An 87957-nucleotide genomic window follows, 5' to 3' on the forward strand; every position below is an offset into this window, starting at 1 on the left:
CGCGACAATAATCAAATTCAGATGTCCGCGAATAAATGACTTAATACTACTTTTATGTCAGCTTTTGACGGTACGGGTTGTGCTCAAGAATTCAACGAATCATGTTGATTTCATATATACTTTTCTTGAGGCGCTGTGATACTCTATGATACAATGCATGTATCGCTTTCAAATTTGACAACTGTATTATTTCGAATAAAAGTCAGAATTGATGATCCGGGAATGCAATTAATCATTCGTATAAAAGTACTTAGACTGCACTGATGATGGAAATCTGCGGCCCGGAATTTGGGATTTCGATGTGGTTGCGTCTCATGCTTTTGATGCTCGGTCCCAAATCAATCAAGGTATCGGGTAAGTTTGAGCTGGAGTTTTGGGGCGGGTAATGAGTAGATTTCTCGGCAAAAATCGTCGAAAATACCTCGGCATATTTCTCGGTGCTCTCTTTGTTCAGGCCGGGGCGGTCGTCATAGGAATTTTCGAAGAAGAAAGTTACAGAAACGCTGTGAGTGGCTATCTATACGCGTTTTTCGGATCCGTTGTCGACGATGAGTCCGAGCAACAGGCCACTTTCCAATCGATGATGATCATCTTGTCTGGCATCACGATGCTGTATTTTGTCCAAATCATGCGACGAAATAACCCGCATGCCGGTTCGAGCCGCCATCCCCGACCTGATATGTGATTTATTCGACCGGAATCGGTGTATTCGGTATCATCGCGCGACTTGCCACTCTCGTGGTTGGCCTGAGCTGACTTGGCGGGCCGGCTCAGGGCCGTGCTCTCGAGAGGGTCAGCCTGGACTCGAGAGCTGATCCCGCGATGCGGTGGTGTCGTGAGCCGCGCCTCCGACGCCGCTCCTGCGGCGGCCGTTCGCTCGTCGGCGTGAATTCGGGACGTTGCCGCCGCGTCCCGAGCCGTTACCTCGTCCCGGACCCGGCGGCGGCGCATGAGGCACCGGTGCTCCCGAGATCGCGGGCGGCGCCCGCCGCGCGAGCCGCCCCGTCATGCCCCGTCGTGCGCGGGGCCGCCGGCCGGGAAGGCGGACTTGCCGCTCCCACCCCGACCCGGTCGCATCCGTGGCTGGCCGGGGCGGCCCGCAAGGGAGCCGGAACTGCCCTCCACGGCTTGCGGCGGCGCTGCCCGTGGGGGCTTTGCGCCTCGTGCTGGGCCCGGCCGGAGGCCGCGGCCGACGATGGTCCGGGTGGTGTCCCGGCCGTGCCGAGACGCCCGCATCTCGGTGCCGACCCTGCGAGCCCGCCAGAGGCCCGGCCGCCGGCCCGACGCGTCCGGCCATTCGTCGCACCCGATCGCTTCGTCCGAACCGCGACCCCGATGAGCGGTTGCCGCGTGACCACGGTACAGGGAGGTCACCATGTCGAACCCAGCGAAGGGTCAGTCCGGCGACGGTCAGCGGCACACGACGAAGAGCGCTCAGGAGCAGAAGGCGGCCGAAGTACAGGCGGCCGGAAGCGCCCAGGCCGGTGCCGGCCATCCTGAAGTCCTGGAGGGTGGAAAGGTCGAGACGCCGACGGAGGGCAAGGGGCACCCGAAATCGGCCGCCTCGAACGCGCCGGCCGGCGCAACGAGCGGCGGCGCCACGAGCTCGGCGACGGTCGGAAAGGCCGAACAGGAGGCCGCAGCGGCGGCAGGCGCCGGCAAGGAGCAACATGGGCGCGGGCACCGCAAGGCCGAATAGCGGGGCCGCAGGAGCGGCTGGCCGCAGGGCCGGGGGCGGCCCCCGCGGGCCGCTCATCGGATCGCGGCCCGTGCGTGGCACCTCGGCTCCCGCGGCGCCCCGCCGCGGCTCAACCCGTCTCCGCGCCGGCCGGTATCGGTGCCGGTGAGCGGCACCTGAGGCTCAGGTCTTCGGCACCGCCATGCCGCGCTGGACCGCCGGCCGCTCGCCGACCCGGGCCAGCCACGCGTGCACGTTCGGCACGCGGCCGAGCGTGTCCTTCAGCGGCTCCTTGAGGAGCGACGTGGCCGCCAGCGTCCAGGGGTAGCAGGCGATGTCGGCGATGGAGTACTCCGCGCCTGCAAGGTACGGTTCCTCGCCGAGGCGCTTGTCCATCACCCGCAGCAGGCGGTCGGCCTCGTCGGTGAAGCGCTTGATGGCGAGCGGCGCCTTCTCGTCGGAGCGCACCGCGAAGAAGCCGAGTTGCCCCAGCATCGGGCTGAGGCCGCCCGTCTGCCAGTGCAGCCACGCCAAGGCCTTGTAGCGGGCGGGACCGGCCGGCGCGAGGAAGCCGCCGGTCTTCTCGGCGAGATACGTGAGGATCGCGCCGCTCTCGAACACGGAGAGCGGCCCGCCCTCCGTCTCGTCGTCGACGATGGCGGGGATCTTGTTGTTCGGCGCGACCTTCAGGAAGTCGGGCGCGAACTGCTCGTCCTTGCCGATGTTCACCGGCACCACCGCGTAGGGCAGCCCGCACTCCTCCAGCATGATCGGGATCTTGCGGCCGTTCGGCGTCGACTATGTGTACAGCGTGATCATCGCGCGCTCCTCACCTGACGGCCCGATCCAGCATCCCGGCCCTATCGCAGGGTCGGAGATTCGCCGGGCTTCAGGTGGGGGTCCCCACCGTCGGGGCCGGCGAGGGCGACGTGATCGTTCAGGCGCCCCAGATGCTCGAAGACGTGTTCGAACGCGTTCGTCACCGCCTGCTCGAAGGAGCCGTCGCCCTTCCCCTGTGCGTCCCTGAGGGCGCTGAGCAGGGCACGGTGCTTCTCGGTATCGCTCGACATGTCACCCTCCCGTCCGGCATGAGCGCCGACCCGGTAAGCCAATTTCCAGGGTCAATCCCGGTTCCAGCGCATCACCGGTGCCGACGGCACCGAAGGCGGCGCGGCACCATCGGGATCGCTCCGCCCGATGGCTCGCAACCGACACCGGGACAGCCACGATGGCGTCGAGGCCTTTGCGCGGACGAGACCGGCGTGCCTGTGGTAGAGACGCGTCGGCCTTCTGGCCCTCCCTCGACTGCCGGGATCCGGTCGCGCCCGACACGACGGAGTTTCTGGCTGCCACCTTGTCCGGGGATCGCTGCGGATGCCCAATCCAGTCCAGTCGGCCTTCCGGGCGGCTGCCGAAGGCGGCGTCGCCCTGGTGGCGGCCTGCCGCCGGCTGCGCTTGCCCGCAACGCGACATCCCTTCGTGGTCGGCGTCCACGAGCCGATGCGGGAGGAACTGACGCTGCGGGACCTGCCCGTGACCGGCGCGATTCCCCCCGGACTCGACGGCCTCTACCTCAAGATGGGAGCCAACCCCGTCCGCCCGCCGACGCGGGGCCACGATTGGTTCCTCGGCGACGGCATGGTGCACGGTCTTTCGATCGAGGGCGGCCGGGCGCTGTGGTATCGCAACCGCTGGATCGGCTCGCGCACCGCCGCCGCGGCGCTCGGCCGGCCTGCCGCCTCCGGGCCGCGACGGGGCGGCAACGACACCGTCAACACCAACATCGTGGAGATCGGCGGCCGGATCTTCGCCGTCGTGGAGGCGGGCAGCTTCCCCGTCGAGCTCTCGCGGACCCTGGACGATCAGCGCTACAACCCCTTCGACGGAACGCTGGCGGGGTCCTTCACCGGGCACCCGCACCGCGACCCGCTGACCGGCGAGACCCACGCGATCGCCTACGACGGCCGCGTCTGGGACAGCGTCCGTCACGTCGTCGTCGCGCCGACCGGGCGGGTTGTGCGGGACGTGCCGTTTGCGGTCGAGCACGGCCCCTGCATCCATGACTGCGCGCTCACGGCGCGCTTCGCGATCGTGCTGGATCTGCCCGTCACCTTCTCGTTGCGGGCTCTGCTCGCCGGTTACCGCTTCCCATTCCGCTGGAACCCGGCCCACCGGGCCCGTGTGGGGCTGCTTCCCCGGCGAGGCGACGGGGCCGACATCGTCTGGTGCGACGTCGAGCCCTGCTTCGTGTTCCACGTTGCGAACGCGTACGACGAGGCGGACGGGCGGGTGACCCTCGACGTGATCGCCTACGAGACGGTGTTCGCCGCGGCGGGGGGCGGGCTCGACAGGCCGGGTCGGCTCGAACGCTGGACGGTCGAACCTGCGGCGAAGCGGGTCGCGCGGCGGGTGATCGATCCCGCGGCGCAGGAATTTCCCCGCATCGATGAGCGGCGCTTCGGGCAGCCTCACCGGTACGTCTATACGGTCAGCGTCCCCGCGGACGGCAACACGCAACTGGCCGGTGCGACGCAACTCTACAAGCACGACTTGGAGACGGGCGGACGCCGCGTGCACGAGTTCGGTGCCGATCGCGTCCCGGGCGAGTTCGTCTTCGTGCCGGCCCATGCCGGGACCGGGGAGGACGAAGGCTGGCTCGTCGGCCTCGTCATCGATACCGCGCGCGATACGACGGACTTCGCCATCCTCGACGCGCGGTCCTTCGAGGCGCCGCCCGTCGCCACAATCCGCCTCGGACACCGGATCCCGCCGGGCTTCCACGGCAACTGGTTCCCGGCGCACGCCCCGGCCTGAATGGCCCGCTGTGGCCGCGCCGCGGATGGCGCCGGTTCTCGGGAGGTGCCCCTCCTCGCCGTTGACGAGCGCGACCCGGCGCCAACGCGCCGTCAGGCGCGCATCGGGTTCCTCACGCCGCGGCGGTCCAGCCGATCACCGCCGTCATGGGGTCGCCGAAGCCACCCGCCGCCTTCAGGACGCGCACCTCGATGCGGTCGAAACCCGCGCGCTGGAGATATAGATTGACGAGTTGGGCATGTCCCGCGCCGTCGAGGGCGTTCCAGATGGCCACCGCCTTGGTCGGGAAGCAGCGGTTTGAGAAGCCGATCACCGCCGGGCAGCCCGGGCGCAGCACCCGGGCGATCTCGGTCAGGACAGCCACCGGCTGTTGCAGGTACTGCACCGCGACGCAGATCAGCGCGGCGTCGACGCTCGCGGCGTCGAGGGGCAGGCGCGGATCCGCGTTGAGATCCTGCACGAAATACCGGCTCAGGCGCGGGTTGGCGGCGAGCTCCGCCGCATTCAGGCCGTGACCGATGACGCTGGCGTAAGCGACCTCATCCGGCAGGTGGCTGACCCAACTCGACATCAGGTCGAGGACATCGCCGCCCGCGGGGACCACCGTCCTGTACAGGTCGGTCACCGCCGCGATCGCCGCGGCATCGATATGGGTTACGAAACGCGGTTCCGCGTAGAACCGGGCATCGGGATCACGATCGTGCTTCGCGAAGGCTTCCGGTGGGAGATCCGGCAGATCCTGGGTCATCGTGGGCATGCCTCTGGGCCGGGCGGCGCGCCGGCCTCCACCGCCGGTGCACGGACCGCGGGTTGCGGGAGAGTCTAGAGACGGCCCGGCGGAGGCCCAGTGTCGGCGTCCAAGTTGCCGCATCCGCAGCGTGGGGCGGACGACGCCCATCGGACCGTCCCGGACCGTCCCATGGGCCGTCGATTTGCGCCGATATGGAGCGCGGGCCGGGATCGACCCTCTCTGCGCTGCCGATCGCGTCGGTCCATGCCCCCGCCGCAGGCGGAGCAGGCCGTTCCAACGCGGCCCGGAGCGGCGTCAGGGGGCGAGGGTCACTCGTTCACCGGTCCTTGCAGATGCATCTGGGTGAAGCGGGGCAGGATCGCGATGATCGGCTGGGACGCCCCTCGGCTCTTCGGCCGAACCCGCGGTTCGAGATACCGCAGGACCTGCCGCTGAAATCGCTGCGGCGATGGGGCGGCCTCGTATCGCCCGCGATGTGTCGCGAGGAACAGAGCCGCGATCAGCAGCGCGCAGGACAGGCAGAGTACCGCGATCCAAGGGACGAACACCACCGCATCCACAACTTTTGATTGCAATCACGCTGTCGCGGCCGCGGTAAACGAGGCGTTAACGACGCCTCCAGTCGCAGCGGCCGGCCCACCCTGATGCGGCAGCGCAACGCTGTCGGCATCGGCTTGGCAGATGGCCCAGGGGCGCCGCCCGGGCTTCGCGGAGGCCGCAGACGCGCCCGAACGTCCGGGCGGCGACAGACCGCTCCAAGAAGACGAAATGATGATCGGTCGTTTCCCGATCTGCTGACGGGCAGATCAGGTACGCTTCAGGATAGCAGAAGCCCAGTATGGGTTTAGATTGAGCTTTTTACCGTCTGTTACCGGTTACGATCTACGTTCGCGCATAGTTCGGATGGGCGCAGCGATGGCCGAGTCAACGCAGGATGGGAGGGTGACCGAACTTACAACTCTGGATTTGGCTCGGCTGGTCCGCCGCGATCAATTCGAAGCCGTGCGCCGGAGCGTCCTCATCGCGATCCCGGTCAACATCACCCTCGGCTTTACCGGCGCCATCGTGGCCGCCCATGCCGGGCTAGGGGCAGCGGGCGCCCTCTGGTTCGCCACGTCCCTGTGCGTCAATCTCCTGCGCGCGGGACTGTGCCGCATGCCCGTCGGGGCGCTGTCCCTTACCATCGACACGCCGGCGGAAGAGGCGGCCGCCCACGAGCGGACGATCGCGTGGCACCTGCGCCTCGCTGGCGTCGCAGCCCTCGCATCCGGACTCGTTTGGGCGCTCGTACCCGTCCTGTGCGAAGGGTTCACGTCGGCCTCGGCGACCTTCTACCTCGTGGTCACGTGCGGCATCACGGCGGGGTCCGTCACGCACGGCATCGCGTTCGCCCGCGTCCCGCTCTGCTTCATCACCTTGCCGCTCCTGTCGACGGCGGCATGCCTCCTCTACGCCGGCGGATTGGCGAACGCCTGCCTCGCCGGCACGGTACTGTTGTACCTCCTCGCCCTCGCCCGCAGTGCCACCGAGAGCGAGAAGGTGTTTCGCCGGGCCAGCCGCGCGAGGCACGAGGCCGGTGCCGCCGCGCGGGTGGCCGCCGCCGCTCACGCGAGCGCGCGCGCGTTGGCGGAGGAGATGCGCCGCCGCGCCACGCACGACGATCTCACGGGATTGCTGAACCGGGCCGGATTCGCGCAGGCGGTGGAGGCGCAACCGTGCGGTCCGGAGGAAGCCCGCTGCCTGCTGCTCCTCGATCTCGACGGCTTCAAGACGGTGAACGATATCCACGGTCACCAGATGGGCGACCGGGTGCTGGTCGAGGTGGGGCGTCGCCTGCGCGAGATCCTGCCCCCGGATGCGACCGCCGCCCGCCTCGGCGGCGACGAGTTCGCGCTCCTGTACGTTCCGCTGCGATCCGCGACGGCACCGTCGGTGGTCGCCGAGCGCGTGATCGCGGCGGTTGCCGCGCCGTTCGGAGCGGTCGAGCCGGGGCGGCTCGGGGTCAGCATCGGCATCCAGTTCGCACACATGACCAGCATCACGCAGATGCTGAGCTGCGCCGACGAGGCGCTGTACGCGGCCAAGAGTGCGGGTCGGAACAGGTACCGGGTGTTCGACGCGGACCTGCGGTCGCAACGCGAGATGCGTCGGGACAGCGGTCGCGATCTGTCGAAGGCCCTGGCCGACGGGGCGCTGAGCGTCTGGTTCCAGCCCATCTTCAACCGGGATGGTTCCACGATCGCCGGCCTCGAGGCCCTGGTACGTTGGCGACATCCGCAGCACGGCTGGATCCCGCCGGGCGACATCATCGCGGCCGCCGCGAATGCCGGCCTGACCGAGTCGCTCCTGCGCTTCATCCTGGAGCGTGTCTGCGGGATGATGGCCCTGCTGCGGGAACTCGGGCTGCCGCACGTGCGCGTGGCGATGAACGTCTCCCCGCGCGAGATGGCGCAACTCCCCGTCGATGCGATCGCGCTGAAACGGCTGGAGGCGATGGCCTTGCCGCCGTCCGGACTGGAGATCGAGATCACCGAGGAGACGGCGCTCGGCATCGAAGTGATCCAGGACAAGCTGGTGCGTTTGGCCGAGGCGGGCGTGCGCGTGGCCCTCGACGATTTCGGGGTCGGCTACGCCTCGCTCGCCTCGCTGCGCCAGCTTCACGCCGGCCGGATCAAGATCGATCGAAGCCTCGTGACCGGCCTGTCCGGGAGCCGGGACAAGAGCGTCATGGTCCAGGCCGTTCTGAACCTCGGCGTTTCCCTCGGTCTCGAAGTCGTGGCCGAAGGGGTCGAGACCGCCGACGATCTCGGCGCGCTCCAGGAGCTCGGGTGCCCGTTCGTGCAGGGCTACCATCTCGGCCGGCCGATGCCCCTGAGCGATCTCACGTCCCTGCTGTCGGTCGCGCGGGCGGCGGCCTGAGCCCGTCTCGCGGTCCTGCGCGGGCGATGGTCCGCCCTTCACTTCGCCGGCGCGGCGCGTCCCCCGTACGGACCCGTCTCGGCCTCTCGCCCCTAGACGATGATGCCGAGCCGGAATCCCTCGGCGACGGACTGAGCGCGATTTCGCGTCTTCAGCTTCGTGCGCACGCCGCGCAGGTGCGAGTCGACCCCGTGCTCCGAGATGCCCATGATCTCCCCGATCTCCCAATCGGTCTTGCCCTCCGCGGTCCACTGGAGGGTCTCGCGTTCGCGGGGAGAGAGCCCGGCCGCAGCCTCCATGGGCTGGCCTCGCATGAGCAAGGCGTGGCCGAACGCGTAGCTCGCCACCAGCGTGAGCATGCCGCGATGTTCCGGCGCGATGTCCAGTCGCGCGCCCGCGAAGCTCATCCCGCCGATTTCGCCTTCGACGGTCGTCAAGGGGACCGTGTAGCCCTCGCAGAGGTCGAATTCCGCAGCTTCATCCATGATCCGGACAGCCGTTGCCGTCATCGGCGGCGACCGGTCGAGATCGCCCCAGCTGAACCCCGTTTGCCGCTGAAGAGTCTGCGCGACGATCGGGTCGTGCGCAGCATAGCCCCGGCTCAGGTACCGTTGCCGCCATTCCGCGGGAACGCTCTCCATCACCAAGAACTGGCGGTTGAAACCTGACAGCGCGGGGGACGTGGGGAGCAGGCCCGCTATGATCGCGTCGACGCCGAATCCCGTCAGCTGGCGCTGTACCGCGGCCACGACCTCCGGGACGCTGCCGGCCCGATCGAGCTCTTTCAGCAGCTTGAGTGTGTGATCGAGCGACTTTCTACTCACGACAGCTCCCGCCCGATGCGGCTGACAGCGTTCATCCGCGCATCAAGGTAGGGAATATTACGCCTCACATCCAGCGAAAGCCCACGATTGCGCAACGAACGTGCCGACACCACGCGTTCGCGTGGTGTCGCGCGCCGCATCCGGCGGGCACACCACGTTCGGAGGTGTTTTAATGATCCAGGTCATCACTGCGTCAAACATCGCGCAAAATGCCGAGCTGATGGAGCAGGCGTGGCGCTTGCGCCACAAGATCTTCGTCGAGGAGATGGGATGGTCGGCTATCGCGCGCGACGACAAGCGCGAAATCGACGAGTTTGACGATGAGCACGCCGTCCACCTCTTGGCCGTCGAGGACGATGAGGTGGTCGGATATTCCCGGCTGTTGCCGACCGCCCGGCCCTACGTTCTCTCCAAGCACCTGCCTCAGCTCTGCGAAGTCGATCCGCCGTCCTCGCCGCACATCGTCGAATGGAGCCGGATCGGTGTCGCCGGCTCCGCGCGTACTTCGGGCCGTCGGCTGAATCCCACGGCCCTGGCGATCCTCACGGCCATCGTCGAGTGGGGCTTGCCGCGGGGGCTGAAAGGCTTCGTCTCCGAGATGCCGACGAGTTGGCTCCTCCGATTGCTGCAGCTGCATATCCACGCCTTGCCGCTCGGGCTGCCGCAGATGATCGACGACGTCGAGATCGTCGCCGTGAACGCCGGCTTCGATTCGCGGAGCCTGCGGCAACTGCAGAAGATGCGCGGCAGCACGGAGTCGGTCCTGGCCCCGGAAAGTCGCGTCGCAGCTCGACTGGCAAGCTGAAGAAAGCGGTTTGGAGATGGACTTGGTACCCGCCAACGATCGCGAGCGCGATGAACTGAGCTGCCGCCTGGAGCAAGCGGTCCAGCAGGCGCTCGAACTCCGCCAGACCCTCTCGGGCCTCTTCGGACCGGATCTGAGGGGCGTCCTGGATGTCGTCCTGATCGAACTCGGTCGGCGCATCGCTGCGCTGCGGTAGGGCGACGTCCGGACGGACCCCGATCGTCGGCGCGAACTGGGAATGGTCGGCGGCTTCGCGGAACGCTGCCGACCTAGGACCTTTTGCCAGGCCTCCCATCCGAGGAGCTGTCGCCGCCGGCGGCACGACAAGGGTCGGGCGCCGGCTGCAAGCAAGCAATGAATTTCCGATGGCTAAGGATACGGCAGATGATCAGCGCTAGACGATCGAGGATGGAAACAGGTGGTCTCATCGACCAGACGGTGGCTATCGTGTCGGCATACGTGGCCCACAACCACGTGGCCGCCAATCAGCTGCCGTCGCTGGTCGCGACGATCCATGGCGCGCTGTGTCGCCTGGATGCCGTCCCGGGCGCCGGAGCCACGCACGGCTCGGTCGACGGACAGCCCAGCGCGGTTCAGATCCGCCGCTCCATCACCGATGAGGCGCTGACCAGCTTCATCGACGGGCGCACCTATCGGACGCTCAAGCGCCATCTGACCGCCCATGGCCTGACGCCCGAGCGGTACCGCGCGCATTACGGCTTGCCGAACGACTACCCGATGGTGGCCGCCAGCTATGCCGCGCGGCGCTCCGCGCTCGCGAAGGCGATCGGCCTCGGCGTGCCGGGGGCCCAGGCCGCGCGGCAGGCGGCGGAATAGGCGGAACAGTCAGGGTCAGCGGACGGGGATCGCCGTCCGCCCCGGCCAACCTCCGGGACGGGGCTGGGCTGTATGAAGGCGCGCCGGTCCGGTCGAGGCGATCCCGATCCCGCCCGGGTCATCCCGTGGAGTCGATCAGGCGCCGGTCGCCGCGGCGGACGCTGAGCCCCTGCTCGCGCCCAAGTTCGTCGTCGTGGCCTGGATGGCCGAGGGCTGCGGAACGGCACCGGCCTCGGCCTGAGCCGCCTCCTCGGCGAGCCGCCGCCGTTCCTCCGCGTAGCCGCCCGCGATGGCCATATCGACCAAGCGCCGGGTCAGCCGGAAGGCCAGCCAGAATAGGGCGAGGCAGAGAAGCGTCGCGGCGGCGGCCTTGAGCGGGTCCAACGGATCCCTCCGGTGATGTCTCCTCGGTCGAGGCCGCCCTCATAGAGCGGCGGGCCGCCCCGGGGCAATTGGACTTCGTACCGAGTGCGACGTTCGGGAGCGGGGTGGGTCCCTGGGCTGCTTCCTCTGCGCGCGCCATGACGGCGTTGGCAGGTCGGAGCGGACGATCCCGGCCGAGACCGGACCGGAACATGTTATGGCGCCCCCCGGCCGGTCCACGATATCCGGCGATGAGAGCCCATCGACCAGGCGGACACCTTGCGCGAGACCTTCCACATCGAAGTCCTCGGACCGGAGCCCGACGAGATCCAGACGCGGATCTCCGTGCGGGTCGGCAACCTGGAGGGCGCGCAGGAGCGCGCCCTGCGCCTGTTCGCCCGCGCCCGGGTGCCGCAGCGCTCGGGCGAGCCGGCCCAGGCCGTGCGGGTGATCGACGGCGCGGGCCGCGAGGTGTTCTATCGCACCCGCTTCGACGAGGGCGATTAGGCCCGGAGATCGCGGATGCGCTGGACCCTGCTCCCCCTCGGCCTCGTCCTGGCGGCCTGCGCGCTGTTCCTGCGCAGCTACACTCTGCCCCCGGCGCCCGACCGCAGGGGCGGCACGACCCTCCTGCTGACCTGGCCGAACCGCCCGGCCTTCGGCAGCCCCAGGGCCGACTGCCTGACCGGGCCGGCGGATCAGCCCGTCCTGCCCTGCCTGATCGCCTCGGTCGCCCAGGCGCGCGACGGTGGGTACGTGCTGATGCAGCTGCCCTTCTGTGCGACCTGCTACGACCTGTCCGGGCGGATCGCCGTCATGGGGCAGGATGCGGCGGCGACGCGGGCGCGGCTGGAGCAGATCGCCCGCTTCGGCTGGTGAGCCGCGCCGGATCCTCGCGCTTCCTGGCCGCCCGTGCCCTGGCGACGCGCTCCCGCGCCCGCTCCAGCGCCCGGGCCGCCGGGAACAGGGGATCGCGCCCCGCCTCGACCAGGAGATGGGCGATGTCCCGCCGCTCCGTCCAGAAAGTGGAGCCGAGGGCGAAGTCCGGCGGCGCGCAGGAATCGATGCGGTCGATCGCCCAGGCCCCGGCCGTCACCGCTTCGGTCAGGCGGTGGACGAGCTGGACGCCCGGCGCGGCCTCCGGCTGGGTTTCGGCATGGGCGATCTTCAGCACCCAGGCCTCGGTGCCGGTGACCGGCAGGATCGCGGCGGCGAGGGTGCGTTCCCCCCGGCGCAGGCGGGCGATCCGCATCCCGCCCTCCGCGCCGGCATCCGCCAGAGCGGCGCGCAGGAAGGCGACCTCCTCCGGCCGCTGCCCAAGGCCCGTGCCAGCCCGACCCTTCCAGCCGGCCGCCTCGAGGGCGACGTAGGCGTCCAGCGCGGCAGCGAGGTCGTCGGGCGCCTCGAGGATCTCGAACGCCGCCGGACCCTCCGCCTCCAGAACTTCGCGGGCGCGGCGCAGCTTGCGCCGACGCTGGCCGGAGAGATGGCCGAGATAGGTGGCCCGGGCTTCCGGTGTCCGCGCGGTGAGGTCGAGGAGCCCGCGCGCGTGCGGCCAGTAGGCGGCCCGCCGCACTCTCCGGTCCGCCGGGAGGTCGGCCAGGAGGTCGGCCAGAGCCCCCGCGGCGGGCGCGTTCGGCAGGAGGAGCCGCGGCGGCAGGCCGAGCGCCCGCGGGGCGGCGAGCAGACCCGCCAGGGCGCCCGCCGGATCGCCGCGATCGAGGAGCGGTGCGCCGAAGGGACAGTAGCCGTGGGTCCAGCCCATCAGGAGCGGCAGCGGCAGGCCCCAGCGCCGCCACGACACCCGGAACGGCCAGGCGGCGATCAGCCGGGCCCCCGGGGCCTCGGGGGAGCGGTCGGCCACGATCAGGAGCCGCACGCCGGCCCCGAACGCGTCGCGAGCGGCCAGGGCGTAGCCGGCTTCGTAGAACGGGTTCCGCACCAGGGACGCCGCGCCGAGCGCCCGCCAGGCCGGAATCCAGGGCTGCCCCGGGTCGAGGGGCCGGACCGCCGCCACGAGGCCTCCGGCGAGCGTGGCGGTGTTGCGCATGGACGCCCCTCAGGTCGCGAGCCGGTGGCGGATCGCGCCGGCGAAGCCGAGCACGTCGTAGCGCCACGCGGCGGCGCCGGCCGACGCGGCGAGGAGGACGAGGCGCAGGATCTGCCCCGGCACCATGAGCCCGCCCGGAACGAGACCGATCCCGGCATTCACGGCGGCGCAGGCGAGGGCGATGCCGGCGATGCCCGCCATGTCGGCGAGCGGCAGGGGCATCGTCGTGCCGGCCCGGCCGGCGCCGAAGACCAGCACGAGGCAGGCGGCACTCTGTCCGCCCGCGAAGGCGAGCGCAGCCCCGGTGGCGCCGAGCCGCGGGATCAGCAGGAGCGACAGGGCCGCCACGGCCACCAGGGTGGCGAAGGCGGCGGCGGCCTCGAGCCGGCTGGAGCGGGTGAAGTAGATCACCTGCCCGAAGTAATAGGCGCGGAACATCATCAGGATGCTGGCCAGGATCAGAACCGGGGCGAGCTGGCGCGCCTCGGCGCGGTAATCCGGTCCGAGCAGGATCGTGACGACGACGTCGTCGAAGGCCAGGAAGAACACCGCCCCGAAGGCCGCGATCAGCGTCATGGCGCGGGCCGCGTCGCTCAGGACCCCCAGAGCGCCGCTCATGTCGCCCGCCCGCGCCTCGCGCTTGGCGATCGAGATCAGCGACAGGGCGATCGCCTCGCCGAACACGATGAAGCTCTGCCTCAGGAAGTCGGCGAGCGCCCCGTAGGCGCCGAGCCCAGCCGGCCCCACCGTCTTGGCGATGATCAGCCGGTCGAGGCTCTGGGCCAGCGCCGCGGTCCCGAAGGACAGCACCAGCGGCCAGCCGTAGGCGAACAGGCGCAGGGCCTCGGCCCGGCTGCCGCGCCCGGGCATCATTGGCGCGGTGGTGGCCGCGGCCGGCAGGGCCGCCACGGCGTTGGCGGCGGCCACCGCGAAGGCGAGGTGCAGCGGATCCGCCGAGAGGTGCAGCGCGAGGCTGCCGAGGCCGAGGATCAGCACCGCCCGGCTCATCACCGAGGCCGCCACCGCCCCGGCCTGCAGGCGGGTGCGGGCGATCTCGGTGGCCCCCTCGAACAGGGTCGTGCCGAAGGCCAGGGCCAGGATCGCGGTGGCCGTGGCGGCCGAGACGAGACCGAGCGCGACGGCCAGCACGCTGCCGAAGCCGGCCAGCAGCAGCGTGCCGCCGAGGATGCGCACCACGGTGCCGACCTGCGCGGGCGCGCGGGCCTCGTCGTAGAGGGCGAAGAACGCGAATTTCGGCCACTGGCAGGTCGCCCCGTAGAGCACGAGCGCCCACGACACGACGTACAGGTAGGTGCCGTAGCTCTCCACCGGCGCGAGGCGTGTGAACACCGCCACGGAGGCCATGTTGAGGCCGGCGGCGAAGCCGCGGGAGCCGACATAGATCAGGCTGTGCCGGGCGATCATCGGTCAGGCATCGGCACCGGAGGTGGTCCTGCGGATCCGGACGCGCTCCAAGGTTCGGCCGGCGCCTCCCGGGGTGGGGAGGCCCCCCGTTCCGTGCGGGCCGTGATGCTCATCCGCCTCCACCGGGGAGGGGGCGGCGCCGCGCGTCTCCCCTCCTCGGAGGGGAGACGCGCGGCGCGCACGAACTCGGGACGGCCACGCGGCCCGCCCGGGAGCGGATCGGGGTGAGGGCCGAGGCGTCCCCGGACAGGTCATATCCCTCATCCGGCTCTCCGCGCCCGCAGACCCCGCCGAGACCCACGCCTCACAGATCCGATCTTGTCCCGCGTCCCTTAAGAAGACGACCACCGTGCCGGCGATTCCGCACAGGTCCCGCACCGTCCTGGGACGAACCGGTTCCGCTGCGGGACAGGGCGCGAGGGTTTCGGGCATGACGGCCTGCCGGGTGCAGCCGCCATGCCGGACAGCCGACCGGACAGCCGACCGGACACCGTGCCGGGCGGCTCAGCGTCCGCCGGCCCGCCGGATCAGGGAGGCGCCGGTCATCTCCGCCGGCTGGTCGAGGCCCATCAGGTCGAGGAGGGTCGGCGCCACGTCGGCCAGCCGGCCGTCGGCCAGCGAGACCCCGTCCACGCCCACCAGCATCACCGGCACGGGGTTGAGGGTGTGGGCGGTGTGGGCATCGCCGGTCTCGGCATCGCGCATCACCTCGCAATTGCCGTGGTCGGCGGTGACCAGCAGCGCCCCGCCCTGGGCCGTCACCGCCTCGACCACGCGGCCGAGGCAGGCGTCGACCGTCTCCACCGCCTTCACGGCGGCGGCGAGGCTCCCGGTATGGCCGACCATGTCGGGATTGGCGAAGTTCAGGATGATGAGGTCGTAGCGTCCCGAGCCGATCGCCTCGACCGCCCGGTCGGTGAGTTCCGGCGCCGACATCTCCGGCTGCAGATCGTAGGTCGCCACCTTCGGCGAGGGCACCAGCACCGCGTCCTGTCCCTCGAAGGGCGCCTCGCGGCCGCCGTTCATGAAGTAGGTGACGTGCGGGTACTTCTCGGTCTCCGCCATGCGCAGCTGCCGGCGGCCGGCGCGCGCCACGGTCTCACCGAGCCCGTTCGGCAGGTCGAGGGGCCCGAACAGGGTCTCGGTGAAGGCGTCGATCTCGACGCTGTACTGGACGATGCCCAGGGCGGCGGCGAACCGGACCGTCCGGTCGCGGGGGAAGCCCGCGAAGGCAGGGTCGAGGAGGGCCTCCAGGATCTGCCGGGTCCGGTCGGCGCGGAAGTTGAAGCACAGCACGCCGTCGCCGTCCCGCATGCCGGCGTAGTCGCCGATGACGGCGGGCCGCATGAACTCGTCGGAGACGTCATCGGCGTAGGAGGCGGCCACCGCCTGGCCGGCCCTGCTGAAGCGGGTGCCCCGCGCCGCCGTCAGGGCGTCGTAGGCGATCTGGACGCGCTCCCAGCGGGTGTCGCGGTCCATCGCGTAGTAGCGGCCGCACAGGGTGCCGATCCGCGCGCCGCTCGGGAGCGCGGCCTCCACGGTGGCGACGCAGGTGGCGGCCGACCGGGGCGGCATGTCGCGCCCGTCGGTGAACCCGTGGAGGCGGACCGGCACGCCCGCCGCCGCCAGCCGGCGCGCCAGCGCCACGGCGTGGCCCTGGTGCGCGTGCACGCCGCCGGGGGACAGCAGGCCGACGAGGTGACAGGTGCCGCCGGACGCGCGCAGGGCGTCGATGAACCGGAGGAGGGCGGGGTTCTTCGCGAGCGATCCGTCCGCGATGGCGCTGTCGATGCGCGGCAGATCCTGCAGGACGACCCGGCCCGCCCCGATATTGAGGTGCCCGACCTCGGAATTGCCCATCTGGCCCTCGGGCAGGCCCACATCGCCGCCGAACGTCCGCAGCTGCGCCCGCGGGCGATCCCGCATCAGGCCGTCGAAGATCGGGGTCCGGGCCTGCTGGACGGCGTTGTCGGCGACCTCGTCCCGAAGACCCCATCCGTCGAGGATCGCGAGCATCACGGGGCGCGGGGTGCTGTCGGGCACGGTCACAACTCTCCTGGACGTCCGCACGACGCGCGCGGCCGGACCTATCCGGGCACCGCGAGGCCGGGCCCGTGCGCGTGTCGATAATCGGCTTGGCGCCGCGAGACTACCGCTGCCGGCGAGGAAAAGGGGCTCGCTGTGAGAGAGCCGCCGCATTCTGACATGCCGGGCCGTGCCGGCCGGGGAGCCGCCGGAGCGCGGGCGGCGGGGACCTTGAGCCCCCAGGAATAAACTGAGTTGAAGGCGTTCGGATCGAGTGACGTCTGATAAAGGCCGTGCTAATTCAGTAAAAACGGGTCTGATGAGGAATCCAGTCGCCGTGCCGCCGGATGAAGCCGCGAACGCCGAGATGAGCGCGACGCTGGCGCTCGACATGATCGGCCGTGCCTATCTGGCCTTGGCCCTCCTCTACGAAACCGCGCATCCGGGCGAGTTCGGCGACGCGCAGCAGAAGATCCGCGCCTACGTCGAGGACAATTTCCGCATCATCCAGGACACCAGCCGGGTCGGAACTCTTGCCACCGCCACGGTCGACGGCGCGTCTCATCTCGTGAACAGCGTCCTGTCCGAGGTCGAACATAAGATCGCGACCATGATCAGGCCGTCCCGGTATCTGCGCGGCGAGACTATTGCGTGAGGCGGCGGGCGCAGGCCCGCGAGTGTTGCAGTCAAGCCATAAATCGCCGGCAATCGATCCGGCGGGCGGGCCCGTGCGGCAGCTAACAGTCATTTGTGTCGACAGTCTTAACGAGGCATGTTACCCGAACAATGGGCAGCAATAAAATATAAGTTGGAAGATGGCCGGCGATGATTATCAACAGGTCACGCGCAGTGCAGATGTCGCGCTCGAAGTCCTGGTCCGGGCCTATCACGCCCTGGCAGTGATCTACGAGCTGGCGACCCCGGGCGCCTACACGGCGCTCCACGGCAAGATCATGCCCTACCTGCTCGACAGCTTCTGCCACGAGACGGCGGACGGTGCCGGCGACGCCCGCAACGCCGAACTCTACGCACGCGCCCTGGAGCGCGTCCGCTGCGTCCTGGATGACGTCCAGACGGACGTGGCCGCTGTCCGGATCCGCGGCGACGAGCGCAATCACTGATCGCCTAGAGTCCGGATCGGCGGCACGCGCGCGGTCCCATGCCCGGACCCCGCCGGCGAAGACGGGGTCCCGCGGCAGCCGGTCCGGGTCTTACCGGTAGACCACGCAGCGATTGTTGTCGTCGGCCGGCAGGAACTCGCAGTTGCCGACCGGCGGGATCGCCCCAGCCTCCAGGCCGGCGGCCACGCTGGTCGGAGGCGCGGTCAGCATGACGGCGCCGAAGGCCAGGGATGCGGCGGCGAAAGCGAGCGCGAACAGCACGAGGTTGCGCCAGAGCGCGGGGAGCAAGGCAGTGGCCATCGATAGCCTCCCTGAGGGCGCGGACGCTGCGCCGGGTCCAAGGCTAGATCCGGACGCCCGACGGATGCCTCCCCTGAACGGAGGACGGGCTCGAGATTCCCGGCCGCGGCAGCCCGGTATTTTCCGCCTCCGGGGCGTGCCGATGCTCCGGCCGCGCCGGCGGCGTCCCGCGCCAGGATCGCGTGGCGTACCTTCATCCGCACGCCGAGCGGCGATGCCGCCGCAGGTGAGGGAACGCCGGCTTTCTCGCCGCGGGGTGCTCCTCGCTCGCGGACGTCCGCGCCTGCAGGCTCGGCCGGTCGGGGGCTCGATCGCGGGCTTCTCGGGCGATCGGCCCTTCGCTCGATGAGCGCCGCCTGAACCGGCCCGCCGGAACGACGACCGCTCCGCGCGCGCGAATGGCGGGCGACCGGGATGCCGTCGCTATGCCGAGATGCCCGCGCGCGACGGCCCCGTCATCTGCCGCAGGGCCTCGCCGGCGATCATCGCGGCCGCCACCGCGACGTTGAGGGAGCGCAGGCCCGGCCGGATCGGCACCACGATCCGCGCATCGGCCGCCGCGTGCACCGCCTCGGGCACGCCGGCCGATTCGCGCCCCACCATCAGGCAATCGTCGGGGCGGAACGCGAACGCCGTGTAGGGCAGGGCGCCCGAGGTCGTGGCGAGCACGAGCCGCGTGCCGGACTCCGCCCGCCACCCCTCGAAGGCCGCGAAGGACCGGTGCCGGGTGATCGCCACGTGGTCGAGGTAGTCGAGGCCCGAGCGGCGCAGGTGCCGGTCCGAGACGTCGAAGCCCGCCGGCTCCACGATCTCGACCGCCAGCCCCAGGCAGGCGGCCATGCGCAGCATCGTGCCGGCGTTCTGCGGGATGTCGGGCTGGTAGAGGGCGAGGCGGAGCATGGCCGGCTCTTGTGGGGGGCCGGGGCCGCGCCGTCAAAGGGTTGCCGCGCCGTCTAAGGGCTGCCGCGCCGTTAAAGGCCTGCCGCGCCGACGCGCAGCCGGCAAAGCGCTGCGTTGTTCCCGGGGGCCGGTGTGACGAGGCGGAACTTAAGCCCCGCCGGAACCTTGAGGCGGCGCCACCCTCGTCCGCGACCCGAAGTCCGAAAGATCTGCTCCGATGCGCATCCCGCTCCTCGCCTCGGCCCTCCTGCTGGCCGGCCTCGCCACCGCCTCGGCTCAGAATGCCGGCACGGGCCCCAGCGCGGGCAGCGGCAGCGCCGCGACGCCCGCGCCCGGCCAGCCCGCCACCATGGCGGACAACCTGCGCCCCACCTTCGTGGCCCAGGCCCCCGACGACATGGTCGCCAGCAAGCTGATCGGATCGAGCGTCGTCAACGGCGCCAACGAGACGATCGGGCAGATCGCGGATTTCGTCCTCGACCAGAAGGGCGCCGTGAAGGCCTGGATCATCGGGGTCGGCGGCTTCCTGGGGCTCGGCTCGAAATACGTCGCGGTCGACCCCTCCGTGCTCAAGCTCGACCGGACCGACGACAAGACGCTCCAGGCGCGGATCGACACCACCAAGGACCAGCTCCGCGCCGCGCCGGAATACGTCTACCTGGGCAAGGAGCCGCCGAAGGGCGCCGCCCCCGCGAGCCCGGCGGGCGAGCCGACGCGGAAGCCCTGACGGAGGTCCCCGGCGGGGACCGAAGAGGGCCGGCGGCGCTTCGTCGGCTTGCCTCGGCGCGCCGTTGTGTGCTGTGCCGGCCTTCCCCGGAGGTCGGAACCCGTCCATGCGCCGCGCCCTCATCCCGCTTCTCGCCTTCTGCCTCGGCCTCGTCGGCATCACCGGGGCGGCTGTGTTCGCCTTCCTGCCCGAGAAGGCGCCGGTGGGCGTCCCCGCCGTGGGCGGGCCGTTCACGCTGGTGGATCAGGACGGGCGCACGGTCACCGAGCGCGACTTCGCCGGCGCGACGCACCTGCTGTTCTTCGGCTTCACCCACTGCCCGGATGTCTGCCCCACGACCCTGCAGCAGATCTCGGACGTGCTGGCCGCCCTCGGGCCGAAGGGCGAGCGGATGCGGGTCGCCTTCATCACCGTCGATCCGGAGCGCGATGATCCGGCGAGCCTGAAGACGTACCTGTCGAGCTTCGATCCGCGCATCACCGGCCTCACCGGCTCGCCCGAGCAGGTGGCCGCCACCGAGAAGGCTTATCGCGCCTATGCCCGCAAGGTCCCCGGCAAGGCGGGGGACTACACGATGGAGCACACCGCCCTCGTGTACGTGATGGACGCCCAGAACCGCTTCCTCGGCGCCCTCGACCTGTCGCGGCCGGCGGCGGACACCGCCGCGCAGCTCGCCAGGAAGATCTGACCGGCCGGCCCCCAGGACCCGCGCGGCGGAGGCCTCGACCAGGGGCTTCGGAAGGGCCCGCGACACCGGCGGCGGCCGGCGGGGTCACCCCGCCGCGAGCCCCGTCGTATTCCCGGAAGCCCGCGCCGCGGGTGAGCGGGCTCCTACAGGGTCATCCCGGCGTGGAAGCGGTCGGGGGAGAGCGGCAGCAAGAACTGCACGCCGAAGCCGCCCTCGAAGTAGCGCACCAGCCGGCCCGGGGTGCTGCCCACCGTCACGGCGGCGCCGAGCGGAAGGGCGAACGGGCAGGCGATGGCGACGCCGGACATCGAGATGTCGATGAGGCGGGCCGGGATCTCCCGGCCGCCCTCGATCCGCAGGAGCACCGCCGTCTGGGTCGGCACGAGGCGCTCGTGGGAGCGTCCCTCCGGCAGCCCCAGCATTTCCCGGTTGGCGAGCCACGTCAGCTGGGACGCGAGCTTGTCGCGCTTGCGCAGCGTGGCGTTGAGCTGAACCGCGAAGCCGTCCGCGCAGTGGCGCGCGATGATGCCCTCGATCCGGCCGATATGCTCCAGGTAGAGCACCACCCGCTCGCCCAGCTCGCCCTGGACCGCACAGGTCAGGCGCACGCCGCCCGGCGACATGTCCACGGTCTGGCAGGGGTATTCCCGCCGGTCCGCCAGCATGTAGCGGCCGAGGACCGCGACCCGCACGCGCTGGAACCGGCGCGCGTCGGCGGCGCCGCGGGCCGGTTCCAGCGCTACGCGGCGCATCGTTCTGGCGGTGGCGTCGACCGCGATCATCCCGAAATTGGTCCTGCGCCGCGATAATCGAAGCCACAGACTAGAATCGGACTGTTACGAAACCCTTTTCCCGGGCCGATCCGGCAGCGGCTGCGTCGATGTTTCCGCCGTTGATCTCCGGCTCGAACAATCAGGGTGACTGTGCGGCCACCGTCTTTTGCTGTGGATGTAAAATACTTCGAACGGGGAATTCGCTATCTCTCGCGGCGGGACCGCATCAGATCCGGCCGCCGGCATGGACGAGGAGGTGGCCGCGGCGCACCGGCCCCGGATACCCCGCGCCTGTCCTGACCGCCGGCCGCGCGGGCGGCCCGGCCTCCGGCCTGCGGCTCGGCAGGATGCGCAGGGAGGCGGTGTCCGCCTGCACCAGCGGGCGCAGGCCGATCCAGTGCGGCGCACCGTCGAGGCTCAGGGTGCCGAGGGCGCGGACCTGCGTGCGGCCGCGATGTCGCAGCGGCAGGAGCAGCAGTTCGAGATCCGCCTCCTCGCCGGCGGTGTTGGTGGCGCGCAGGCCCGCCACGACGCCGAGGGTGTCGCTGGCCACGATCTCGACGATCCGCCAGGGGTCCGGCGCCTGCGAGCCCCAGAGCCGGGAGAAGGGCGCGCCCTTCAGCTCCTGACCGTACAGGGCGCAGACCCGCGTCCCCGCGAGGCGGATGGTGGCCTCGCGGGACGCCATGTCGAGTTCCAGGATCAGGCTGTCGGCGAGGAGGTGGCGGATCTCGCCCGGCTCGATCTCGGCGCGCTCCGGCGCGGCCCGCTCTCCGCGCAGGCGCTCCCAATAGGCATGGAGCATGCGGCTGGTGGGATGCTTCATCGGTGTCCCGACTCTAAACGCCTGTCGTTCATCCCTGGCCCGATCTGGCACATCCGCGAGGCTGTGGCCGGTCGAACCGGGTGTTCACGGCGTATCGGCGCACACGCCGTGCCGATCCGCTTCGGAACGGTCAAGGTGTCGGCGGATCCGGGCTGGGGCTCGTACCGGATGCGGCGGCTCTCTCGACGGGCGATCGCCCGGAGAATGGTTTGAATATCACACAGAATTGGTCTTCATCGGCAGGCACGAATATCGTTGGGTCTTGTGTAGCCGTCGCAAGCCCCGACATGGTGCCGCGATGGATGCCTCCCCCGAATTTCCGCGCCAGAGCCGCGTGCCCGTCTTCAACCTGCCCGGGGTGGTGACGCTCTCCATCGGGCTGCTCCTGGCGATCCAGGCGGTGCGCGAGTTCCTGCTGCCGGATACCCTGGACATCCGCGTCGTCCTCGACCTCGCCCTCGTGCCGGCGCGCTGGACGGTGTGGTTCGATCCCGGCCGGGCCGCCGACGTGGTCCGCGCCGCGGCCGAGGGCGGCGATGCCGGCCTGGAGGCGGCACGCCAAGCCTTCGCCCGCTACATCGTGGGCGAGCACGCGCTCCAGCCCTGGACGCTCGTCACCTACGCCCTGCTGCACGGGTCGTGGATGCACGTGATCTTCAACAGCGTCTGGCTCGCCGCCTTCGGCTCGCCGGTGGCCCGGCGCTGCGGCGCCCTGCGGTTCGGGGCGCTCGCGCTGGCCGGCACGGCGGCCGGCGGGCTCCTGCACATCCTCATCGATCCCCTGAGCGCAGGTCCGCTGGTCGGCGCCTCGGCGGGGATCTCGGCCCTCATGGCCGCCGCGGCCCGCTTCGTGTTCCAGCCGCCGGCCTCGGGCTATCAGGGGCCGTCCTGGCAGGTGGCGCCCCCCCGGCCCGCCGAGACGATCCCGGAGCTTCTGCGCAACAGGACGGCGGTTTCCTTCCTGGTGATCTGGCTGCTGACCAACCTGCTCTTCGGCCTCGTCAGCGTGCCCCTCGTGGGCGAGAACGCCGCCATCGCGTGGGACGCGCATCTGGGCGGCTTCATCGCGGGCTTCCTGCTCTTCCCGCTCCTCGATCCGCGGGTGGCACGACCGCGCTGAGCACGGCGGGCCGAGCACCTTGCCAACGCGCCGGATAGGTCACACACTCGCCATAATGTGAAAGTGCCGGGGCCTACCCGGCCGGCAGCGTATCACGGGCGCCGCGGGCTGACGGCGCACCGGCCGCGTCACAAGGGAGAGAGCCATGACCGTCGCACGCATCCTCGCCGAGAAGGGCAGCTCCGTCGTCACCGTGAGCCCCGACAGGAGCCTCGATGAGGTGATCCAGATCCTCGCCGACAAGCGGATCGGCGCCCTCGTGGTGGCCCATCCGGACGGTGCCGTGGCCGGCATCATCTCCGAGCGCGACATCATGCGGGCGCTGGCCCGGCACGGGGGCTCGGCCTTCGACGCGCCGGCCTCGGCCCACATGACCGCCGCCGTCACCACCTGCGGCAAGAGCACGACGATCGAGGAGGTCATGACACTGATGACCGAAGGCCGCTTCCGCCACGTGCCGGTCTGCGAGGACGGCCGGCTGATCGGCTTGGTGTCGATCGGGGACGTGGTGGCCCGCAAGATCGCCACGGTCCAGGCCGAGCATCAGGCGCTGCGCGACTACATCACCATGGCGTAGGCACCCTCGGCTCCGCGGCTCTCCCTCCCCCCGCGGAAGGGGAGGGGAGGACGCGTGCGCCATCCGGGCCGCTAGGCCCGCACGGGCGGGTGACGGCGCCTCAGGCCTTCATGGGATCGAGCGTGACGCGCCAGAGGTCGGTATCGGCCGCGTCCTTGAGGGTCACGGTCATCTGCTCGGTGGCGCCGTCCACCGCCACGTGGCCGAAGAACTGGTAGCCGGTGGCCGGCGAAAGGTTCACCTGACCCTGATCGGGTGCCTTCACGAACCGCAGCTGCGGCCCGAACGTGTCGTCGAGGGCGTTCGGTCCGAAGGTCCCGGCGTGCAGCGGTCCGGAGACGAACTCCCAGAACGGGTCGAAATCCTGGGACTGCGCCCGGTCGGGGTCGTAGTCTTGGCCGGGCGGCAGCCCGGTCAGCGCCACCTTCCCGGTGCCGTCGGTCTCCGGCAGGGCGTCGGCGAAGACGCCGCCGCGGATGTCGGCGAAGCTCTCGGTGGTCGCCCACTCGATGACCGCCCGGGCGGGCCGGTCGGACCGGGCCCAGACCATGGCGGCGTCGGTGCCGACATCGCCCGACTGGAGGCCGTGGGTCAGGACCGGCCGGTCGGCGGCACGGCTGAGGCCGGGGCGCCCGAGGCCGGAGGCCAGCCCGACGAGGTCGGCGCCTCCGGACAGCAGGATCTGACGGCGACTTGCGGACGTGGGAAGCCCTCCAGCGTGCCGGGCGGCCATCGCAGGCGGCCGCGAAAGCCGGATGAGGGGTGTGGGACCGAAGCCGGCGGGATTCCAGTCCGGAACCGTCGAACCCGCGGCTTCGTCCTGCGGTGGCGGAGCGCCGCAGGGCCGCGAAAGGGGCCCGCCAGCCGGTGGCGCGATCCCTGGAGGCCTCCTCCCACGCCGCCGTTGCGGCCCCTCAGGATGAGGCGATCCGATCGGACGGATCGGTCCCCGAATCCGTCACGCCCGCGCGGCCGCGCCCTCGACCACGGCGCGGATACGCGGAAGCGCGGCCCGCGCGGCCCGGTGGCCGATGGCGATCCCCTCGGCGGCCTTGTGGAAGTCGAACAGGCCGAAGGACCCGACGTCCGGGCCGATGGCGACGTCGGGCGGGTCGCGCTCCAGCCGTGCCCGGGAGATCCGGTCCTGCGTGATGTTGAAGGCGCCGAGCACCACCCGGGCGAGGCCCGGAACGGGGATCTCCGGCTCGGAACTCTCGAAGCCCGGCAGGCGCCCGCGCATCACCTGCAGGAAGCTGCGCCGCGGCGGCGGCGCCGGAACCTCGTGCACGACCGGGCCGCCGGTGTCGCCGTTGAGGTTCACGCAGATCACGAGATCGGCCCCGAGGGCGCGGGCCAGCGCCACCGGGACTGGATTGACCAGCGTGCCGTCCATCAGCACCCGGCCCTCGTGGGTGACCGGCGGGAACAGGCCGGGGATCGCGTAGGAGGCGCGCACCGCATCCACGGCGGGCCCGTCGGTCAGGCTCACCTCGTGGCCGGTGCCGTACTCGGTGGCGACGCAGCCGAAGCGGATCGGCAGGTCCTCGATCCGGCGCGTGCCGAGATCGGCGAAGAGCCTCTGGCGCAGGCGGTTGCCGGCGATCAGGCCGGAGCCGGGCAGGCGCGGATCGATGAGCCCGACCACCCGGCGGCGGGTCAGCGTCCGGGCGAAGGCTTCCAGGCGGTCGAGCCGCCCCGCGGCGTAGCAGGCGCCGACCACCGCGCCGATCGAGCAGCCCGCCACCACGGTCGGGTGGATGCCGGCCTCCTCCAGGGCGCGCAGCACGCCGATATGCGCCCAGCCCCGGGCCGAGCCGCCGCCGAGCGCGAGCCCGATCCGCGGACCGGCGCGGGGCGCCGGGCGGATCGGTTCGACGGTGCCGGGCAGGAAATGGGGGACGGCTGGACACTCTTGCCACCGCGCCGTGGCAAGGGACGGGCTCATCGCCCGGCGGCCTTCAGGACGATTTGGCCGTCCGCCTCCCGGACGACGCTGCGGTAGAAGCAGTCCCGCCGCCCGGTGTGGCAGCAACCCCCGTCGCCGCCGACCTCGACGCGGATCAGCAGGGCGTCCTGGTCGCAATCGACCCGCATCTCCACGACGCGCTGGATCTGGCCGCTGGTCGCGCCCTTGTGCCAGAGTTCCTGGCGGGAGCGCGACCAGTACCAGGCCTCGCCGGTCTCGAGCGTGCGCGCCAGCGACTCGGCGTTCATGTGGGCGAGCATCAGCACCTGCCCGTCCCGCGCGTCCACCGCGATGCAGGCCACGAGACCATCCCGGTCGAAGCGGGGCGTGAGGGCAGGCCCCTCCTCGACCTCGGCGCGGGTGCCGGGGGGAGCGAAGGCGATGTCGCGCGCGGTCATGGTCGAGACGCCGCCCGGGACTACTTGGCGCCGCCGCGCACCAGGGTCAGGAAGCGGACCTGTTCGTTGGCATTGTCCTTGAAGACGCCCCGGAACTGGCTGGTGATGGTCGAGACGCCGGCCTTCTGCACGCCGCGCATCGCCATGCAGAGATGCTCTGCCTCGACCATCACGGCGACGCCGCGGGGCTTGAGGATGCTCTCGATCACGTCGGCGATCTGGGCGGTCATCGTCTCCTGCGTCTGCAGGCGCCGGGCGAAGGTGTCGACCACGCGGGCGAGCTTCGACAGGCCGACCACGCCCCGGGTCGGGTAATAGGCGATGTGGGCGAGCCCCATGAACGGCACCATGTGGTGCTCGCAGTGGGAGTGGAACGGGATGTCGCGCACCAGCACGATGTCCGAGTAGCCCTCGACCTCCTCGAAGACGCGCTCCAGCAGTTTCTCGGCATCGACGCTGTAGCCGCCGAACAGCTGCTCGTACGCCTTGGTGACCCGGGTGGGGGTGTCGAGCAGGCCCTCGCGGGTCGGATCGTCGCCGGCCCAGCGCAGGAGCGTGCGCACGGCGGCCTCGGCCTCGGCGCGGCTCGGGCGACCGGTCTCGATCCCGTCAGGGACGCGGGTGGCGGAGACCGGCTCGGGCGCGACCTCGACGGGACGGCCGTCATTCACCGGCCGATCGTCATTGCGCATGCCGTTCAGCCCTTGCCCGTCGAGACCGTTCCGGTCGAAACCCGGCGCGTCGCCCTGATAGGACAAGGATTTGAGGGCGGCATCCATGGCATCTCCGGCCCGCGCGATGCGGGACTTCATCGGGGTGCTGTCAGGCTTGGCGTACATCGTCGGATCGCGTCGGGCGTTCGAGGGAAGATCCCGGGCTCGAAAAGGTTTCGAGCCGGCGCCCCGGATGGACTGAAGCCTTTGAAACCACCGTGGCCGTGGGCGCGACCCTGGTCGACGGCCCGCCTCCTCGCGAAGCGACCGCAAGGGGCCTATATCATCGTTCGCGGGGCAACGCGCAATGCGCGAGCCGCGCGGCAGATTCCCGATGAGATTGGCGTACCCGGCCGAGGACCCGATGCTCGACGACATCTACAACCGCCGTATCCTGGAACTCGCCGCCGACATCCCCCGGCTCGGCCGGCTGGAGAATCCGGACGCCAGTGCCACTGCGCATTCCCGGTTGTGCGGTTCGACCGTGACGGTCGACCTCGTCCTCGGCGACGATGGCCGGGTGGCCGACTTCGCCCAGGAGGTCCGGGCCTGCGCGCTGGGGCAAGCCTCCTCGTCGCTGATGGGCCGCCACGTGGTCGGCGCCAGCGCGGACGAGCTGCGGGGCGTCCGCGAGACCATGCGGGCGATGCTCAGGGAGAGCGGCCCCGCGCCCGACGGCGCCTGGGCGGACCTCGCGGTGCTGGAGCCGGTGCGGGAGTTCAAGGCGCGCCACGCCTCCACGCTCCTGACCTTCGACGCGGTGGTGGATGCCCTCGACCAGATCGCCGCCAAGCGGCAGGCCGCCTGACGGCATGGCCCGGCGGGCCGCGCATTGGGTGATTCGCGGCTACCAGCTCACCCTGTCGGGCCTGATCGGCCGCCAGTGCCGCCACTGGCCGAGCTGCTCGGAATACACCGACACGGCCATCGCCCGGCACGGGCTGTGGCCCGGCGGCTGGATGGGATTCGCCCGGATCTGTCGCTGTGGACCGTTCGGTACCCATGGGATCGACCTCGTGCCGGAGCGGGTGCCGCAGGGGGGGGCGTGGTACCGCCCCTGGGTCTACGGCCGCTGGCGCGGCGTCGAGGCGCCGCCTTCGCCCTTCGCCTGCGAGGCCCTGGAGGAGGGCGGCCGGGTCGACGCCCGCTGAGCGTCGTGTTCCCGTTTTGTTTCACGTGAAACACGCTTGATCGGTCGGGCGTCGCGCCACCTCGACGTGCCGGTGCAACCCGACCGCGAGCGGCGTCCGCTCACCCCGCCTCGCCCGTCCACCCCCTCATCCCGGGGTGCCCGAGTCGGCGGGCCGCGACGGCGAGCGCCAGGGGGACTCGCGACCCCCGGAACCGTCCTTGGAGGTTTGCGCCGCCCGGCCTCTCAGGACGCGGAGGCGGGTCGGACGTCCTGGGCCGTCCCTGTCCGACGGCCCGTCCTCCGCATCCGCCGATCCTCACGCGGCCTGACGATTGGCCGCCAGCCGCTCGGCGAACTCGATCGCCTCGATCAGGCTGCGCTCGTTGGCGATCCCGGTGCCGGCGATGTCGAAGGCGGTGCCGTGATCGACCGAGGTCCGGATGATCGGCAGGCCGAGGGTGACGTTCACGCCCGACAGGTCCATCCACTTGCCCGTGGCCGGGTCGATCTCGAAGCCGAGGAGCTTCACCGGGATGTGACCCTGGTCGTGGTACATCGCCACCACCGCGTCGTACTGGCCCGCGCGCAGCTTCACGAACACCGTGTCGCCCGGCACCGGCCCGTGGATGTCGAGCCCGTCGGCGTTGGCCTGCGCGATCACCGGGGCGCTGACATCGATGTCCTGGCGTCCGAACAGGCCGCCCTCGCCGGCATGGGGGTTGAGCGCCGCCACGGCGATCTTCGGCTTGGCCAAGCCCAGCCCCTTCAGGGCCTTGTCGGTGAGGTCGATGACGAGGCGCAGGCGCTCCGGGGTCAGGCGCTTCGGCACGTCCTCCAGGGCCACGTGGGTCGTGACGTGGGAGACCCGCATGTTGCCATGGGCCAGCATCATCACCGAGCCGCGCACGCCGGTCAGCTCCGCCAGCATCTCGGTGTGGCCGGCATAGTGGTAGCCGGCCTTGTTGAGCGCCTCCTTGTTAAGCGGCGCCGTGACGATGCCGCCGACCTTGCCGGCCATGGCGAGGCGCACCCCGGCCTCGATCGCCTTGTAGGCGAAGCGCCCGCCATCGGCCGAGAGCCGGCCCGGCTCGATCGGCGCGCCCTCCGCGTCGGCCTGGAGGCAGCACAGGGCCGGCCAGTCGCCGCCCTCGGAAACCTCGGGGATCCGCTCGGGGAGAAGGCCCAGGGCCTCCTCCGCCCGGTGAAGGGCCGGGGCGCTGCCAATGATCATCAGGCGCAGATCGCCCGCGGCGATCCGATCCTTCAGCCGCGCGGCGGCCTTGACGATGATCTCCGGCCCGATGCCGGCCGGATCGCCCATGGTGATGGCCAGATGTGGGGTCACGCGTCGCTCCTGCTGCGCGGAAAGCCGTTGCCGTAGAGTAGATCGCGCCAGACGCCCTCTGTTCCGAAGGCGCCCGATTTCGACACGACCGCCACCCCGTCCCAGCGGCCGCCCCGCAGGGTCGAGCGGGGCAGACCCGGGGCGATCTGTCCGGTGACGTCGAGGCGCAGGACGCCCAGGGCGAGGCAGAGCGCCTTGAGGGTCTCGCCGCCGGCCACCAGCAGCGTGCCGGGCCGCGGGATCCGGTCGATCACGCCCGCGAAGGTCCGGGCGATCCGCGCCGCGGCCTCCTCGCGGGCGATCCCGTCGGGCAGCGCGAGGCTCGCCAGGGCGACGCCGTCCCGGTCGAGGCGCGCGGCCACCGCGCCGGCCTGATCCGGGTCCTGCGCCGACAGGACGAGGTGGTGGCCGCCGCAGGCCGCGAGCTGCGCCGCGGTCTCGGGCCGGTCGGAGCCGAACAGTCCGAGCACGGGGCCGACGAGCCGGTCGTCGCCCGGGGCCGCCGCGTCTCCCGCCAGGGCGGCCGCGAGGCCGCCGCTGCCGCACCAGAGCACCGGCCCGTCGCCGCCGAGCGCGGCCACCTGGACGAGGTCGGGATCCTTGCCCGCGTCGTAGACGGCCACGCCCGCGACCGGGCCCTCGGCCACGCTGGCCCGGCGCGCCGGCAATCCGACGGCCCGCAAGGCCTCGGCGATGTCGCCCGAGACCGGCTCGAAGCCGCCGCCCCGTCGGGCGAGCTGATACCCGCCCTCCGTGCGGCGGCCCTGGAACGGGAAGGCCGGCGCCACGACGCAGCGCTCCCAGGCCCCGGTCCGCAGCACCGCCGCGAGTTCCGCCGCCCAGGGACCGCGCAGCAGGCTGTCGACCTTCTTGAAGGCGATGTCGGCGCCGTCCAGCCGGGACGCGAGGCCTCCGACGATCCGCCCGGCGGCCTCCGCCGACAGCTCCCGGGTGCCGGAATCCATCGCCAGGCATCCGGCGGCCTCAGCCGTCAGGATCTCCGGCCACGCGACCGGGATCGACCCGCACAGGCCGGTGAAGCCTGCAGCCGTGTCGAGGGTGCCGGTGAGGTCGTCGGCGATGAGGCGCAGGCAGGTCATGTCGGGCGGATCATGGCAGGAACCCCGTCGGCCACTCCGCCCGACCGCGGCTCGCCTGCTTGTTGTCAGGTTGTCACCCGGCATACAGAGCGGCCGGAGCGGGGGTCAAGCGCGCGGCTCCGCGGGGCCGGGTTTCGCGGCCCGACCGGGATCGAGGGCGAGGTCGAGGAGCCGCCCCTCGAACAGCCGGTTCCGGGACGTGGCGATATGGGCGGCCATGCGGGCCTGGGCCTCCGCACCGTCGCCGCCCGCGATCGCCGCGAAGATCCCGCGATGCTCCTCCAGTACGCCGCGCAGGCCGGAGCGCGGGCCCTGCAGGGCGAGGCCGTGGATCGTCATGCCCACGGCGATGTGCGGTTGCAGCGCCTCCAGGCAGGCCGCGTAGTAATGGTTGTTCGACGCCGCCGCGATCGCGTGATGGAAGGCGAAGTCAGCATCCGCCCGGTGCTGGGCCTGCCGCGTCGCCGCCGTGAGCCGGTCGAGCGCCGCCGCGATGCGGCCCAGGGCGTCGGCATCGCGGCGCAGGGCCGCGTGGAAGGCGGCGTCCGGCTCGAGGGTGAGCCGGAACTCGTAGCAGCGCTGGATGTCGGCGATGCTCTCCACCGGGGCGAAGCCCAGGGCCGGACGCGCCGCCCGCGCCCGCACGAAGCTGCCCGCCCCCTGCCGCGAGGCGATGGCGCCCTCCCGGCGCAGCCGCTCGAGGGCCGCCCGGACCACCGGGCGCGAGACCCGGAAGCGTCCCGCGAGGTCATGCTCGCTCGGGAGCCGTGTGTCGGGCCCGTAGGTGCCGTCCGCGATCCCCGTGAGGAGCGCGTGATAGACGCCGTCGGCCAGGGAGACGGGCCGGGTCGGGGCCGCACCGCGGCCCGCCGGCCGCTCCGGCGCCTGCACCCGGTCGAGTCGGTCGGGTCGGTCGGACGGGTCGAACGGGGATGGGGACCTCGCTGACGACATCCCCGGAGGCCTCCGCGGCTCGAGACAGGCGGCGCCGAGTCAGCGATGAGCCGCCCGGCTTGTCAACATGTGCACGGTCGGGGCCGCAAGTTGCGCGGACTTGTCGAAAGGTTGTAGCAGCCGGCTCGGGGGCTGAGCGGGCGCCGAGGCCCGGGACGGGGCGGCGCCGGAAGGGCGAACCATGCAGATTCCCATCAAGCGCTCCCTGGAGCGCGTGCCCGGCGGCCTGATGGTGGTGCCGCTGTTCCTCGGCGCGATCCTCCACACGCTCTTCCCGAACACCGCGACGTTCTTCGGCTCGTTCACCGGCGCGCTGTTCAACGGCGCGCTGCCGATCCTGGCGGTGTTCTTCGTCTGCATGGGCGCGGGCATCGATTTCCGCGCCGCCCCGGCGATCGCCCGCAAGGGCGGCGTGCTGCTGGCCGCCAAGGTCGGCGTCGCGGCGATCATGGGCGTGGTGTTCGGGCAGTTCCTGGGCGAGTCGCCCGTGACCAGCGGGGCATTCGCGGGGATCTCGACGCTCGCGATCGTCGCCGCCATGAACGACACCAATGGCGGGCTCTACCTCGCCCTGATGGGCCAGTTCGGCCGCCCGAAGGATGCGGGCGCCTACGCGATCATGAGCCTCGAATCCGGACCGTTCCTCACCATGGTGACCCTCGGTCTGGCAGGCCTGTCCGCCTTCCCGTGGCCGACACTGGTGGGCAGCATCCTGCCGCTGCTGATCGGCATGATCCTGGGCAACCTCGACCGCGACATGCGCGCCTTCCTGTCGGGGGCGGCGCCCGTGATGATCCCGTTCTTCGCCTTCGCCCTCGGCTTCGGGCTCGACCTCGCCAAGATCTGGCAGGCAGGTCTCCTCGGCATCGGGCTCGGCGTGGCCGTGGTGGCGGTCACCGGGGCGGTCCTGTTCGTCGCCGACCGGCTCACCGGGGGCAACGGCGTCGCCGGGGTCGCGGCGGCCTCCACGGCCGGCAATGCCGCCGCGGTGCCGGCGATCATCGCGGCCGCCAACCCCGCCTACGCGGAGGCGGCCGGTCCCGCCACCGTGCTGGTGGCGGCGAGCGTGGTGGTCACGGCGCTGCTCGTGCCGCTGCTGACCGCCTCCGTGGCCGCCCGGGTCGGGCCGGAGCGCGATCCGTCCGCGCCGGTGCCGGATCCGGTACCGCAGCCCGCCACGACGGCGCACTGACCGGTCCGCGCGTCCGCCCGTGCGCATCCGGGCGGCAACCGAAGGGCACGACGCCTGTTGTCTCGGCAGACAGCCCGGCGCGGCCGGGCGCGACCGACGATCAGAGCGGGCACAGCATGTCCACCGAACCCCGGGGCAAGACGCATATCGACATCTACGACCGCGCCATGCGCGAGGCGTGGGCTCAGCGTTTCGGCGTCAGCGAAGTTCGCCTGCGCAAGGCGGTCACGATGGTGGGCAGCCGGATCACCACCGTGGCCGCCTATCTCGACAGGCCGGCGTCCTGACCCGGCGGGCCGCTTCGTGAAGCCCGATTTCCATCCGCCGCCGGGGTGGCCCCATCCCGAGAACCAAGCGCCCGGGTTCGACATGGCGCCCGGACCCGACGACGCGAGCGCCCCGCTCGCGGGGCCGGATGCCATAAGTTTCGAGCAGATCCGCGAGCGGGCCTACGAGCTGTGGGAGCGCAATCACCGACCGGAGGGGTTCGAGATCGAGTTCTGGCTCCTGGCCGAGCGTGAGCTGCGCAACGAGCGGGAGCGGCGGAAGGCCGCGCACGAGCCGGCACCGTCCGGCCTCGGTCCGCCGTCCGGCTGACGCACGTCGGCGGCGGGTTGATCCGCCACCGCCGCGCCCGCAAGGGGCGGGATACGCCTCCGATCGTGCGGGATCGGCCCGCGGGCGGCGCTGCTCAGGCCGCGGTGGCCGCCTTCCGGGCGTCGGCCACTGCGGCCTCGAAGGCCATGAACGCCTGCGTGGCCTCGTCCCAGGCCTGGGCGCGGATGTGGCGGGCGAGGGCAGCGGCCTGATCGCGGGCCTGCGACAGGGCCGTTTCCACGGCGGCGGGCCGCGCCGGATCGGCGGGGATTCCCGGGGGCGGCGTGTCCACGGAGCGCATCCCGACCAGAGTCGCCGCCAGCGCGCGGCGCCAGGCCGCGCAATCGGCCGGGATCCGGGCGACCCGCAGGTCGGCACCCTCGCGCTCCTGCTGGTCGAGCAGGGTGCGGCTCAGATCCTCGATCTGCTCGAGCTGGGCCAGGGCATCGCCGATCTCCCGGCGGGCCTTGTCGGTCCCCTGCGCGATCTGGCCGACGTTCCGCGCGATGTCGCCGGTGGCCTGGATCTGCTGGGTCATGATCTCGGAGGCTTCGCGCATCTGCGCCGCGACGGTCGCCACGGCGCCGCTCTCGGCCTCGACGCGGGCATTGGCCCGCACCATGGCGGCGGCGCCGGTCTCCACCGCGCTGCGGCTGCGCGTCACCGCCGCCTGCATCGCCGCCATCTCCTCGCGCAGGCCGTTCACGCGGGCGCGGATCTCGTCGGTCGCCTTGGCGGTCTGGGCCGACAGGGTCTTCACCTCGGCGGCGACGACGGCGAAGCCGCGGCCGGCTTCGCCCGCCCGGGCGGCCTCGATGGTCGCGTTCAACGCCAGCAGGTTGGTCTGGGCCGAGATCGCCGCGATGGTGCCGGCCATCTCCTCGATGCGCAGGGCCGCTGCCGAGAAGCTGTCGAGGCGGCCGCCGATCTCCTCGGTGCCTTCCTCGATCCCGCGCATGCCGTCGGTGGCACGCTGGAGATCGCCGACGCAGGTGGCGATGCCGGCCCGGGCCGTCTCGGCGGTCTCGGCCGCCGAGGAGGAGCGGGCCGCGATCTCGCTCGTGGTGGCGGCGAGTTCCTCGCTGGCGGCGGCGATCAGGCGGGCCTGCTCGGCGGTGCCCGACGCGTCGTGGGTCATCCAGCCGATCGAGACGCCGGCATCCGAGGCCGAAGCCGACAGCCGTGCCAGCAGCGGCAGCCACGCGCGATTCGGGACCGCCGCGGCGGCGTCGGGCTGCCGGGCCGCTTCGACGGCGACCGCGACGGTTGCCTCGGTCGGCGCGCGCACCGTCACCGCGGGTTCGACCACGGCTTCGTTCCGACGCCGCCGGCGCAAGCTGAACATGCGGGTACCTCCGACATTCCAATCAGAAAGAGATTCGCATGGAATCTTCAACCAATGGTGAAGGATGAGCTCGTCGCTTGACCCGAGTGAAGTGACCGTCCTGCAGCCTAAAGCCAGGATTGCATAGGTTTGATGACCCCCGGGCGTAGTCCGCCCGGGGGAACGGTAAGCTATTCGCCGGTCAATGCGGCCTTGGTGCGGGACCACCAGCCGGCGCGCTTGGGACGATCCGGATCGGCCGGCGGCGTCAGCACGACCGCCACGGGCTCGCGGACCGGCTCGGGGGCCCTGTCAGCCACCGGCTCCGCCAGCGTCTCGGCGGCATGATCGACCGTGGACGCGTCCGGCTCGGACGCAACCGGGAGATCCACCGCGGTCTCGCCCCGGGCTGCCGACGGTGCGGCCTCGACCGCCTCCGCCACCGCCTGCGCGCTCACCGGCTCCTCTGCCGACAGGACGACCGCGTCACCCGCCATCTCGGGGACGTCCTCGGACTCGGCGGCGTCCCGGGTGCGACCCTCGCCGCGACCCCGTCCGCCCCGACGCCCCCGGCGACGGCGGCGCCCGTTCTCGTCCTCAGTGCGGGCCGCCTCATCCGGTCCGGCGACGGCCTCGTCGGAGTCCCGGGCCTCTGCGGCGACGGCAATCTCGGCCAGCCCGTCGGCGGCAACCGGCTCCCGGCCCTCCCAGCCGTCGTTCCGCCCGTCCTCGGGGCTGTCCTTGCGCCCGTCCTCGCGGCTGTCCTCGCCGTCCTCCTCCTCCGGGCGCTCGCCACCCTGACGCTCGTCCTCGGCGCGGCCTTCCGGCCGGCCGCCCCGGCGGCGGCGGCGACGACGGCGGCGGCGGCCGTCGCCTTCCTCGCGCGTTCCATCCTCGCGGGCTTCGGTGTGGCCCTCCTCGGCGTCGCCCTCGGCGTCCACCTCGGTCTCTGCCTCCGCCTCGGCGGCGTCGGCCTCGTCGGCTTCGTCATCCTCGTCGTCGAACTCGGTGACCGGGGAGATCGCCTGGGCGCGCACGCCCGTGACCGGACCTTCGGCGCGCTGGGCCGGCTCGCCCCGGTCGAGCTGGAAGGCGGCCGTGACCGCCAGCCCCTCGTCGGCCGCGATCGTGATGGTGACGCCGAAGCGCAGCTCCAGCTCGCGCAGGTGCCCGCGCTTCTGGTTGAGGATGTACAGCGCCACCTCGGTCCGGGTGCGCAGGATCAGGTTGTGGGAGGAGGATTTGAGCAGCGCCTCCTCGATGGAGCGCAGGATGTGGAGCGCCACCGAGGCGGTGGCGCGCACGAAGCCCGAGCCGCCGCAATGGACGCAGGGGATCGAGGAGGATTCGAGCACGCCGGTGCGGATGCGCTGGCGGCTCATCTCCATGAGGCCGAAGGGCGAGATCCGGCCGACCTGGATGCGGGCGCGATCGTTCTTCAGGCACTCGTTGAGCTTCTTCTCGACGGCGCGATTGTTCCGCTTCTCCTCCATGTCGATGAAGTCGATGACGATCAAGCCCGCGAGGTCGCGCAGGCGCAGCTGCCGGGCGACCTCCTCGGCGGCCTCGAGGTTCGTCTTGAGGGCGGTGTCCTCGATGTCGTGCTCGCGGGTGGCGCGGCCGGAATTGACGTCGATCGAGACCAGGGCCTCGGTCGGGTTGATCACCAGGTAGCCGCCGGACTTCAGCGAGACGTGGGTCGAGAACATCGCGTCGAGCTGCTGCTCGACGCCGAAGCGGGCGAAGATCGGCGTCGCGTCGCGGTAGGGCTTCACGACCTTGGACTGGCCGGGCATCAGCATCCGCATGAAGTCCTTGGCCTCGCGATAGGCGTCCTCGCCGGCGACCAGAACCTCGTCCAGATCCTTGTTGTACAGGTCGCGGATGGCGCGCTTGATCAGCGAACCCTCCTCGTAGACCAGCGCGGGCGCCATCGAGGTCAGCGTCAGCTCGCGGACCGACTCCCACAGCCGCATCAGGTACTCGAAGTCGCGGGCGATCTCGGGCTTGGAGCGCGAGGCGCCGGCGGTGCGCAGGATGACGCCCATCCCCTCGGGCACCTCCAGGTCCTGCACGACCTCCTTGAGGCGCTTGCGGTCGGCCGCCGAGGTGATCTTGCGGGAGATGCCGCCGCCCCGGCCGGTGTTGGGCATCAGCACGGAGTAGCGGCCGGCCAGCGACAGGTAGGTGGTGAGCGCCGCGCCCTTCGTGCCGCGCTCCTCCTTGACCACCTGCACCAGGATGATCTGGCGGCGCTTGATCACCTCCTGGATCTTGTACTGGCGGCGGTAGTGGCGGGGCCGCTCGGGAATCTCGGCGAGCGCGTCGCCGTTGCCGCCGATCTGGGCGATCCGGGGCTCGGCATCCGGATCGTCGGAATCCTCGTCCGAATCCTCGTCGGCTTCGTCCTCGTCGTCGGAGTCCTCGTCCTCATCCTCGTCGTCGGAGTCCTCGTCCTCCGACTCGTCCTCGTCGGACACGTCGTCGGACACGTCCGCGGTCGAGGCATCCGCCACCGGCGCCTCCGCGACATCCTCCGCGGCGCTGTCGGCCGGCGCGTCTGCCCGGGCGTCTGCCGACGCGTCTTCCGGCGCCTCTTCCGGCATGTCGGACACGGTCAGCGCCTCGGCCACGGCGATCCGGGCCTCGGGCTCGTCCGGATTGTCCTGGTCGGTGGCCGCCTCCTCGGGCTGCCCCCCGAACGGGGCGGGGCCGCCGGCGGCCTCGTCGGTCGGCGCCCGCGCGGCCCGCGTCTCGGCGATGTCGCCGGCCTGCGCCTCGGAGGCGAGGGCCTCCTGCACGGCCTCGGCGTTCTCCGCGAGCGTGTCCGGCATGCCGGCGGGTGCGATCCCGGCCTCGGCGGGGGCCTGGTCGTCGGTCCGGCCATCGGCCTGCGGCGCCTCGCTCGTGTCCTCGACGCTCACCGTCTCGTCGGTGTCGCGGGCACGGGCCTCGGCGCGGCGGCCGCGGGAGCGGCGCGGCGACCGGCGGCGGCGCTCCTCGCGCTCGCGATGCTCCTCGGCGTCACGGGCCTCCTCCTCGAGGAGGGCCTGCCGGTCGGCGAGGGGAATCTGATAATAGTCGGGATGGATCTCGTTGAAGGCCAGGAAGCCGTGGCGGTTGCCGCCATATTCCACGAACGCCGCCTGGAGCGACGGCTCCACCCGGGTGACCTTGGCGAGGTAGATGTTGCCGCGCAGCTGGCGCCGGTTGGCGGCCTCGAAGTCGAATTCCTCGACCCTAGACCCGTGGACCGTGACGACCCGGGTCTCCTCCGGGTGCATCGCGTCGATCAGCATTTTGTTGGCCATGTCGGACTCTCGGCATGGCGGCCGACGTCGTTCTCCGTGCCCGTGGTCCCGGCGGCGCCTCACCCGACGTCAAACCTGTCGGGCGTGGTGCCGGCCTCGTCGCCGAGGCGGATGGGTTCGAGGGGAAATTGCCGTCAACCGCCGCTCGGCGCTTGGGGCGCCTGGGGTTGAACCTGGCCGGGAGGAGGGACAGACCGGTCCGACGCACGACATGCGCCTCCGGGGCACGCGCAGCGCTCTGCTGGGCCGTGCGTCCGTCCATCGTGGTCCCGACCTCGCGAAACACTCTCGGCCGGAGGGGACCGGCCGTGAATTCCTGGGTGCGACGGAGGATCTCCGCCGCGTCGTGCGACACCTGCCCGATCGGGGAAGACACCCGTCGCCGCCAGACGGACCAACAGAGTCCGCCGCGACACCGCGGCCGTCTTCGCGAGGAATTCGGCCACGTCCACGGGCCGTTGCGGCGGCCGGCGGGACCGGAAGGGTCGGTATCATTACAGACCGCTGCGCGGATTTGGCAAGGGTCAAGCGTGAATAGATGTCACGGGGGTGTCACGCCCGCCGGGCCGGCGGCCGGCCGGCTCGCACGCGGCGCGACGATCGAGGGCCGCGCGGGAGGCCGGGCTGCCGCATATCCCGGGATCGCTGCGCCGCGCCCGCGACGACGGGACCGCGCTCCGGCCGGCAGGATACTATTCCGCAGCCTCAAGCCGCGGTGCCATCCCGGCCAGTGCCGCGGGCTTCGGGCCGCCGGTCGCCCAGTCGAGCAGCTCGACCGTGTGGACGATCGGGATGCCGGTGCCCTTCCCGATCTGCGTGGCGCAGCCGATGTTGCCGGTGGCGATCACGTCGGGGCGCACGCGCTCGATGTTGGCGACCTTCCGGGCCCGCAGCTTCAGCGCGAGCTCCGGCTGCAGGATGTTGTAGGTCCCCGCCGAGCCGCAGCAGATATGGCCCTCCGGCACGTCCTTCACGGTGAAGCCCGCACGCTTGAGCAAGGCCTTCGGCTCCGTGCGGATGCCCTGGCCGTGCTGCATCGAGCAGGCCGAGTGGTAGGCGACCACGAGGTCGCTCTCCGCGGTCGCCGCGAGGTCGAGCTGCGCCACGTACTCGGTGACGTCCTTGGCCAGCGCCGAGACGCGCCGCGCCTTCTCGGCATAGGCCGGGTCGTCGCGGAACATGAAGCCGTAATCCTTGATCGTCGTGCCGCAGCCCGAGGCCGTGACCAGGATCGCGTCGAGGCCCTTGGCGATCTCCGCGTCCCAGGCGTCGATCGTCTGCTTGGCGTGGGCGTGGGCGGAATCCTCCTTGCCCATGTGGTGGGTCAGCGCCCCGCAGCAGCCCTCGGCGGCGTGGACCACCTCGATCCCGTGCCGGTTGAGCAGGCGGATCGCGGCGGCGTTGAAGTCCGGCCGCAGCACGCTCTGGGCGCAGCCGCGCAACAGGGCCACGCGCCTGGACGCCTGTCCGTTCGCGGGTGGGAACCGGCCCGGCCGGTTCGTCGGCTCGCGGGGCGGCATCCCGGCCGGCGCGAGGTCGAGCATGGCGGCGAGGCGGTTGCCGACCCGCGGCAGCCGGGCCACCAGCCCCCGGAACGGTGCGCCGAGCTTGGCGGCGGTGAGCGCGAGACGGAAGCGGTTCGGGTAGGGCAGGACCTGGGCCAGCAGGGCGCGCAGGAACCGATCGTCGGCCGGCCGGGCGTAGGTCGCCTCGATATGCGCCCGGGCATGGTCGACGAGGTGCATGTAATGCACGCCCGACGGGCAGGTGGTCATGCAGGACAGGCAGGAGAGGCAGCGGTCGACGTGCTTGACCACCTCCTGCGAGGCCGGCTTGCCGCCCTCCAGCATGTCCTTGATCAGGTAGATCCGGCCGCGGGGGGAATCGAGCTCGTCGCCGAGCAGGAGGTAGGTCGGGCACGTCGCCGTGCAGAAGCCGCAATGCACGCAGGTCCGGAGGATTTTCTCCGAGGCCGCCATGGCGGGGTCGGCGAGCTGGGCGGGGGCGAAGTTGGTCTGCACGGGTCGCGTCCTCGGCGCCTCGCCTCCCCGGAGCGGGAAGGGGCGGAATCTGAAGCCTACAGTCCGGCGTACATCCGGCCCGGGTTGAGCACCCCGGCGGGGTCGTGCGCCGTCTTGATGCCCGCCGTGAGCCGCATCAGCGGCTCGGCCAGCGGCTGGAACACCGGCACGGCGGCCCGCACGGCGTCGGGGGCGCGGACCAGGGTGGCGTGGCCGCCCTGCGCCTGCACCGCCCGGCGCACCGTCCCGGCCCCGGCATCGCCCTCGGAGCCGGTGGCGAGCCAGATCAGGCCGCCGCCCCAGTCGAAGAACCAGCGGGCGTCGCGCTCCGCCGCGACCGCCGCCGCCAGGGCCGGCCCGTGCGCCGGCGCGGTGGAGATCCGCCAGAGGGCGGCCTCCCGGGGCTCGGCCAGGGGGGCGGCGTCGCGCACGGACCGCCAGAGGGCGGCACCGGCCTCGCCGTCGACGATCGCGGGCGTGCCGTAGCGCTTGAGCAGGCGGCGCAGCTCGCCCGTGCGGTAGTCGATGGAATCCGCGAAGCCTTCGAGGCGCATCAGGGTCCGCGCCTCCGGGGCGCCGATCCCCGCCGGCAGGTGCGCGGCACCCGTGAGTTCGAAGGGCGAGCCCAGCGCCTCCGCCAGGGACGTCACCGCCCGGGCATCATCCAGGCCGCCGAAGACCAGGGTCGCCACGCGCTCGCAGGCCGGCAGCACCTTGAAGGTGACCTCCGTGAGCAGGCCCAGCGTGCCGTGGGCGCCGGCCATCAGCTTCACGAGGTCGAGCCCGGTGACGTTCTTCATCACCCGTCCGCCCGACTTGATCGCCTCGCCCCGCCCGTTGACGAAGCGGACGCCGATCAGGCTGTCCCGGGCCGCCCCGGCATTGATCCGCCGGGGGCCGGCATTGTTGATCGCCGCCACCGCCCCGAGGGTCGGCTCGCCGGCGCTGCCGTAGAGGCCGCGCAGGTCCATCGGCTCGAAGGGGAGCATCTGGCCGCGGGAGGCGAGCAGCGCCTCGACCTCGGCCAGCGGCGTCCCGGCCCGGGCCCCCACCACCATCTCGGCCGGCTCGTAGAGGGTGACGCCGGTGAGCGCCTTCGCGGAGAGCGTCGCGTTATCCTGGGCGGGGCGGCCGAGACCCGCCGCGGTGCCGCCGCCGGCAAGCCGCAGACGCTCGCCGCGCCCGGCGGCGGCCCGCACGATCTCCCCGGCCTCCGCCTCGGTGCCGGGCTCGTAGACGCCCATCGCTTCCGCCCTGGTCCTGTTTGTAGACATTCCAGGACGGGTGTCGCCGGAAGCGACGGCGGATTCAAGCGGGGGCAGCGTCGCGGGGTTTCAGCGGTTGGGTTTCCTCCGCGGAGCCGCCCCCGCGACGGTCACGCGGCGGATCGCCGGCGGGGTCGGATGCGCTCCGGCTGTCCGGCGAACGGCCCCGGACCGGCCGCGCCGATCGCGCCGGTTTCGTGCGGCCAGGGGCTTCCCGGTCCGCGGGCGCTACTCGGCCGCCGCGGCGCGCGCCGGCCTCAGCCGCGCGCTGACCTGCCGGCGCAGCCCCGCGATGTCGAAGATCCAGACCAGGGCCCCGTACAGGGCCATCCCGGCCGGCACCAGCACCGCCAGGGCCGTGGCGGGCGGCAGGTGGCGGAAGGGGGCCAGCGTCAGGCCCATCGCCGCGCACGCGAGGGCCGCGACGCCGATCTCGGCCCAGGGCAGCGCGATCCGCTCCGCGCCCGTCAGCGCCCGCCAGCCGAGCCAGAGGGCGGCGGCGGCGAGGCCGAAGGTCTGGGCCAGCGCGACGCCGATGCCGCCGGCCAGGCCGGGCAGGACCAGGAGGCCCGCACCGTTGACCGCGAGCCCGACCAGGGCGGCGGCGATCACCGGAAGGGTGCGACGGCGGATCTGGAAGATCGGGTTGAGGGCGTAGAACATCATGGCGAGGCAGAACAGGCCCGGCATGAGCGCGACGCTGTAGGTCTCGAACGGCCCGCGATAGGCCTCGGGGACCACCAGTCCCTGGAGCGCCGGCAGCACGGCCCAGAACCCGACCGCGCAGGGCGCCAGCAGGGCGAACAGGGTACCGGCATTCTCCGCCACCTGCGCCTCGGCCGCCGCGCGGCCGTGCTGCTCCTCGGCCTGGACGGCGAGCTGGAACAGCAGCAGGTCGAGGGCCGTGCCGAGCGTCATGAACGAGCGCGCGGTGACGTCGGCGGCGAGCGCGAAGTAGCCGGCCTCCGCGAAGCCGGCATGGCCGGCGACCGCGCCGCGGTTGACGAAGGCGAGGCACTGGTAGGCGGTGTTGGCGGCGATGAGCGGCAGGCCGTAGCGGGCGAAGACCCGCCAGGTCGCCGACAGGCGCGGCCGCTCGAACGGCGTCCGCGGGTCGCGCAGAGGATGGCGGAGAAGGACCACCGCGAGGAACTGGCTGATGCCGGCCGCCGCCAGCACCCAGGCCGGCTGGGGCAGCCACCACGCCGCCGCCGCCATCAGCGCGAAGGACAGGACGTTCTTCACCGCCACGAGGCCGAGATAGAGCCGGCCGTCGAACCGCGCCCGGGCGAGGGCGGCGTGGTAGTCGAACACGCCGATGCCGAGCGCCGCCAGCCCGGTGCCGCACAGAACCGCCTCGCGCCCGTCCGCGCCGCCGGCGAGGCCGAAGGCCCCGCAGAGGGCCGCGGCGGCCAGGAGCAGCAGGCCGATGCGCAGGTAGGCCCGGTCGAGCCCGTGGCGGATCCACGGCTCGTCGACCCGCACGCGTCCCGAGTAGAACCGTGTCGCCGAGAGGCGCAGCCACTCGAACAGCACCGTGTTCAGCACGATGGCGCCGGTGGTCGCGAGGGCGAACCGGCCGAAATCGGCGGGCCCCAGCAGCTTGGCGATCAGCAGGCCGAGGACGAAGTTGAGCCCCGCATTGAGGACGAAGGCGGCGATCACGGCCATGGACGGCGTCTCATGAGCTGTGGGATCTCTCGGAGGGGCCCGCGCGCTGTCGCGCGGGAGCCGTAAAACGCCCCTAACCGGGCGGGATCAGGGCAAACGGCCTCACAGGGCCCGCTCGTAGCGCCAGGCCTCCATCCCGTCCTCGTAATAATCGGGTCGCACGGCGAAGCGGGTGTAGCCCCGGCGCTCGTAGAGGCGGATGCCGGCGCCATTGTCGGCCCGCACCTCCAGCCGGAGGCGCGTGCACCCGTGGCTGTGGGCGTGGGCCTCGGCGGCATCGAGGAGCTTGCCGCCGAGCCCGAGCCCGCCGCGGTTCGGCGCCACCGCGATCGAGGCCAGCCGCGCGATCCGGGTGCTGCGTCGGCGCTCCAGCACCGCCGCGCCGACGAGGACCGGCGTCGGGTCCGCGTCCGGCGCGTCGATGAGGGCCGCCAGCACGTCCATGGTGGGCGACAGGATGGCGTGGCGGATCGCCCGGCGCTCGGCCCGGTCGGTGGCGAAGGCGGCGTGTTCCAGGGCCACCAGGGCGTCGAGGTCGGCGAGCGTGGCGATGCGGATCGTCGGCTCGGGGAGCCCGTCGCCGACCGGATGGCGCAGGGGGGCGCTCACGCCCGCGCCGTCGCGGTGGATCTGGTCGGCCCGGCCATGGCTCGCTCGCCTGCGTGATAGTCCCCGGCGGTCAGATGCCCGCTTCCGCCCCGCTTGGGAAGCCCGGGCGGTCGCTCCGGGCCTTCCGGCTGCGTCGTTTTTGCAACGGCCGGTGCCGGGTGTGGATTGCGGGCGAAAAAGCCGTTGCCCGACGGCGCGTTCCCCTTGTCGTTCCGGAATCGCGGCCGTATATGCGCCCTGCCCAATTTCGCACGTGCCTGTGGCCGCGTGTCGGTTGGTGGGCATCCGGTCAACTGCCGGACAGCCGCCAGGGGTCTTAAAGGATCGATGGTCGCAAGGGTGGATCCCTACGGCCGGCATCCAGGTGGCGACACCGGACCCCGACAACAACCGGCAGCCGGAGGCGAAACCGGCGAACCCCGCTCTCCACGGGGGACGCAGCTTAAAGCAACGACGAACGGGCTTTTTTGGTCTCGTCGGCCCTCCACAGGCCGGCACCGAAGAGGCTTGTTTCTCTTTGCCCGGCGTGCGGTGGGGGTCCTCCCTTCCAATCCACGGCAGCTTCCGGGTGCTCTGCGCCCGCCCTGATGCACGCGTCTCCAAAGCGCGTGGGTCCGCGCGACGCATCGCCCCCTGACGCCGGCGGCCAGTCCTGGCCGTCACCTTCGACAGCGCGCCCCGCGTAAGGGCGCACGCGAACCCGTGCCGGGAGACGACCATGACCGACCGCATCCGTGACTTCCTGCGCGTCCGCCGCGACCTCGGTCAGGACGAGGGCCCCGTGATGGTCCTCGACCTCGACGTCGTGCGCGACAACTACACGGCCTTCGCGCGGTCCCTGCCGGACACCCGCGTGTTCTACGCCGTGAAGGCGAACCCGGCCCCCGAGGTGCTGCGCCTGCTCGCCGAGATGGGCTCCTGCTTCGACACCGCGTCGGTGGCCGAGATGGAGATGGTGCTGGCCGCCGGCGCCACCGCCGACCGGATCTCCTACGGCAACACCATCAAGAAGGAGCGCTGCATCGGCCGCGCCCTGAAGCTCGGCATCCGCCTGTTCGCGGTCGATTGCCAGGCCGAGGTCGAGAAGATCGCCCGGGCCGCCGACGCGCTGGGCGTGCCGGCCGGCGAGGTGCGGGTGTTCTGTCGCATCCTGTGCGACGGGGCCGGGGCCGACTGGCCGCTGTCCCGCAAGTTCGGCTGCGTGCCCGAGATGGCCGCGGACGTGCTGGAGCACGCCCACCGCCAGGGGCTGGAAGCCTACGGCATCTCGTTCCATGTCGGCTCGCAGCAGGGCAACACCGAGGCCTGGGACGGGGCGCTCGGCTCCGCGGCGGCGATCTTCCGCGAGTGCGCGGAGCGCGGCATCGGCCTGTCGATGGTCAATCTCGGCGGCGGCTTCCCGACCAAGTACCTCAAGGCGGTGCCGGGCGTGGAGAGCTACGGCGAGGCGATCTTCCGGGGCCTGACCAAGCATTTCGGCAACCAGATCCCCGAGACGATCATCGAGCCGGGCCGCGGCATGGTCGGCAATGCCGGCCTGATCGAGGCCGAGGTGGTGCTGGTGTCGAAGAAGTCCGCGGATGCCGACGAGGTCCGATGGGTCTACCTCGACATCGGCAAGTTCGGCGGCCTCGCCGAGACCATGGACGAGGCGATCCGCTACCCGATCCGCACCGCGCGGGACGGGGACGCGACCGAGCCCTGCGTCATCGCCGGCCCGACCTGCGATTCGGTGGACGTGCTCTACGAGCGGCAGCTCTACCCGCTGCCGGTCTCGCTCTCGATCGGCGACAAGGTGCTGATCGAGGGCGCGGGCGCCTACACCACCACCTACGCGGCTGTGGCCTTCAACGGCTTCCCGCCCCTTCAGCAGATCGTCATCTGATCCGCTTTAGGACGTCCCGGCAGCCCTCGGCTGCCGGGAGCGAACTTCCGCTGCCGCATCGACGGAGCGCCTTCGGCCGTCCGTCGGAACCCACCGCTTCTCCCGCTCGCCGGCCCGGGGAGGGCACAGCCATGATCGAGATCCGCGCGGAGCATTGCCACCACGTCCCGGCGCGCGAGCGCCTGCTGGACGCGTGTTTTCCCGGCAACCGACGCGCCAAGACCTCGGAGCGCCTGCGCGAGGGCCGCCTGCCGGCCCGCGGCCTCGCCTTCGCGGCGACCCGCGCCGGGCGTCTCGTCGGCACCCTGCGCCTCTGGCACGTCGAGGCCGGGCTGGGCCGGCCGGCGCTGCTGCTGGGCCCGCTCGCCGTCGATCCGGCGATCCAGGGCCAGGGACTCGGCTCGGTGATGATGCAGGCGGCCCTCGGCCGGGCCGAATCGCTCGGCCACGGCGCTGTGCTGCTGGTCGGCGACGCGCCCTACTACGCCCGCTTCGGCTTCGACCGGGCGCTCGCGGAGGGCCTGACCCTGCCGGGGCCGTTCGAGCGCGACCGCTTCCTCGGGCTGGAACTGCGCCCGGGCGCCCTGGCCGGTGCCGAGGGGTTGGTCCGGGCGAGCGGCGCGCTGTCGCCGGTGGACGCGGTGGCCAACGAGGTCGGGGTCGCGCGACGACGCGCCGCCTGAACGGGGACGTACCACGCCGCAGGCGTGAGAGCGGTTCTCCCGAGCGCGACCTCATCCTGAAGGGCCCGCGTGAGCGGGCCTCGAAGGAGCCCGGGGCCGCGCCTGCGCTGCCGGGAGCGCCCGTCGAGCCCTCCGCCGCGGCCGCGGCTCCTCAGGGGCGAGGCTTTGGCGGGTGTCGGCGGCCCGGGGCTGCCCGCCCGCGGTGCCGCCTCGGCATGCGCCCGAGGGCGGCCACCTCCGCCCCCTTGGCCGGCCTCCTGCATTGCGCCGAACGGTCGCGATCCCGCATAGACGGTCCGCCGGCCCCCCGGAGAAGGTTGCTCGACCGATGCAGATCGCAACGCCCTACCTGATGTTCCTGGGCGACGTGCCCGACACGCTGGCGGCCAAGACGGCCTACGGCATCAAGGACTGGCGCCCCGAATGGTGCGTCGGCCAGATGCGCCTGCCGGGCTGCGCCGCCGATCTCGGCATCCCCGACATGACCCTGCCCGAGGCCCTGGCTAAGGGCTGCCGGACCCTGGTGATCGGCGTCGTCAACGCCGGCGGCGTGCTTCCGGACCATTGGGTGACGGAGATCGTCGCGGCGATCGAGGCGGGGCTCGACGTGGCGAGCGGCCTGCACGTCAAGCTCGGCGCGGTCCCGGCCATCGCGGAGGCCGCCGCGCGGCGCGACCGCCAGCTCCACGACGTGCGCCACACCGACGAGCGCTTCCCCACCGGCAAGGGCACCAAGCGGGCGGGCCGGCGCCTGCTCACCGTCGGCACCGACTGCTCGGTCGGGAAGAAGTACACCGTGCTGGCCCTGGAACGCGGCATGCGCGAGCGCGGCCTCGACGCCGATTTCTGCGCCACCGGCCAGACCGGCGTGTTCATCTCCGGCCGGGGCGTCGCCATCGATGCCGTGGTGGCCGACTTCATCTCCGGCGCCGTCGAGACGATCTCGCCGGACGCCGCCTCCAACCACTGGGACCTGATCGAGGGCCAGGGCTCGCTCTACCACCCGTCCTTCGCCGGCGTGAGCCTCGGCCTGCTGCACGGCGCCCAGGCCGACGCCTTCGTGGTCTGCCACGAGCCGACCCGCACGACGATGCGCGGCGTGAAGCATCCGCTGCCGACGATCCGGCAGGTCATCGATCTCACCGTGCAGCTCGGCAGCCTGACCAACCCCGGGATCAAGCCGGTGGGCATCGCAGTCAACACCCAGGCGCTCGCCGAGGGCGAGGCTCGGGCGCTTCTGGACACGCTCGCTTCCGAGCACGACCTGCCCGCCACCGATCCGGTGCGCTTCGGGGTCGACGGGCTGGTCGACCGGATCGTCGCCGACTTCCCGGAGATCTGACATGGCGCGCCGCCTGACCCTCGCCGTCGAGCGCTTCCCGATCGCCGGCGCCTTCACGATCTCCCGCGGCAGCCGCACCGAGATCGCGGTGGTGGTGGCGACGATCCAGGACGGCGACCGGGTCGGGCGCGGCGAGTGCGTGCCTTATCCGCGCTACGGCGAGAGCGTCGAGAGCGTCAGCGCCCTGATCGCCGGGCAGGCGGAGGCGATCGCGGCCGGACTCGGTCGCGCGGAGCTGATGACCCGCATGACGGCCGGCGCGGCACGCAACGCCCTCGACTGCGCGCTATTCGACCTCGAGGCGAAGCTTCAGGGCCGTCCCGCCTGGGCCATCGCCGGCCTGCCGGCGCCGCGTCCGGTCATCACCGCCTACACGCTGAGCCTCGGCACCCCCGAGAGCATGGGCGAGGCGGCCCGCAAGGCCGCTCACCGGCCGCTGCTCAAGGTCAAACTCGGCGGGGACGGGGATCCGGAGCGCATCGCGGCCGTGCGGGCCGGCGCGCCGGAGGCCCGGCTGATCGTCGATGCCAATGAGGCGTGGCGACCGGAGAATTTGGAAGCCAATCTCACGGCCTGCCTAGAGGCCGGTGTCGTCCTCATCGAGCAGCCATTGCCGGCCGACGCCGATGCCCTGCTCACCGAGATCCCGCACCCGGTGCCGATCTGCGCCGACGAGAGCCTGCACGACCGCGCCGGCCTAGACGCGCTGGCCGGGCGCTACGACGCGATCAACATCAAGCTCGACAAGACCGGCGGCCTGACCGAGGGGGTGCTCCTCGCCCGCGAGGCGAAGGGGAGGGGGTTGTCGATCATGGTGGGCTGCATGCTCGGCACCTCGCTGGGCATGGCGCCGGCGGCGCTCCTCGCCGAGGGCGCCGATTTCGTCGATCTCGACGGGCCGCTGCTCCTGGCCCGCGACCGCGACCCGCCGCTCGCCTACGCGGGCAGCCTGATGCATCCGCCCACGCCGGCGCTGTGGGGATAGGCCGCGCCGGGTCGAGGCGTTCTGCCCCGCCGTGGCCGCGCGGCGGGATGTCGAGGCTGCGCCACGTCCGATCAGAGTCGCGTGGTGCGGGTCGATGATGAAGGATCGCCGATGGCGATGTCGTACATCCGCAGGCAGGCCTCGCGCCCGAACAAATCATTCACACGGGGCACTGATCTCTGCGTGTGGTGCAGCGTTATGCCGGCCTCCGCCAGTATTGCGCGCCCGGCGGCCTCCAGCCGTGCCATCGCCGCGTCGTGAACGCCATCGTGGTACGGCGTGACGTTCAGCAGGGCACCCATGGAACAGAAGCACACGGCCGCCGAATGCCGCGGCGAGATCCTGGCGCCTCCGGCATCCCGCGCCATCGCGTTCTGCACGTAGCGAGCCGGATCGGCGATGATCGCGCGCGCCATGATCAGGGCCTCCGCGGGCGTATCCAAATCAGCTGTCCACACCGCTTGGTCGAATGCGCATCGCTCACTTCCTTGCCGTCGACCTTCGAGAAACCGGTTCGTCTTTGGCGATCCTGGGGTTTGGCGAGATGATCCATCAGGCGCCGAAAGAAGGAGAATTCACCGGTCAAAACATCAATACGCAGTTGTATCCCAAGATATCTTCCGTTGTAATGGAGCATATCGGATAAAATAACTTCTCGAAGAGCGAGCATATCTTGTTTCTATAAGCATATTAAATCCAATTTTGATAGTTTTATAATCGTAAGACTTGAGAACGGTACGATTTGGGGGCGGGCTTGGTTCGTTCCAGGCCGGCTTTCTCGACCCTCTAAATCAACCTCATGTTGGCAAATGTCAACTTGAAGATGGATCGTGCGGCTGCGACGGTGCCGGGCTGTGCCGCAGCGGTCTCGGGGGCGTATGCGGTCGGCGAGCCGTCTACCTGCCGGAGCGTGGCGGACCGGCTGGCGCGCCTCGCTCGGCCCCGAGAGACGGCAACGGCAACCAGGATGGGGTTCGGTTGGCCGGCGAACGTGCCGAAGGCGTGATTGCGCGCCGGACGGTGTCGGGCCGGTTCAGGACGGCGGCCATGCCACCGCGTTCCGTCGCTGTGATTCTGGCCCGATATGTCCGTCGACCCGGAAGCCGTGGCGATAGAGATCGCGCCGCCTGTCATTCGCCGGGCGTCACAACCGGTTTGGGATTAGGTATACCAGAAGGCTTGCGTTCCGAACGCGCCGCTGCCATCCATCGCTGGTGCGATGGGGGACGTGGCGCGGCCGCGCTGTTCCCAGCAGCCCGACAACACACAGCAGTCTTCAATGCTGGGGAGGAACGACGTGGCCAGAAACATTTTGATCCTGGGGGCCTCCTACGGCTCGCTCCTGGGCACCAAGCTCCTGATGGCCGGTCACAACGTGACCCTGGTCTGCCGCAGGAAGACCGCCGACCTGATCAACCGCGAGGGCACCGAGGTCCGCATCAAGCTGCGCGACGAGAAGGAGCACCGCGCGATCCACTCGCGCGACCTGCCCGGGAAGGTCGACGCCATGCCGCCGGAAGACGTAGACGTGTCGCGCTACGACCTCGTCGGCCTCGCCATGCAGGAGCCGCAATACAACAACCACACGATCCGCGTCCTGATGATCAAGATCGCGGCGGCCAAGCTGCCGTGCCTGTCGATCATGAACATGCCGCCGCTGCCCTACCTCAAGCGGATTCCGGCGCTCGCCGCCATGGACCTTGAGGACGCCTACACCAATGCCGGTGTCTGGGACCGGTTCGAGCCGGGCCTGGTGTCGCTCTGCTCCCCCGACCCCCAGGCTTTCCGGCCGCCCGAGGAGGAGGCGAACGTCCTCCACGTCGGCCTGCCGACCAACTTCAAGGCCGCGACCTTCGACGACGAGGCCCACAACCGGCTCCTCCGGGAACTGGAGGCCGATATCGACGCCGTGCGCATCGACGGGCAGGATGTCCCGGTCAAGCTCAAGGTGTTCGACTCGCTGTTCGTGCCCCTGGCCAAGTGGTCGATGCTGCTGACCGGCAATTACCGCTGCATCACCCCGGGCGAGCCGCAATCGATCCACGACGCCGTTCACGGCGACCTGGCGCGCTCGCGGGCGATCTACGATCACGTCGACGGGATCGCCCGGAAACTCGGTGCCGATCCCGCCGATCAGGTGCCGTTCGAGAAATACGCCAAGGCCGCCGAGAGCCTGCTGAAGCCGTCCTCGGCGGCGCGCGCGGTGGCGAACGGCGCCCCCTACATCGAGCGCGTCGACCTGCTCGTGAAGCTGATCTCACACCAGCTCGGCGCGCCGAACGCCGAGATCGACCGCACCGTCGAGACCGTCGACCGCAAGCTCGACGAGCGGATCATCGAGGGCTGACGAAACCTTCAGGCGGGGCGCGACGCCGAGCGGCGTCGCGCCACCCACCCCGTCATCACGAGCGCGGCGAAGTCACCCGGGGTCGCGCGACATCGGTCGGCGTGGCGCCGCCGGATCGCTTCGCTGCGCTCGCAACGGCGGCCGGCGGCGCTTCATTTCACTCAGCCAGATCCAGGAAGTGCCGCCCCTGGCGGTCGTCGATCTCGATGATCCAGAGATCGGAATCGAACCGGACCTCCTTGGTCAGGCGCTCCTCCACGTCGAGGGGGCTGCCGCCGGAGACGAGGGCGGCGAAGCGGCGGTCGCCGCTCTCCTCGGCTTCGAACAGGGCCTGCGGCGCCGGTCCGTAAAGGTCGGCGCTGCCGTCGAGCCGGTCGACCTTCACGAAGATCGCGCCAGCCTCCGCGGACCCGCGCCGTCGCAGCACGGCCGGAATGCTCACGACATCCAGCCGCCGCAGATGGGCCGAGACCCAGAAATCGGAACGCAGGCGCATGCGTCTGTGGCCCTGTGAGATGCGGATCGCCCCGGGATGGGCAATCCGACGCGGCGGTCGGACCTGAACCCTGCGGGTTCGAAGCGGTGCGGCTCTCGCCATGCGCGAAAGCGCCGGGGCGAGCAACCTCGTGCGCGCGGGAATGCCCGATCCGCATGCAACGGCTCGGCGCGCAAAATATTCCGCAAAAATATTTGGTATTTCTTGGGATTAAAAAAGATCTTATCGATGTGTGTCAGCGCACATCTGCAGTATTGTTTGATGATTAACTGAGCAAAGGGCGCCCGAATTTGCAAATCACGATGACTTAAGGAGCGCTCCGATGCGGAGAATGATCTCGCTTGCCACGCTGATCCTCGCTGGCCTGTCCGTTGTTGCGCCGTCGGCCCACGCCCGTTCGGAGACGCTGATGGATTTGTTGGGCAACCGCGATTCCGCATCTTGCCCGCGCTACCAGCGGACGCCGCAGGATGCCTGCAACATCGTGGTCCTGCGGCCGGGCGGTAATCCCACCCAGGACATGACCGGTTCGATCGGCCACGCGAAATCCTGGCAGGCCAATGGCGGTCCGCGCTGCAAGACGATCTGCCGCTTCACCGGCACGCAGTACTAGGCCTGCATGGGGCCTGCATGGGGCCCGCAGCGGGATCGCACGGCCGAGCCGGCCCGGTGCGGGCCTCCGCCCGGCAATGAAGCGGGCACACCGATCCCCCGCTTCGTCCGGAGGGTCGCGCGTCGGGTCGCCGGCCCATCCCGGGTCGTTCAGGCCAAGGCCTCCGGCCGAGACCCCCGGCCGGGCCCGTCAGCCTTGACCGGCCTTCACGACCAACGCGCGCAGGGTCCGGCCCGTCGCCGCTCCGGTCACCGGCAGATTGGCGCTGCGCTCGAACTTCTCGATGGCCGCGCGGGTGCCGGGGCCCATCGCACCGTCGGGCTTGATCGCGTACCCGAGCTTCGACAGGGCCTTCTGGGCCTGCAGGACCGAATCCGCATCCTTCTCGGGCTTGGCCGCCTTCGCGCCGTCCTTCGCGCCGTCCCTGGTCGCCGGCTTGGCGGCCGGTCGCGGCAGGGACGCCTTCGGGGTCACCGACGCGGTGGTCTCCTCCGAACGGATCAGGTCGGCGATCGCGTCCCGGGCCGCCGGCTTGACCGGGGCCGCCGCCCGGTCGGATTCGGGGCGCCCCGTATCCCTGGCCGTATCCCTGGCCGTATCCCGCGCCACCTCCCGGACCGGCTCCTTGACGGCCGGCGCGGCCTCACGCTGGGCCGGCGCCTTCTGGGCGAGCTTGGGCAGGATCGGCGCGGGATGGCGCCCCGCCTGATAGCCGAGGGCGTTGACGCAGATGAAGCCCGCCGCGCCCAGCGCCACGAGGCTGCTGAGGACGGCGTCCGGGCTGTTCCGGCAGGTGGCGCCCGTCGCCGTCAGCGCACCCACGAGGACGGCGCGCCAGTCGCCGTGGGCGGCGGCCCGGCGCGGGGCGGAGGGGCGCGCCCGGCCGGCTTCGCCCGGCACGATGATCTCGCGGTATCCTGACATCCTGTCTCCTTACGGGGGATCGGGGGCTCAGCCGGTGCGGCGCAGGACCGGACCGGCGGGGAGCGCGGCGGAGCTCGGCTCCGCGTCGAACAGGCCGAGGGGCAGGCGCACCACGCGGCGCGGCGCCGGGGCGCCCCGCACGGCCGTGCGGATCGGGGCGGGGTTGGACGCGGAGGCCGCCCGGCAGACCAGGGGCAGCGTGACGGTCACCACGGTACCGGCCTGCGGCGCGCTCTCGATCAGCAGGGCGCCGCCATGGAGGCCGACCAGGCCCTGCACCACCGAGAGGCCGAGCCCGGTCCCCTCGTGCGGGCGCTTGTAGCCGCCGCTGCCCGCCTGGAAGAACGGGGTGCCGAGCCGGGGCAGGTCGTCCGCGCCGATGCCGATGCCGGTATCGGCGACGATGATGTCGAGGCTGTCCGCGCCGCGGCGCAGGGACAGGTCGATCCGGCCGCCCCGCGGGGTGAACTTCACGGCGTTGGAGACGAGGTTGATCAGCACCTGCCGGCAGGCGGCCGGATCGGCCGTGATCTCGACCGGACCCGACGCCGCCGCGGTGAGGGTGATGCCGGCGGCGTCCGCCTTCAGGCGCATCAGGTCGCAGCAGGACTGCAGGAGACCGGCGACGTCGAAGGTTTCCGGGGCGCAGTCGAAGTTGCCGCTCTGGATCCGGCTCATGTCCAGCAGGGTGTTGACGACGCCGAGCAGGTGGTGGCCCGAAGCGCCGATGATGCCCGCATAGTCCCGCGCCTGGTCCGGGCCGAGGGTGATCGCGCCTTCGCCCGCCAGGACTTCGGAGAAGCCGATGATGGCGTTGAGCGGCGTGCGCAGCTCGTGGGTGACGTTGGCCAGGAACTGACCCTTGATCGCGTCGGCCCGCTCGGCCTCGGCGCGGGCGCGCTCCAGCTCCTCGGCGTGGCGGTGGTGCTCGGTCATGTCGCGCGTCACCGCCACGACCGCCATGGCGGAATCGTGCGGGCCGTGCACGATGCGGTGCGCGCGCATCTCGGCATGGATCAGGTTGGCGCCGTCGGCGCGTCCGGCCTCGGGCTCGACGTGCAGGCGCAGCGGCAGGGTGGCGGGACGCCCGCTCGCGGCGACGTCGCTCACCGCCTTGAGGAAGGCCGGCCGGTCGGCCACGTGGACCCGCTCCAGCAGGCCGTGGCCGCGCAGCCGCCCCGGGTCGCTGCCGACGAGCCGGACCGCCGAGTCCGACGCCTCCAGCACGCGGCCGTTGCGGTCGTGCCAGGTCACCAGATCGTCGATCGCCGAGAGCAGCAGCCGGTCGCGGGCCTCGTTGTCGCGCAGCCGCTCGCGCCACGCGCCCTCGTTGCGCCTGTGCTCCAGGGCCTGAGCGGCGACGTGGCCGATGGCCGTGATCGCGAAGGCCGGCAGGGCGTAGACGGCGGAGATGTCCATCACCGGCAGGGCGACGGCCCAGGCATCGAGGCCCACCACGGCGAGCACGCCGAGGACGGCCATGACGGAGGCCGCGACCGTCGCGCGGAGCGAGCCGGAGACCAGCGCCTCCAGGGGGATCGCCACCAGCCAGACGGCGGCCGGTGAGGCGCCGCCGCCGGTGACGCTCGCCAGCGCCACGACGATGCCGGTCAGCCCCGCCGACGAGACCGCGTGGGCGAGCCAGAGGGATCCAGTGCGGGCGAGCAGGACGGCGGCCAGCACGGGAAGCAGCAGGCTCGCGATCACCAGCACCTCGATGCCGGAGGGCACGCCGCGCCAGAGAAGGAAGGGCGGCAGCCCGACCATCATCACCGCGCCGGTGGCGAGACGCGAGACCAGGAAGCGCTGGTGGCGCGCGCGGGTGGCCGCATCGTCCGCCGCGGACTCGTGGACGAGCCCGGCGAGACGGTCGTCGATCAAGGAAGTCAGGACATTTTTAATGGTCAAGGTTGGCACGCGCCGCGAGTATGCGTTTCCGCATCCGTCGCGCCTCCGGTTCCACTTCGAACGACTTCCGGACGGTCGCAGAGCCGGCTTAAACGAGTGTTGCGGATCTTGTCCGAATGGTCGGGATGCTTTCGGAGAGGTAACCAGCCGCGTCCGGGCAAGCTTCGTTCACCATGGCGCGCGAAAGCCCGGCGCGGTTGAGGCCCGGTTCACGAAAAAGGTCGAATTCTCGCGCTCGACACCGAGCGGAGGAACCGTCCGATGACTGTCCTGCTGCGCGCCGCGCTGGTGATCGGCGTGCTCTCGTACTTCGCGCTGATGCGCACCGGCGCGGATCCGGCCGCCGAGGCCCGCAGGCTGGCCGGCGCGTTGCCGACCGCCCAGACGGCCCTCGACGCCGTCCCCACCGAGACCCGCGAGCGCGCAATGCGCGCCGTGCTGGCGCGGGGCCTCATGGCGGAGCTGAGCCGACGCGCCGCCGAGCCACCCTCGACCGACACCCTGGAAGACGCCGACCGGCAGCCGGCGTGGCGGGGGATCGAGCCCCGCTGAGACCGCGCGTCGGCGGATCGTTCGATCCCGTCCGCTGACGCGTCCCTCGCCGCCATCGCGCGACGCGACCCGGGGCGACCCCCCGTCGGTCCGCGTGGCGCCGTCCGGACCGCGTCGGTCGGGCCGCGAGGATTGCGGCGCCGAAGCCATCGGCCGGACAGGATGTCAGCTCGTCTCCCCGCCGGCCGCCGCCCGGGCCCGCAGCGGCAGGGGCGGGCGTTGCGCGGCCACGCGCTCCCCGCCCAGGCGCGGCTTGGCTTCCGGGCCGTGCAGCGGCTGGTGCGCCTCGCTCCGCCCACGCTCGTCGAGCGGACGGTCGAGGATCGCGGCGATCAGGTCCCGCGCGGCCGGCCGGGTCACGGTGCGGAACAGGCGGACGAGATCGGCCACGCGCTCGGCCGAGCGTGCCACCCCCTGGTTGAGGGTGAGGAAGATGTAGACCGCCTCCTCCTCGTGCAGGCCGGCCGCGCGCAGGCCGAGCGTCAGGAGGTCGTAGCGCGCCCCCGGATCGCCCACCACGGTGAGGAAATCGCGCGGCACGCCGAGGCCATCCGCGAGAGCCGCCACGAAGGCCGCCACGTCGTGGGCGGCCGACAGGCCCATGAGGGTCTCGCCGAGGTCCCGGGGCGGAGGCGGGCAGGGCCGCAAGGCGGCGGTCGCCTCGACGGTCCGGCCGATCACCGCCCGGCGCATCGGATCGGCGTGCAGGTAGAGCGGCGCGAGGTCGGCAGCCGAGACGTCGGGGCGGATCAGGAGAAGCCGTGCGAGGTCGGCGGCGCTGCGGCCCCGGCCCACGAGCCGGGCGAGCGCGGTTCCGCGCAGAACGACGCCGCGGTTGGCGGCGAGCGCGAGGTCGATCTCCGGCCGGTCCTCGCGGGCGAGGTCCTCCACCGCCTCGCGGTTCAGCCCGGCCCGGGTGGCGATGCGGGCGGCGATGTCGGATCCCTCCGCCAGGGCCGCTTCGATCAGGCGCTGGCTCAGGGCCGGCGCCAGTTCCACCACAGCGTCGCGGGCGCCGCCGCCGCGGAGGGCGAGGGCTTCCAGGACCGCCGGCGGGGTTTCGGGGAAGGGGGCGAGCTTCCCGGCGACTACCCGGGCGGTCTCCTCGTCCACGGTGGGGATCAACCCGCAGGCCAGGGACTCGAAGATCTCGACCGCGCTCCGGTCCCGACCCGGGGCACGGATGAACAGGTCGGTCTGAACCCGGAGAATCACCGGCTTCAGATCGAGATTCTCGATGCGTGAGAGTTCGAGGAGCCCGGACAGGTCCGGCGGAGCATCGACGGATGGGGGCATGGAGGATCGGGTTACGCAGGACTGCAGTAAGGCTACGCTAACCGCATCGGCGTGAATCGACCTTTAAACCGTCCCGCGAAGGACCGTGTCGTCCTGCATCATCGTCGGCCGCCGGATACCGTTCCGGGACGGCGCGTGCGGGATCCCCATCTCGGTCCGCCCGACACCGGCCCGCTTCGCGCGCCGCAGAGGTCGCCGCCTGCACCGATCTGTCCGCCTCAGTCTCCCGACGGCAGTCTCACCGCGTCAGCCACAGCGCGAGGCCGAGCCCGACGGCCGCCAGGACGATGAAGCCGGCATAGACCGGCAGGACCAAGGATTGCCGTTGGTGCACGTAGCCGGCCGCCGCCTTCTCGGAGGGCGCCCGCTCGTTCTGACGCGCCAGCCGAACCTCCTGCGAGGTTGGCGGCGTCCCGCCAGCCTCTTCGCAGGTGCCGAGCGGCGCGGCCCCAACATCCATGTGCGGCGTCTTGTCGGCCGTGCGGCCGCTGTCGATGTCGGCCTTGAGCTGCGCCGAGGTCGGGGTCTCGGAATCCGGCGGCGGCTCGACCGTCAGGTTCCCGGGGGGCGGTGGCGTCTCGGATCGCAGTGTCATCGATGGAACTCCCGTCTCATCCGTCAACGCCGTTCGGCCGCGGTCGGCTGCGGCCAGGATGTCGCGGATCTCAAGCTTCCGCGGATCCCCGCTTCAGCAGCGGCCGCGCCTGCATCCGACCCTCCGCGGTGAAACCCGCCGCGGCGCAGAAGGCGTGCAGGTCCGCCTGTTCCGGCTCGACGCTGAGCAGCAGCCGGTCGCAGCCGGCCTGCCGCGCGGCCCGCCCCACTGCCTTCAGCAGCACCCGCCCGATGCCCCTGCGCCGGGATTCGGCTCCGACCACCAGGGTCGTGATCAGCCCGAACGGCCGGGCTGCGCCGAGGGTGACCACCGGCGCGAGCGCCACGAGGCCGCTCGGTGGTCCCCATTCCACGGCCACGAGCACGGTGCCGCCGCTGCGCTGCAGGGCGTCGATCCGCGCCGCGAGATCCGCGGTGCCGACCGGAACGTCCGTCGTGCCCAGTAACTCCGCGAGACCTGCGGCGTCGGAGGCCGCGGCGGCGCGGATCTCCAGTCCGTAGCGATTAGCCAAACCCTGCTCCCGATCGAGGCTCCCGGGCGATCAACGCGCCGCGCCGCACCGCGCCCCCTCGCTCCCGCGCCCTCAGGCCGTCGCCGGCCCGGCTGCCCGGATTGAGCCGGCGACAGGCGCCCGGCGCCGTCCCGCAGTCGGCGCCGGGCGAAGCCGACGGCCTTCCCGGGACCGCAGGCGGCGGGAGGCGGCGGGGGCGCAATCCGCCCCCGCCGTTGCACCGCCCCGTGCCGGCCAGGATCAGGCCGGACCGGTCGGTCGTGTCGGGTTGGGGGCGCTCATGGCGTCGGGCCGCCGGGGGATCGGCGTTCCGTCGAGGTCCGGGCCATCGCCATCGCGGGTGAGCGCGCGGCGCTCGGCTCGGATTCATCCTGCGACGCGACCCACGGCGGTTCGTCGGGCCCGCGGATGGCCGCCTGCGCCGGGTCGGGCCGGCTGGCCCCTGCCGCACTCGCCCGGAGGCGCAGCAGAGAGCCGAGGAGCGGGGCCGGGAGCAGGTCGCGGCGGCTCGCCTCCGCGCCGGATGGCAGGTCCGACATCGGGCGCGCCCCGCCCGCGTGCCTCCGGAGGCCCGGCCGCCGCCGCATGCGCCACGCCGTCGTCCCATCGATCGTCCCCGATCCGAGGACGGGCGGCATCGCGATCGGGGGGGGCTGTCACGGCGCCGGCCCTGCCGACGTGGAACGGGTCGGGCGCCCGGCGCTTTGGCCCCGCAGCCGCGCGGGCGGCCGGGGAGGGGCGACATGGCGGGCAGGGTTCCGGATCAATCCGTCGACGGGCCGGACGGCGCAGGCGCGCCGGAGGCCGAGCGGTCCGACGATCGGACCTGGCCCGCCCCGGAGGCAGGACGCGACGCGGCGGAGCGCGAGAAGGCTGAGACGGAGATCGCCGCCGGGGATGTCGCCGACGATCTCGCCGATTTCGCCTGACGGAGCGACGCGCAGGTTGCGTGCCGCGCCGGTTCGGTGAGCCGGATCAGAGGGCGTCCGATCAGGCGGTTTCCTTGGCCTTGCGCGGACGGCTCGCACGCTTCGGCTTCTCGGCGGGCGCCTCCGCGGCGGGCTCCGCGGCGGGGGGAGCGGCGCTGGCCGACTTCCGGCGCTGCTGGCCGAGGCCGAGGCTGCGGGCGAGTTCGGACCGCTGGGCCGAATAGCTCGCGGCCGTCGACGGATAGTCCCGCGGCAGTCCGAAGCGCTCGCGATACTGCTCGATCGTCAGACCGTTGCGCGAGAGATGGCGCTTCAACGTCTTGTATGGCTTGCCGTCGATGAAGGAGACCAGTGCATCCGGCGTCACGGACTTGCGGATCTGGGCCGGCGTCGGCTTGTCGGCCGCCTCGGTGACGGTGGCGGCGGGCGCGGAGAGCTTCGCGAGGGCCGCGTGCACGCCGGCGAGCAGTCCGGGCAGCTCGCTGATGGGAACCGAATTGTTCGAGACATACGCCGAGACGATGTCCGAGGCCTGCTCGATAAAGGTCTGCTGCTGTTCAGGAGTGTTGTCGTCCATCGATGATTCCCTCTATCCGGTGGTGGTGGGACGGTTCTATCGTCTTTGCAGCAAAATCAAGTCGTCGTCTAGGATTTCCGTACACAATCCCTCGGTCGTGAACACGCATATTATTCAAGCGATCGGTGGAGCTGAAATCGTCGGCTGAGAAACCCGATGGCCGCAACGGGCTCTTGCACGAGCTCGGGTCTCACGGGGCGTCGTCCGTACGCCTTCCGGCCTGGCCGGGCCGGGTCCTTCGTCTGCAAAGATCCGACTTCCGTCTGACAAGACGCCTGACAACTCGTCCCGTAGCCTGCCGGCCCGGCTGTTCTGCGTGCCGTGGTCTCTGCCGAAGCCCGCGCGCGCAGGCCCGGCGGCATCCGGGTGCGACCCGGGCGGTGCGGATCTGGGTCCTGGGACAAAGCGCCCATCCGGGCCATAACCGGCCGGCGGGGCGAGAAACGGGGCGATCGGCGTGGACGAGCAGACAGAACCGGGCACCATCTTCGGGGCCCACATTCCCTTCGTGAATTTCTGCGGGATCGAAGCCCTCGACGTGCGCGAGGGCCGCACCCGCCTGCGCCTCGCCCTGCGGCCGGAGCACGCCAACAACCTCGGCATCGCCCATGGCGGCGTGCTCTGCACCCTGCTGGACGTCGCCTTGGGGACGGCCGCCCGTCTCGGGGCGGGCCGTCCCGTGGTGACCCTGGACATGCAAACCCGGTTCCTCGCCCCCGGTCGCGGGATCCTGTCGGCCGAGGGGCGCGTGACCCGGGCCGGGCGGTCGGTGATCTTCTGCGAGGCCGAGATCCGCGGCGCCGACGGGGCGCTGGTGGCGACCGCCACCGGCCTGCTCAAGCCGGTGGGCGAGCGGCCGGCGGCGCTTGGAGACGAACTGGCGGCGCCTGGAGACGAGCCGGCGGCGCCTGGAGACGATGCGCGCCCGCGTCCCGTCCAGGTTGATTGACGTAAGCCCGGCGCGGTGGGAAAGCCTCTGCCATGACGATGCCGGACGATGCGCGCGCAGCCCTGTCTGCGCCTCCCTCAGACGCCGATGTCACGGCCATGAAATCCGAGGCCGCGGCGTGGTTCGAGGCGCTGCGCGACCGCATCCTGGACGCCCTCGAGACGATCGAGGCGGAGGCCGAGGGGCCGTTCCACCCGGACGCGCCGGAGGGGCCCGGGACCTTCCAGAAGACTCCGTGGAACCGCACCGACTACACCGGCCGGCCGGGCGGTGGCGGCGTCATGGCGATGCTGAAGGGCCGGGTCTTCGAGAAGGCGGGCGTCCACATCTCGACGGTGCACGGCGAGTTCGCCCCGGAATTCCGGGCGCAGATGCCGGGGGCGGCCGAGGATCCGCGTTTCTTCGCCACCGGGATCTCGCTGATCGCCCATCCGTGGAACCCGCACGCGCCGACCGTGCACATGAACACCCGGTTCGTCGCGACGACGCGGGCGTGGTTCGGCGGCGGCGCCGATCTGACCCCGGTCCTGGAGCGCCGCCGCAATCAGGACGATCCGGACAGCCGCCACTTCCACGCCTGCCTGGAGCGCGCCTGCGCGGCCCACGGCATCGACCACGGCCGCTACAAGGCGTGGTGCGACGAGTATTTCCATCTCAAGCACCGGGACGAGCCCCGGGGGATCGGCGGCATCTTCTACGATTACCTCTGGAGCGGTGATCCGAAGGCGGACCTCGCCTATACCCGCGACGTGGGCCGGGCCTTCCTCGAGGCTTACCCGAAGATCGTCCGCGACAACGTCGGCACGGCCTGGACCGAGGCGGACCGCTTCGAGCAGCAGGTGCGGCGCGGGCGCTACGTGGAGTTCAACCTGCTCTACGACCGCGGCACGATCTTCGGGCTGAGGACCGGCGGCAACGTCGCCTCGATCCTGTCGTCGATGCCGCCCACCGTGCGCTGGCCGTGAGCGCGGGGCTGCCGGCCGCCTACGCCCCCCAGCAGGACGCGGCGCTGAAAGCGATCGCCGCGTGGCGGCGGGAGGGCGGATCGCAGGTGTTCCGGCTGTTCGGCTATGCCGGCACCGGCAAGACCACGCTCGCCCGGCGGATCGCCGAGGATGTCGACGGCGCGGTGGTGTACGGCGCCTTCACCGGCAAGGCGGCCTCCGTGATGCGCCAGAAGGGTTGCCACGACGCCGCGACGATCCACTCGCTGATCTACCGCACCAAGGAGGCCGACGAGGGCGGCCCGACCTTCACGCTGAACCGCTCCGGTGCCGCCGCCAAGGCGGACCTGATTATCATCGACGAGTGCTCGATGGTGGATCCGGACCTCGGCAACGACCTCCTGTCCTTCGAGCGCCCGGTCCTGGTCCTCGGCGACCCGGCGCAGTTGCCGCCGGTGCGCGGCGGCGGCTTCTTCACCGAGGCCGAGCCCGACGTGATGCTCACGGAGGTGCACCGGCAGGCCAAGGACGATCCGATCGTCCGCATGGCGATGACCATCCGCGAAGGCGGCCGGCTGGAACTCGGCACCTACGGACAGAGCCGGGTCGTCTCGCGCCGCACCCTGGACCCGGCCGAGGTGCTCGAATGCGACCAGGTGCTGGTCGGCCTCAACAAGACGCGCCGCCTCTACAACGCCCGGCTCCGGGAGCTTGCCGGCCACACGGACCCGATGCCGGCGGTGGGCGAGAAGCTGGTCTGCCTGCGCAACGACCGGGTGAAGGGGCTGCTCAACGGCTCGACCTGGACCGTCCAGGCGCTGCGCGCGCCGCCGCGCCCCGACCTGATCCGCCTCGACGTGGTGCCGGAGGACGACCCGGCGCTGCGCCGGAAGGCCACCGACATCAAGGTGCTGCGCGCGATGATCTCCGGGACGGACGACGAGATCCCGCTGATCCTGCGCCGCGAGACCGACGAGTTCACCTACGGCTACGCGCTGACGGTTCACAAGGCACAAGGATCGCAGTGGGACCGGGTGACGCTCTTCGATGAATCCTACGCCTTCCGCGAGCACCGGGCCCGCTGGCTCTACACGGGCCTGACCCGCGCCGCGCAGGCGATCACCGTGGTGATGTGACCCGCGGCGCCGGGCGTCGACATCGCTTGTGGAGCCCGACCGCGCGTGCTACGCACCGCCCGTCTCGTCGAGGCACCTCGCGGAGAGGTGGCAGAGCGGTTGAATGCACCGCACTCGAAATGCGATTTCGGCCATCCTGCCGTCTCCCAGCTGATCCGATAAAGTCCTGTCTCGCCTAGGCATTTTCGGGTCCTTACCTCGTTCTCATCCCGTTCCATCCCCGCCTGTGCTACCGAGTTTGGTAGCAAAAGCGGTAGCAGATGGACGCGGTCTGTTCCGGTGGCTGAGCCGCTCGCACCGGATGCACAAGCAGCGTTCGTGAGGGCGTTCTCAGGCCCTAGCGGAGTACCTTGGCCCTGGGGCCGTCCGCCGCATTCTCCTGCTCGAAGGCCGAGGCCACATCCGTGCTCGCTCGTCCCGAGCGTTCGACATCGACCGCGGATCGACCGCGGATCTCGCCCCATGGCCTCCATCAAAATTCGTGTGTCCGCCGACGGGACCTATGCGGTTTGTCGCAACGGCACCGCTATCGCTTCCGGTCTGACCCGAGCCCAAGCCGATCACTTGGTGACGGTCCTCGGCTGGATCTCATAGGGGTCCATCAACTGGACTTGTCGCCCGCACCGGATGCGCGAGCAGCGTTCGTGAGGGCAGCGCATCCGTCACAGGGACAGATCTGTCTGCATCTGTGCAGGGTGACTGCGTCGGCGGTCCTCATCCCGTCGACCTCCACGCCCGCTCTCAAGTCTACTCTCCAGTGAACCGAAGGGCGGGCGTGGATGCTATCACTGTAAGTTCTTGCAGTGAGCCGACCGCACGGGATGCGCGAGCGGTACGTGTCATAGGTTAGAGACCTCCAAGGCAATCAAGCCCGATGTCTAGGGGTCGACCGCGGTCGACCTCCACGCCTGCCTATCGTTCTTGGTCAATCGCCGGGCGGGCGTGGATGCCAAGGGAGTAGCGATCCGCGACCTCCTTAGCCCTCGCCAGCTTGGCGAACCCTCGGCGAGCAAGTGGCAAACTTGGCGACTTGAACCGGCGGGCTAAGAAGCGCTTAGGGCGTCGAAGGGGGTGGCGTTTCACCACCCCCACGCTGCTCGACAAAACGGAAACCGTTTCCGTTTTCGATAAGCGACACCAGCGGGCGGGCGTGGATGTTATGTGGGGTAACGGGTCGTTACCCCATCGACTTAGCCCGTCGCAGGGAGGGGTACTGAGTACCCACCCCTAAGCTCGACTTAGCCCGCCCCCGGGGCGCATAGCGCGATCACCTCCTGCAGGATGGTGGCCGCGAGCCGCTCGTCCCCATTGGTGCTCTTCAACAGGCCCGTACTCGCCCACTCGTCGAGCAGCAGCCGAGCCTTGGCCGCCAAGTCTGCCGGGCTTCGAGAGGGCTCGCTAGCAGCCCACACAACGACGGCCTCGTGTCGGTCGCTCTCGAAATCTAGGCGGTCGTCCTCCCAGTCCTCATCGAGCGCAGCCTTGCAGATCCAAGCGCGGTGCTGGATCGCCCACTCGCAGGATTGGGCGAGATCGGACGGCGCGACCAGCGGGGTTCCGGCAGGTGGGGCCGTCATGGCCCTACCTGTGAGCGGAGCCGTGAGGATGGCACCGAGGGTCGCGCGGCGGGTGGAAGAGGTCATAAGTCGCCCCTCCGCCAGTCGCACCCGACCGCGCTCAAAACGAGAGCGGCTCGATCCGTCGGATGGGGGTGCTGGTCGTGAAAGGCCCCACCCGCGTTGTCTACGGCAAGCCAATCGAAGCGCTTTCCCGACTCCGTATCCATGATGACGAAGCGGCGGTCGTAACCGAGATCGCTGTCGACGCCAGGGTAGCGCTGAAACCGCAGATACCGGCGCTCGTAGAATAGCCATGCATCGTAGCTGTCGAGCAACGCGGGCGTGAGGGGCTCGGCGACGGCCGATGGTGCGCCGATCAGGGTCACGCCGCCGCCGATGAGCGGGAGCGTCGTGAGGCCGCGCAGGAAGCCGCGGCGGTTGGCGGGGCTGTTCATGCGTAAGCCCTCCGCGAGAGGGCCAGCCCGACCTGTTCGGCTAAACCACCGTAGTCGCCGATGCCGTCTTCGGCCGGGTCGCCTTCGCGCTCGTCGTCGCCCTCCGGGCCGTCAGCCTCGTCGGTTTCGAGGTCTGTGTCGCCGTCGAGGGCGTCTAATAAGGCGAGGTCCGCCTCGATGCGATCAGCGATCCGGCGGCGCAGCTCGCGGACGCGCTGGCGATCCGGATCGGCAGCCTGCATGGCCGCGAGAGCGATGGTGACGGGGCCCGACTGCCTGCCGAGCCCCTGGCCTAATAAGGGCTGAGGGCTACGGGACAGGGGTAATAAGGGCGTGCGTGTGCTATGGGCATGCGTAGCCATCGGCGAAGATCCCAGGCGTTGATGGTTAGGGTCGGGAGGAAGTTACAGCTTCCGCTCGGCCCGCTTTTCTGATACCCAAGAAGTCATGCGGATGTCAATTCCTGATACCCATAAAAAGCGCGGTCGCCCAGCGACCGGCGTAACGCCGCATCAGGGTATCCGGATGCCGCCGGAGCTTGTTGCCGCCGTTGAAAGCTGGCGGGAGGAGCAGCCGACGCCTCCACCATCGCGGGCCGAGGCCATCCGCCAGATCCTCACCGAGTACCTGAAGGCGAAGGGCTATCTGAAGTGAGTGTCGCCACGCTCGCGGTGGCACTATGCGTCTTCGCCCTTGCGACGATCTCGGCAAGGCTTCTCAGCTACGCGGGGTATGAGAACGCCCCGTTCATGGTGTTGGTGTCTGGACTCGTGGCATGCGGCGTATTTGCCGCTCTGAGGTAGGTCATCCGCCGCCTCGTAGAGGAGGCGCTGAAGGCGGGGCGGAGGCATAGGACGACATGCCGCCGACGATAGTGGGAAGTAGCGGCCTCGACAGCCCTAGTTAGAGATCTCACGGAATGGGATCTTGGCGATGTGGTACCTCTACGGCTTCGTGCTGATCGCTGGGATCGCCAATGCGGTGCAGCCTGGCCAGAACAGCACGCTGGCTAAAGGCTTTTCTCAGCCGCTCACGGCCGGGCTCGTCGTTGGGATCGGAGCGGCGCTAAGCGTCCTCATCATCGGATTGGTGACCCGGCGTTTGGCATGGCCGACCTACGTCGAACTGGCGCAGATGCCATGGTGGGCGTGGTTCGGAGGACTGCTTGGCGGCGGTGTCGTGATCACGCAGCTCCTGATTGCCCGCCAGATCGGTGCCGGTGCGTTCCTTTCGCTCCTGGTCACCGCTGGCGTCGTCACCTCAATCCTGCTGGATCACTTCGGATGGGTAGGCTTCGAGGTGCATCCGGCAACCCTGTGGCGGCTTGTCGGGGGAGTACTCATGATCGCTGGAGTCGCCCTTATAGCCGTGTTCTGATCCATCGCCCGCTTCGTGGAAGCGGCGCTGAGGGTGGGGCGATGGCGTTATTAATCCGCGGAGCCACACAGCCGAGGGTGGCATGGCATTTCCGTATGCCGGTGAAAAATTCCGCGAATTGATGACCAGGGGGCTTTACCCGGTCCGGGGAAATCACATATCAAACTCACGTTGATCCCGCCGGGGCTTCGGTCTCGGCGCCTCCCCCGGGCCACGGCTCGGGGGTTCTCATTTCTGGACCATAAATGGCTGTCCGAAGGCGCGTTGAGTGCTTCGTAGATGGTTTCAATCTATATCATGCGGTGGACAATTTAAAACGTCCGCATTTAAAATGGCTGGACCTAAGAAAGCTTACGTCTTTCTTTATGGACCCCCATGTTCACGAGCTAAAGTCCATATTCTACTTTTCTGCAATTGCTACATGGTTGCCGCAGCAGAGCGCACGTCACCGACAGTACGTGGAGGCTTTGAAATCTTGCGGAACAACGCCCGTGATGGGTCAATTCAAAGCAAAAGATAAACGCTGCAACTCCTGCGGGGCCCGTTGGGTAGCCCATGAAGAAAAAGAGACCGACGTTAATATTGCTCTCTGGCTTATCAATCGTGCCTATAAAAATGAATACGACGAGGCATTTATTGTAAGTCGTGATAGCGACTTGACGCCAGCGGTAAAAATGGTACTTGAGGAATTTCCTAATAAGCAGATAAAGATAATATCTCCTCCAAAAGCTGGGCACAGCAAGGAGATGGGAAAACTTGTAGGGGATAAAAAACTAGCGTCGATCAAGGACATCCATCTCGAAAGATCATTGTTTCCTGCTCAAGTGGTTGATCCTGATACTAAATTGATCATTGCGCACCGACCGTCGCAGTACAATCCTCCGACGTAAGAGGTTTGCGGCTCTGCATCGTCATTCCATCATACCGCCGCCCGCTACGCCTCCTGGAGCGCCAGCGCGTGGCCTCGACACCGCCGTCCCGGCGGCTATCCTGCCGGGATGCGCACAGCCCTTGCCAGTCAGGCATCGGCTATCGGCAAGTCCGGACCGTCATCGGCGGGGGTGCCATCGTAGCCTTCGAACCAAGCCTTCCGTTCAGGAGAGTTCGCTGGGTATGGGCAGCTGTCCTTCGGCAAGCCAATAGCCCGCGCATGTGCGCCCTCAGCAATCGGTTGCACGTTGGGAGGCAGGCGCGTGTCCATTATCGCACCGTAGGCTGTCCGTAGCGCCTACTTAGAGCCGCCTGCTGGGTTGAGTAGGGTCGAAGTTGCGCAAGAAAAAGCCCACCGCGGTAAACCGGGCGGGCCGAAGGTAGGGACGTTCGCTGCGTTGGACGAACCTCTGTCAGAACGTTACCAGCACCAGCTGCAAGGGTAAGCCCGCGGTGGTGACAGATCTGGGCGCGTGACGTCTACTCCGCCTTCGCCATCTGCCGCCCGTGGTTCTGCGCCACGTCGCGGAAGAGGCAGCTGGTAGCGGCAGTCATGGCCCACGAGCACTGCGTCATCAGAACAGAGTGCGCGCCTGCGGCAGAAGGACCGGCGGCACCCGCCATGGGATCAGTCCCTGAGTTGCCGCCTTCTCCCTGACATGAACCGCTTCGCACTCATCGGCATCTTCGCAGCCTTGTTCGCCGGGATCCTGGCCATAGGAGGCACTTGGTCATACGTCACGAGCATCAGCCCCGCCGTCGGGCCCGACACGAGTTCGACGCCAAACCCTACGGCGCAGCGCAAGCAGCCGTAGCTCGTCATTGAAGACCCATAGAAAAAGCCCGCGCCGGAGGACCGGGCGGGCCTAAGTCGGTCTTGAGGAGAAGCCTCAGCCTACATCCTCGCCAATTTGCCGCCCCGCCATTTGATACATTCGCAAGGCGAAAAAAGCCCGCCGCGGCAGGGTGCCGGGCGGGCTCTCCGCAGGCTCAGGACCGAGCGGTTTGATCCAAGGCCGAGGCGAGCCTATCACGTCTTGTAGGAAGCGGCAGCCAATCGGAAATCACGCTTGCGCCCAAGCGTAGATTTCGTGAACGCTACCCTCATAACGGAACCAGTGTACGCTAGTACCTGGCCTTTGACCGTGGTCCGAATACGAACGTGCGATGCCCGAAACGAGGGATTGAGCATCTTGGCCATCGTCGATGTCATATGCCAAAAGCTGCGGACGGCATGCGTCACCCTTAGAGATGTCTCGGATAAAAATTGAGTACCTTCCCATGATCCAAAACCACTGGTTGAACCCGTATGGCTATACATGCATCTCAGGCGAAATCAGTTCATGAAAGCATCATTAGATAGTTAATGGATTTTAATAAGATTTCGCGCATTTGATTTAGACGCGCAGCATACACTGTCACCCGCCCGCTGGAGCCATCGTCCGACCCCGCTGCAGCACCACGTCCTTGAAGAGGTTGCCGGAGGCGGAGGTGCGGACGTTCGTTTCCGGCCCCGGTCGCTGCACGACGACGCTGACGCTGCCGTTGTTCTCGATCTTGGGTCCGGCGACGACACCGGCACGGGCGGCTGAGGCATCGAGGCGTCCCTCGCCCTTCTGCATCGCCTCGAACGCCTTTCTAGCCTTCTCCCGGGATGCCCAGCCCTCGCCGTCGGCTTGGCCAACATCGGGGCGCGGCATGCCCGGCATGCGCCCGCTTGCGGCGTCCTGCTGTAGTCGACGCAAATTAGGTAGCCTAAAATCGAAAGCTTTCTTTTTGTATTTTGGACTCTCGAACTGATCGATCGCGATCCACATTTTCTCGTCTTCGGATTTTGCCCGAAGCATTTGCTGCCATACACCGCGATATCTGCCGTGGATGACTTCATCTCGGAAATGCTGCTGCTGGGCGCCAACGTCGTACCAAGGCACGCGCATCCCGGCCGCCTTGCTCCGCAGTGCGTTCGCCCGCTCCTTATACCATTGTGCGGTTCCGATCTCACCGACCGTACCAACGGCTTTCGGGTTTAGGTCAGCGCCAGACTCGCCCTGCATAGTCCCGACCATAGCGCGAGCAGTCCCAGCATCTGCACCTACGCCGCCCTGATCAACGGGACGCTGCATGAATTCGAGCCACGATTGAACCCGGGCCTTGCCTTCGGCTGTGCGTGCGCCCGGCGTCCAACGGTGCCCGTGCGTAACGATGGAGCCACTGCCGCTGCCGATCGATGGCATGGGAGATCCGCCCCCGATACCAGGCATGCGAGGCGTCCCACCGTCGACGCCGGAAATCCTGCCCTCTGGCCCGGTCGGTACCGTTGCCCCACCGTCGTAACCTGGAATTTTCCGCATCAAATACTGGCGGAAGCGCTCTCGCATCTCGGCGCGGTTGCCGCCTGGCCCCCCAAAGACACTGGCGCCGCCGAGCGAGGCAGCTTGGACCCGTGCGCCACCGAACAGTTCGTCGGCGTCCAGGCTCGATTTCTGAGCCGTGGCGTCCTGCTTGCTCTTCAGCTGCTCGCTCAGTCCGTCAATTGATTTGCGCAGCCGCTCCGACGAAGCATCGAAATCCTTCTGCCGCTGCTCCGGCGTGCGGCCCTTCAGACGAGCCAACTCAGCCTCTGCAGCCGTGAGCTTCTGCTGAGCAGCTTCCGGGCTATCGATCAGGCCCATACGCTGTTGCGTGCGGCCGATCAGGTGCTGCGACGCCTCGTTCGACACATCCCGCAGCTTCCGCAGCCGATCAACGTTCTCTTGGGCGTTGATCTCATCGTCGCCCAGCATCGGCGCCAGCCGCCGAGCCAGCGGACCGCTGCCGCCGTCGAGGTGGCGCATGGCCTCGGCCGGTTTGCCCTCGTTGAAGCTTTTGATCGCCGCCGCGATCTCCTTCACGCTCTCGGCCAGCGGCTTCACCAGCATTGTGGTGCTGGTGAGCATCTGCTCGGCGCTCTGACCGGCGGCTTTCCAATCGATCTTGCCCAGCTCGTCGCCGATGTCGTGCATGCCCTGGCGCAGGCCATCGATCAGCGCCTTGCGCTTGCCGGAGGCGATGTCGTCCATCCAGGAGGTGAAGCGCTCGGCCGGCACCATCAGCTCGGAAGCGATGGCGACACCAACCCGCTGCATTGAGGAGCGCAGGTTGCTCAGCGCCCGTTCGTACCGTTCGGCGGACTCGACGGTCTTCGGATCCAACGGTCCGAGCTTCTCCGCCGTCTTGGCGTTCAGGTCTCGGATCGCACCGAGGTGCTTATCGCCGAGCCTGCCCAGATCCATGTTGCCGAACAGCTTCTCAGCGAAGCGACCGCGATCCACCGCGTTGGGGATTTGCTCAAGAAACTGCTCAGTCATCTTGAGGGCTTCGTCGTTGTTCGTGGTGCCCTTGAGCTTGATCGCGAACTGGGCAACCACTTGGTTCTGCGACTGCAGAAAGCCCATGGTCTCTCCGACGCCGCGACGGATGTCGCGCATGTTCTGCGAGAAGGTCTTCGCAGCTGCCGAGGAAGCGTCGCCTGACACGCCGAACTTGCCGGCGACGCTCTGAAAGATCCGCAACTGGTCCGCCGCCATGCCGGTCTCACGACCGAGCTGACCAAGGCTCGACAGGCTACTGCCCAAGCTGTTCAGCGCATTCACGACGCCAGCCACCGCCACGCCCGTGCCGAGGCTCGTGACGCCCACCATAGCCAATGCAGGGTTGAGAACGGTCTGTGCCGCTTGTCCGGCGGAGCGCGCTGCACCCTCGACCTTGCCCAGGCCCTTCGCGAGGTTCTCGCCGTGGGCGGCGCCCTGGCGACTGGTGTCGAGAAGCTGCGACCGGAGCGCCTTCAACGGTCCGGAAAACCGATCCTCGACCTCCGCCCTCATCCTCAAGGTTTCATCGGCCATTGGCGTCGCTCCTATGGGGCGCCAGCGCGCCGGCATTCAGTTGATCGGTGGTTGCTCGCAGCAGGGCGGTGCCGGTCTCCAGCATCACGATCTCAAAGGCCGCGGTCAGTTCTACAGCGGTGGCGTCCGGCCACCGCGTGCCGATCGTCTCCAGCACCTCGGCTTTCCAGGCCGCCTCGGTGTCGCCGATGCCGGTGCTGAGCACAAAGTCGGCGATCTCGGCAACGCGGGTCATGGTCAGTCAGCCTTCACCCAGCGGGAGCCGTTCCAGCGCAACCGCACGCCGAACAGCTCGCGGACCTCGCCGATGCGCGGCGGGTCATTGGATGGGATGGGCTGGGGTGACGGCTGGTCGGTCATGCCGATGCCTCGGCGGGCGGGCGCCAGTAATCGGTGGCCGTGAACCAGGCATCGAGCGCATCGAGGTTCAGCGGCTCGCCACGTGCTGCTGCGAGTGCGACCCAGTCTGCCTCCACGAAGTCGAGACCCAGGCTCTCCAGCGTGCCGTAGCCCTTGGCAGAGTCAGGGTGGCCGTGCCGGGCTAGGAACCGGGCTGCGATGCCATCAGCCTCGACGGCAACAGCCTGGTCGAGCCCGTAGGCCACCTCCAGCGGCGCGCCGAACTCCACCGCCATCCGGGCGGCATAGGGGCCTATCGCGCGGATCACCTCGGCGAGGCCGGTGTGCGCCAGCGCCAGTGGATCCTGAGCAGGTGGTGCATCCAGAACTGGAGTGATCTTCGCCAGGACCTTCTGAGCGCTCGGCCCCTTGGCCTTGCCGCCGCGGTAGGTTTCCGCCCGGCCGCCGAGCAACCGCTCCGACGCCTCGACGTTCACCAGCCCGTCGACCGTCAGCACCAGGCTGCCCTTGGTTTCCCAACGGCCAACCGTCGAACGGTTCACACCATGACGGCGGGCGAAGGCTGCTCTGGTCTCAGTTGTTGCCATGTTGCGTGAGTTGCACGTTGCGTGTTGCATGGTTTTGGGAAAACTCGCCTAGACAAGAACTTCGCTCGGGCGGACCCTCGGCTTCCCCCCTCCCTCGGAAGGACCCAGGAACTCGCATCGAGGCATCCTCTGAGCGGAGATCCCTGTTGGGTCCCACCTGCTCAGCGTCCTCACGACGCTGCAGGGGCGCGTGTGCTAGACTGCTCTGACCGACGAACCGATGGAGGTTCTGATGGATGAGAAGCAGTCGATAGAGATCGCGATCCTGGTTCTTGCGGCCGTCGGACTGATCGCCAGCGTCTTCAACCTGTTGACGCGAGAGAAGACCCGGAAAGTCGGCTACACCTACAGTGGCAGCGGCTACTGGGACGCGTCGGGCGGTAGCTCGCAACCGGGCACCGACCCCAGCCCGTTCGGTGGCCACAGCGGTCACGACTGCTCGCACGGCGGCTTCTCCAGCGACGGCAGAAGCTGTGGCGGTGGAGACGGCGGTGGCGGCGGTGGTGGGGGCGACTGACACGATCAGGCTACCGCGTCCGCGCGCGACCATGTGAGCCCGGTCCATCGCATGGTGTGGCCGTCGATCACCTTCGTGTCGGCGATGGCGGGCCAGCCGGCCATACCAACACTGCGAGCGTCTCCGGGGTCCTTGCTCAGCATCGTGTTGGCAAGGTCGTTGATGGCAGCGAGCTGACTGTCGGTCAGCTTCGGCGGGGTAGGATCGGCCATGGCGGCTCTCCGGGCTGTCGGGTGAGGAGATCGCAGCGGGGTGACCCCTCCGCCGCGATCTCCGATGATCCGTCGCTTGGTCGACGGGGTGCAGCTGCGCCGGCCTTCGGATCCCCGGGTCCATGGCATTCGAGGCAAGGGACAGGCTGGCTTGTCGCTGTTGGGCTGGCTGCGTCGCCCTCAATGGCGCGGAGTCGGAGGCCCGTGAGGGCGCCCCGCGCAATTCCGTGTCAGGCGACGCGCTTCCAGCGGGTGCCGTCCATTGCGAAGCGCTCGGCGCCGACCTTGTAGGCGGCACCGGGAGTCGCGACGACCGCGCGGGTCTGCATGCCCTTGGCTTCGTCCTGGCGGTTCTGCGCCGACCACGCAGCGAGACGCTCAGCCTGGGTCGGCTTGCGCTCAGCGGTCACCGGCTCAGGCTTGTTGAGGACACGGCGCCAGAAGGCAGCGTGCTCGCCGGGGTTCTGTCGATCGATGCTCATGCTCAGCGTCTCGTGTTGGGAGTGATGGGAGAGGGAATGCCGCTCCAGATGCGGGGAGCGTCGCGGCCGAGGCCGGGCAGCGTGACGCGGTGGGAGAGCGGGATGTGCGGCTCGCCGGGCGTGCCGGGCACGTAGACCTCCTGCTCGACCCTCTTGGCGACGCGGTGCCGGAGGGCATCACCGGCCATTCCGCCAGCACGTGAGCCGTCGCGGCTATCGATCCAGACGAGGTTGTGTGTCGTCTCGTAGCGGGTGGGCGTGCCCACGGTACCGTTGAATGGCTCGCCGGGCGGCACGGGCTCGGCGCCGTCAGGCAGGTTCTGGTTCGCATCGGCGATCACGCGCTCGTGTTCGCGCAGCTGGCTGAGCAGCCTGGCCATCTCCTGAGCCATGGCCACGTACCTGTCCGCGAGCTTACCGGCCTCGGCGCTGGCCTTCATGCCGGCCTTGCGCAGGGCCTTGCGGCGGGCCTGCTCGGCCTCATTCTCGGCCTTCGCATCGGCCTCGGCGATCACGGCGGCGGCGTGCTGCGCCTCTGCCTGATCCTGCTTGGCCTTGGCCAACGCGATGCGGGTGTCGAGGGCGAGCAGATCCTCGACCGAACCGTTCAGCAGCACGTCGGAACGAGAGGCTTCCAAGGACTCGCGCTCGGCCTGAGCGAGGTCACGGTCAGCTATGATCTGTGCGGCAGCCCGCGGCTCGACCGGCACCGTCACCAGCAGACGATCGATGTAGCTGCGGCCCAAGCTGACGTGCGGCGCGACGTTACCGTCGTGATTGTTGTGGCGGATGTTGACGTACTGCATGCCGGTCTCCCTCAAGCTGCACGAGCGAGGGCGGGAGCGGCCGGCGGGGTGCGGGGGCCGTCGTCCGGACTGAGACGAACACCATGACGGGCTAGATGCGCGCGCAGGCTTTGGCGCGTGAACTCGGACATGGTCTGGCCGCGCTGACGGGCGGTGGTCTCAACGGCTCGGGCGAGGTCGGTCTCGACCTTCAGCCGGAGCAAAGCTTCTCGACGAAGAGGTTGGGTCATGATGTGGCTGCGCCTAAGACACTGCGTAGCCAAACCTTTGGTTCGCCTACCTTAGCTTAGCAAGAGCGGGCTGCGGCCAATCGGATCGACAGCAGATCGGTGCCGTTATCCATAGTTATGTGTTGTTGTACTATGTTATATTTCGTCCCAAGATTTCATGCCAATATGCCGCAGCTGTGATATCAAATTTCGCGTAGAGGCCGCCATGATTGAGCAAGCGCCACGAGTTGGGAGAGAGTTCCACGTCGGTCCGCTGGGAGATCGCTATGCACTGACGCGAGATCTTAAAACCGGTGAGCCTTATGTGCTGCATCGCTCCTGTGAAACCGATCCGGCAGTTCAGCTGGACCTTGGATCCTTCCTCGTGCTGTTCCGAGGTCAAGAGCGGGACGACCTATTGCAGCTGATTGGGTCGATGCTGCCGAATGGTGAGCAAGCGGGCCAAGATGGCGCCAATGTCGTTCGTCCGCTCAGGTTCATGTCGCGCTGGATGTCGAGCCGGCAGGGCTGACAGGTCCGCTTAAGTAGGGCCTATCACTCGTATTCTGGGGGGCTACGCGTCCGATCTCTCGGTCGATGCGTTCGCCCCTTCGGCTTTTCCTTTCGACAAGCTAAGCGAGCAAAGGCAAACGCAGAGCCCAGCCAGCTCACCTCCAGAATGCAGACTATCAAAGCCGCATCTGCTAGAACACTGCCGAAGGAATGGCGCTCAATCGCGCCGGCCACGCCAACTGCTACTGCAACAATTGTGACGACCGGGATTAAGAGATGCCAAGTCGAGAACAATCCGCAGGCAGCTCCAAGCAGGGCAATTAGCAAATATCCCATCAAATGATGATATTTCCCGCCGCGTGTCCGGAAGTAGAGAAGAGCTTCAACGGTACATGGGCAATATGGGCAAAGCGATACTATGTTAATTGCGACAAAAACGACACTGGGTTGCAGCTGAGCGGTATCATTCTTTTCAGTTGGGGCGCGAAAGATCAGGCATAAGGACCAAATCTACAGAAGACTTTTCGTAATGACAAAGGCCAAAGCGCAAACTGACAACCCCCTAACTATTGCAGAGACTAACAGTAATACCATTTTACACGATGTCTTCGACCCACCCCAAAGATCCCTTTGCTCTCTGCCTTGTTGAGGCGGAATGTCAAAGTTGAAGAACCTGCAGATTGAGTCCAGGGCGCGCAACATTTCAATCATCACGTTTAGAGAGCTTATCTCTACAGCTTCATTCACGCCTCTCGGTATCCGACGCACTACGTAGGTGGGAATGGATCCACATGGAGACGGCATCAAAACTGATCATAAGAGACGCGCTGAACGGTACTCTCCTTTATTTGAGGGATTTCAGCCGATAGTCCGGGATTGGACCCTCTCCTGATCGTGCTCGCCTGAGAGTCGTCACTGCTACGCTTTGTAGCCGGCGTGTTCGGCGACCGCCAATGAAGCGCCGCGGAACTTTGAGGCCGCAAGCGCGTGCTACATAAGACTCGATGCGGTAATAACTGCGGCTCTAGCCGGTGGGTGTGATGAATAACGTCAAAAGATTGTTTTCGAAGATATCCGAATTCATGTCGGCTAGACCGGCACTGGGAGAAAACAATCAATTGTTTGCTTCGGGCGAGCACCCAAACTCGACCGGAAAAGCGGGCAAAACGCCGAAGGACTTCACTGGTGACTACCGTTCCGCGTCCGACATGCTGAGAGAGCGGATCAACAAGCACTTTCCCGACAATTTCCACGCGCGGGTCGGATCCAACGCGAACACCACGCGCGATTTCGGCGACGAGAGAGCCGGTGCAATCGACATTTCCTCCGCAGCCATAGCTGCGGCCCTGCGCAACGGTGCGACTGTCAGGCAGGCGGCTGATGCAGGCGCGGCTAGCGTCGGCATTTGATCATGAACAACCAACTTGGGTTATGGGCAATCCTGGGATTGGGCGCTGCGATGGTGGTGCTGTACCTCGTGATGATACCGATTGGCTGGTAGGACCAATTTGGCGAGATTTGTGTCCCGGGGACACCTATTCCCCGCCCTCGAATGACGAGCGAAAGTGACGTTCTACGCACTCCTTTCTCCCTAATTCGGAGGAAGAAAGCAGCGGATTGGAGCAATAGACCGCGCACAGGTATCCCAACGAAGGCCGTTCCGATGAGGCTCCATCTTGATCTTCCCGACAACTGGATCGTTGATCTGGAGGATGTGGCACATCGCATTGGTGTGAGTGCAACTGCGCTAAAGCGCTCCGTCATTGAGGGAAGCGCTAGGGTTCTGATCATTCCCGAAAGCTGGTTGGAGGCAGGTGGATCGCGCGTTACCGTTCATCTGTACGATGGCGGCTGGCAGGGCACGTTCGATGGAAGCGGCCAACTCGTGGCTGAGAATGTCTGGTAACTGCGACCGCACCAATCTGGCTAGCGCGGGTTGAACCTCCTACTGGCAGGAGGACTCTATGGCCCCGCGTATCTATCCGGACGTGAACACCAGCTCGGCGAGCAATGAAGGCGCTAACCGACCGATCCACCGCTGGGGTGACGACATCAACGCGGTGGACCAACTCGCCAGTCCCGTCCTGCTCGGGATCGCAGTTGCCGGCGCGATTGCGGCCATGCTGCTGGTCACGCTGGTGATCGGCTAAGGCTTGTTGCGCCGGGCGTCATGACAGAGCCTTTGCTGCCCGGCGCTTCCGATCCTCCTGCACGTCCCCCATGGCGATCGCGATATCGCTGGCCGGCACGTTCTTAAGCTTTGGGATGAGCTTGAGCAGCGTTTCCCGCGGGATTTTCTCTACCAGCATCTCGGCGGCGCGCTTCGCAGCTTCCTTCCGATCCGCATCGGTCAGGTGGGCGTAGTGCTTGGCCCACACGCTGCGGATGATGTCGTTCCGCTGCTGCTTGGTGACGTAGCCTAGGCGGAATAGCTCGCGGGCCGCCCCTTCCTGCCAATCAGGGTTGTCCTTCGCCTCGTCCCAGACCTTCTTCAACTCGCTGAAGTCGTGCTCGGCCTGAGGCGATAGGGGCTTCCGAGTAGCAGTAGCTCGCTTCGGTCCGGTGGCCTCTACGGCCGCCTCTCGCACGCTCAAACCCGCAACGCGTTGCGCTTTTGTCGGGTCCCCTTCGACGTGCCGGGCGATCCGCATGTAGAGCTGCGCCGTCCTGGGCGACACGGTGGTGTTCAGCCGGAGCCAAGCGTCCCAGCCGCCGTGCGGGACCGTATCCTTGGCCTGTGCGAGCAGCCGGCCGCACTCGACGGCGTAGCGGGCGCCCTCGCGCTTGGCAGCCTCGACACCGGCATGAGCGGCGTTGATTGCACCGGCGATATTGGAATGCATCATCTCAATCTCTCCCTGCTGTCCCAACTGTCCCACGTGTCCCAGCCGTCCCGCCCGACGTGCGCTGGAAGTGTCCCACTCGTCCCATCCCTAGTGCGTGGGACAGTGGGACACCTCGAAATGGGCTCATAACCGTCCCTCGGCGCGCAGCTTGGCCTGCATCCGCTGCACCCTCGACTTGCTGAGGTTCAGCTCCGCGCTGATGTCCCGGACGCTCATGCCCTCGCCCGACAGCTCGGCGACGCGGTCGAGTTCACGATCGCGCAGCACCCGACAGGTCCAGGAGTCGACGCCGTCGACCACGTCGAGCTTGGCCTCGAAGGGCTGCGCGTCGTCGCCGACGACACCGCGGGCTTTGGTGAGGTGCACCTCGAACCGGGCACCTTCCTCCATGTCGTAGTCCTCGGGGCGCTTGAGCTGGATCACGGTATCCAGCACGTCCTCCCGCTTCGAGGTGCCCCGAGCGTTGTCGCCGCGACCGGCATGGTGGATCAGCAGCACGCTCACGCCGCGGCGGCGCAGTTGCAGCAGCCACGCCTGCATCGCGTCCCAGGAGTCGGCGTCGTTCTCCCGACCACCGTTCACGAGCGTCGAGATGTTGTCGATCACCATGAACTCAACGCCGTCGAGGTGCCGCTCCAGCGCGGCCTGATGCTCCGGCTTCGACAGATTGATCGACACGCCGAGCTTCTGCCGATCCATCGGCAGGATCGTGAAGTAGCTCTCATCCGGCGGGCTGTAGGGAGTCGCGGCAGCTAAGGATCGTGCACGCTCCTGCAGGGCCTCCTGCGGCATCTCCCCGTCGACGTAGAGGACGCGCCGCGGGCGAGCTGCATGCCAACGGAGGAACGTGGCGCCGGACGCGATGGCGTAGCCCATGCCCATTCCGACGTGGGTCTTGCCGGTGCCGCGACCAGCGAACAGCATGGCAAGACCACGCACCGGGATGATCGGCGCGAGGATCAATTCGCGCCGCGGCAAAGTCTCACGGAGCAAGCCCGCAAGGGTGACGGTTTCGAAGTTCAGGTCTTCAGCGTCGGGCTCGCTGGCGCGGCCGTGATCCGGCGAGAAGCGCTCGATCGTGTAGGCGGCCTCAACCATGCCGCACCTCCTTGGCGATGTCGTTGAGGTCAGCGCCCGCGATTGTCGAGCGCACGAGGAAGACTTCTCGACCGGCGCGGCGCCAGCGGTCGGCGCACAGCTCGGATGCTCCCCGTCCAGCCGGATCGTCGTCCACCGCGATCCAGAGGCATTCGATCCCGGCCAGCACCGGGAAGGCAGTAATCCCGCCTGCGTTCAGGACGGACCACACTGGCGACGCGCCGAATTCAGGCAGGCACCGGAGCGAAAACGTCGTCTCGACACCCTCACCGATCCCAAGGCAGGTCGTGACCTCCTCGTCGGCCGTCATTTTTACAGCGGCGCCGCGAATGCTGCCGAAGGCGAGCCGGCCCTTGCCGTTCACCTCGACCTTCTGCCCTTCATGGTTCAGGGCCGTCCGGTGGATCGCCTGCGGTTCGTTGGTGACGACGTTGCGGACCAGCGCGACCATGGCCGGGGTCCGGGTACCCGCGAAGGGACAAGCCGGTGCGTACCGGATCACCTCGTTCGCTTCGTCGGGCAGAGCGAGTTTGCGGCGAGCGAGGTAGGCCTCGACGGGCGAGCCGGCAGCAGGCTGGGCCTCACGCCAGATCCGCAGGGCTAGCGCCGCGCGGTCAGAGGCGGAAGGGGGGAGCGTTTCGTTACCCCCCTTGATCGACTGCAACGGCGAAGGCGCAGGTTGCGCTTTGGGACTGATGAAGCCGAGCCGCTCACGGACGTGATCACGACAGAGTCCGAAGTCGTCGCCGGCATGGCTGTGCAGGGTGAACCCGCCCGGTGCCGAGGCATCGAACAGGATGCTGAGGGAGCGGTCCTGGCGGCTGTGATGCGGACCGGGGCACACAATGCCCCGGCCGACCACCTCGCCGCCGAGCGCACGCGCTGCGGAGCGGAGATCCATCATCACGACGCTTCCTCTGCTTCGCGCAGGGCTGCGATGAGATCCGGGAGTCGGTCACGACCTAAGCAGATGCCGCGTTTTGTCGGTAACGGCTCGCCGCCGGCACCGATCAGCCGCGCGAAGGTCCGGATATCGACGAGGTCAAAACCGTTGAAGGAAGTCAGGCTGACCCTGACCTCCTCTGTGTTGTTCTTCATGACGGTCGCAATGAGGGTGGGGGCGGTCACTGGCGCCCCCACCGATCCGCCACGCCGTAAGCATGGGCCGCGATCACCGCGGCGAGGCTGGGGCTGAAATCGTACTGGGCCCGAAGGCGCGCGGTCTGGATTTCGAGCGGGGCGAGTGCTAATTCGGAATGGTCAATCTGGTGAGATAGACATTCCGAGGGACGTGAGCGCTGGCCGGCGCTCCGTCCCTCAACTTTTTTACGGGCCATCCTGCTACGCGGCCTCCGTCATCGTGCTGACGGACATGCCCAGCAGCCGCTCGAACGGCGCCACCGGCACTCGGATCAGGCGGCCGATCTTGATGGTGGGGATCTCGCCGCGGGCTGCCGCCTCGTAGGCGGTGTTCCGGCTCACGCCGAGCCACTTTCCTGCTTCCTCGACGCTGATGGTCTTTGCGCCAGTCCGTCCCGGTTCGATCGCTCTCATAATCTGCGCTCCCAATTTGGCTTCGCTTCACGCATACAAATTGCTCCAATCCTTGACCGTCGCAAGCCATGCGACTACGTTTGCGAAGACAAATTCAGGAGCGGTTATGCCAGGGAAGCGCGGGCGTCCGCCGACAGGTGCGATTTCAGGAAAAGCATCTGTGTTCACGACACGTATTCGCCCGGATCTTAGGGCGAAGCTTGATGATGCGGCAAAAAAGTCCGGACACTCTCTATCGCAAGAAGTTGAAATCCGACTCAGCGACAGCTTTAACGAAGAAGGCCGCATGGAGGACGTCTTTGGTAGTCCGGAAAACTACTACCTGATGAGGATTGTGGCGGCGTCTATGCAGGACACCCGCATCCCATACAACAAGTCCAACAATTGGCGAACAGATCCTGATCTTTTTGATGCTGTAGTTAGAGTAGTCAACAACGTGCTTGAGGCCCTACGTCCCGGTCCGCCCAAAGCAAAAACAAACAAGGATGAAGTAATTTTTGAATGGCTGGTTAGGCAGATACCGATTGCAGTTTGGCAAACTATACAACAGGCAGACCCTTCATTGCCCATCAGCGAAGGAACGCACGCTGAGCATGTAGTATCAAAGCTGAAGCGAAAACTCGGCAGCATTGTAGATGACGCTCTTGAAAAGGCTCGGGCGCAGATGCCAGAAGAAGCGGAGTGGCGTCGGCGCGCTGATGCTGCCTTGACGAAAGATTTAGCGGAGTTCGAGGCCAACAAATCAAAAAAGAGGAGGACGTCATGAAAGGTCACATCCGCGAGCGCTCGCCCGGTAAGTGGGCAATCATCCTGGACTTGCGGGATCCGGAGACTGGCAAGCGCAAGCGGAAGTGGCACTCCTTCAGCGGTACGAAGCGTGGGGCGCAGAAAGAATGCGCTCGCCTGATCACGGCGATCGGGGGAGGGGACTACGTCGAGCCCAATAAGATCATGGTCGGCGACCTGCTGCTGCGATGGCTCGCCCACGCCAGAACACAGGTTTCGCCGCGCACTCACGAGCGCTACACCGAGATCGTCCTCAAGAACCTCGTCCCAGCCATTGGCGGCTTGCTGCTGATCAACCTCAAGCCGGTGCAGATATCGACGATCTACGCCAAGGCCCTTGAGAGCGGACGACGCGATGGCAAGGGCGGCCTCGCGCCGACGACGGTCGTCTATATGCATCGCCTGCTCAAGCAGGCCCTGGCGCAAGCCGTCCGCTGGGAATTGATGAACCGCAACCCAGCCGATGCCATCGACCCGCCTAAGGTCGAACGCAAAGCCCTCGAAACCTACGACGTCGATCAGACGATCGCGCTGCTGGACGGCCTGGAGAAGTCGCGCCTCCTCATACCGGTGATGCTGGGCGTTCTCTGCGGCCTCCGGCGAGGCGAGATCGTTGCCCTGCGGTGGCGACACGTCGACCTCGACCGCGGGCGTCTGACGATCGCCGAAAGCGCGGAGCAGACCAAGGCCGGTGTTCGCTACAAGCCTCCGAAGTCCGGCAAGGGCCGCGTCGTCACGCTGCCGGCAATGCTGGCCGCGCGCCTCCGCGTGCACCGCGTCGGTCAGGCGGAAGGCCTCCTTGCCCTTGGTGTCCGGCAGACGGAGGCAACGTTCGTCTACACCCGGGAGGATGGCGAACCGATCCAGCCCCGCACCCTGACCCAGGCTTGGCGCAAGATCGCAGCCTCGGGCGACCTGCCGCGGATCCGGTTGCATGATCTCAGACATGCCCATGCCACCCACCTTCTCGGGCGAGGCGTGCACCCGAAGGTCGCCTCGGAACGGCTCGGGCACTCGCGGGTCGGCATAACGCTGGACCTTTACAGCCACGTGCTGCCGGGGATGCAGGAGGAGGCCGTGGCCCGCGTTGACGAGGCCCTATCGCAGGCGCTAGAGAAGCGTCCGCGGAGTGTTGGGTAGCAATTCGGTAGCAAGCAGGGTTTTCAACCGACCTGCAAAAGCGCCGGTTTTGCAATGATCTCAAGGCTTTGGAGAGGTGGCAGAGCGGTTGAATGCACCGCACTCGAAATGCGGCATGCCTGCAAGGGCATCGGGGGTTCGAATCCCCCCCTCTCCGCCAAGCACTTCCCTAAGCGCTTGATTCTCCAGAAGTCGTTGCACGGTAAGGCTTTCTTGATCCGCCTGTTGTACACACAGGTGGTACACAGTGCCTCTCCCGATGCCCCGACCCTTCAAGCATCAGTCCGGCGTCTACTACCTCCGCAGGCGCGTGCCGGCCGACCTGGTGAAGCTCGTCGGCAAGACCGAGGAGAAGGTCTCGCTCCGGACCAAGGACCCGGCCGAGGCCAAGGCCCGCCACTTCGCCGAAATCTACAAGCTGGAGGAGCGTTGGGCGAACCTGCGCAAGGGGCAGCAGGGCCTGACGAAGTTGCAGGTCCAGGCCCTGGCCGGGGACATCTACCGCGCCAAGGTCGCGGAGCACGCTGACGACCCGGGATCTCCCGAGACCTGGCGGCGCCTCGCCGCTGCCGACCGACGCCTGCAGGACCTTCAAAGCCGCACGTTCGGCAAGCCCTCCGCCTTGCGGATGGCCACCGGCTGGTCTGAGGCGGAGACCCTCATCCGGGCGCGCCACGGCGATGCGGTCGATGCGTTCCTCGCCGAGAAGGGGATGGTCGTCTCGGAGGCCGACCGCCGCCGGATCGTCCTGGCTGCGGTCGATGCGACCCAGCGGGCGCACGAGAACATCCTCAGGAAGGCCCAGGGCGACTACTCACCGGACAGCAACGACGACCGTTTCCCCCCGTCCGTGTCGTCTGCGGGGCCGGTTAGGTTCGAGCCGGTCTGGGCGGACTACCAACGTCAGAGCAAGCTCCGGCCAGCCACCGTGAAGCGCTGGACCCCGGTCCTCCAGAAGTTCATCGCCTTCGTTGGCGTCGACGATCTCCGCCGCATTACGCAGGCCGACGTGATCCGGTGGCGGGACAAGATGCTGAGTGACGGCGCGGACCTGGACCCGATCACGGTCCGGGACGTCTATCTGGCCGCCCCGAAGGCGCTGCTGGGGTTCGCATCCGACCAGTCTAAGATTGGCGCCAACCCGGCAGCCAACGTCACCGTGAGGGCCAAGAGCAAGGGGACGGTCCGCGAGAAGGACTTCAGGGACGAGGAGGCCGAGAAGATCCTGGCGGCGGCCCTGGCCCCGCAGAACGACCTCACCTCTCCGGAGCTCAAGGCCGCCCGGCGCTGGGTGCCTTGGCTGTGCGCCTACACGGGCGCGCGGGTCAACGAGATGACGCAGCTTCGGCATGAGGACGTCATGCTGATCGACAAGGTCTGGGTGGTCCATATCACGCCGGAGGCTGGCTCGACGAAAACGGACTTCGCGCGGGCGGTTCCCATCCACGACCACCTGATCGAGCAGGGGTTCCTCACGTTCGCCCAGGGCAAGGCGAAGGGACCGCTTTTCTACAGCCCCAAGCGCGCTAGGGGCGGTTCGCCAGGCAACCCGCCTCACGTTCGGATGGGGCAGAAGATCGGCGAATGGGTTCGGGCCATCGGCGTGGACGACCCCAACGTCCAGCCGAACCATGGCTGGCGGCATCGCTTCAAGACGGTGGGCCGTACCGTGGGCGTGGACTCGCAGAAGCTGGACTTCATCCAGGGGCATGCCGCCGACACCGAGGGAAGGAAGTACGGTCGTTTCCCGCCTCGCGCGCTGAAGCCAGAGATCGACAAGATCCCGCGCTATGAAGTCGTGCCTGCCGCCGCGCTCGACCGCCGGAGGAAAGGAAGCCGCGGCAAGCCTGCCGCCGAGCCGGCTACGGCCGGCGACGGGAAGCCCGCTGAATAGGGCCCGTTGGTGCCTGCGACGCGGATGCCCAGGGATCTGCGCGGAGATGCCCGCGCTTGCCGGGGAGGCCATCGTGGCGTCCGGCCAGGGGTAGGCCGGAAGCCTTATCCACCTGCCAAAAATCGAGTCCGCGGTACCGACACCTGATCATCGGAGCCGCGAACGTCATCGGCAACGAGATCACGCTGTGGGACCGCTCGCGGTGTCGAATATCCTACGGCAGTACGCGCCCAAGCGTTCCGGCCTATCGGCCGCGCCGCGATAGGCGATATGCCCATCGGGTCGGACGAGGACAGCCGACGGCTGGCCTTCGAGGCCGTAGGCGCCGTGCGCCTTGCCGTCGAGGTCCGACAGCACCGGCGCCCCTCCCGCCTCGAAAGCAGGACCCGCCAAGACGAGACGGGGGCGCACCCAGCCCCATGGGGCGACGGCCTCAATGGCAGCGCGAAGCGAAGCGCCGGCTTCCGGTGACCGCCCGTCGAAGCACAGCAAGGCCCAGCCCGTCGTGAGGCCGTCCGGGTTGTAGATGAACGGGAAGAGCGAACTCGTCCGGCCGCCAAGGGTCACCTCGGCCTCTGGGGCCCGCTCGCCGGCCCTCGGTCCGCGCTGGAGGAGATGGGTCACACCCGAAAGGTGGTCCTCGTTGAGCGGGCTCTTCGGGTAGCTGACCGAGAGCTGCTGCAGGTCGTCCGTACCCTGGAGCAGGGCGCCGATGCCGGGCACCACCTTGGCCGCCAGGCCGAGGGCTGCATCCGTGACAGGTCCCCGGTACACGGTCCGGCGGAAGCCCTTCGCCTGCTGCTCGCTGAGCCTGGCGTGCTCGCCGCCGCGCTCGGCATCGTAGGAATTGAGCAACGCCGGAGCCGCCTCGCCCCGCAGGGTCATTGCCAGCCGCCACGCGATCTCGACGGCATCATGCAAGCCGGCGTTCATGCCCTGGCCGCCGATGGGCAGGGACAGGTGCCCAGCATCGCCGGCCAGGAACACCCGGCCGCGAGCGTATCCCGGCGAGACACCGTACTGGAAGCGGCTGTGGGTCAGCCATTGCGGGTCGGTCAGCGTCAGGGTCTCGTCGCCCGTGACCTCGCGGGCCACCGCCTGGATCTCGTCCAGCGTCGGATCGCGGTCCGGCACGCCCGTGTCGTCGGCCAGGAAGAACAGCCGGTGATAGCCGCCCCACACCGGCATCACGCCGCAGAAGCCGCGCTCGTAATAGAAGAACCAGAGCTGGTCGGGCTCAAGCGAACGCCGCCAGGACAGCTTGGCGTCGACCTGACGGTTCATCCGGCCCTCGAACCGCTCGGGCTCGAAGTTCAGGCCAATCTGGTTGCGCACCGTGCTCTTGGCGCCGTCGGCGTCGACGAGGTATCGGCAGCGCAGGCGCTCCTCAGGCCCGTCGTCTCCGCGCCTCACCGTGACGGTCACGCCGTCCCCGTCTTGCACAACGGACACGACCTTGCCGCCGCGCTGCATCCGGCCGCCGCGCCCTTCGTAGGTTTCGATCAAGGCCGTCTCGATGACGTCCTGCCCGCTGTAGAGGACCTGCGGGTGGGGACTGGTAACGTCGTCGATCTGGATCGGCCTCGTTGGCGTCCCGTTCATGAAGAAGTTCACCAATCGGACCGGGTAGGCGCGCTCAGCGATGGCGTCGCGTAGGCCGACGGCGGCCAGGAGCTCCTGCGGCCGTGCCCAGAGGTTGTTGGCCCGGGAATACGCCCGAACCTCGGTCCGCTCCTCCAGGATCAGGCAATCGACTTCGTGGTAACGCAAGGCGCACCCCGTGGTCAGGCCGACGGGACCGGCGCCGACGACGATGACCTCGGCGTCGAAGGGCTCAGTGGTCGCTTTAGATGACATGAAAGCCTCGGGCTGGAGAACGGATGGGCTCACGCCTCGCAGATGCCGGGCACGTCCACCTTCCGGAACAGGTGCGGGCTCACCGTCGCGGTCTCGGGATAGTCCGACAGGCGAGCCCGGAACTCTGGGTTGGTGAAGGCGGCCCGGAAGTCGGCGACACTGTCCCAGACGGCGTAGTTCAGGAACACCCCGCTGCCGGCGATGCCGCGATGCAGTTGGGTCGATACGAACCCGGGCTGCCGCGTCATGACCTCGGCGTCGGCCGTCCAAGCGGCGAGCAGCCGGTCGGCATCGGCGGCCCGAGCCACGAAGGTGTTGATCAGGACGACCGAGCCGCCCTCGTCCTTCAATTGGTCCGCCAAAGTGACGGTCTGGTCCATCTCGATGAACTTGGGCATGTCAGGCTCCTTGTGTCTGGGATCGGGTTCCAATGGCGGCCGCCGGCTCGGACCCTTCGATCCGTTCCCTCATCTCACGCAGCAGGGAGCCGGCGGCCTCAAACGCCGCGGGCGAGAGGCCCGACGTAAGCGCGTCGGCCCAGCGCTCCTGCCGTGCGATGGCCGCGCGATAGGCGGCTTCCCCACTCTCCGTCGCCAAGACCAGCATGGCGCGCCGGTGATGCGGGTTCGGCTCCAGGCGGACGAGGCCGTCCGCCCGCATCTCGTCGACCAGCCGCTGAACGGCCTGCCGCGTCAGGCCCATGTTGCGGGCGATGTGGGCGACGGGCAGCGGCACGGGGGAGAGCGCGATTGCCCCCAACACCTGCCATCTGGCGCTGGTCAGCCCGAGGTCCCCGACGAGCGTGTCGCCGGCGGCGAGCAGTTCGCCGTTGATGCGGAAGACTTCGATGACGAGGCCGGACCAAGCCTCGCGAAGGTGGGCCTGCGCCGACGCTGCGACCTGTTTCTTTGTGCTCATGAGGGACAACATAGTCGTCCGACCGAACTCGTCAAGTTGACAATATGTTGTCATTACGGGATGCGTGCCGCCGGGCTTGCGCCGTCCTTGCGCAAGAGACACCGGGTGGACTTTGAGAGGTAGGCTGACCGTCCGGCCGAAGCGAAGCTAGGACCGTCGACCGTAGGGACACCAGTCCGGCACCCTGCTCGCGCGCGTCAGGTCGAGCCCGGGCGAGCTGACCGCGACGCTTGCGGCTTGGTCGAGGTCTGTCCGACATCGGGCTGGTAACGGGTAGGGCTACCGCGTACCCGCTACCAAATGACCCCATGATGGGAGATGACGACGCTCAGGCCGCCGCCGCCGCGGCCTCGGCGAGCTCGGGGATCTCGGGCGACATCGGAAACACGGCGAAGTGGTCCTCGCCGACATGGAACAGACCGAACTTCCTGCCTAGGATGCGTTGGGCGAGCTTCTCCCCGAGCCGCGTCGCATCCAGTTCCTCGAAGCCCTCGGCGGCCATCTCCAGGATGTCGCCGGGTATCAGCGGGAGCAATTCGTCGGCTGTGACCGGTCGTCCGCCTGCGTAAATGATGTCCGAGACGCTCGACATCACCTCGTTCCAGAAAATCGTAGCCATGCGCGCGGGTATGCCAGTACGGCGTCCGCGTCCCTTCCTAATCCGTTTCTGTACGTTCGGAGCGACATCCTCGATCAAGGCCACGGTCTGCCGAGGCGCCAACGCGGTGATGTCGTTCCTCAGCTGACGGTTCTCGTCTGCCAGCGTCGCGAGCTGCCGTTCCAGCCCCGTCACGATGCGCTGCATCTGCTCCAGGAGGTTCGCGGCCGGTCCTTGGCCGGACGTCACGGGCAGCGCCGCCAGCGCCCTAGCCTCTGCGATCTTTATCGCGGAGGTGGCGAAGCCGGCGATAGCCTTCTCCATCTCCTCAGGCAGGTCCAGGACGGCGAGATGCCCCTTGTATCGCCGCTTTGCCTTCCAGTCTGCGAGGGGGTCCTGAATGTCTCTATACGAGGCGCCCCGGCCTTTTTTCTTCTTCAGAGCTCTCTGGACTGAGGTGTACGACACGAGTTCGCCGTCCGCGACGAGTTCGTCGGCTATTTCGTCGAGAAGGGGCTGGTCGATCATTGAGGTCGGCTCTCTGAGAAGACCCATGCTGCCGGAGAACCGTGAAAGAGGTCTCACCTGTTCGCGGAGGTGGAGCCATCCGACTGTGGATTGGCTTATCGGGGGTGTGCCGGCCAGCTTGCGCGACGCCTCCGTCCAGGCGATCCCTGTTACTGACCAGGAGTTCCAATCATGAAATTCGCGACTCAGCATCCATCCAATTGATCCTGGAGTGCCGCGTCGCGTGTCGAGCCTCCGCCCCGGCGCGAGCCTCGCATGCCACCGAACGTCGATCCCGTAAGACCCGCATCGCCCCTTCGCCTCTGGGTGTTTAGCGACCTCCACCAGGAGTGGCACGCAAACGCCTGGGACCCTGGAGCTTACGCTCCGGCCGAGGGCTTCGACGTGGCTGTCGTTGCAGGTGACGTGCATATGCCCTTGACCAGGGCCCTGGACTGGCTGGGCGAGCGCCTGCCCGGCGTCCCGGTCGTATACGTCCCGGGGAACCACGATTTCTGGTGGGACCAGGGCGAGGACCGCTACACCATCCACGACCAGATGGAGCGCGGAAGGGAGCGGGCTGCCGCACTCGGCATCCACCTCCTGCTCGACGACGCCGTGGCGATCGGCGACGCACGCTTCCTCGGCGGCACCCTTTGGACGGACTTCCGGCTGGGCTCCTACGGGCTCACGCACGCCTTCCGGACCGCCCAGGGCCGCAACGGCATGGTTGACTACCGGCGCATCAGGACGGGGCCCCTGTGATTAGGCGTGGAATAAGGACCCCGTTTTCGGGGTGATCGTCGTCCAAACGGGACCCCCAGGACAAGTCATCCACACTGCCTTCCGGCTCGAACGGGAGGCTTGCGCGGGATGTTGGTCGTGGAGACGGTCGCAAAGATCTGCGGCACGGACTTCGTGCAGCAGAAGCCGATCAAGCAGATCTGCCGGGAGCTGAGGGTTTCGCGCAAGGTTGTGCGCAAGGTCATCCGCTCCGAGGCGACGGCGTTCCAATACACCCGCGCCATCCAACCTGCCCCGAAGCTTGGATCGT

96 protein-coding genes, 2 tRNA genes and 4 pseudogenes are annotated in these 87957 nt (G+C 69.1%); 46 read left to right on the forward strand and 56 right to left on the reverse strand.

Translation table 11 applies throughout. The features are described 5' to 3' along the window. Positions 1–385 precede the first annotated feature (385 nt). Positions 386–685: a hypothetical protein gene (locus MKK82_RS09830; protein ID WP_243985480.1), complete on the forward strand. Its 300-nt coding sequence runs from the start codon at positions 386–388 to the stop codon at positions 683–685. A gap of 690 nt (positions 686–1375) precedes the next feature. Next, complete coding sequence (locus MKK82_RS09835; protein ID WP_238285905.1) at positions 1376–1699, forward strand: hypothetical protein; 324 nt, start codon at positions 1376–1378, stop codon at positions 1697–1699. A 162-nt stretch (positions 1700–1861) separates the two neighbouring features. On the opposite strand, the gene MKK82_RS33870 is transcribed toward MKK82_RS09835, so the two are convergent. The 3 genes and pseudogenes from MKK82_RS33870 to MKK82_RS09845 all read right to left on the reverse strand — a co-directional run bounded on the left by MKK82_RS33870 (position 1862) and on the right by MKK82_RS09845 (position 2748). Beyond that, a complete protein-coding gene (locus tag MKK82_RS33870) occupies positions 1862–2173 on the reverse strand; it encodes a glutathione binding-like protein (protein WP_279602908.1) in 312 nt (103 codons plus the stop codon). Positions 2174–2263: 90 nt separating this feature from the next. Beyond that, a pseudogene (locus MKK82_RS33875) lies at positions 2264–2458 on the reverse strand (glutathione S-transferase N-terminal domain-containing protein); the annotation flags it as partial. Between the two features lie 80 nt (positions 2459–2538). Next, on the reverse strand, positions 2539–2748 hold the full coding sequence (locus MKK82_RS09845; RefSeq protein WP_238285907.1) for a hypothetical protein: 210 nt from the start codon (positions 2746–2748) through the stop codon (positions 2539–2541). Positions 2749–3052: 304 nt separating this feature from the next. On the opposite strand from MKK82_RS09845, the gene MKK82_RS09850 reads away from it, so the two are divergent. Then, the gene (locus MKK82_RS09850) at positions 3053–4492 is read left to right on the forward strand and encodes a carotenoid oxygenase family protein (RefSeq protein WP_238285908.1); all 1440 of its coding nucleotides are present in this window, start codon (positions 3053–3055) and stop codon (positions 4490–4492) included. 112 nt (positions 4493–4604) lie between these two features. Here MKK82_RS09850 and MKK82_RS09855 read toward each other — a convergent pair whose 3' ends face one another. Continuing rightward, the gene (locus MKK82_RS09855; RefSeq protein WP_238285910.1) at positions 4605–5240 is read right to left on the reverse strand and encodes a methyltransferase domain-containing protein; all 636 of its coding nucleotides are present in this window, start codon (positions 5238–5240) and stop codon (positions 4605–4607) included. A 311-nt stretch (positions 5241–5551) separates the two neighbouring features. After that, the gene (locus MKK82_RS09860; protein ID WP_238285912.1) at positions 5552–5791 is read right to left on the reverse strand and encodes a hypothetical protein; all 240 of its coding nucleotides are present in this window, start codon (positions 5789–5791) and stop codon (positions 5552–5554) included. Between the two features lie 367 nt (positions 5792–6158). On the opposite strand from MKK82_RS09860, the gene MKK82_RS09865 reads away from it, so the two are divergent. After that, positions 6159–8162 (forward strand): putative bifunctional diguanylate cyclase/phosphodiesterase, encoded by a 2004-nt coding sequence (locus MKK82_RS09865; protein WP_238285914.1) that lies wholly within the window; start codon positions 6159–6161, stop codon positions 8160–8162. Positions 8163–8254: 92 nt separating this feature from the next. Here MKK82_RS09865 and MKK82_RS09870 read toward each other — a convergent pair whose 3' ends face one another. Beyond that, complete coding sequence (locus tag MKK82_RS09870) at positions 8255–8911, reverse strand: autoinducer binding domain-containing protein (RefSeq protein ID WP_243985487.1); 657 nt, start codon at positions 8909–8911, stop codon at positions 8255–8257. A gap of 247 nt (positions 8912–9158) precedes the next feature. On the opposite strand from MKK82_RS09870, the gene MKK82_RS09875 reads away from it, so the two are divergent. The 3 genes from MKK82_RS09875 to MKK82_RS09885 all read left to right on the forward strand — a co-directional run bounded on the left by MKK82_RS09875 (position 9159) and on the right by MKK82_RS09885 (position 10628). Next, positions 9159–9791: an acyl-homoserine-lactone synthase gene (locus tag MKK82_RS09875; protein WP_238285916.1), complete on the forward strand. Its 633-nt coding sequence runs from the start codon at positions 9159–9161 to the stop codon at positions 9789–9791. A gap of 16 nt (positions 9792–9807) precedes the next feature. Continuing rightward, positions 9808–9987, forward strand: coding sequence for a hypothetical protein (locus MKK82_RS09880; protein ID WP_243985488.1), 180 nt, complete (start codon positions 9808–9810; stop codon positions 9985–9987). Between the two features lie 212 nt (positions 9988–10199). Then, complete coding sequence (locus MKK82_RS09885) at positions 10200–10628, forward strand: MucR family transcriptional regulator (RefSeq protein ID WP_238285918.1); 429 nt, start codon at positions 10200–10202, stop codon at positions 10626–10628. A gap of 135 nt (positions 10629–10763) precedes the next feature. On the opposite strand, the gene MKK82_RS09890 is transcribed toward MKK82_RS09885, so the two are convergent. Continuing rightward, positions 10764–11012, reverse strand: a complete 249-nt coding sequence (locus MKK82_RS09890; protein WP_238285919.1) for a hypothetical protein — start codon at positions 11010–11012, stop codon at positions 10764–10766. 258 nt (positions 11013–11270) lie between these two features. Here MKK82_RS09890 and MKK82_RS09895 point away from each other — a divergent pair, with 258 nt between their 5' ends. Together MKK82_RS09895 and MKK82_RS09900 are read left to right on the forward strand one after the other, a co-directional pair. Further along, positions 11271–11498: a hypothetical protein gene (locus MKK82_RS09895; protein ID WP_238285920.1), complete on the forward strand. Its 228-nt coding sequence runs from the start codon at positions 11271–11273 to the stop codon at positions 11496–11498. Between the two features lie 15 nt (positions 11499–11513). Further along, positions 11514–11870, forward strand: a complete 357-nt coding sequence (locus MKK82_RS09900) for a hypothetical protein (RefSeq protein ID WP_238285921.1) — start codon at positions 11514–11516, stop codon at positions 11868–11870. Here the strand turns inward: MKK82_RS09900 and MKK82_RS09905 are convergent. The 3 genes from MKK82_RS09905 to gpmI form a co-directional block, all read right to left on the reverse strand. Further along, positions 11806–13041: a GNAT family N-acetyltransferase gene (locus MKK82_RS09905; protein ID WP_238285922.1), complete on the reverse strand. Its 1236-nt coding sequence runs from the start codon at positions 13039–13041 to the stop codon at positions 11806–11808. The genes MKK82_RS09900 and MKK82_RS09905 overlap by 65 nt on opposite strands. 9 nt (positions 13042–13050) lie before the next feature. Beyond that, positions 13051–14466 carry a lipopolysaccharide biosynthesis protein gene (locus MKK82_RS09910; RefSeq protein WP_238285924.1) on the reverse strand — a complete coding sequence of 472 codons (1416 nt, stop codon included), beginning with the start codon at positions 14464–14466 and terminating at the stop codon, positions 13051–13053. Positions 14467–14970: 504 nt separating this feature from the next. Then, positions 14971–16482 (reverse strand): 2,3-bisphosphoglycerate-independent phosphoglycerate mutase, encoded by a 1512-nt coding sequence (gpmI, locus tag MKK82_RS09915; RefSeq protein WP_238285999.1) that lies wholly within the window; start codon positions 16480–16482, stop codon positions 14971–14973. A gap of 328 nt (positions 16483–16810) precedes the next feature. Here gpmI and MKK82_RS09920 point away from each other — a divergent pair, with 328 nt between their 5' ends. Then, a complete protein-coding gene (locus tag MKK82_RS09920) occupies positions 16811–17146 on the forward strand; it encodes a hypothetical protein (protein WP_238285926.1) in 336 nt (111 codons plus the stop codon). A 160-nt stretch (positions 17147–17306) separates the two neighbouring features. After that, a complete protein-coding gene (locus MKK82_RS09925) occupies positions 17307–17612 on the forward strand; it encodes a hypothetical protein (RefSeq protein ID WP_238285927.1) in 306 nt (101 codons plus the stop codon). Positions 17613–17702: 90 nt separating this feature from the next. Here MKK82_RS09925 and MKK82_RS09930 read toward each other — a convergent pair whose 3' ends face one another. Beyond that, the gene (locus MKK82_RS09930) at positions 17703–17912 is read right to left on the reverse strand and encodes a hypothetical protein (RefSeq protein ID WP_238285928.1); all 210 of its coding nucleotides are present in this window, start codon (positions 17910–17912) and stop codon (positions 17703–17705) included. Between the two features lie 423 nt (positions 17913–18335). Further along, positions 18336–18812, reverse strand: coding sequence for a tRNA (cytidine(34)-2'-O)-methyltransferase (locus MKK82_RS09935; RefSeq protein ID WP_238285929.1), 477 nt, complete (start codon positions 18810–18812; stop codon positions 18336–18338). Between the two features lie 217 nt (positions 18813–19029). Between MKK82_RS09935 and MKK82_RS09940 the strand changes: the two genes are divergently transcribed. Next, positions 19030–19539: a PRC-barrel domain-containing protein gene (locus MKK82_RS09940; protein ID WP_238285930.1), complete on the forward strand. Its 510-nt coding sequence runs from the start codon at positions 19030–19032 to the stop codon at positions 19537–19539. 106 nt (positions 19540–19645) lie between these two features. Further along, entirely contained in the window at positions 19646–20227 is a 582-nt protein-coding gene (locus tag MKK82_RS09945) for an SCO family protein (RefSeq protein ID WP_238285931.1), read from the forward strand. 143 nt (positions 20228–20370) lie between these two features. Here the strand turns inward: MKK82_RS09945 and MKK82_RS09950 are convergent, their stop codons facing one another. After that, the gene (locus MKK82_RS09950) at positions 20371–21009 is read right to left on the reverse strand and encodes a PilZ domain-containing protein (protein ID WP_238285932.1); all 639 of its coding nucleotides are present in this window, start codon (positions 21007–21009) and stop codon (positions 20371–20373) included. Between the two features lie 217 nt (positions 21010–21226). Continuing rightward, positions 21227–21826, reverse strand: a complete 600-nt coding sequence (locus MKK82_RS09955; RefSeq protein ID WP_238285933.1) for a PAS domain-containing protein — start codon at positions 21824–21826, stop codon at positions 21227–21229. A 298-nt stretch (positions 21827–22124) separates the two neighbouring features. Between MKK82_RS09955 and MKK82_RS09960 the strand changes: the two genes are divergently transcribed. Next, positions 22125–22946 carry a rhomboid family intramembrane serine protease gene (locus tag MKK82_RS09960; RefSeq protein WP_238285934.1) on the forward strand — a complete coding sequence of 274 codons (822 nt, stop codon included), beginning with the start codon at positions 22125–22127 and terminating at the stop codon, positions 22944–22946. A gap of 145 nt (positions 22947–23091) precedes the next feature. Then, positions 23092–23523, forward strand: a complete 432-nt coding sequence (locus MKK82_RS09965; protein ID WP_243985489.1) for a CBS domain-containing protein — start codon at positions 23092–23094, stop codon at positions 23521–23523. Between the two features lie 100 nt (positions 23524–23623). On the opposite strand, the pseudogene MKK82_RS34370 reads toward MKK82_RS09965, so the two are convergent. The 5 genes and pseudogenes from MKK82_RS34370 to folE all read right to left on the reverse strand — a co-directional run. Then, positions 23624–23914 (reverse strand): annotated as a pseudogene (locus tag MKK82_RS34370) (alkaline phosphatase D family protein); the annotation flags it as partial. Positions 23915–23923: 9 nt separating this feature from the next. Continuing rightward, positions 23924–24256: pseudogene (locus MKK82_RS34375) on the reverse strand (PhoD-like phosphatase N-terminal domain-containing protein); the annotation flags it as partial. A gap of 225 nt (positions 24257–24481) precedes the next feature. Then, on the reverse strand, positions 24482–25468 hold the full coding sequence (locus tag MKK82_RS09975) for a patatin-like phospholipase family protein (protein WP_238285938.1): 987 nt from the start codon (positions 25466–25468) through the stop codon (positions 24482–24484). After that, complete coding sequence (gene hisI, locus MKK82_RS09980; RefSeq protein WP_238285940.1) at positions 25465–25887, reverse strand: phosphoribosyl-AMP cyclohydrolase; 423 nt, start codon at positions 25885–25887, stop codon at positions 25465–25467. The genes MKK82_RS09975 and hisI overlap by 4 nt, the downstream gene beginning before the upstream one ends. A 20-nt stretch (positions 25888–25907) precedes the next feature. Beyond that, the gene (folE, locus tag MKK82_RS09985; RefSeq protein ID WP_238285941.1) at positions 25908–26726 is read right to left on the reverse strand and encodes a GTP cyclohydrolase I FolE; all 819 of its coding nucleotides are present in this window, start codon (positions 26724–26726) and stop codon (positions 25908–25910) included. A gap of 238 nt (positions 26727–26964) precedes the next feature. Here folE and MKK82_RS09990 point away from each other — a divergent pair, with 238 nt between their 5' ends. Both MKK82_RS09990 and yidD read left to right on the forward strand, forming a co-directional pair. Further along, positions 26965–27408, forward strand: a complete 444-nt coding sequence (locus MKK82_RS09990; RefSeq protein WP_238286001.1) for an iron-sulfur cluster assembly scaffold protein — start codon at positions 26965–26967, stop codon at positions 27406–27408. 4 nt (positions 27409–27412) lie between these two features. After that, positions 27413–27751, forward strand: a complete 339-nt coding sequence (gene yidD, locus MKK82_RS09995; protein ID WP_243985490.1) for a membrane protein insertion efficiency factor YidD — start codon at positions 27413–27415, stop codon at positions 27749–27751. Between the two features lie 297 nt (positions 27752–28048). Here yidD and pdxA read toward each other — a convergent pair whose 3' ends face one another. The 3 genes from pdxA to MKK82_RS10010 all read right to left on the reverse strand — a co-directional run bounded on the left by pdxA (position 28049) and on the right by MKK82_RS10010 (position 31131). Next, positions 28049–29077: a 4-hydroxythreonine-4-phosphate dehydrogenase PdxA gene (gene pdxA, locus MKK82_RS10000; RefSeq protein ID WP_238285943.1), complete on the reverse strand. Its 1029-nt coding sequence runs from the start codon at positions 29075–29077 to the stop codon at positions 28049–28051. Continuing rightward, positions 29074–30177: a four-carbon acid sugar kinase family protein gene (locus MKK82_RS10005; protein ID WP_238285944.1), complete on the reverse strand. Its 1104-nt coding sequence runs from the start codon at positions 30175–30177 to the stop codon at positions 29074–29076. Before MKK82_RS10005 ends, pdxA begins: the two co-directional genes overlap by 4 nt. Positions 30178–30282: 105 nt before the next feature. Beyond that, complete coding sequence (locus MKK82_RS10010; RefSeq protein ID WP_243985493.1) at positions 30283–31131, reverse strand: FadR/GntR family transcriptional regulator; 849 nt, start codon at positions 31129–31131, stop codon at positions 30283–30285. Between the two features lie 181 nt (positions 31132–31312). On the opposite strand from MKK82_RS10010, the gene MKK82_RS10015 reads away from it, so the two are divergent. The 3 genes from MKK82_RS10015 (at position 31313) to MKK82_RS10025 (ending at position 32920) form a co-directional block, all read left to right on the forward strand. Next, on the forward strand, positions 31313–32323 hold the full coding sequence (locus MKK82_RS10015) for a 2-keto-3-deoxygluconate permease (RefSeq protein WP_279602904.1): 1011 nt from the start codon (positions 31313–31315) through the stop codon (positions 32321–32323). Positions 32324–32439: 116 nt separating this feature from the next. Then, positions 32440–32610 (forward strand): DUF3606 domain-containing protein, encoded by a 171-nt coding sequence (locus tag MKK82_RS10020; protein ID WP_238285946.1) that lies wholly within the window; start codon positions 32440–32442, stop codon positions 32608–32610. Positions 32611–32626: 16 nt separating this feature from the next. Then, positions 32627–32920, forward strand: coding sequence for a DUF2934 domain-containing protein (locus tag MKK82_RS10025; RefSeq protein WP_308445416.1), 294 nt, complete (start codon positions 32627–32629; stop codon positions 32918–32920). 94 nt (positions 32921–33014) lie between these two features. On the opposite strand, the gene MKK82_RS10030 is transcribed toward MKK82_RS10025, so the two are convergent. The 6 genes from MKK82_RS10030 to MKK82_RS10055 all read right to left on the reverse strand — a co-directional run bounded on the left by MKK82_RS10030 (position 33015) and on the right by MKK82_RS10055 (position 43121). Next, positions 33015–34265: a methyl-accepting chemotaxis protein gene (locus tag MKK82_RS10030; protein ID WP_238285949.1), complete on the reverse strand. Its 1251-nt coding sequence runs from the start codon at positions 34263–34265 to the stop codon at positions 33015–33017. Between the two features lie 170 nt (positions 34266–34435). Further along, positions 34436–37555, reverse strand: a complete 3120-nt coding sequence (locus MKK82_RS10035) for a ribonuclease E/G (RefSeq protein WP_238285951.1) — start codon at positions 37553–37555, stop codon at positions 34436–34438. Positions 37556–38247: 692 nt separating this feature from the next. Next, positions 38248–39576 carry a glycolate oxidase subunit GlcF gene (gene glcF / locus MKK82_RS10040; protein ID WP_238285953.1) on the reverse strand — a complete coding sequence of 443 codons (1329 nt, stop codon included), beginning with the start codon at positions 39574–39576 and terminating at the stop codon, positions 38248–38250. A 56-nt stretch (positions 39577–39632) separates the two neighbouring features. Beyond that, positions 39633–40820, reverse strand: a complete 1188-nt coding sequence (locus tag MKK82_RS10045) for an FAD-binding protein (RefSeq protein WP_238285954.1) — start codon at positions 40818–40820, stop codon at positions 39633–39635. Positions 40821–41069: 249 nt separating this feature from the next. Beyond that, positions 41070–42512, reverse strand: coding sequence for a lipopolysaccharide biosynthesis protein (locus tag MKK82_RS10050; RefSeq protein WP_238285955.1), 1443 nt, complete (start codon positions 42510–42512; stop codon positions 41070–41072). Between the two features lie 102 nt (positions 42513–42614). After that, positions 42615–43121 (reverse strand): GNAT family N-acetyltransferase, encoded by a 507-nt coding sequence (locus MKK82_RS10055; RefSeq protein ID WP_238285956.1) that lies wholly within the window; start codon positions 43119–43121, stop codon positions 42615–42617. Between the two features lie 718 nt (positions 43122–43839). On the opposite strand from MKK82_RS10055, the gene MKK82_RS10060 reads away from it, so the two are divergent. From MKK82_RS10060 to dgcA, 4 genes are all read left to right on the forward strand, one after another. Beyond that, positions 43840–45006 carry a type III PLP-dependent enzyme gene (locus MKK82_RS10060; protein ID WP_238285957.1) on the forward strand — a complete coding sequence of 389 codons (1167 nt, stop codon included), beginning with the start codon at positions 43840–43842 and terminating at the stop codon, positions 45004–45006. Positions 45007–45137: 131 nt separating this feature from the next. Further along, complete coding sequence (locus MKK82_RS10065) at positions 45138–45689, forward strand: GNAT family N-acetyltransferase (RefSeq protein WP_238285958.1); 552 nt, start codon at positions 45138–45140, stop codon at positions 45687–45689. A 328-nt stretch (positions 45690–46017) separates the two neighbouring features. After that, positions 46018–47031, forward strand: a complete 1014-nt coding sequence (gene dgcN / locus MKK82_RS10070; protein WP_238285959.1) for an N-acetyltransferase DgcN — start codon at positions 46018–46020, stop codon at positions 47029–47031. A 1-nt stretch (position 47032) separates the two neighbouring features. Beyond that, on the forward strand, positions 47033–48016 hold the full coding sequence (gene dgcA / locus MKK82_RS10075; protein ID WP_238285961.1) for an N-acetyl-D-Glu racemase DgcA: 984 nt from the start codon (positions 47033–47035) through the stop codon (positions 48014–48016). Positions 48017–48087: 71 nt separating this feature from the next. Here dgcA and MKK82_RS10080 read toward each other — a convergent pair whose 3' ends face one another. After that, positions 48088–48432, reverse strand: coding sequence for a hypothetical protein (locus tag MKK82_RS10080; protein ID WP_238285963.1), 345 nt, complete (start codon positions 48430–48432; stop codon positions 48088–48090). Positions 48433–49313: 881 nt separating this feature from the next. Here MKK82_RS10080 and MKK82_RS10085 point away from each other — a divergent pair. Further along, positions 49314–50363: a ketopantoate reductase family protein gene (locus tag MKK82_RS10085; protein WP_238285965.1), complete on the forward strand. Its 1050-nt coding sequence runs from the start codon at positions 49314–49316 to the stop codon at positions 50361–50363. A 157-nt stretch (positions 50364–50520) separates the two neighbouring features. Here MKK82_RS10085 and MKK82_RS10090 read toward each other — a convergent pair whose 3' ends face one another. Continuing rightward, a complete protein-coding gene (locus MKK82_RS10090; RefSeq protein ID WP_238285966.1) occupies positions 50521–50859 on the reverse strand; it encodes a DUF1491 family protein in 339 nt (112 codons plus the stop codon). 322 nt (positions 50860–51181) lie between these two features. Here MKK82_RS10090 and MKK82_RS10095 point away from each other — a divergent pair, with 322 nt between their 5' ends. Then, entirely contained in the window at positions 51182–51472 is a 291-nt protein-coding gene (locus MKK82_RS10095; RefSeq protein WP_238285967.1) for a hypothetical protein, read from the forward strand. Positions 51473–51661: 189 nt separating this feature from the next. Here the strand turns inward: MKK82_RS10095 and MKK82_RS10100 are convergent, their stop codons facing one another. Beyond that, positions 51662–52396, reverse strand: a complete 735-nt coding sequence (locus tag MKK82_RS10100; RefSeq protein ID WP_243985495.1) for a peptidoglycan-binding domain-containing protein — start codon at positions 52394–52396, stop codon at positions 51662–51664. A 27-nt stretch (positions 52397–52423) separates the two neighbouring features. After that, positions 52424–54313, reverse strand: coding sequence for a sensor histidine kinase (locus MKK82_RS10105; RefSeq protein WP_238285969.1), 1890 nt, complete (start codon positions 54311–54313; stop codon positions 52424–52426). Between the two features lie 252 nt (positions 54314–54565). Here MKK82_RS10105 and MKK82_RS10110 point away from each other — a divergent pair, with 252 nt between their 5' ends. Next, on the forward strand, positions 54566–54856 hold the full coding sequence (locus MKK82_RS10110; protein WP_238285970.1) for a hypothetical protein: 291 nt from the start codon (positions 54566–54568) through the stop codon (positions 54854–54856). Between the two features lie 165 nt (positions 54857–55021). Here the strand turns inward: MKK82_RS10110 and MKK82_RS10115 are convergent, their stop codons facing one another. From MKK82_RS10115 to MKK82_RS10125, 3 genes are all read right to left on the reverse strand, one after another. Next, the gene (locus tag MKK82_RS10115) at positions 55022–56152 is read right to left on the reverse strand and encodes a DUF2336 domain-containing protein (protein WP_238285971.1); all 1131 of its coding nucleotides are present in this window, start codon (positions 56150–56152) and stop codon (positions 55022–55024) included. A 238-nt stretch (positions 56153–56390) separates the two neighbouring features. Further along, entirely contained in the window at positions 56391–56747 is a 357-nt protein-coding gene (locus MKK82_RS10120) for a hypothetical protein (RefSeq protein WP_243985497.1), read from the reverse strand. Positions 56748–56817: 70 nt separating this feature from the next. Then, positions 56818–57279: a GNAT family N-acetyltransferase gene (locus MKK82_RS10125; protein WP_238285973.1), complete on the reverse strand. Its 462-nt coding sequence runs from the start codon at positions 57277–57279 to the stop codon at positions 56818–56820. Positions 57280–58022: 743 nt separating this feature from the next. Between MKK82_RS10125 and MKK82_RS10130 the strand changes: the two genes are divergently transcribed. Then, entirely contained in the window at positions 58023–58208 is a 186-nt protein-coding gene (locus tag MKK82_RS10130) for a hypothetical protein (protein WP_238285975.1), read from the forward strand. 61 nt (positions 58209–58269) lie between these two features. On the opposite strand, the gene MKK82_RS10135 is transcribed toward MKK82_RS10130, so the two are convergent. Continuing rightward, a complete protein-coding gene (locus MKK82_RS10135) occupies positions 58270–58785 on the reverse strand; it encodes a MucR family transcriptional regulator (protein ID WP_238285977.1) in 516 nt (171 codons plus the stop codon). Between the two features lie 457 nt (positions 58786–59242). Between MKK82_RS10135 and MKK82_RS10140 the strand changes: the two genes are divergently transcribed. The 4 genes from MKK82_RS10140 to MKK82_RS10155 all read left to right on the forward strand — a co-directional run bounded on the left by MKK82_RS10140 (position 59243) and on the right by MKK82_RS10155 (position 61962). Further along, positions 59243–59734, forward strand: coding sequence for a PaaI family thioesterase (locus tag MKK82_RS10140; RefSeq protein ID WP_238285978.1), 492 nt, complete (start codon positions 59243–59245; stop codon positions 59732–59734). A 32-nt stretch (positions 59735–59766) separates the two neighbouring features. Further along, positions 59767–60699 carry an oxygen-dependent coproporphyrinogen oxidase gene (hemF, locus tag MKK82_RS10145; RefSeq protein WP_238285979.1) on the forward strand — a complete coding sequence of 311 codons (933 nt, stop codon included), beginning with the start codon at positions 59767–59769 and terminating at the stop codon, positions 60697–60699. Then, on the forward strand, positions 60696–61814 hold the full coding sequence (locus tag MKK82_RS10150; RefSeq protein ID WP_238285980.1) for an ATP-dependent RecD-like DNA helicase: 1119 nt from the start codon (positions 60696–60698) through the stop codon (positions 61812–61814). The genes hemF and MKK82_RS10150 overlap by 4 nt, the downstream gene beginning before the upstream one ends. An 81-nt stretch (positions 61815–61895) precedes the next feature. Beyond that, positions 61896–61962, forward strand: a tRNA-Ser gene (locus MKK82_RS10155). A 1090-nt stretch (positions 61963–63052) separates the two neighbouring features. Here the strand turns inward: MKK82_RS10155 and MKK82_RS10160 are convergent. The 3 genes from MKK82_RS10160 to MKK82_RS10170 are packed head-to-tail and all read right to left on the reverse strand — an operon-like array spanning position 63053 to position 64070. Next, positions 63053–63457, reverse strand: coding sequence for a hypothetical protein (locus MKK82_RS10160; protein ID WP_243985499.1), 405 nt, complete (start codon positions 63455–63457; stop codon positions 63053–63055). Next, positions 63454–63828 carry a hypothetical protein gene (locus MKK82_RS10165; RefSeq protein ID WP_243985501.1) on the reverse strand — a complete coding sequence of 125 codons (375 nt, stop codon included), beginning with the start codon at positions 63826–63828 and terminating at the stop codon, positions 63454–63456. Before MKK82_RS10165 ends, MKK82_RS10160 begins: the two co-directional genes overlap by 4 nt. Continuing rightward, positions 63825–64070, reverse strand: coding sequence for a hypothetical protein (locus MKK82_RS10170; protein WP_243985503.1), 246 nt, complete (start codon positions 64068–64070; stop codon positions 63825–63827). The genes MKK82_RS10165 and MKK82_RS10170 overlap by 4 nt, the downstream gene beginning before the upstream one ends. A 211-nt stretch (positions 64071–64281) precedes the next feature. On the opposite strand from MKK82_RS10170, the gene MKK82_RS10175 reads away from it, so the two are divergent. The 3 genes from MKK82_RS10175 to MKK82_RS10185 all read left to right on the forward strand — a co-directional run bounded on the left by MKK82_RS10175 (position 64282) and on the right by MKK82_RS10185 (position 66095). Beyond that, positions 64282–64482 carry a ribbon-helix-helix domain-containing protein gene (locus tag MKK82_RS10175; RefSeq protein ID WP_243985505.1) on the forward strand — a complete coding sequence of 67 codons (201 nt, stop codon included), beginning with the start codon at positions 64282–64284 and terminating at the stop codon, positions 64480–64482. Between the two features lie 279 nt (positions 64483–64761). Continuing rightward, positions 64762–65205, forward strand: a complete 444-nt coding sequence (locus tag MKK82_RS10180) for a DMT family transporter (RefSeq protein WP_243985507.1) — start codon at positions 64762–64764, stop codon at positions 65203–65205. A gap of 245 nt (positions 65206–65450) precedes the next feature. Continuing rightward, the gene (locus tag MKK82_RS10185; protein ID WP_243985509.1) at positions 65451–66095 is read left to right on the forward strand and encodes an NYN domain-containing protein; all 645 of its coding nucleotides are present in this window, start codon (positions 65451–65453) and stop codon (positions 66093–66095) included. A 128-nt stretch (positions 66096–66223) separates the two neighbouring features. Here the strand turns inward: MKK82_RS10185 and MKK82_RS10190 are convergent, their stop codons facing one another. From MKK82_RS10190 to MKK82_RS10205, 5 genes are all read right to left on the reverse strand, one after another. Further along, entirely contained in the window at positions 66224–66406 is a 183-nt protein-coding gene (locus MKK82_RS10190) for an Rmf/CrpP family protein (protein WP_243985511.1), read from the reverse strand. A gap of 1147 nt (positions 66407–67553) precedes the next feature. Then, on the reverse strand, positions 67554–70019 hold the full coding sequence (locus MKK82_RS10195) for a phage tail tip lysozyme (protein ID WP_243985513.1): 2466 nt from the start codon (positions 70017–70019) through the stop codon (positions 67554–67556). Next, positions 70009–70254: a hypothetical protein gene (locus MKK82_RS10200; protein ID WP_243985515.1), complete on the reverse strand. Its 246-nt coding sequence runs from the start codon at positions 70252–70254 to the stop codon at positions 70009–70011. The genes MKK82_RS10195 and MKK82_RS10200 overlap by 11 nt, the downstream gene beginning before the upstream one ends. A 2-nt stretch (positions 70255–70256) precedes the next feature. Next, complete coding sequence (locus tag MKK82_RS33880; protein ID WP_279602907.1) at positions 70257–70379, reverse strand: hypothetical protein; 123 nt, start codon at positions 70377–70379, stop codon at positions 70257–70259. After that, positions 70376–70966, reverse strand: coding sequence for a hypothetical protein (locus MKK82_RS10205; protein ID WP_243985516.1), 591 nt, complete (start codon positions 70964–70966; stop codon positions 70376–70378). The genes MKK82_RS33880 and MKK82_RS10205 overlap by 4 nt, the downstream gene beginning before the upstream one ends. 232 nt (positions 70967–71198) lie before the next feature. On the opposite strand from MKK82_RS10205, the gene MKK82_RS10210 reads away from it, so the two are divergent. Beyond that, positions 71199–71483, forward strand: a complete 285-nt coding sequence (locus MKK82_RS10210) for a hypothetical protein (protein ID WP_243985517.1) — start codon at positions 71199–71201, stop codon at positions 71481–71483. A 5-nt stretch (positions 71484–71488) separates the two neighbouring features. Here the strand turns inward: MKK82_RS10210 and MKK82_RS10215 are convergent, their stop codons facing one another. The 3 genes from MKK82_RS10215 to MKK82_RS10225 all read right to left on the reverse strand — a co-directional run bounded on the left by MKK82_RS10215 (position 71489) and on the right by MKK82_RS10225 (position 72983). Continuing rightward, the gene (locus MKK82_RS10215; RefSeq protein WP_243985520.1) at positions 71489–71695 is read right to left on the reverse strand and encodes a hypothetical protein; all 207 of its coding nucleotides are present in this window, start codon (positions 71693–71695) and stop codon (positions 71489–71491) included. Between the two features lie 230 nt (positions 71696–71925). After that, positions 71926–72177 carry a hypothetical protein gene (locus tag MKK82_RS10220; protein WP_243985522.1) on the reverse strand — a complete coding sequence of 84 codons (252 nt, stop codon included), beginning with the start codon at positions 72175–72177 and terminating at the stop codon, positions 71926–71928. Between the two features lie 2 nt (positions 72178–72179). After that, the gene (locus MKK82_RS10225) at positions 72180–72983 is read right to left on the reverse strand and encodes a hypothetical protein (protein ID WP_243985523.1); all 804 of its coding nucleotides are present in this window, start codon (positions 72981–72983) and stop codon (positions 72180–72182) included. Positions 72984–73418: 435 nt separating this feature from the next. On the opposite strand from MKK82_RS10225, the gene MKK82_RS10230 reads away from it, so the two are divergent. From MKK82_RS10230 to MKK82_RS10245, 4 genes are all read left to right on the forward strand, one after another. Next, on the forward strand, positions 73419–73724 hold the full coding sequence (locus MKK82_RS10230) for a hypothetical protein (protein WP_243985525.1): 306 nt from the start codon (positions 73419–73421) through the stop codon (positions 73722–73724). Positions 73725–74745: 1021 nt separating this feature from the next. Continuing rightward, positions 74746–75114, forward strand: a complete 369-nt coding sequence (locus MKK82_RS10235; RefSeq protein WP_243985527.1) for a hypothetical protein — start codon at positions 74746–74748, stop codon at positions 75112–75114. Between the two features lie 254 nt (positions 75115–75368). Further along, complete coding sequence (locus MKK82_RS10240) at positions 75369–75611, forward strand: hypothetical protein (RefSeq protein WP_243985529.1); 243 nt, start codon at positions 75369–75371, stop codon at positions 75609–75611. 58 nt (positions 75612–75669) lie between these two features. Next, complete coding sequence (locus MKK82_RS10245) at positions 75670–75855, forward strand: hypothetical protein (RefSeq protein WP_243985531.1); 186 nt, start codon at positions 75670–75672, stop codon at positions 75853–75855. 18 nt (positions 75856–75873) lie between these two features. On the opposite strand, the gene MKK82_RS10250 is transcribed toward MKK82_RS10245, so the two are convergent. The 5 genes from MKK82_RS10250 to MKK82_RS10270 all read right to left on the reverse strand — a co-directional run bounded on the left by MKK82_RS10250 (position 75874) and on the right by MKK82_RS10270 (position 79203). Next, positions 75874–76584 (reverse strand): DUF3102 domain-containing protein, encoded by a 711-nt coding sequence (locus MKK82_RS10250; RefSeq protein WP_243985533.1) that lies wholly within the window; start codon positions 76582–76584, stop codon positions 75874–75876. Between the two features lie 90 nt (positions 76585–76674). Continuing rightward, positions 76675–77649, reverse strand: a complete 975-nt coding sequence (locus MKK82_RS10255) for an AAA family ATPase (protein ID WP_243985534.1) — start codon at positions 77647–77649, stop codon at positions 76675–76677. After that, a complete protein-coding gene (locus MKK82_RS10260; protein ID WP_243985535.1) occupies positions 77642–78553 on the reverse strand; it encodes a toprim domain-containing protein in 912 nt (303 codons plus the stop codon). The genes MKK82_RS10255 and MKK82_RS10260 overlap by 8 nt, the downstream gene beginning before the upstream one ends. After that, positions 78553–78777 carry a transcriptional coactivator p15/PC4 family protein gene (locus MKK82_RS10265; RefSeq protein WP_243985536.1) on the reverse strand — a complete coding sequence of 75 codons (225 nt, stop codon included), beginning with the start codon at positions 78775–78777 and terminating at the stop codon, positions 78553–78555. Before MKK82_RS10265 ends, MKK82_RS10260 begins: the two co-directional genes overlap by 1 nt. A gap of 213 nt (positions 78778–78990) precedes the next feature. Then, a complete protein-coding gene (locus MKK82_RS10270; protein WP_243985537.1) occupies positions 78991–79203 on the reverse strand; it encodes a helix-turn-helix domain-containing protein in 213 nt (70 codons plus the stop codon). 106 nt (positions 79204–79309) lie between these two features. Between MKK82_RS10270 and MKK82_RS10275 the strand changes: the two genes are divergently transcribed. The 4 genes from MKK82_RS10275 (at position 79310) to MKK82_RS10290 (ending at position 83023) form a co-directional block, all read left to right on the forward strand. Next, entirely contained in the window at positions 79310–79969 is a 660-nt protein-coding gene (locus MKK82_RS10275) for a hypothetical protein (RefSeq protein ID WP_243985538.1), read from the forward strand. Further along, positions 79966–81129 (forward strand): tyrosine-type recombinase/integrase, encoded by a 1164-nt coding sequence (locus tag MKK82_RS10280; RefSeq protein ID WP_243985539.1) that lies wholly within the window; start codon positions 79966–79968, stop codon positions 81127–81129. The genes MKK82_RS10275 and MKK82_RS10280 overlap by 4 nt, the downstream gene beginning before the upstream one ends. A gap of 70 nt (positions 81130–81199) precedes the next feature. Then, positions 81200–81289: transfer RNA gene (locus MKK82_RS10285), tRNA-Ser, on the forward strand. Between the two features lie 99 nt (positions 81290–81388). Then, a complete protein-coding gene (locus tag MKK82_RS10290) occupies positions 81389–83023 on the forward strand; it encodes a DUF6538 domain-containing protein (protein ID WP_243985541.1) in 1635 nt (544 codons plus the stop codon). A 180-nt stretch (positions 83024–83203) separates the two neighbouring features. Here MKK82_RS10290 and MKK82_RS10295 read toward each other — a convergent pair whose 3' ends face one another. The 4 genes from MKK82_RS10295 to MKK82_RS10310 all read right to left on the reverse strand — a co-directional run bounded on the left by MKK82_RS10295 (position 83204) and on the right by MKK82_RS10310 (position 86924). Next, on the reverse strand, positions 83204–84880 hold the full coding sequence (locus MKK82_RS10295) for an FAD-dependent monooxygenase (protein WP_243985543.1): 1677 nt from the start codon (positions 84878–84880) through the stop codon (positions 83204–83206). A gap of 29 nt (positions 84881–84909) precedes the next feature. Continuing rightward, positions 84910–85278 carry an antibiotic biosynthesis monooxygenase family protein gene (locus MKK82_RS10300; RefSeq protein WP_243985545.1) on the reverse strand — a complete coding sequence of 123 codons (369 nt, stop codon included), beginning with the start codon at positions 85276–85278 and terminating at the stop codon, positions 84910–84912. 1 nt (position 85279) lies between these two features. Then, positions 85280–85798 (reverse strand): MarR family winged helix-turn-helix transcriptional regulator, encoded by a 519-nt coding sequence (locus tag MKK82_RS10305; protein ID WP_243985547.1) that lies wholly within the window; start codon positions 85796–85798, stop codon positions 85280–85282. Positions 85799–86126: 328 nt separating this feature from the next. After that, a complete protein-coding gene (locus tag MKK82_RS10310) occupies positions 86127–86924 on the reverse strand; it encodes a DNA-binding protein (RefSeq protein ID WP_243985549.1) in 798 nt (265 codons plus the stop codon). Between the two features lie 255 nt (positions 86925–87179). Here MKK82_RS10310 and MKK82_RS10315 point away from each other — a divergent pair, with 255 nt between their 5' ends. Together MKK82_RS10315 and MKK82_RS10320 are read left to right on the forward strand one after the other, a co-directional pair. Further along, positions 87180–87668, forward strand: a complete 489-nt coding sequence (locus tag MKK82_RS10315) for a metallophosphoesterase (RefSeq protein WP_243985551.1) — start codon at positions 87180–87182, stop codon at positions 87666–87668. 108 nt (positions 87669–87776) lie between these two features. Next, positions 87777–87957 (forward strand): annotated as a pseudogene (locus MKK82_RS10320) (IS21 family transposase); the annotation flags it as partial.

The organism is Methylobacterium sp. E-046 (assembly GCF_022829625.1).
Lineage (GTDB): Bacteria > Pseudomonadota > Alphaproteobacteria > Rhizobiales > Beijerinckiaceae > Methylobacterium > Methylobacterium longum.

Coding starts and splice junctions, on each gene's coding strand:
- MKK82_RS09830 (WP_243985480.1), top strand. CDS start 386: ATGAGTAGATTTCTCGGCAAAAATCGTCGAAAATACCTCGGCATATTT.
- MKK82_RS09835 (WP_238285905.1), top strand. CDS start 1,376: ATGTCGAACCCAGCGAAGGGTCAGTCCGGCGACGGTCAGCGGCACACG.
- MKK82_RS33870 (WP_279602908.1), bottom strand. CDS start 2,173: ATGCTGGGGCAACTCGGCTTCTTCGCGGTGCGCTCCGACGAGAAGGCG.
- MKK82_RS09845 (WP_238285907.1), bottom strand. CDS start 2,748: ATGTCGAGCGATACCGAGAAGCACCGTGCCCTGCTCAGCGCCCTCAGG.
- MKK82_RS09850 (WP_238285908.1), top strand. CDS start 3,053: ATGCCCAATCCAGTCCAGTCGGCCTTCCGGGCGGCTGCCGAAGGCGGC.
- MKK82_RS09855 (WP_238285910.1), bottom strand. CDS start 5,240: ATGACCCAGGATCTGCCGGATCTCCCACCGGAAGCCTTCGCGAAGCAC.
- MKK82_RS09865 (WP_238285914.1), top strand. CDS start 6,159: ATGGCCGAGTCAACGCAGGATGGGAGGGTGACCGAACTTACAACTCTG.
- MKK82_RS09875 (WP_238285916.1), top strand. CDS start 9,159: ATGATCCAGGTCATCACTGCGTCAAACATCGCGCAAAATGCCGAGCTG.
- MKK82_RS09880 (WP_243985488.1), top strand. CDS start 9,808: ATGGACTTGGTACCCGCCAACGATCGCGAGCGCGATGAACTGAGCTGC.
- MKK82_RS09885 (WP_238285918.1), top strand. CDS start 10,200: ATGGAAACAGGTGGTCTCATCGACCAGACGGTGGCTATCGTGTCGGCA.
- MKK82_RS09900 (WP_238285921.1), top strand. CDS start 11,514: ATGCGCTGGACCCTGCTCCCCCTCGGCCTCGTCCTGGCGGCCTGCGCG.
- MKK82_RS09905 (WP_238285922.1), bottom strand. CDS start 13,041: ATGCGCAACACCGCCACGCTCGCCGGAGGCCTCGTGGCGGCGGTCCGG.
- MKK82_RS09910 (WP_238285924.1), bottom strand. CDS start 14,466: ATGATCGCCCGGCACAGCCTGATCTATGTCGGCTCCCGCGGCTTCGCC.
- gpmI (WP_238285999.1), bottom strand. CDS start 16,482: ATGCTCGCGATCCTCGACGGATGGGGTCTTCGGGACGAGGTCGCCGAC.
- MKK82_RS09920 (WP_238285926.1), top strand. CDS start 16,811: ATGAGGAATCCAGTCGCCGTGCCGCCGGATGAAGCCGCGAACGCCGAG.
- MKK82_RS09925 (WP_238285927.1), top strand. CDS start 17,307: ATGGCCGGCGATGATTATCAACAGGTCACGCGCAGTGCAGATGTCGCG.
- MKK82_RS09930 (WP_238285928.1), bottom strand. CDS start 17,912: ATGGCCACTGCCTTGCTCCCCGCGCTCTGGCGCAACCTCGTGCTGTTC.
- MKK82_RS09935 (WP_238285929.1), bottom strand. CDS start 18,812: ATGCTCCGCCTCGCCCTCTACCAGCCCGACATCCCGCAGAACGCCGGC.
- MKK82_RS09940 (WP_238285930.1), top strand. CDS start 19,030: ATGCGCATCCCGCTCCTCGCCTCGGCCCTCCTGCTGGCCGGCCTCGCC.
- MKK82_RS09945 (WP_238285931.1), top strand. CDS start 19,646: ATGCGCCGCGCCCTCATCCCGCTTCTCGCCTTCTGCCTCGGCCTCGTC.
- MKK82_RS09950 (WP_238285932.1), bottom strand. CDS start 21,009: ATGATCGCGGTCGACGCCACCGCCAGAACGATGCGCCGCGTAGCGCTG.
- MKK82_RS09955 (WP_238285933.1), bottom strand. CDS start 21,826: ATGAAGCATCCCACCAGCCGCATGCTCCATGCCTATTGGGAGCGCCTG.
- MKK82_RS09960 (WP_238285934.1), top strand. CDS start 22,125: ATGGATGCCTCCCCCGAATTTCCGCGCCAGAGCCGCGTGCCCGTCTTC.
- MKK82_RS09965 (WP_243985489.1), top strand. CDS start 23,092: ATGACCGTCGCACGCATCCTCGCCGAGAAGGGCAGCTCCGTCGTCACC.
- MKK82_RS09975 (WP_238285938.1), bottom strand. CDS start 25,468: ATGAGCCCGTCCCTTGCCACGGCGCGGTGGCAAGAGTGTCCAGCCGTC.
- hisI (WP_238285940.1), bottom strand. CDS start 25,887: ATGACCGCGCGCGACATCGCCTTCGCTCCCCCCGGCACCCGCGCCGAG.
- folE (WP_238285941.1), bottom strand. CDS start 26,726: ATGTACGCCAAGCCTGACAGCACCCCGATGAAGTCCCGCATCGCGCGG.
- MKK82_RS09990 (WP_238286001.1), top strand. CDS start 26,965: ATGCTCGACGACATCTACAACCGCCGTATCCTGGAACTCGCCGCCGAC.
- yidD (WP_243985490.1), top strand. CDS start 27,413: ATGGCCCGGCGGGCCGCGCATTGGGTGATTCGCGGCTACCAGCTCACC.
- MKK82_RS10005 (WP_238285944.1), bottom strand. CDS start 30,177: ATGACCTGCCTGCGCCTCATCGCCGACGACCTCACCGGCACCCTCGAC.
- MKK82_RS10010 (WP_243985493.1), bottom strand. CDS start 31,131: ATGTCGTCAGCGAGGTCCCCATCCCCGTTCGACCCGTCCGACCGACCC.
- MKK82_RS10015 (WP_279602904.1), top strand. CDS start 31,313: ATGCAGATTCCCATCAAGCGCTCCCTGGAGCGCGTGCCCGGCGGCCTG.
- MKK82_RS10020 (WP_238285946.1), top strand. CDS start 32,440: ATGTCCACCGAACCCCGGGGCAAGACGCATATCGACATCTACGACCGC.
- MKK82_RS10030 (WP_238285949.1), bottom strand. CDS start 34,265: ATGTTCAGCTTGCGCCGGCGGCGTCGGAACGAAGCCGTGGTCGAACCC.
- MKK82_RS10035 (WP_238285951.1), bottom strand. CDS start 37,555: ATGGCCAACAAAATGCTGATCGACGCGATGCACCCGGAGGAGACCCGG.
- MKK82_RS10045 (WP_238285954.1), bottom strand. CDS start 40,820: ATGGGCGTCTACGAGCCCGGCACCGAGGCGGAGGCCGGGGAGATCGTG.
- MKK82_RS10050 (WP_238285955.1), bottom strand. CDS start 42,512: ATGGCCGTGATCGCCGCCTTCGTCCTCAATGCGGGGCTCAACTTCGTC.
- MKK82_RS10060 (WP_238285957.1), top strand. CDS start 43,840: ATGACCGACCGCATCCGTGACTTCCTGCGCGTCCGCCGCGACCTCGGT.
- MKK82_RS10065 (WP_238285958.1), top strand. CDS start 45,138: ATGATCGAGATCCGCGCGGAGCATTGCCACCACGTCCCGGCGCGCGAG.
- dgcN (WP_238285959.1), top strand. CDS start 46,018: ATGCAGATCGCAACGCCCTACCTGATGTTCCTGGGCGACGTGCCCGAC.
- dgcA (WP_238285961.1), top strand. CDS start 47,033: ATGGCGCGCCGCCTGACCCTCGCCGTCGAGCGCTTCCCGATCGCCGGC.
- MKK82_RS10080 (WP_238285963.1), bottom strand. CDS start 48,432: ATGGCGCGCGCGATCATCGCCGATCCGGCTCGCTACGTGCAGAACGCG.
- MKK82_RS10090 (WP_238285966.1), bottom strand. CDS start 50,859: ATGCGCCTGCGTTCCGATTTCTGGGTCTCGGCCCATCTGCGGCGGCTG.
- MKK82_RS10095 (WP_238285967.1), top strand. CDS start 51,182: ATGCGGAGAATGATCTCGCTTGCCACGCTGATCCTCGCTGGCCTGTCC.
- MKK82_RS10100 (WP_243985495.1), bottom strand. CDS start 52,396: ATGTCAGGATACCGCGAGATCATCGTGCCGGGCGAAGCCGGCCGGGCG.
- MKK82_RS10110 (WP_238285970.1), top strand. CDS start 54,566: ATGACTGTCCTGCTGCGCGCCGCGCTGGTGATCGGCGTGCTCTCGTAC.
- MKK82_RS10115 (WP_238285971.1), bottom strand. CDS start 56,152: ATGCCCCCATCCGTCGATGCTCCGCCGGACCTGTCCGGGCTCCTCGAA.
- MKK82_RS10120 (WP_243985497.1), bottom strand. CDS start 56,747: ATGACACTGCGATCCGAGACGCCACCGCCCCCCGGGAACCTGACGGTC.
- MKK82_RS10130 (WP_238285975.1), top strand. CDS start 58,023: ATGGCGGGCAGGGTTCCGGATCAATCCGTCGACGGGCCGGACGGCGCA.
- MKK82_RS10135 (WP_238285977.1), bottom strand. CDS start 58,785: ATGGACGACAACACTCCTGAACAGCAGCAGACCTTTATCGAGCAGGCC.
- hemF (WP_238285979.1), top strand. CDS start 59,767: ATGACGATGCCGGACGATGCGCGCGCAGCCCTGTCTGCGCCTCCCTCA.
- MKK82_RS10160 (WP_243985499.1), bottom strand. CDS start 63,457: ATGACCTCTTCCACCCGCCGCGCGACCCTCGGTGCCATCCTCACGGCT.
- MKK82_RS10165 (WP_243985501.1), bottom strand. CDS start 63,828: ATGAACAGCCCCGCCAACCGCCGCGGCTTCCTGCGCGGCCTCACGACG.
- MKK82_RS10170 (WP_243985503.1), bottom strand. CDS start 64,070: ATGCAGGCTGCCGATCCGGATCGCCAGCGCGTCCGCGAGCTGCGCCGC.
- MKK82_RS10175 (WP_243985505.1), top strand. CDS start 64,282: ATGTCAATTCCTGATACCCATAAAAAGCGCGGTCGCCCAGCGACCGGC.
- MKK82_RS10180 (WP_243985507.1), top strand. CDS start 64,762: ATGTGGTACCTCTACGGCTTCGTGCTGATCGCTGGGATCGCCAATGCG.
- MKK82_RS10185 (WP_243985509.1), top strand. CDS start 65,451: ATGGCTGTCCGAAGGCGCGTTGAGTGCTTCGTAGATGGTTTCAATCTA.
- MKK82_RS10190 (WP_243985511.1), bottom strand. CDS start 66,406: ATGGACACGCGCCTGCCTCCCAACGTGCAACCGATTGCTGAGGGCGCA.
- MKK82_RS10195 (WP_243985513.1), bottom strand. CDS start 70,019: ATGGCCGATGAAACCTTGAGGATGAGGGCGGAGGTCGAGGATCGGTTT.
- MKK82_RS10200 (WP_243985515.1), bottom strand. CDS start 70,254: ATGACCCGCGTTGCCGAGATCGCCGACTTTGTGCTCAGCACCGGCATC.
- MKK82_RS33880 (WP_279602907.1), bottom strand. CDS start 70,379: ATGACCGACCAGCCGTCACCCCAGCCCATCCCATCCAATGACCCGCCG.
- MKK82_RS10205 (WP_243985516.1), bottom strand. CDS start 70,966: ATGGCAACAACTGAGACCAGAGCAGCCTTCGCCCGCCGTCATGGTGTG.
- MKK82_RS10210 (WP_243985517.1), top strand. CDS start 71,199: ATGGATGAGAAGCAGTCGATAGAGATCGCGATCCTGGTTCTTGCGGCC.
- MKK82_RS10215 (WP_243985520.1), bottom strand. CDS start 71,695: ATGGCCGATCCTACCCCGCCGAAGCTGACCGACAGTCAGCTCGCTGCC.
- MKK82_RS10220 (WP_243985522.1), bottom strand. CDS start 72,177: ATGAGCATCGATCGACAGAACCCCGGCGAGCACGCTGCCTTCTGGCGC.
- MKK82_RS10225 (WP_243985523.1), bottom strand. CDS start 72,983: ATGCAGTACGTCAACATCCGCCACAACAATCACGACGGTAACGTCGCG.
- MKK82_RS10230 (WP_243985525.1), top strand. CDS start 73,419: ATGATTGAGCAAGCGCCACGAGTTGGGAGAGAGTTCCACGTCGGTCCG.
- MKK82_RS10235 (WP_243985527.1), top strand. CDS start 74,746: ATGAATAACGTCAAAAGATTGTTTTCGAAGATATCCGAATTCATGTCG.
- MKK82_RS10240 (WP_243985529.1), top strand. CDS start 75,369: ATGAGGCTCCATCTTGATCTTCCCGACAACTGGATCGTTGATCTGGAG.
- MKK82_RS10245 (WP_243985531.1), top strand. CDS start 75,670: ATGGCCCCGCGTATCTATCCGGACGTGAACACCAGCTCGGCGAGCAAT.
- MKK82_RS10255 (WP_243985534.1), bottom strand. CDS start 77,649: ATGGTTGAGGCCGCCTACACGATCGAGCGCTTCTCGCCGGATCACGGC.
- MKK82_RS10260 (WP_243985535.1), bottom strand. CDS start 78,553: ATGATGGATCTCCGCTCCGCAGCGCGTGCGCTCGGCGGCGAGGTGGTC.
- MKK82_RS10270 (WP_243985537.1), bottom strand. CDS start 79,203: ATGAGAGCGATCGAACCGGGACGGACTGGCGCAAAGACCATCAGCGTC.
- MKK82_RS10275 (WP_243985538.1), top strand. CDS start 79,310: ATGCCAGGGAAGCGCGGGCGTCCGCCGACAGGTGCGATTTCAGGAAAA.
- MKK82_RS10280 (WP_243985539.1), top strand. CDS start 79,966: ATGAAAGGTCACATCCGCGAGCGCTCGCCCGGTAAGTGGGCAATCATC.
- MKK82_RS10290 (WP_243985541.1), top strand. CDS start 81,389: ATGCCCCGACCCTTCAAGCATCAGTCCGGCGTCTACTACCTCCGCAGG.
- MKK82_RS10295 (WP_243985543.1), bottom strand. CDS start 84,880: ATGTCATCTAAAGCGACCACTGAGCCCTTCGACGCCGAGGTCATCGTC.
- MKK82_RS10300 (WP_243985545.1), bottom strand. CDS start 85,278: ATGCCCAAGTTCATCGAGATGGACCAGACCGTCACTTTGGCGGACCAA.
- MKK82_RS10305 (WP_243985547.1), bottom strand. CDS start 85,798: ATGAGCACAAAGAAACAGGTCGCAGCGTCGGCGCAGGCCCACCTTCGC.
- MKK82_RS10310 (WP_243985549.1), bottom strand. CDS start 86,924: ATGATCGACCAGCCCCTTCTCGACGAAATAGCCGACGAACTCGTCGCG.
- MKK82_RS10315 (WP_243985551.1), top strand. CDS start 87,180: ATGCCACCGAACGTCGATCCCGTAAGACCCGCATCGCCCCTTCGCCTC.